General features: G+C 55.9%; 83 protein-coding genes, 2 rRNA genes and 1 riboswitch. Of the genes, 13 read left to right on the top strand and 72 right to left on the bottom strand.

The window, feature by feature from the left end:
• Positions 1-31: 31 nt before the first annotated feature.
• The 5 genes from xerC to ligD (D7024_RS11645) all read right to left on the bottom strand — a co-directional run bounded on the left by xerC (position 32) and on the right by ligD (D7024_RS11645) (position 6,831).
• The gene (xerC, locus tag D7024_RS11625) at positions 32-973 is read right to left on the bottom strand and encodes a tyrosine recombinase XerC (RefSeq protein ID WP_121451953.1); all 942 of its coding nucleotides are present in this window, start codon (positions 971-973) and stop codon (positions 32-34) included.
• Positions 974-1,051: 78 nt separating this feature from the next.
• Positions 1,052-2,395 (bottom strand): FADH(2)-oxidizing methylenetetrahydrofolate--tRNA-(uracil(54)-C(5))-methyltransferase TrmFO, encoded by a 1,344-nt coding sequence (gene trmFO, locus D7024_RS11630; protein WP_121451954.1) that lies wholly within the window; start codon positions 2,393-2,395, stop codon positions 1,052-1,054.
• Complete coding sequence (gene topA, locus D7024_RS11635; protein ID WP_121451955.1) at positions 2,395-4,638, bottom strand: type I DNA topoisomerase; 2,244 nt, start codon at positions 4,636-4,638, stop codon at positions 2,395-2,397. Before topA ends, trmFO begins: the two co-directional genes overlap by 1 nt.
• 85 nt (positions 4,639-4,723) lie before the next feature.
• Positions 4,724-5,833, bottom strand: coding sequence for a DNA-processing protein DprA (gene dprA, locus D7024_RS11640; protein ID WP_121452560.1), 1,110 nt, complete (start codon positions 5,831-5,833; stop codon positions 4,724-4,726).
• Between the two features lie 71 nt (positions 5,834-5,904).
• Positions 5,905-6,831 carry a non-homologous end-joining DNA ligase gene (gene ligD, locus D7024_RS11645; RefSeq protein WP_121451956.1) on the bottom strand — a complete coding sequence of 309 codons (927 nt, stop codon included), beginning with the start codon at positions 6,829-6,831 and terminating at the stop codon, positions 5,905-5,907.
• A gap of 70 nt (positions 6,832-6,901) precedes the next feature.
• Here ligD (D7024_RS11645) and D7024_RS15005 point away from each other — a divergent pair, with 70 nt between their 5' ends.
• The gene (locus D7024_RS15005; RefSeq protein WP_207666930.1) at positions 6,902-7,045 is read left to right on the top strand and encodes a hypothetical protein; all 144 of its coding nucleotides are present in this window, start codon (positions 6,902-6,904) and stop codon (positions 7,043-7,045) included.
• 253 nt (positions 7,046-7,298) lie between these two features.
• Here the strand turns inward: D7024_RS15005 and ligD (D7024_RS11650) are convergent, their stop codons facing one another.
• Both ligD (D7024_RS11650) and ku read right to left on the bottom strand, forming a co-directional pair.
• On the bottom strand, positions 7,299-8,255 hold the full coding sequence (ligD, locus tag D7024_RS11650; protein ID WP_121451957.1) for a non-homologous end-joining DNA ligase: 957 nt from the start codon (positions 8,253-8,255) through the stop codon (positions 7,299-7,301).
• Positions 8,256-8,263: 8 nt separating this feature from the next.
• Entirely contained in the window at positions 8,264-9,133 is an 870-nt protein-coding gene (ku, locus tag D7024_RS11655) for a non-homologous end joining protein Ku (protein ID WP_121451958.1), read from the bottom strand.
• A gap of 517 nt (positions 9,134-9,650) precedes the next feature.
• Here ku and splB point away from each other — a divergent pair.
• Complete coding sequence (gene splB, locus D7024_RS11660) at positions 9,651-10,667, top strand: spore photoproduct lyase (RefSeq protein ID WP_121451959.1); 1,017 nt, start codon at positions 9,651-9,653, stop codon at positions 10,665-10,667.
• A 182-nt stretch (positions 10,668-10,849) separates the two neighbouring features.
• On the opposite strand, the gene D7024_RS11665 is transcribed toward splB, so the two are convergent.
• The 7 genes from D7024_RS11665 to D7024_RS11695 form a co-directional block, all read right to left on the bottom strand.
• The gene (locus D7024_RS11665; protein WP_435374061.1) at positions 10,850-12,304 is read right to left on the bottom strand and encodes a SpoVR family protein; all 1,455 of its coding nucleotides are present in this window, start codon (positions 12,302-12,304) and stop codon (positions 10,850-10,852) included.
• A 135-nt stretch (positions 12,305-12,439) separates the two neighbouring features.
• A complete protein-coding gene (locus D7024_RS11670) occupies positions 12,440-13,252 on the bottom strand; it encodes a GGDEF domain-containing protein (protein ID WP_121451961.1) in 813 nt (270 codons plus the stop codon).
• A gap of 1 nt (position 13,253) precedes the next feature.
• Complete coding sequence (locus D7024_RS11675) at positions 13,254-13,865, bottom strand: PP2C family serine/threonine-protein phosphatase (protein WP_121451962.1); 612 nt, start codon at positions 13,863-13,865, stop codon at positions 13,254-13,256.
• Positions 13,862-14,317, bottom strand: coding sequence for an anti-sigma regulatory factor (locus D7024_RS11680; RefSeq protein ID WP_243113769.1), 456 nt, complete (start codon positions 14,315-14,317; stop codon positions 13,862-13,864). The genes D7024_RS11675 and D7024_RS11680 overlap by 4 nt, the downstream gene beginning before the upstream one ends.
• Positions 14,310-14,696: an STAS domain-containing protein gene (locus D7024_RS11685; protein WP_243113770.1), complete on the bottom strand. Its 387-nt coding sequence runs from the start codon at positions 14,694-14,696 to the stop codon at positions 14,310-14,312. The genes D7024_RS11680 and D7024_RS11685 overlap by 8 nt, the downstream gene beginning before the upstream one ends.
• A complete protein-coding gene (locus D7024_RS11690) occupies positions 14,683-15,423 on the bottom strand; it encodes an STAS domain-containing protein (RefSeq protein ID WP_121451965.1) in 741 nt (246 codons plus the stop codon). The genes D7024_RS11685 and D7024_RS11690 overlap by 14 nt, the downstream gene beginning before the upstream one ends.
• Positions 15,424-15,734: 311 nt before the next feature.
• Positions 15,735-16,928, bottom strand: coding sequence for an HD domain-containing phosphohydrolase (locus D7024_RS11695; RefSeq protein WP_165859354.1), 1,194 nt, complete (start codon positions 16,926-16,928; stop codon positions 15,735-15,737).
• Positions 16,929-17,526: 598 nt separating this feature from the next.
• Between D7024_RS11695 and D7024_RS15440 the strand changes: the two genes are divergently transcribed.
• The 4 genes from D7024_RS15440 to D7024_RS11710 all read left to right on the top strand — a co-directional run bounded on the left by D7024_RS15440 (position 17,527) and on the right by D7024_RS11710 (position 20,520).
• Positions 17,527-17,658, top strand: a complete 132-nt coding sequence (locus tag D7024_RS15440) for a hypothetical protein (RefSeq protein ID WP_279221004.1) — start codon at positions 17,527-17,529, stop codon at positions 17,656-17,658.
• Between the two features lie 317 nt (positions 17,659-17,975).
• The gene (locus D7024_RS15520) at positions 17,976-18,329 is read left to right on the top strand and encodes a FeoA family protein (RefSeq protein WP_341466983.1); all 354 of its coding nucleotides are present in this window, start codon (positions 17,976-17,978) and stop codon (positions 18,327-18,329) included.
• A 57-nt stretch (positions 18,330-18,386) separates the two neighbouring features.
• A complete protein-coding gene (locus tag D7024_RS11705; protein ID WP_121451967.1) occupies positions 18,387-19,157 on the top strand; it encodes a FeoB small GTPase domain-containing protein in 771 nt (256 codons plus the stop codon).
• Positions 19,129-20,520 carry a nucleoside recognition domain-containing protein gene (locus D7024_RS11710; protein WP_121451968.1) on the top strand — a complete coding sequence of 464 codons (1,392 nt, stop codon included), beginning with the start codon at positions 19,129-19,131 and terminating at the stop codon, positions 20,518-20,520. Before D7024_RS11705 ends, D7024_RS11710 begins: the two co-directional genes overlap by 29 nt.
• A 14-nt stretch (positions 20,521-20,534) precedes the next feature.
• Here D7024_RS11710 and D7024_RS11715 read toward each other — a convergent pair whose 3' ends face one another.
• The 6 genes from D7024_RS11715 to D7024_RS11740 all read right to left on the bottom strand — a co-directional run bounded on the left by D7024_RS11715 (position 20,535) and on the right by D7024_RS11740 (position 27,370).
• The gene (locus tag D7024_RS11715; RefSeq protein WP_121451969.1) at positions 20,535-21,950 is read right to left on the bottom strand and encodes a sensor domain-containing diguanylate cyclase; all 1,416 of its coding nucleotides are present in this window, start codon (positions 21,948-21,950) and stop codon (positions 20,535-20,537) included.
• A 12-nt stretch (positions 21,951-21,962) separates the two neighbouring features.
• Positions 21,963-23,366, bottom strand: coding sequence for a DUF7125 family protein (locus D7024_RS11720; protein ID WP_121451970.1), 1,404 nt, complete (start codon positions 23,364-23,366; stop codon positions 21,963-21,965).
• A gap of 3 nt (positions 23,367-23,369) precedes the next feature.
• Complete coding sequence (locus D7024_RS11725) at positions 23,370-23,738, bottom strand: hypothetical protein (RefSeq protein WP_121451971.1); 369 nt, start codon at positions 23,736-23,738, stop codon at positions 23,370-23,372.
• Positions 23,739-23,801: 63 nt separating this feature from the next.
• A complete protein-coding gene (locus D7024_RS11730; RefSeq protein WP_121451972.1) occupies positions 23,802-24,434 on the bottom strand; it encodes an HD-GYP domain-containing protein in 633 nt (210 codons plus the stop codon).
• 95 nt (positions 24,435-24,529) lie between these two features.
• Positions 24,530-24,620: riboswitch (cyclic di-GMP riboswitch) on the bottom strand.
• 327 nt (positions 24,621-24,947) lie between these two features.
• Positions 24,948-26,507 (bottom strand): methyl-accepting chemotaxis protein, encoded by a 1,560-nt coding sequence (locus D7024_RS11735; RefSeq protein WP_121451973.1) that lies wholly within the window; start codon positions 26,505-26,507, stop codon positions 24,948-24,950.
• Positions 26,508-26,707: 200 nt separating this feature from the next.
• On the bottom strand, positions 26,708-27,370 hold the full coding sequence (locus D7024_RS11740) for a YkgJ family cysteine cluster protein (RefSeq protein ID WP_243113771.1): 663 nt from the start codon (positions 27,368-27,370) through the stop codon (positions 26,708-26,710).
• A gap of 209 nt (positions 27,371-27,579) precedes the next feature.
• On the opposite strand from D7024_RS11740, the gene D7024_RS11745 reads away from it, so the two are divergent.
• On the top strand, positions 27,580-29,475 hold the full coding sequence (locus tag D7024_RS11745; protein WP_121451974.1) for a PrkA family serine protein kinase: 1,896 nt from the start codon (positions 27,580-27,582) through the stop codon (positions 29,473-29,475).
• Positions 29,476-29,486: 11 nt separating this feature from the next.
• On the top strand, positions 29,487-30,641 hold the full coding sequence (gene yhbH / locus D7024_RS11750; protein WP_121451975.1) for a sporulation protein YhbH: 1,155 nt from the start codon (positions 29,487-29,489) through the stop codon (positions 30,639-30,641).
• Between the two features lie 55 nt (positions 30,642-30,696).
• Here the strand turns inward: yhbH and D7024_RS11755 are convergent, their stop codons facing one another.
• The 17 genes from D7024_RS11755 to D7024_RS11835 form a co-directional block, all read right to left on the bottom strand.
• Positions 30,697-32,049, bottom strand: a complete 1,353-nt coding sequence (locus D7024_RS11755) for a UbiD family decarboxylase (protein ID WP_121451976.1) — start codon at positions 32,047-32,049, stop codon at positions 30,697-30,699.
• A gap of 19 nt (positions 32,050-32,068) precedes the next feature.
• Complete coding sequence (locus D7024_RS11760) at positions 32,069-33,223, bottom strand: iron-containing alcohol dehydrogenase (RefSeq protein ID WP_121451977.1); 1,155 nt, start codon at positions 33,221-33,223, stop codon at positions 32,069-32,071.
• A 31-nt stretch (positions 33,224-33,254) separates the two neighbouring features.
• Positions 33,255-35,102: an aldehyde ferredoxin oxidoreductase family protein gene (locus tag D7024_RS11765; RefSeq protein WP_121452562.1), complete on the bottom strand. Its 1,848-nt coding sequence runs from the start codon at positions 35,100-35,102 to the stop codon at positions 33,255-33,257.
• A 15-nt stretch (positions 35,103-35,117) separates the two neighbouring features.
• Complete coding sequence (locus D7024_RS11770; RefSeq protein WP_121451978.1) at positions 35,118-35,363, bottom strand: hypothetical protein; 246 nt, start codon at positions 35,361-35,363, stop codon at positions 35,118-35,120.
• A gap of 321 nt (positions 35,364-35,684) precedes the next feature.
• Positions 35,685-36,587 (bottom strand): molybdopterin-binding protein, encoded by a 903-nt coding sequence (locus D7024_RS11775; protein WP_121451979.1) that lies wholly within the window; start codon positions 36,585-36,587, stop codon positions 35,685-35,687.
• A 139-nt stretch (positions 36,588-36,726) separates the two neighbouring features.
• Positions 36,727-36,960: a MoaD/ThiS family protein gene (locus D7024_RS11780; RefSeq protein ID WP_121451980.1), complete on the bottom strand. Its 234-nt coding sequence runs from the start codon at positions 36,958-36,960 to the stop codon at positions 36,727-36,729.
• 378 nt (positions 36,961-37,338) lie between these two features.
• Positions 37,339-39,222 (bottom strand): aldehyde ferredoxin oxidoreductase family protein, encoded by a 1,884-nt coding sequence (locus tag D7024_RS11785; protein ID WP_121451981.1) that lies wholly within the window; start codon positions 39,220-39,222, stop codon positions 37,339-37,341.
• A gap of 13 nt (positions 39,223-39,235) precedes the next feature.
• On the bottom strand, positions 39,236-39,697 hold the full coding sequence (locus tag D7024_RS11790) for a 4Fe-4S dicluster domain-containing protein (RefSeq protein WP_121451982.1): 462 nt from the start codon (positions 39,695-39,697) through the stop codon (positions 39,236-39,238).
• A 91-nt stretch (positions 39,698-39,788) separates the two neighbouring features.
• Positions 39,789-40,991: an iron-containing alcohol dehydrogenase gene (locus D7024_RS11795; RefSeq protein WP_121451983.1), complete on the bottom strand. Its 1,203-nt coding sequence runs from the start codon at positions 40,989-40,991 to the stop codon at positions 39,789-39,791.
• Positions 40,992-41,418: 427 nt separating this feature from the next.
• Positions 41,419-42,444, bottom strand: a complete 1,026-nt coding sequence (dmpG, locus tag D7024_RS11800) for a 4-hydroxy-2-oxovalerate aldolase (RefSeq protein ID WP_121451984.1) — start codon at positions 42,442-42,444, stop codon at positions 41,419-41,421.
• A complete protein-coding gene (locus D7024_RS11805) occupies positions 42,425-43,321 on the bottom strand; it encodes an acetaldehyde dehydrogenase (acetylating) (protein ID WP_121451985.1) in 897 nt (298 codons plus the stop codon). The genes dmpG and D7024_RS11805 overlap by 20 nt, the downstream gene beginning before the upstream one ends.
• Before the next feature lie 26 nt (positions 43,322-43,347).
• Entirely contained in the window at positions 43,348-44,130 is a 783-nt protein-coding gene (locus D7024_RS11810; protein ID WP_121451986.1) for a 2-keto-4-pentenoate hydratase, read from the bottom strand.
• Between the two features lie 85 nt (positions 44,131-44,215).
• Entirely contained in the window at positions 44,216-45,037 is an 822-nt protein-coding gene (locus tag D7024_RS11815) for a nicotinate-nucleotide pyrophosphorylase (protein WP_121451987.1), read from the bottom strand.
• Positions 45,038-45,061: 24 nt separating this feature from the next.
• Complete coding sequence (locus tag D7024_RS11820; RefSeq protein ID WP_121451988.1) at positions 45,062-46,504, bottom strand: hypothetical protein; 1,443 nt, start codon at positions 46,502-46,504, stop codon at positions 45,062-45,064.
• Complete coding sequence (locus D7024_RS11825; RefSeq protein WP_121451989.1) at positions 46,485-47,117, bottom strand: 4Fe-4S binding protein; 633 nt, start codon at positions 47,115-47,117, stop codon at positions 46,485-46,487. Before D7024_RS11825 ends, D7024_RS11820 begins: the two co-directional genes overlap by 20 nt.
• 118 nt (positions 47,118-47,235) lie before the next feature.
• Positions 47,236-48,051: an IclR family transcriptional regulator gene (locus D7024_RS11830; RefSeq protein WP_121451990.1), complete on the bottom strand. Its 816-nt coding sequence runs from the start codon at positions 48,049-48,051 to the stop codon at positions 47,236-47,238.
• A 131-nt stretch (positions 48,052-48,182) separates the two neighbouring features.
• On the bottom strand, positions 48,183-49,940 hold the full coding sequence (locus D7024_RS11835; RefSeq protein ID WP_121451991.1) for a sigma-54 interaction domain-containing protein: 1,758 nt from the start codon (positions 49,938-49,940) through the stop codon (positions 48,183-48,185).
• Positions 49,941-50,198: 258 nt separating this feature from the next.
• Between D7024_RS11835 and D7024_RS11840 the strand changes: the two genes are divergently transcribed.
• Positions 50,199-50,441: a DUF3006 domain-containing protein gene (locus D7024_RS11840; RefSeq protein ID WP_165859355.1), complete on the top strand. Its 243-nt coding sequence runs from the start codon at positions 50,199-50,201 to the stop codon at positions 50,439-50,441.
• Here the strand turns inward: D7024_RS11840 and D7024_RS11845 are convergent.
• Positions 50,435-51,799, bottom strand: coding sequence for an acetyl-CoA hydrolase/transferase family protein (locus D7024_RS11845; RefSeq protein ID WP_121451993.1), 1,365 nt, complete (start codon positions 51,797-51,799; stop codon positions 50,435-50,437). The two genes, D7024_RS11840 and D7024_RS11845, sit on opposite strands and share 7 nt — an antisense overlap.
• A 466-nt stretch (positions 51,800-52,265) precedes the next feature.
• On the opposite strand from D7024_RS11845, the gene D7024_RS11855 reads away from it, so the two are divergent.
• On the top strand, positions 52,266-53,408 hold the full coding sequence (locus D7024_RS11855) for an iron-containing alcohol dehydrogenase family protein (RefSeq protein WP_121451995.1): 1,143 nt from the start codon (positions 52,266-52,268) through the stop codon (positions 53,406-53,408).
• A 118-nt stretch (positions 53,409-53,526) separates the two neighbouring features.
• Here the strand turns inward: D7024_RS11855 and D7024_RS11860 are convergent, their stop codons facing one another.
• The 11 genes from D7024_RS11860 to addB form a co-directional block, all read right to left on the bottom strand.
• Complete coding sequence (locus D7024_RS11860; RefSeq protein ID WP_121451996.1) at positions 53,527-54,249, bottom strand: type 1 glutamine amidotransferase; 723 nt, start codon at positions 54,247-54,249, stop codon at positions 53,527-53,529.
• Complete coding sequence (locus tag D7024_RS11865; protein WP_243113772.1) at positions 54,221-55,624, bottom strand: Mur ligase family protein; 1,404 nt, start codon at positions 55,622-55,624, stop codon at positions 54,221-54,223. The genes D7024_RS11860 and D7024_RS11865 overlap by 29 nt, the downstream gene beginning before the upstream one ends.
• A gap of 314 nt (positions 55,625-55,938) precedes the next feature.
• Positions 55,939-56,898, bottom strand: coding sequence for an MBL fold metallo-hydrolase (locus D7024_RS11870; protein ID WP_121451997.1), 960 nt, complete (start codon positions 56,896-56,898; stop codon positions 55,939-55,941).
• Positions 56,899-57,033: 135 nt separating this feature from the next.
• Positions 57,034-57,864 carry an ATP-binding cassette domain-containing protein gene (locus tag D7024_RS11875; protein WP_121451998.1) on the bottom strand — a complete coding sequence of 277 codons (831 nt, stop codon included), beginning with the start codon at positions 57,862-57,864 and terminating at the stop codon, positions 57,034-57,036.
• A complete protein-coding gene (gene cbiQ, locus D7024_RS11880; protein ID WP_121451999.1) occupies positions 57,843-58,748 on the bottom strand; it encodes a cobalt ECF transporter T component CbiQ in 906 nt (301 codons plus the stop codon). The genes D7024_RS11875 and cbiQ overlap by 22 nt, the downstream gene beginning before the upstream one ends.
• Before the next feature lie 183 nt (positions 58,749-58,931).
• Positions 58,932-59,243, bottom strand: a complete 312-nt coding sequence (locus tag D7024_RS11885; RefSeq protein WP_121452000.1) for a PDGLE domain-containing protein — start codon at positions 59,241-59,243, stop codon at positions 58,932-58,934.
• Positions 59,240-59,896, bottom strand: coding sequence for an energy-coupling factor ABC transporter permease (locus D7024_RS11890; RefSeq protein WP_121452564.1), 657 nt, complete (start codon positions 59,894-59,896; stop codon positions 59,240-59,242). Before D7024_RS11890 ends, D7024_RS11885 begins: the two co-directional genes overlap by 4 nt.
• Before the next feature lie 285 nt (positions 59,897-60,181).
• Positions 60,182-63,802: an AAA family ATPase gene (locus tag D7024_RS11895; protein ID WP_165859356.1), complete on the bottom strand. Its 3,621-nt coding sequence runs from the start codon at positions 63,800-63,802 to the stop codon at positions 60,182-60,184.
• Positions 63,789-65,033, bottom strand: coding sequence for an exonuclease SbcCD subunit D (locus D7024_RS11900; protein ID WP_121452002.1), 1,245 nt, complete (start codon positions 65,031-65,033; stop codon positions 63,789-63,791). Before D7024_RS11900 ends, D7024_RS11895 begins: the two co-directional genes overlap by 14 nt.
• Before the next feature lie 13 nt (positions 65,034-65,046).
• Complete coding sequence (gene addA / locus D7024_RS11905) at positions 65,047-68,946, bottom strand: helicase-exonuclease AddAB subunit AddA (RefSeq protein ID WP_121452003.1); 3,900 nt, start codon at positions 68,944-68,946, stop codon at positions 65,047-65,049.
• Positions 68,924-72,538 (bottom strand): helicase-exonuclease AddAB subunit AddB, encoded by a 3,615-nt coding sequence (addB, locus tag D7024_RS11910; protein WP_121452004.1) that lies wholly within the window; start codon positions 72,536-72,538, stop codon positions 68,924-68,926. Before addB ends, addA begins: the two co-directional genes overlap by 23 nt.
• 714 nt (positions 72,539-73,252) lie before the next feature.
• Between addB and D7024_RS11915 the strand changes: the two genes are divergently transcribed.
• The 3 genes from D7024_RS11915 to D7024_RS11925 all read left to right on the top strand — a co-directional run bounded on the left by D7024_RS11915 (position 73,253) and on the right by D7024_RS11925 (position 76,879).
• Complete coding sequence (locus tag D7024_RS11915) at positions 73,253-74,797, top strand: SLC13 family permease (protein WP_121452005.1); 1,545 nt, start codon at positions 73,253-73,255, stop codon at positions 74,795-74,797.
• 106 nt (positions 74,798-74,903) lie between these two features.
• Entirely contained in the window at positions 74,904-75,485 is a 582-nt protein-coding gene (locus D7024_RS11920; RefSeq protein ID WP_121452006.1) for an LbetaH domain-containing protein, read from the top strand.
• Positions 75,464-76,879, top strand: coding sequence for an ArsB/NhaD family transporter (locus tag D7024_RS11925; protein WP_121452007.1), 1,416 nt, complete (start codon positions 75,464-75,466; stop codon positions 76,877-76,879). The genes D7024_RS11920 and D7024_RS11925 overlap by 22 nt, the downstream gene beginning before the upstream one ends.
• Positions 76,880-76,921: 42 nt before the next feature.
• On the opposite strand, the gene D7024_RS11930 is transcribed toward D7024_RS11925, so the two are convergent.
• From D7024_RS11930 to D7024_RS12040, 23 genes are all read right to left on the bottom strand, one after another.
• On the bottom strand, positions 76,922-77,479 hold the full coding sequence (locus D7024_RS11930; RefSeq protein ID WP_121452008.1) for a CBS domain-containing protein: 558 nt from the start codon (positions 77,477-77,479) through the stop codon (positions 76,922-76,924).
• 87 nt (positions 77,480-77,566) lie between these two features.
• On the bottom strand, positions 77,567-78,769 hold the full coding sequence (locus tag D7024_RS11935) for an anti-sigma factor domain-containing protein (protein WP_121452009.1): 1,203 nt from the start codon (positions 78,767-78,769) through the stop codon (positions 77,567-77,569).
• 5 nt (positions 78,770-78,774) lie between these two features.
• The gene (locus D7024_RS11940) at positions 78,775-79,497 is read right to left on the bottom strand and encodes a sigma-70 family RNA polymerase sigma factor (RefSeq protein WP_121452565.1); all 723 of its coding nucleotides are present in this window, start codon (positions 79,495-79,497) and stop codon (positions 78,775-78,777) included.
• Between the two features lie 156 nt (positions 79,498-79,653).
• Positions 79,654-80,697: a cation diffusion facilitator family transporter gene (locus D7024_RS11945; RefSeq protein WP_243113773.1), complete on the bottom strand. Its 1,044-nt coding sequence runs from the start codon at positions 80,695-80,697 to the stop codon at positions 79,654-79,656.
• A 233-nt stretch (positions 80,698-80,930) separates the two neighbouring features.
• Positions 80,931-81,701, bottom strand: a complete 771-nt coding sequence (locus tag D7024_RS11950) for a TraR/DksA C4-type zinc finger protein (protein WP_243113774.1) — start codon at positions 81,699-81,701, stop codon at positions 80,931-80,933.
• Between the two features lie 13 nt (positions 81,702-81,714).
• Positions 81,715-82,017: a DUF5665 domain-containing protein gene (locus tag D7024_RS11955; protein ID WP_121452566.1), complete on the bottom strand. Its 303-nt coding sequence runs from the start codon at positions 82,015-82,017 to the stop codon at positions 81,715-81,717.
• A 131-nt stretch (positions 82,018-82,148) separates the two neighbouring features.
• A complete protein-coding gene (gene secF, locus D7024_RS11960; protein WP_121452011.1) occupies positions 82,149-83,024 on the bottom strand; it encodes a protein translocase subunit SecF in 876 nt (291 codons plus the stop codon).
• Positions 83,025-83,039: 15 nt separating this feature from the next.
• Entirely contained in the window at positions 83,040-84,287 is a 1,248-nt protein-coding gene (secD, locus tag D7024_RS11965; RefSeq protein ID WP_121452012.1) for a protein translocase subunit SecD, read from the bottom strand.
• Positions 84,288-84,311: 24 nt separating this feature from the next.
• Positions 84,312-84,971, bottom strand: coding sequence for an HD domain-containing protein (locus D7024_RS11970; RefSeq protein WP_121452013.1), 660 nt, complete (start codon positions 84,969-84,971; stop codon positions 84,312-84,314).
• 112 nt (positions 84,972-85,083) lie between these two features.
• Positions 85,084-85,365 (bottom strand): preprotein translocase subunit YajC, encoded by a 282-nt coding sequence (gene yajC, locus D7024_RS11975; RefSeq protein ID WP_121452014.1) that lies wholly within the window; start codon positions 85,363-85,365, stop codon positions 85,084-85,086.
• 75 nt (positions 85,366-85,440) lie between these two features.
• Entirely contained in the window at positions 85,441-86,553 is a 1,113-nt protein-coding gene (tgt, locus tag D7024_RS11980; protein ID WP_121452015.1) for a tRNA guanosine(34) transglycosylase Tgt, read from the bottom strand.
• A gap of 16 nt (positions 86,554-86,569) precedes the next feature.
• Complete coding sequence (gene queA / locus D7024_RS11985; protein WP_121452567.1) at positions 86,570-87,595, bottom strand: tRNA preQ1(34) S-adenosylmethionine ribosyltransferase-isomerase QueA; 1,026 nt, start codon at positions 87,593-87,595, stop codon at positions 86,570-86,572.
• A gap of 24 nt (positions 87,596-87,619) precedes the next feature.
• Positions 87,620-89,089 carry a SpoIID/LytB domain-containing protein gene (locus D7024_RS11990; RefSeq protein WP_165859357.1) on the bottom strand — a complete coding sequence of 490 codons (1,470 nt, stop codon included), beginning with the start codon at positions 89,087-89,089 and terminating at the stop codon, positions 87,620-87,622.
• A gap of 80 nt (positions 89,090-89,169) precedes the next feature.
• Positions 89,170-89,388 carry a DUF2905 domain-containing protein gene (locus tag D7024_RS11995; protein WP_121452017.1) on the bottom strand — a complete coding sequence of 73 codons (219 nt, stop codon included), beginning with the start codon at positions 89,386-89,388 and terminating at the stop codon, positions 89,170-89,172.
• Positions 89,385-89,945, bottom strand: a complete 561-nt coding sequence (locus D7024_RS12000; protein ID WP_121452018.1) for an epoxyqueuosine reductase QueH — start codon at positions 89,943-89,945, stop codon at positions 89,385-89,387. The genes D7024_RS11995 and D7024_RS12000 overlap by 4 nt, the downstream gene beginning before the upstream one ends.
• A gap of 124 nt (positions 89,946-90,069) precedes the next feature.
• Positions 90,070-91,092 (bottom strand): Holliday junction branch migration DNA helicase RuvB, encoded by a 1,023-nt coding sequence (gene ruvB / locus D7024_RS12005; protein WP_121452019.1) that lies wholly within the window; start codon positions 91,090-91,092, stop codon positions 90,070-90,072.
• A gap of 22 nt (positions 91,093-91,114) precedes the next feature.
• Positions 91,115-91,729 (bottom strand): Holliday junction branch migration protein RuvA, encoded by a 615-nt coding sequence (gene ruvA / locus D7024_RS12010; protein ID WP_121452020.1) that lies wholly within the window; start codon positions 91,727-91,729, stop codon positions 91,115-91,117.
• Positions 91,730-91,762: 33 nt separating this feature from the next.
• Positions 91,763-92,251 carry a crossover junction endodeoxyribonuclease RuvC gene (gene ruvC / locus D7024_RS12015; protein ID WP_121452021.1) on the bottom strand — a complete coding sequence of 163 codons (489 nt, stop codon included), beginning with the start codon at positions 92,249-92,251 and terminating at the stop codon, positions 91,763-91,765.
• 58 nt (positions 92,252-92,309) lie between these two features.
• A complete protein-coding gene (locus D7024_RS12020; protein WP_121452022.1) occupies positions 92,310-92,960 on the bottom strand; it encodes a hypothetical protein in 651 nt (216 codons plus the stop codon).
• 90 nt (positions 92,961-93,050) lie between these two features.
• Positions 93,051-93,779, bottom strand: coding sequence for a YebC/PmpR family DNA-binding transcriptional regulator (locus tag D7024_RS12025; RefSeq protein ID WP_121452023.1), 729 nt, complete (start codon positions 93,777-93,779; stop codon positions 93,051-93,053).
• A 134-nt stretch (positions 93,780-93,913) separates the two neighbouring features.
• Entirely contained in the window at positions 93,914-94,636 is a 723-nt protein-coding gene (nadE, locus tag D7024_RS12030; RefSeq protein WP_121452024.1) for an NAD(+) synthase, read from the bottom strand.
• Between the two features lie 235 nt (positions 94,637-94,871).
• A 5S ribosomal RNA gene (rrf, locus tag D7024_RS12035) occupies positions 94,872-94,987 on the bottom strand.
• A gap of 190 nt (positions 94,988-95,177) precedes the next feature.
• Positions 95,178-98,193, bottom strand: a 23S ribosomal RNA gene (locus D7024_RS12040).
• Between the last annotated feature and the right edge of the window lie 45 nt (positions 98,194-98,238).

Raw genomic sequence — 98,238 nt, forward strand, 5'->3', positions numbered from 1 at the left:
CGTGCCGGGGTAAAATATTTTTGCCACTGCCCTAAAACGGCCTATTCATCTCTACTTCCGAACATCGCAATTGGCTCCTGGGGTGGGCACGGCGGTAGACTTCCTTTAACCTTTCCCTGGTGACGTGGGTGTAAATCTGGGTGGTGGACAGGCGCACGTGTCCCAGCAATTCCTGCACGGCCCGCAAATCGGCCCCATTGTCCAGCAAATGGGTGGCAAAGGAATGGCGCAGCACGTGGGGGCTCACCTGCCGATCCAGGCATATCTGGCGGACATATTTGTCGATAATTTTCCGGATGCCGCGCGCCGAAAGCCTCTCGCCCCGGTAATTGAGAAAGAGGGCTTCCCCGGAGCTTGCGGTTGCCAGAGCCGGCCGGCCGGCCAGGAGATAATTTTCCAGGGCCCGTACTGCAAACGCACCAACAGGCAGCAGACGCTCCCGGGCCCCCTTACCGGCCACCCGTATGGTGGCACGATCCAGATCCACATCATCCAGGCTCAAAGCCACCAGTTCCCCCACCCGCATGCCGCCGGCGTAAAGGGTTTCCAGCAGTGCCCGGTCCCGCCGGCCCAGGGGGGTGTCGTCGGGGGGTGCCTCAACCAGGGCCCGGCACTCATCGGCAAAGAGAAACCGGGGCAACTTCCGTTCAATTTTCGGGGAAGAAAGGTGGCTGGTAGGGCTAACCGGTAACACTTCTTCACGGGTTAGATAACGGAAAAAAGAACGCCAGGTGGCCAGCTTCCGGGCAATGGTGGCCCGGGAAAACCCCTGGGACTGCAGGTGGGCTAAAAAAGCCCGTAGCAATTGGCGATTGATGTCCTCGGGCAAAACCAGGTGGTCGGGTTTTCCCAGAGCCCGGGCAAAAAAATCCAGGCCCTGGAAGAGATCCCGCTGGTAGTTATCCAGCGTATGGGGGGAAGCGTTCTTTTCCAGCTGGAGATAGTAGATAAAGTTGTCTATGTACGGGTACAAACTGTTCACTCCTACTTGCCTGCCGTTCGCACGCGCTCTCCGGGTGCTGGGTCGCTTCGTGCAAAACGGCAACCATTTTTATCCTCTGCTGGTGGCGCTGAAAGCGTCATGGGTGTCTACTTCCTTCTTCCACCCTTCCAGCGTTTCCAGCGCCCGTTGGGCCAGGGCCAGGTTGCGCCTGCGCCGGTCCTTGATGTTTTCGTCCAGGGGAGGGAATAAACCGAAGTTGACATTCATGGGTTGAAAATGCTTCGGGTCCGCGCTGGTAATATAATGGGCCAGGGAACCGTGGGCCGTCTCTGGAGGAAAAACCACGGGCCGCCGGCCCCGGTAAAGCCGGGCTGCATTGATACCGGCCATCAACCCGGAAGCAGCCGACTCCACGTAGCCCTCCACCCCGGTCATCTGCCCGGCCAGGAAAAGCCCGGCCCGTTTTTTGCACTCAAAGGTAGGATAAAGCAGGATTGGCGAATTGACATAGGTGTTGCGGTGCATCACGCCGAACCGGACGAATTCCGCCTCTTCCAACCCCGGGATCATGCGGAAAACCCGTTTTTGTTCGTCCCACTTGAGGTGGGTTTGAAACCCCACCAGGTTATAAAGGGTACCGGCAGCGTTGTCCTGGCGCAGCTGGACTACCGCATAGGGCTGGCGGCCCGTGCGGGGGTCAATTAAACCAACGGGCTTTAAAGGCCCATAGCGCATGGCATCCTTTCCCCGCCGGGCCAGCACCTCGATGGGCAAACAGCCTTCAAAATTAATCTCCTTTTCAAACTCCTTACGGGGCGCCCTTTCGGCCGTGGCCAGGGCTTCCTGAAAACGCTCGTATTCCTCCCTGGTCATGGGGCAGTTGATGTACTCCCCTTCCCCCTTGCCGTAACGGGAGGAGCAAAAGACCCTGTCGAAATTGATGGAATCCCGGGTAACTATGGGCGCCACAGCATCGTAAAAATAAAGATACTCTATGCCGGTCAAATCCCGCAGGGACCTGGACATGGACTCCGAGGTCAGGGGACCGGTGGCCAGAACCACTATGCCTTCCTGCGGAATATCAGTAACTTCTTCGCGGAAAACCTCCACCAGGGGGTGGCTTTCCAGGATCTCCGTAACTGCCCGGGCAAAACCTTCCCGATCCACGGCCAGGGCACCCCCGGCCGGTACCCGGTATTTATCGGCACAGGCCATGATCAGGGAGTCCAGCCGGCGCATTTCCTCTTTTAACAGGCCTACGGCATTTTCCAGGGCCGCAGCCCTTAAGGAATTGCTGCACACCAGCTCGGCAAAAAAGCCGGTATGGTGGGCCGGGGTAAATTTTTGCGGACGCATCTCATAGAGTTTTACCGGTACATTCCGCCGGGCCAGCTGCCAGGCCGCTTCCGCGCCGGCCAGCCCGGCACCTATAACCGTTACTGCCTCGGCCATTAACTTCTTCCTCCAGTTCCTGGGTTTGCAGTGCGGCTTGATTTTGCTTCCACCGGTGACAGCAAAGCATTGCCGTGCCAGGACTCGAAAAAGGGCCCTTCTTCCACCAGTTCACTCCTGGCAGCCACATCCCGCGCGGCTTCACCGTCGGAACCGGCCTTTTTTTCCCTGCCGACCCGGTACCGGCACTGCTCATTGACACACTCCAGTTCCTCCTGTTCACCCCGTCCCCTTTTGATTACCAGAAGACCACCGCAGCGAGGGCATTTTTCGCCGGAGGGCTCATCCCAAACCACAAAATCGCAATCGGGGTAGCGGCTGCAACCGTAAAACTTGCGGCCCTTTTTACTGCGCCGCACCACCAGTTCCCCCTCACAATGGGGGCAGGGCACCCCGGTAGGCTCCAGCAGGGGCCGGGTGTTCCGGCACTCGGGAAAGCCGGGACAGGCCAGAAACTTCCCGTAACGGCCCATTTTGACCACCATATTGCGGCCGCACTGTTCGCAGATTTCCCCGGTAACCTCGTCGGACACGGTCACCTGACCGATTTCTTCTTCCGCCCGGGCCAGGGTTTCCTGGAAGGGGCCGTAAAAGTCCTGGATTACCCGCACCCAGTCCATTTCCCCTTCCTCTATACGGTCCAGGCTTTCCTCCATTTGAGCGGTAAACTCCACATCAATAATATCGGGAAAATGCTTTTTCAATAAATCTACCACCACCATCCCCAGCTCGGTAGGGACAAGCTGTTTTTTCTCCCGCACCACATATCCCCGCTTGATAATTGTTTCCAGAATGGGCGCATAGGTACTGGGACGGCCGATCCCTTTTTCCTCCAATGCTTTCACCAGGGTAGCATCGGTATAACGGGGGGGCGGCTGAGTAAAATGCTGTTTCGGCGTGAGGGATTTGACCTCCAGGGTCTCCCCCTCGGAAAAGGCGGGCAAAACCCCTTCCTCCTCTTTAGTTTCGTCATCCCGGGATTCCACATAAACCCGGGTAAACCCGGGGAATTTGACCACTGATCCGGTGGCCCGGAAAATGTAACGGCCTCCGGTAATATCAATGCTGGTGGTTTCAATAATGGCCGGGCTCATCTGGCTGGCCACAAAACGGGACCAGATTAATTTATAGAGCTTGTACTGATCCGGGGTGAGGTACTGTTTAATGGCCTCGGGTTCCCGGCTCACGGCGGTAGGGCGGATGGCTTCGTGGGCGTCCTGCGCCCGCCCCCTGGCCGCCACCTGCCGGGGCTTTTCCGGGACATACTCGGGGCCAAATTTTTCCTGAATGTAAGCCCGGGCGTCCATCTGGGCCTGCGTGGCCACCCTGGTGGAGTCGGTACGTATATAGGTAACCAGGCCCACGGGGCCCTCCTTACCCAGTTCCAGCCCCTCGTACAGTTGCTGGGCCACCATCATGGTTTTGCGGGCCGTGAAATTGAGCTTGCGGTAGGCCTCCTGCTGCAGGCTGCTGGTGGTAAAGGGCGGGGCCGGCTGCCGGCTTTTCTCCTTGCGGGTAATTTTTATGACCCGATAGGAGACACCCTTTAGCTCCTTTAAGATCTCCTCGATCTGCGCCTGGCTGGATATTTCTGTCTTTTTATCCCCAATCTTGTACAGTTTGGCCTCAAAGGGATCCTTTCCCCGGCGGGTAAATACGGCCGTTAAGGTCCAGTATTCTTCGGGAACAAAGGCATTAATCTCCTCTTCCCGGTCGCAGATCAGCCGCACCGCCACGGACTGCACCCGGCCGGCTGAAAGACCTTTCTTGACCTTGCGCCACAACAGGGGGCTCAGTTTATAACCGACCAGCCTGTCCAGTATCCGGCGGGCCTGCTGGGCATTCACCCGGTTGTAATCGATGGGCCGGGGTGCCTTCACGGCATTTTGCACGGCCTGCCTGGTTATTTCATTAAACTCAATGCGACAGGGCGCTTTCTCATCAATTTCCAGCACGTTGGCCAGATGCCAGGCAATGGCCTCCCCTTCCCGGTCGGGGTCGGAAGCCAGCAACACCCGGTCGGCCTTTTTTACCGCCGTCCTGAGCTCCTTAATGATTTCCCCCTTGCCTCTGATGGTAATGTACTTGGGCGTAAAACCGTGCTCCACGTCCACCCCGAACTGGCTTTTGGGCAGATCCCGCACGTGCCCCATGGAGGCTTTGATGGTATATTTTTTACCCAATAACTTGCCGATGCTTTTTGCTTTGGCAGGCGATTCCACAATAACCAGCGTTTTGGACAAAGAAGGCCACCTTCTTTTTTTTCCGGTTTAACCATTATATTAACCGCACGAATCTTTTTTAAAAATGTATGAAGACCCCGTGACTTTAGAACCGGGAGGGCTTTTCACGCCGGGCGTAGAGCCGGCCGGGAAACTGCCTGACCAGGCCCTTGACCTCCAAAAACATCAGGGCGGACAACACCTGTTGCGCGGCCAGGCCCGTATTTTCAATAATTATATCCACTGGCACGGGGTCACCAGATAGCATCCCGTAAACCGTTTCCTCCCCGGCAGTAAGCCCGGGCATTGCCGGGGACTGAAGATGCTTTCCCGGGAAAAGGCAGGTGATGCCCAGTTCCTCCAGGACATCCGCCGCGCTTTCCACCAGCCGGGCACCCTGCTTGATTAACTGATTGGGACCGCGGCTTTGCGGGCTGGTTACGGGGCCGGGCACGGCCATCACATCCCGCCCCTGGTCCAGGGCCAGGTCCGCCGTAATGAGGGCGCCGCTTTTTTCTGCGGCTTCCACCACCACCGTAGCCCGGGATAAACCGCTGATGATCCGGTTGCGTACCGGAAAGTGCCACGCCTCAGGGGGAGAACCGGGGGGAAACTCGCTGATCACCGCCCCGGCTTCGATAATGTCTTCCATTAGCCGCTTGTTTTCCCGGGGGTAAACCACATCGACGCCGCAACCCAGCACGGCCACCGTCCGTCCCCCGGCCGCCAGGGCCCCCCGGTGGGCAGCGCTGTCAATCCCCCGGGCCATGCCGCTCACCACGGTTACCCCCGCCCGGGCCAGTTCCCCGCCCAATTTCTCGGCCACAGTCACACCGTAGGGGGTGGGCCGCCGGGAACCTACGACGGCTACCGTCTGCCCACCGGGCGGGGGCAGGGTACCCCGGACAAAAAGACCGGGCGGGGGATCAAAAATGACCCGCAGCAACTGGGGATAGTCACTATCCTCAAAGGTGATATAGGTTATGTTTTGTTCCTGTAACCGGGCCAGCTCTTCCTGGAGATCCAGTTCAGAGCGGCGGCGCACCAGGTGTGCCGCCCCCCGGGGCTCAAAACCGCCCCTGGTGACCAGAGCTTCCCCGGAGGCCATCCAGGCTGCCTGGGGGGAACCAAACCGTTCCACCAGGTTCCAGATGCGCTTGGCACCACCGGGCAGGAGATACTGCCAGCCCATCCAGTAGATTTTCTCATCCACCATGCTCACCTCGGATTGAAAAGGCATTCGGGAAAGAAAGGTAAAACTCCTGCCCCAATGGGAAAAACTTTTTCTTAAATGCGGGTATGACCCATGGGCCCGGCCGCCATATCCAGAATGCCATCCAGACTTTGTTCCTGCACCAGGAGGTCTCTGAAAAGATCTCCGGTTTTCTTTAAGCGCTCAAAAATTGTATTTATGTTAAAGTCGGCCGGGTTCACGTTCAGGGCTTCAACCTCCGACCAGGTGAGAGGGGTTGAAACGGGGGCGCCGGGCAAAGGACGCAGGCTGTAAGGAAAGGCCATGGTTTTACCGCGACCGTTTTGCAAATAGTCCAGGTAAACCTTCCCCTTTCTTTTGGGCACTGTGCGTTCCAGGGTGGTCCGGGCGGGATAGGCCCGGTTGACCAGCTGGGCGATATACTCCATGGCCCGGGTGACATCCCGGAAGGGATATGCCGGCTGGATGGGGATAAACAGGTGCAAACCCCTGGCCCCGGATGTTTTGGCGAAAGCCTGGAGGCCAAACTCCGCCAGGGCCCGACGCACCAAAAGGGCCACCTGCAATACATCCCCGAAGGTCGCTCCTTCAGCCGGATCCAGGTCCATTACGGCAATATCCGGGCACTCAATATTGTCCCGTGTAGAGAGCCAGGCATGCACTTCAATGCAGGCCTGGTTGGCCAGCCAGAGCAAAGTAGCCAGATCGTTACAGATTATGTAATTTATTACCCTCTCCGAGTGGTGAACGGGAAAAGTTTCAATCCAGCCGGGCGCGTAATCCGGACATTCCTTCTGGTAAAAGGCTTCCCCGCTGATGCCGTCGGGATAGCGTTTCATGACCAGGGGGCGGTTATGAATATACGGCAGCAAAAAGGGAGCTATATCGCTGTAGTATTTTATTAAATGAGCCTTGGTTAAACCTTCTTCGGGCCAGAACAGCTTGTCCAGGTTGGTGAAAGAAAGGTTTTGTCCAAAAACCCTGATCATCTCCAGGTCCACGTTTTTTACCCCCCCCTCACCTTATTATGCTTTTTGAAAAATACTTTTAAAAGGCAGGGGTGGGGAATGAATGAGCAGAATGCCCCAAACAGACATCAGGCTGCATCATTTGATGCAGCCCTTTGCCGGTTTTTACTTTGGATTGGACCAGCAGAAGAAGCCATCCCCAAAGAACAGTAAGAGCAAAATCAGGAACAGGATAAAGGAAAAGTAGCCGCCGTAGGGATAGGAACCGCTCATCAAACCACCCCTTACTTTTAAATTGCTCCTTAAAGTAGGTTTACCTGGGGTTACCGCAGAAAAACCCATCTCCGAAGAATAGTAAGATCAGGATCAGGAACAAGATGAAAGAGTAGTTTGCTGGATAAGCACCGCCTAAACCATAACCCATTTGGAGTCCTCCCTTCAGTCTTTGGTACCATATTATGGAGCATTCCCGGCAGTGGTGACAGCGTAAAAAAATTTTTCTATTCAAAAAGGTAATGGCAATCCCTGGGTGATTTGTCAAGGCGCAATCCGCGGTAACTGCAATGCCGGAGCAGGCCGCCGGCGGTTAAGGTGAGATACTCCACGGCGCAAACCAGCACAGGTTCCACCGCAATGGTTCGCCGGGCCTCTACCGGCGGCAGGGCCAGAACGGGCCGGGGTATAACGAGGCGGGATAACAGTTCCAGCAGGTGTTCCTCCTCTTCCCGGTTGAACCCCGTACCCACCTTGCCCTGGTAAACAAGCTCCTCGCCCCGGTAGCCACCCAATAACAGGGCACCGAGACGCCGCCGGCCACGCCCCGCCTGGTAACCGCAGATGACCAGATCGGCCTCTTTGGTGTGGCGGAATTTGCGCCAGTAAGGGGAGCGCCGGCCGGGAAGGTAGGGGCTGTCCAGATGCTTGGCCATGACCCCTTCCAGACCCCGGGCAACGCAGGCGGCAGTAAAGGCCCGGCCTTGATGCAAAACAAATTCAGAAACCAGCACCTGGTCACCGGGCTTAATCATTTCCGCCAGGAGTTCCTTGCGGCGGCGTAAAGGTTCGTTCAAAAGGGAGCGGCCACCGGCATAAAGTACATCGAAAGCCATAAGAATGGCAGGGTGCCGGCGGGCCATACCCTTTATCTTGAGAGGATCTTCCAAACGTCCCCGGGCCTGCAGGGCGGCAAAAGAAGGCCGGCCATCCTGAAAAATAACGATTTCCCCGTCAATAATGGCCGGCTGCTTTTTAACACATTTATGGAGCTCCTCCAATTCCGGAAAGGTGGCCGTGATATCCCGCAAGTTGCGGGAGCGTAACAGCGTGCCGCCGTCCAGGTAGGCCAGCACGCGGTAACCGTCCCATTTAACTTCGTAGAGAAAATCGGGGCTGTCAAAGGGCCGGGATGATGTGGCCAGCATGGGCTTCAGGAGGGGCAGGGATACCTGTTCTTCCACCTGGCGCTCTACCCTTCCCCTGCCGCCTTCTTGCGCCCCCGGCGACGGCTTTTTTGCGGCTCCATTTCTCCCTCTCCCGGAGCTTCCCCGGCTGCTTGCCGGCCCCGTTCCCTTTTAGCCTTTTCGATGCTGGCCTTCAAGGCCTCCATCAGGTCCACCACCCTGGCCGCTTCCGGCCGGGTGGGCTCGGCCACCTGCCGGCCGGCCACCCGGGCCTGGATTAATTCCATAAGCGCATGACGGTATTCATCGGTATATTTCTCCGGGTCAAAGGAAGCCGTAAGGCTGTTGACTAAATTTACCGCCATCTGCAGTTCCTTTTCCGGCACCTCCACCCGGTAGTGCAATTCTTCAATGCCCCCGGCATCCCGTACCTCATCGGGATAAAACATGGTGCTCATGGACAACACACCCCTGGCCACCCGCAACACGGCCAGGCTCACCTTGCTGCGGATGGTCACCCGGGCCACGGCCACCCTGCCGCTTTCTTCCATGGCCCGCTTTAAAAGCTCGTAAACCTTTTCCCCACCGCCGGCGGGGGCCAGGTAGTAGGCTTTGTCGTAATAGATGGGGTCTATTTCCCCCAGTTCCACGAAATCCATGATTTCAATGTTGTGCCCGTCTCCCCCGGGCAAAGCGTCAAAATCTTCTTCCCGTAAAATAACATAGCGCCCCTTTTCATACTCATATCCCCGTACCAGTTCCTCCAGGGGAACTTCTTCTTCGCAGTAGGGACAATAGCGCCTGTACTGAATGGGGTTTTTGCACTTTTCGTGTAAATAGTTAAACTTTACATCCTTTTTTTCCGTAGCTGCGTACATTTTGACGGGCACGTAAACCAGGCCAAAACTAACCGCCCCTTTCCAGATCGGACGCAAACGCCGCCACCCCCAGACAAAAAATGTTGTTACCGGCCCGCTTTTAAGCTAGGATGGCCTTAATACCGACAAATTATGAAGTTATCCGGCGAGTCCTGCCGGACATGCAAACAGCAACGCGGTATGCCCTGGGAGTAAATATTCAGTAAAACCGTTATAACGAGGATGCGGCGCTGTCCGGAGCGAACGACTTGCGAAGCGCCGGTAACAGCACCCGGTGAAGCGAGGCCGCCGGCTCGGCTCTCGAGGACGCCAAACGAAAACAAATGGAAGAACACCTATTGGTGACACATCGGGCAGTTTAATTATGGTCGGGAGGTAACAGTGTCGATGGTAATCCGCAGAGAGCCAGAGCCGGCCCGAAGCGAACCGTGGTGCTGTCGGCGCGAAGCACTGGAGTGAGCAAGGACAGCGCCGCATCCAAGCGGATTCACTGAACATTTACCCCTGGGAATTTTTGAAAGCCCAAACGGTTATAATAGAAGTTACATATGTGTACCGGCAGGGGTGGTTTGATATGGATTTTTACCCTGATAGAGTAATATTTGAACAGGATGCCCTGGAATATCCTTTAGGTAAATCCCTCTGGGAATCATTTAAACGGGCCGACATTGAGGTGATTGTAACCCGTTCCCATAACAGAATAACTGGCATTCCCGGGAAAAATCCGCAAGAAGCCTACAGAGAAGCTAAGAGAACGCTGGTATTTGGCGTGAGGAGGACTCTTACCTTTCAAACCTGTAAACCGTCGGCCCATTACCAGCTGCCATTGACCACTTCCTGCCCCGGAAAGTGTGAGTACTGTTATTTGCTCGGCAGCCTGCCCAATAAGCCCTACATCAGGGCTTATGTCAACATCGAAGAAATTTTAGAGAAAGCCAGGGACTATATCGTCCAAAGACAACCTGAAGTAACTATATTTGAAGGATCCGCCACCTCCGACCCGGTCCCTGTGGAAAAATACACCGGGGCACTGGCCAAAACCATTCTCTTTTTTGCCATCCAGGATTTTAGCCGTTTTCGCTTTGCCACCAAATTCACTGAGATTGACTCACTTTTAATCTTAAAACACAACGGGCATACAACAGTTCGTTTTAGCGTAAATACTACCAGAATAATAAAATCCTTTGAACATGGGACGCCGAAGCTGGAACAGCGATTAAAGGCAGCCAGAAAAGTTATAGAGGCTGGTTATCCCACGGGGTTCATCATTGCTCCCATCATAGCCTACCCCGGCTGGGAAACGGACTACATAGATTTATTAAAAGCAATTAGGGAGTCCCTCCCCGACTCCCAGGTGTTGTCTTTTGAATTTATCACCCACCGGTTTACCGTACGGGCAAAAAACAGAATAAAAACGCTGTTCCCCAATACCGTTTTACCCATGAATGAAGAAAACAGAAAGTTCAAGTTCGGCCAGTTCGGTTACGGGAAATATGTTTACGCCCCGCAGTTAATGCACCGTTTAAAGGAAACCCTCGTTTCGAAAACAGAGGAACTGTTTCCCGGGGCAAAGATCGATTACTTCGTCTAACCCGAAACGTAAGTGTTCAGTCAACCCGCTTAAGGAACGGCGTTGTCCCGCTCACTCCCTGGCTTCCGCGTAAGATGCGCACCGCGGCTCGCTTCGGACCGCCCAGCAAACAAAAGGGCGGCAGGCCGTCCCGCCAAATACGGCCGGGAATGGCCGCCGCCCGCTATATTTTTCTGGAAGTGCTAAATAAATTTTTTACTTACCTTTTCCCCATTGTAAGAGAATAGCACCTTTTTATTATCGATGACCGTCTCCAGGTGCACCGGCCGCCCCCAGAGGCGGTATACGTAAGGTAAAGTCTTTTCCAGATAAAACACATCCAGCTCCAGGCCCTCGTAACAGTGTTTCAAGTATAAATCGCCCCGTTTATTGAAATCCCCGTCTTCCACCACGATATAGGGGTAGCCGCCGTTGGTCAGGCTGGAAAGGATGCCGTCTTTGACCTTTTCCCAGTCTTTGTCCGATACCTTCCAATCGTAGCCCATCTTTTTGTAAAGATAAAGATCCATTTCCTCTATTAGTTCTTTGGTCAGGTAGTTCCTCAGGAAGGAAATATCATTTTCCTGTTCCCGCACCTCGAAGATCTTCTGCCTTCCCTCACCGCCGGAGCGGTTGTATTTTTTCCTCTCTTCCCCGGTGGGCTCGTTCCAGCGCCTTTCAATGTCTTCAAAAATTTTCAACCCCAGGTGATAGGGATTCAGGCGCACCCGGGAAGGTTGAATTACCCCGGCATGCATTTTGGCGAACTCTACCGCTTCTGCCTCAGTAAGATCTATTTCCCGCATAATGCGCAGGTGCCAGTAGGTGGCCCAGCCTTCGTTCATAATTTTTGTTTCTAACTGGGGCCAGAAATAAAGCATTTCCTGACGGATTACGGATATAATGTCCCGCTGCCAGTCGTCCAGATCCCGGGCATGTTCCATAATAAATAGTAACAGGTCTTTTTCCGGCTCCGGGGGAAACTTCCTGGGTTTCTCACAATGTCCGGCGCATTTGGGCTCATCGAGCTCCCACAGTTCATCATAGGGGGTTTCCTCCCGGTGTCGTTTTCCGCAATTCCTGCCCTGGCCGCAGGCACAGGACCCTTCTTCCTTTTCCTGCTTTTTCTTTTCCCGGCCGGCCTTTATGAAATGATAGGGGTCTACATGTTCCTGGATGGAAATCACCGCATCCAGAAAGGCTTCTACCCTGTCCTTGCCGTACTTAAGCTCGTAACCGCGGAATCTCTCGGCCGCACTGGCCATGGACTCCACCATATTGCGGTTGGTATGCTCGAAGTAGACGTTGTTTTTAAAAAAGTCGCAGTGGGCCAGAACGTGGGCTATCACCAGCTTGTTCTGGACCAGGGAATTGCCTTCCAGGAGAAAGGCGTAGCAGGGGTTGGAGTTTATTACCATTTCGTAGATGCGGCTCAGGTTGTAATCATACTGGGTCTTCATTTTATGATAGGCCTTGCCAAAGGTCCAGTGGGAGAAACGGGTGGGCATGCCGTAAGCCCCAAAGGTATAGATGATATCCGCCGGGCAGATTTCAAAATACATATCATAAAAGTCCAGACCAAATTCCCGGGCCTTGGCGGTGATTATTTCCACGGCTTCCGAAAGCTTGCGCAGCTCTTCTTTGGTCACATTAATCAACCTCCAGTTTTCCCTGGTGCCAAAGAAATGTTCTTGTTTATATAGATTATGTGGGAAGCCGGGGCGAATTGTCTTTAAACTCAAAAAGTCCCGGGACTCTGAAAAATAGTTCTTACCGGGGCTAAATTTTCCTGATCACTCCTCCTGTTTTCCTGGAGACTCAGGTTCAACACAAGCCACCATGTTTTTCCCTTCCTTTTTTGCCTTATACATGGCCCTGTCAGCTTGAGCTATCAGGTCACTTACACTGGCAGTTCCCCTGCCGCTATATTCCGTAGCCCCAATACTGGCCGTGACAACCACGTCCATTTCTGGCAATAACCTCTGCCCTGCTATCTGGGATCTTATACGCTCCAGGGCAATCTGCGATCTATTCAGGCTGGTATCCGGCAGCATAATTATAAATTCCTCTCCACCGTACCGAACCACCTTATCCGCAGCCCGCAAAGCCTTCTTTATGATGCCGGCCGCAGCAATTAAAACCTGGTCACCCGCATGGTGGCCGAACCGGTCGTTTATCACTTTAAAATCATCAAGATCCAGCATGGCAACCACCAGCGGCTTTCCCTTCCTCTGAGCTTCTCTAAGGAGCTGGTTCAATAACGGGTATAAAGCGAGCCTGTTATACAATCCTGTAAGCGGGTCGTGTTCTATCCTGTCTTTAAGCTGCAGAAGAAAACTATCAATGACAACCAGTATTTGAGCCAGGAATTCCGTAGCGCGATCTATGTATATCCACTGGACGGGATCGCTATCCCGGCGGATGCCCATTACCTCTCGAAGTGCCCTGGTGTGGATATCCAGAATATTTGCCGCCTGAACATGTTTCTCATCCAGGCTGTGTGTCAGGTCCTGATAGGCTTCCACGAGTACTCCTTCGGTTCCACCCTCACACACATATCGTTCAAGGTAATTTTTATAAGTATTGTAAAAGGCCTCTGAAGCCAACTCAGGTGCACCTCCTCCCCACCAGTACGCTGGCATCGTCTTCCGGAACACCATATTTCTCCATTATCGTAACCGCCAGGTATAGGCCATCCTGTCGCCACAGATGTCCGTCACCCCGGTCGGGCACAAAGCTACGCCTTATCCCATCAGAACATACTATTACAAGAGCATAATCATCAATCCTTACATTCCGGATAACCGGCACAAGCCTCCGCCCTCCCACCACCCCGGGCTGCCCCGGCAAAAACTCCAACCTTTTATCACCAATCATCCAGCCCCTTATGTTCCCCACCATGATATAACTTAGAGTCGCATTGTCCAGGGTACCGAGGAAGAGGGTACATCCCCGGATTCTGGCAGCGACCCTTTCGATATCACCATACACACCCGGCAGGTCTTCTCTACGCTCTTCCAGAACTCTGTGCAGCCCTTCCGCACAGCGATGAGCTTCTTCACCGTGCCCCAGCACATCCACTACTGAAATATAAAGCTTATCATTTCCTTTATATGCATAACAAAGGTCCCCGCCCACTGGATAGCCCGTCCGCGGCCTCCAGCACGACCAGACCTCCCAGCCGTGGCCGGACGCTGTGGCCTGTTTAAAGAAAGTCAAAATGCACGCCTCCTCTTCTCCGTAATAACCACCGTCCCCTTACCCACTTCGGAATGAATGGCGAAGGAATCCATCAGACGTTTTACTCCCGAAAGGCCTATACCGAGACTGCGCTCCCACGTGGTATAGCCCCGCGTCAAGACCAGCTCGATATCAGGGATACCGGGGCCGCGGTCGGCGGCAATTACTTCAATGCCCGGACTGTCCCTGTCCTCCAGCCGCTTTCTTATCATTATCCTGCCCTGCCTGGCGTACCGGTAGATATTCCGGGCCAGCTCCGAAACCGCAGTGGCTATCCTGGTAACATCGGCCAGGGAAAAGCCGATCTCCTGGGCCAGTTGTTTGGCCATCTGCCGTGCTACGGCAATGTCTTCCTCTCGAGTAATGCGGACCACTATATCGAATTCCTGCGCCGGGTCCTCAATTATGGAGGTTATTTTTTCCTCATACACCTTTATCCCTCTCCTGGAAAGAGCCGGCCAGTACCAGGGCATGTTCCAGATTCCGCGCCACCGCGACCTCCTGCAGCGTGACACCCATCTGGGCCAGAGTCAAAGCTACAGGGGGTTGAATGCCGCACAATACAGTGCGGCACCCCATAAGGCGGGCCATAGCAGCCGTTTCAGAAAGGGTGTATGATATATAGCTATCAATCACTTCCACCATCCTTACATCCAGTATAACCGCCCTGGCCCTCGTCCGCTCGATTTCCTTCAAAAGCTGCTGCTGCAGCCGTCCTACCGTTCTGTCGTCCAGGTCGATCTGGATGGGCACCAGCAGGTAGCCATCCACCTGCATAATGGGCACAACCCTGTCCTCAAAGCTCATCATCTTCACCGCTTTCTTCCAGCCTACCGCCCGCCAGGCTTAGGGCAAGCTGCCTGCGCCTCTTCCTTTCTTCCATGGTTATGGCTATCCCGCGGCGGAGAGCATCCTCCAGGTCCCTGGCGACTGTAACCATCTGGAAGTCTACTCCCAGTTTGACAAGGGTATGGGCAACCTCCGGCTTGATACCGGTAAGAATGACCTCGGCACCCAGGAACTTTATGGCGTTAAACATCTCCATAAGAAATCCCCCGACCACCGTATCGATCATGGGGACACCCGTAACATCCACCAGCACCACTTTCGCCCTGACGGAACTCACCCTGTTCAGCAATCTCTCCGCGATATTCTGGGCACGCTGGCCATCCAGGTTCCCAATCATGGCTACCAGTAAAATATCCGTCCATATACGGATTATCGGGGTGGCCAGCTCCGAAAGCATCTGGCGGAGCTGCATTAAAATATGCTCATTTTCGCGCCGCATCTCCCCGGAAACCTTCAATGCGGCCCGGAGTATATCAACAGCGGGAAAAGAAGCATGTTCTGCAATATGCAGTATTTTCGACCCTACTTCTTCTTCACCCAGCTCTTCAATTAAAGACCGCAGGGCTTCAAATAAGCCGTCTGCTGCTTTTTTGCTCAACGCTTCCTCCATAACCCGGCACCACAGGTCTTTTTGCCTGCCGTCTGTCGTGAGGCCATTGACGATTTCCGTCACCTTAATAGCATCCATCAATACTTCCCTCCATAGCCTGTAGCCTGAAGACCATTTTTTGCTATTTCGACATAATTCCTTGTTTTCCTGCCGGAAGCTCCCGCAGGAGCTGCCCTTTCAAAACGCCTTCATTAATGAGAAAACTGCAGGGAAAAACCCTGACTTCCCTGCAGCTACGTTCCTCTCCTGCAACCCGGCCTTCATGATTACTTCTAACTCAATTAAACCACTGTCTGAAGTTACCGTCAAGAATAACGCCGCCGTTCATTAACGCCGTTCTACGCCCCGCCCGGAGAAACACAACCGTCACCAACCTGATAACCGCCAGTTTAATCCTGCACCAGAACGCCGGGGTTGTTCCGGCAGACGACCAGGCACGCCTCCACCACCTGCGGGTCGTAAAGGATGCCGCTGTTCCGGCTGATTTCTTCCAGGGCGGCCTCCATACCCAGGGCGGCCCGGTAGGGCCGGTGCGAAGCCATGGATTCCACCACGTCGGCAACACCCAGAATCCGGGCCTCGGGAATGATGGCCTCTCCCCGCAGCCCGTCCGGGTAACCGCTCCCGTCCATTCTCTCGTGGTGCTGCAGCAGTGCCTGCGATACCGGCCAGGGAAACTCTATCCCCTTCAGCACCTCGAACCCCAGCACCGGGTGCAACCTGATCAGCTGCATCTCCGGTTCCGTCAGCCGGCGCGGTGCGGTGAGGATCTCTGCCGGGATGGCCATCTTCCCTATATCATGCAGCAACGCGGCGAGCCGGAGACCCTCCACCCGGTCTTCCGGCCACCCCATCTCCCGGGCGATGGCGCAGGCCAGCCGGGCCACCCGCATCTGGTGGCCGGCTGTGTACGGGTCCCGTAGCTCCAGCATCCTGCTGAGAGCCTCTACCGTACCGTACAGCATCTGCCGGAGCCGGACGACCGTTTCGTCCAGCTTTCTTTCCAGGCGCAGCCGCTTGATCCCAAGGGCAATGTCGCCTGCAATTTCGGCGAGAAAGGCCATTTCTTCGGGGTCAAAAGCGTCCGGCAGGTGGGAATAAACATTAAGGATTCCCACAACTTCGCCCTCGTGCACCAGGGGAACAGCCGCGCTTGACGCATAGCCACGGCGTACCGCTTCCTCGCGCCAGGGCGTATGCTGCGGGTCGCAACATATATCCCGTACCACTACGGGCTCGCCCGTTCTGATGGCTGCGCCGGTCGGTCCGGGATCCGTCTGGCTGTCGTCCCAGGTAACCTTTACTGAACGCAGGTAGCCGTTCTCAAAACCGCTGTGGGCAATGGGCGTCACGCCAAATGTCTCTTTCTCGGCAAGACCAATCCAGGCAAACCTGATAAATTCGAGCCCGGCGAGAAGCTCGCAAATGCGCTTGAACAGCTCGCTCTCCTCGCGAACCTCAAGAAGGAGATGATTTACTTCTCTGGTAATCAGAATATGGGCCTTAAGCCAGTTAGTATCCGGGGCTGTCCCGGAATTTTTCTCCGGACTTTGAGCTGGGACAACCCTTTCCTCGCTGTTCACTCCAACCTTCACTCCCATGGGTATGTCTAATGCTCTCAACTGGATGAATGCACAGGCAACAGTGTATCAGCCGGGTTTTGATATGACACAGTTAAGTATAGATTACACGGAAATACATCAAGCATCAGGGAAACTATACTGGGAAATTGCCTGACGAATGAAAATCAGGGGGGAAAAAAGGTGGGGAACGCAGGTAGATACAGGGGAGGATATGTGTCGGAGCAATCAAAATGAGGTTTAACCGGGTATTCCTTACCCCCCCCCTCCTCCCGAACGCATGTTCTAAAGCTAAGTTTCTTTTTCATCTGTACCATGGAAACCACCCAAATCCCTATCATAAAAAATTTTTGCGCAAATAATGATTCCCTGCAGGAAACTAAAGACCCCTTATTTAGTCCCCGGCCTTCACCGGGCCTGCTTTCCCGGAGGCAACATTTTTACCCGGGCTTTATTCGACAAAAGAAATGCTTTTCCTTCACGATGCTCCGCATTTTCCCACTTCTTTTTCAAATCAGGTCTTGCCGGAACCAGATTTTTTTGTTAAGATTGGGTTAAGGGAATTTTGTATACAAGTATACAAAATGCGGGGGAGCGGAAAATGATGCCCTACCTGGTGACCTGGCTCGAAGGGGAAGAGGTGTGCTGGCGCTTTGTGGACGAAGATGAGCTGGCGGAGATCTGGGAAATGGAAAAGCATTTCATAGTTACCAAACTCAACCCGGCTGTATAAAAAGAAGAATGCAACCACCTGCCCGGCAGTGGCATGGTAACATTTACCTGAATCCGGCTGAAATTATAAGGGGAGCGCACCTTGCGTTCCCCTTGTTTTTTGTCATCCAGCACGACAGCGAATAGTGCCGGGTTAGCAGGAAGCGCATCCATCGTCTTCCTTTATTTTTAAGTAACCAATATAACCGTAGACCCGTAATATATAACCGCCGGGAAAAGAAACGCCGGACACGGTAAACCTGCTCCAGGATGAGCCCGGACGTCAGTAAAGCGGCCGTTTTGTTGCCCTAAAATTTCCATAAGGAGGGGAACGCCGAAGTGAAGGCTCTACCGCTGTCCGAACTGTCCATTGGCCAATGGGGACGGGTGGTGTCTTTAAAAGCACGGGGCATGACCAGATGCCGGTTGCTGGACCTGGGCCTGGTTCCCGAAACGCCGGTCCAGGCGGTAAGGCGTAGCCCGCTGGGCGACCCGATCGCTTACCGCATCCGGGGAGCATTAATTGCCCTGCGCCGGGAAGAAGCCGGCCAGGTGCTGGTGACACCCTACTGCCGGCGCGATGAAGGCAGCACAACTCACCTTTGCAAACTGCCCGGGCGGCGGCCTACTTTTCCCGCAGTTCCTGTGCTCCGGCCCTACCGCCGCCTCCTCTGGCTTGTGCGAAGCCCTTGAAAAACCGCGGTACACCATCCGCATCCTCTGCCACAGCACAAGTAGTGAGGTGTTTGTATGCCCCTTGCAACCGAACTGCGCGAAAGGTTTAACATCCACCCGGACCCCGACGCTGCCGTAATTGCCCTGGCTGGCAACCCCAATACCGGCAAAAGCACCATTTTTAACGCCCTGACCGGGTTGAAACAGCACACGGGCAACTGGCCGGGCAAGACGGTGCTCCAGGCACAGGGCACATTTCATTTCGGCGGCAAAAAGTACATCCTGGTGGACCTGCCGGGAACCTATTCCCTGCTGGCAAACTCGGCCGAAGAAATGGTCGCCCGGAACTTTTTATGCTTTGCCCGGCCGGACGCTACAGTGGTAGTCACCGACGCCACCTGTCTGGAAAGAAATTTAAATCTCGCTTTACAGGTGATGGAAATTACCAGCAAGGTAATTGTTTGCGTTAACTTTATTGATGAGGCGCGCAGGAAAAACATTTTTATTGATGTCGATTGCCTGGCCCGGGAACTGGGTGTACCCGTGGTAGCCACGGCTGCCAGGAGCGGCCTGGGCCTTACGGAATTAAAGACCGGGATCGACGCCGTGGTGCGGGGACAAATAGTGACCAGCCCCCGCCGGCTGATTTACGATCCCGATATCGAAGAGGCCGTGGCACGGCTGGAAGATAAAATACCCGGGGAAATCAAGGAGTGGATCAACGCCCGCTGGCTGGCGTTAAGAATAATTGATCACGACCGGAGCACTCTCGATAATATAAGGCAATACTTTAAGGTACCGGAATGGGGTGTTTTGCGTGAGCGGTATAAATACTGCCCCACCTGAAGCCGGGCCCGGCGTGGTGAATGAAGCCCATCAGATTGAGATACGGGACCGCATCGTCAAAACAATTTACCGGGAGGCGGAAGCCATCGCCGCCCGGGTGGTCAGGCAAACCGGTCCCCACAGGGATTGGGAACATAAAGTGGACGACATCCTCACTTCCCGCCTGCTGGGCTTCCCGGTCATGTTTCTGCTCCTGGGGCTGGTTTTCTGGATAACCCTTGTGGGAGCCAGTTATCCCTCACAGGCACTGGCAAACGCCCTGTTTTGGGGGGAGGAACGGCTTTCGGAAGTCTTTGTGTGTCTGGACGCTCCACCCTGGCTGCACGGGCTGGTGGTCACGGGCGTCTACCGCACCGCGGCCTGGGTGGTCTCAGTGATGCTGCCCCCCATGGCCATCTTTTTCCCCATTTTTAGCCTGCTGGAGGATCTGGGTTATTTACCACGGGTGGCCTTTAACCTGGACCGTTTGTTTAAGATGGCCGGCGCCCACGGCAAGCAGGCGCTGACCATGAGCATGGGTTTTGGGTGCAATGCAGCAGGGGTAATGGCCTGCCGTATTATTGAATCTCCCCGGGAAAGATTGATCGCCATCCTGACCAATAACTTCGTCCCCTGCAACGGCCGTTTTCCCACCCTGATAGCCCTGGCCTCCATATTCGTTGGCCCGGCGGCAGCCCCGGGTTTCAGCTCTCTGGCCGCTTCCTTTACCGTAGTGGGGCTTATTCTGGCGGGGATACTGATTACCCTGCTTACCTCGTGGCTGCTTTCAAGAACCATCTTGAAAGGGGTGCCCACCACCTTTACGCTGGAACTGCCGCCACTGCGCCTGCCCCAGGTGGGCCGGGTGCTGGTCCGCTCCGTACTGGACCGCACGCTCTTCGTCCTGGCCCGGGCCGTGACTGTAGCCGCCCCGGCGGGCGCTGTGGTGTGGATCCTGGCCAACATCAGCTTCGAAGGACAGAGCCTGCTTGCCCGGGGAGCAGGTTTGCTGGAACCCTTCGGGCGAGCCCTGGGTTTGGACGGCTTCATCCTGCTGGCCTTCATCCTGGGCCTGCCGGCCAATGAAATTGTCCTGCCCATTCTCCTTATGGGCTACTTATCCGCTGGAACTATGGTGGAAGTGGACAGCCTAATCGTTCTGCAAAACATTCTGGTTCACGGACACGGCTGGACGTGGTTGACCGCATTGTGCACCATGCTCTTTTCCCTGCTGCACTTTCCCTGCGGCACCACGCTGTTCACCATTCAGCGGGAAACAAAAAGCATCAGGTGGGCGGTTTGGGCGGCGGTCATTCCCCTGGCCGTTGCCGGCCTGGTTTGCTTTGCAGTGGCACAGACGGTGCAGGCGCTGGGGCTGGTATAACTTCACAAACAGTGTTACGATGGGTCCAGGTAGAGGTAGTTTTTCCCTCGTTCCTTTGCCTGATAGCAGGCTTGATCCGCCCTTGCAAGCAGCGAGTCGACAGAATCGTTTTTTTTCGCCTGGGCCACCCCCAGGCTTGCCGTAATCCGGCGGTGCGGGAAAGGGTTAATCTCAATAGATTTACGTATTCTTTCTGCCACTTTCGCAGCATCTCCCCCTTTTGTCCCCGGGAGAACGATTATAAACTCTTCGCCCCCGTAACGGCACGCAATATCCGTAGTCCTGATGGAGTTTTTTATTAACTCTGCCGTCTTCTGCAGCACCACATCGCCGGCCAGGTGCCCGAAAGTGTCGTTATAAACCTTGAAGTCATCTATGTCCAGGAAAATAACCGACAGGTGGTAACCGTACCTCGCTGCCCTCTGAAGTTCGGTAGCCAGTACATCCCGCAGAACGCGCCTGTTAAGAAAACCGGTCAAAAAGTCAGTTTCGGCTTCTCTTTCCAGGCGGCGTATGAGAGTCGCATTGGCCAGGGCTACCGCGGCGAAGTTTATATATATCTGCAGGTTTTTACTGCCGTTGTCACCCAGGGAAACAGGGGCCGCTATACCCAATAACCCGACAATTCCCAGAGCAGTCCAGAGGGGATAAACCATGATTTCAGTTCCGGGAGCAGCATCTGTACCGGTAAAGCCCGGTAAAACCTTCAGCTCCTCAATACTCAAAGACGACGGCTCAACTTTTGAAAAAATCCGCTCAATCAACGGATGAACCAGTGGCCATTCCTTCCCGATCAACAGGTTGCCACGCACACCTTTGCCCTGCGCGACCCTGATTTTATCACCTTCCCTGAGGCCGACAAAACATAAATCGGCTTGATAAATTATGATCAACGAATTCGTTATGAGTTCCAGAACCCTGTCCAGTTCGACGATCGAGGTCATAAGGCGGCTGATCTCGTAGATGCTGTTCAGCTCCAGCCTCCGTAAACCTAACAGGTTCCTTTCCAGAATGGCGTTAAAAACCTCATTGATCGTCCGGTAAACGTTATGTGCTTTCGTGATGAAAGCAATTTCTTCCTCGCGTTCCATCAGGGTTGTATGCCCGGCAGGAGCAACTATGAGATACCCTATCTTCTGGGCATAGCTGCCCAGACGGTACGCGCAAAGCTTAAGTCCATAAGGACAGGTGAGCATGTCTTTATCTTCTGTCGAACCGCAGGCAGACCTGTAAAAATCGATACATTTTTCATTACGGAGCTCCCTCCCCTTATTTACCTCCTGGCATAATTCAGCCGGCAAACTGAACCGGGAAAAAGGATCACCGTTCGCATCAAAGATGTAGACATTTGCATTCATGGCCCTGGCCAGCGTATCTTGAAAATCCTGCCAGTACCTTACCGAAATATTAAGTAAAAGGTTTGGATGCATTCAGTAAACACCTCATTTTAGCATATCTGCTTTGTCCAATCTACCGAGGATATTTATCCCCTCTGGGGCAATCTCATACTCCCTCAGGGACTTGTCGTGGTCGCTTCCACGGGCTTTCAAGATTCCAAGAACTTTTCTGATGCTGGAGTTATCCTCCACGTACCGCAGTATGATTATATTATCGGTAATCAGGGATAATTGCGCTCTGGATACTATAAGAGGCGAAAAGAGGTCTTCGTTGAGCACCGTAAAAATAGTGGTGACGTGCCGCTTCCTGAGGTGTTGTCCTATCGCCCAGAGATAATCCCTGTACTTTTGTATATCGGTAACGCTGCTTTCAAAGGAGGAGATGCTGTCGATGACAAACCTCTCCACCTTTTTTTCCCTGATCATGTCCAGTATCTCAAAAGCGTGTTTATCTACGTCCAGTTCTATGGGGGAAATAAACTTGATCTCCAGCTGGCCCTCTGCCAGATATCTATCTATCTCCCAGCCCAGACAGCGGGCAGTATTCTGAAGTTGAACCGCAGGCTCTTCAAAAGAAAGGAATATCCCCTTTTCGCCTTTCTCAGCCCCTTCCAGTAAGAACTTTAGGGCAAACATCGTCTTGCCCGTACCTGTGGCACCGGAGATGAGTGTGATAGTTCCTTCCAGTAACCCACCGCACAACATTTCGTCCAGTCCACAGATCCCGAATTCCTTTCGCCCCAGCTTGACATCGTACCGGAGTTCTTCACCCTCCGGTCTCATCCTTGGGTACACTTCTATCCCCACAGGACCAATTTGAAACAAATGTTCCCCATATTGAAAACTGGTTCCCCTCATTTTCAGAATACGCATATACCTTTTTTGAAATCGCTTTTCTTCCTGTCCGTAAAGGTGAAAAATCCCATCGGCGATGGCAAACTCGCTCAGACGCGTCAGCTCCTGTTCTTCGTACTCGCCGACGAGAAACGCAGTGATCTCCCATATCGAAAGAACGGCAGCCAGCTCAAAAACAAAGGCCCTGAAGGTCTTCTCGTCCGGGAAGAGGTCCCTTATAACCTTGACACTATCGATTACAACTATGTTTGGCAAATGTTCTTTGATCATTTGAGTCAGGTAGTCCAGGCCCCTGCTCGCACCTTGTTTGCGCAGGACCTCCCCAAGATCCCCGTAAATAACCCTGTCCCCCAGCAAATCATCTGAGAAAAACTCAAAATCCTGGAGATGCCTCACCATCTTCAACTGTGATTCCGATATAGTGGTCAGGTATAGACTTTTGAGGCCGTTCCTGGCATTATTAAATATAATATGCTGGACGAATATCGTCTTTCCACTGCCCGGAGAACCGGAAACGATATTCAATGAATAAGCAGGTATGCCGCCACCAAGAATATAATCAAGATTTTTTATGCCCGTTATCAACCTCTCCATCTCTCATTCCCCCCTGGAAGCAGAAAGATCCCCGGCAAATTCCTCGTCCAGCTTCTTTCTAATCTCTTCCGCTCTTTCATGCCCGAGAAGCCTGGCCAGGATTTCTACATACCTGGTGATAAACTTCATAAACATGTCTTCGACCGGCAGGTCCGGGTTTTCCTCCAACCTGGCCGCCATCTTCGCGCACGATATCCCATTTTGATCGTACTGCAGGAGTTCTATTTCCTTGTATTCCAGCGAAACCTCCCATACGACCCTTTCCACCAGAAGATTCACGGAAAACGTCCCAAGGTACTTGGACGACGCGGTCCACATTTCTCTCAGCAAAGTTTCATAGTGCCCGATCCGTTTTTCGATGATTTCGCTCACAACAGCCCCCTCCATTTCAGCTAAAAGCTATCGCTCCAGTATGAACAAGGCCCGGTTTCCCGGTTAGTTATTTCGCAAGTGCTTAACACCTCCAGGAATATCATCAGTGATCCGGTAGAGTTCAGGATCTATTCCCTCAGGCACGACCCGGCAGCAAAACACTTCCACCAGCTGCGGGTCGAATTGAGTACCAGCACAGCGGAAGAGCTCCTCTGAGGCCATTTCTTTAGACATCCTGGGCCGGTAAACCCGATCCGAAGTCATGGCATCAAAACTATCAGCCACGGCCAGAATTCGCGCCCCCAGGGGAATGGCCTCACCCCCCAATCCTTCCGGATACCCGCAACCGTCATATCTTTCGTGATGGTAAAGGGCCATAAGGCTGATGGCTTTCATCCCCGGTATGGCCGAAAGGATTTCATAACTATAAACAGGGTGCTTTTTTATTTCCTCCCACTCCGCGGCTGTCAGTTTGCCCGGCTTATGCAGGATAGCACTGGAAATGCCCAGCTTTCCTATGTCGTGGAGCAACCCGGCCAGGTATATACGATTCTGTTCCTTTTCAGGCATACCCAATTTCTTCGCGAGCGCAGCAGCATAGGCAGCCACGCGCCAGGAATGATTGGAAGAAACCTTAAACCGGACCTCATGTAATTTCATCAACGCCCGGGCAGCATGGATAAATGTGGATTTCATGGAAGCACCTCAACGTATTTATTCTAAAAATTTCTTTAGAAAATGAAAAGCCGCAGGGAGAAAAATTTTACGCTTCCCTGCGGCTTCCCTTCTCCCCTTGCAACCCAGCCGTCATGGTTCCCCGCGGGGAACTTTAGACCTGTGGCTTTGCGTCCCCGGCTTTCGCCGGGTTTGCCCTCCGGAAAGTTGCGACTTTTCAAGAGGTATTTCAACATTTTTTCAAGATGTATTTCAACATTACCGTTAACTTTTCCTCCTGATTAAGGTGATTTTCGGTAATATCAACGGCATCCTCATCCTGAGAAAACCGTTCCAACGGCCCGGTAATAAAGGGCCGGTTCTGGGAAAACTCAAGCCTGAGTTGCTTCCTGGCCGTGCTCCGGCCAACCCCATTACACCGAATCCGCGCGGACCCGCATGAACGGGGTGTGAGAGGAGGGGGTTAGCCGCCCCCTCCTGCTCGATATCCTAAAAGCTCTTGCGTTAATCAATCCCCGCCGGCGGTCGGGGCACCTACATACGGAAGCGTACGGCTAACCTGTCCAGTTCGCCAGCCAGCGCGGTAAGCTCTTCGGTAGAGGCAGAGACTTCCTCCATTGCCGACGTCTGCTCTTCTGTTGTCCCGACAACGTTCTGCACGCCAGCCGACATTTCTTCCGCAGCGGCGGCCACCTCCTGGACCTGCCGCGCAACATCCTCGATGGCAAGGTTGATGGCCTTGATATTAGCCCCAACCTCGTTGATCACCCTGCTTCCCTCCGTGACCTCCGCCGCCCCGGCAGCCATAACTTCGACCGCCTTCCTGGACTCATTCTGGATCGTGGTGATCAGTTCGTAGATCTCCTTGGCGGCGCTGGCCGACTGCTCGGCCAGCTTACGGACTTCCTCGGCGACGACGGCGAAGCCGCGGCCCTGTTCCCCAGCACGGGCGGCTTCGATGGCAGCGTTCAGGGCCAGCAGGTTCGTCTGGTCGGCGATCTGGGTGATCAAGTCTACTATCTGGGTAATCTGGCCCGCGGTCTGGTTGAGAGCATTGATGGCGGAAGAAACGTTGGCGCTTGCCTGCTCAATGGCCTTCATCTGCCCGATAACCCGCTCGACACCCCTGGCACCTTCAGCGGCCCGGGCCGCAGCCTGTTCAGCCGCCGCTGAAACCTTCTGCACATTTTCGGTTACCTGTTCGACGGTCGAGGCCATTTCGCTCATGGTGGCGGCCGTTTCGTTCGCCCCGGCGGCGGTCTGCTCGGCCTGGGTGGCGAGCTGGGAGGCCGAGTCGGCCACCTGCTTGGACGTTTGGACTACCTGGCCAATGATCTCGCGCAAGTTTGTGCGCATGCGGTTGAAAGCCTCCGCCAAACGGGCAATCTCGTCCCGGGTGCGCACCACCAGTTCCTCGCCCGTGAGGTCACCTTCAGCGATACGGCCCGCTTCGCGGACGGTGGCCAGAATCGGACGGGTGATCATGCGAGTTATAAACACTGCCATGAGGAGCCCGGCGACCAGGGCAAGGACGCCCATAAGGATGACCAGAGAGCGGCCACGGGCGGCATAGGCCTGCATGTTATTCACGGCGTCCCCGGTCTTTTGTTCATTTTCCATAATCAGTTCGACCAGAATCTTTTCAACGTCGTCGGCATACGAAGCGACGCTTAGTGCTACGGCAACTGCTTCCTGAAACTTACCTTCCTTGGCCAGAGGAATTGCATAGACGGCAATCTGCCGGTCGTATTCAGTGACCTCGGCGAGCACTGTTTTCAATTTGGGCCGGGCCTGGGCAGTACAGTTATTTAGTCGTTTCCCCAGAAGGGTCTTCGTGTTCTCGATATCCTTTTGGTATTCGTTTAAGTATTTCTCGTCGCCATAGAGAAGGTAAGCCCGCAGATCTCTTGATGCTTCCTTGAAGGCGTCGGCGATCTGGTAGTCAAGACTGAGGCGTACCACCTGCTGATCGACATTGGCGGCATTCGAGATCGTATTCCCCATTATGAGCGACGACTGTATTGCCACGGCAGCCATGAAAAGAAGCAGCAAAACGAAACCGCCGCCGATTTTCATCCCAATAGACATTCTCATTTCAAGATCCCCCTTTGTATTAAGTTCAAGCAATTGAACTCAGATTGATGACAAATCACATCGTGCCCGGCCTATTGACGATGCCCTGCAGAATGTCGCCGTTAACGCCCACCACCTCGGGCGTCTTCAGTTCGTTTTCACGGTACGTGTGTACTTCCAAATCGCGATCTACCGTTAGGCCGAAGAGCCTGTCCAAAACTTTAACCAGAATGATCCGCGTATACTGATCCTTGGAAACGTCGCTCTTCCCAGGAACTCAGCACTTTAAATAAAGGGCGGCCGAAAATAAACAACTCGAACTCCTCACGCAATCCCAGTTCCTTTATGGCGTAAACACGTATGGCCAGGTCTTTACGGACAAGCTCATCCAGCCTGGCCAGGGTTTTCGATTTATCCGTTCCCCGGGACAGGTTGGAGAGCAACTCTTCAACCTCCTGGCAGGGACATTCCCGCTCATGCATCTCGATAACCTCAAGAATCGGGTCCCGGGGGTTGATAATGTCGGCGCGTACGATGGTGTTTCTGCCCACCACGCCTTCCAGCGCCGAGGTATCCCAGCATTTTAAAAGCCGGCATTCCAGCAGGCGGTGCTCGTAAATGGTGCACGCAGAGCTTTTTTCATCAAAAAAGCAGCAGGACCATTCCTTCCCTTTCCCGCGTACCTTGACCAGTTCCCGCGGTGCCGGTTTGAGAGCGTCCAGGAGTGGATCGAACACCAATTCACCCTTCCTGATGGTTATCAAGTCCTGATGCCCTACATATCCAGCCAAAAGGAGTTCCTTGTCTTCATGGTGGAGAGTCGGGCCGCCTTTCAAGCAACAGGTGCCACAACGTATACAGGAGTCCCTGTTAATTTTTTGCACCTTCTTTCTGCAAAATGTTGTTGCAAAAGGTCTTTTTACTTTTATTCGCTTCTTTGCCGGAAAATCCTTGAACAACTCCCCCGCCCGGGTGCATATATTGTCGGCTGACGGATTCTTCTACCAGCCCCGGGTGCATATAATGTACTACTCAACACTGGGAATGTACAAATCCGGCTTGTGGATCTGTTCCACGGCAAAGGAGTGAGACTATGGACTTCCTGAAGAGGCTGGAAGAACACCGGTCCCTGGAAAAGGAACTGGCCTGGGAGGGTACATTCCAGGAGTATTTGCAGATAGTTAAGGAACGTCCCTGGGTATGCCAGCTTGCCCACGCCCGGATCTACAACATGATCAAGGACGCCGGGGTAGAAGAGATAGATGGTGTTAAGCGCTATAAATTTTTCTCCAGTGAACTCTTCGGCCTGGATAGGACCCTGGAAAAACTGGTGGAGGAATACTTCCACCCGGCCGCCCGGCGGCTGGACGTGCGCAAGCGCATCCTCTTGCTGATGGGACCGGTGAGCGGCGGCAAATCCACCCTGGTGGCCATGTTAAAGAGGGGCCTGGAGCAGTACAGCCGCACCGACCGGGGGGCCCTTTACGGCATTAAAGGTTGCCCCATGCACGAAGAACCCCTGCATTTAATCCCCAGGGAGCTGAGGCCGGAATTTGAGAAGGAATACGGCGTTTACGTGGAAGGTGAGCTCTGCCCCTACTGCCGCATGATGCTGGAAACGGAATACGACGGCAGGATTGAAAATGTAAGAGTGGAAAGGATTTTCCTGTCTGAAGAAAACCGGGTGGGCATAGGCACCTTCACTCCTTCCGACCCCAAGTCCCAGGACATTGCCGACCTCACCGGCAGCGTGGACTTCTCCACCATTGCTGAGTACGGTTCAGAGTCGGACCCCCGGGCCTACCGGTTTGACGGCGAGCTGAACATTGCCAACCGGGGCATCATGGAGTTTCAGGAAATGCTAAAATGTGACGAAAAATTCCTGTGGAACCTCCTAAGTCTTTCCCAGGAAGGAAACTTCAAGGCCGGCCGTTTTGCCCTGATCTACGCCGACGAAATGATCGTGGCCCACACCAATGAAAACGAGTACAAGGCCTTTATCAGCAACAAGAAAAACGAAGCCCTGCATTCCCGCATCATTGTCATGAAGATTCCCTACAACCTGCGGGTAAGCGATGAAGTCAAAATTTACGAAAAACTCATCCGCCAGAGCGACCTGAAAGACATTCATATTGCTCCCCACGCCCTGCGGGTGGCGGCCATCTTCTCCGTTCTCTCAAGGCTGAAGGATAGCAAGAAACAGGGCATGGACATCGTGAAAAAGATGAAGCTCTACGACGGCGAGGATGTGGAAGGCTTCAAGCAAAAGGACGTTACCGAACTGCAAAATGAAGCGCCGGAGGAGGGCATGAGCGGAGTGGACCCCCGCTATGTGATCAACCGCCTTTCCTCAGCCCTCATCCGCACCTCCACCAGGTGCATTAACGCCCTGGATGTGCTGCGGGCGCTGAAAGACGGGCTGGACCAGCACCCTTCCATCACCAGGGAAGAGAAGGAGCGGCTTTTAAACTTCATCTCGATAGCCCGCAAGGAATACGACGAGATGGCCAAAAAGGAAGTGCAGAAGGCCTTCGTCTATTCCTACGAAGAGTCGGCCCGGATACTCTTCGACAACTACCTGGACAATGTGGAGGCCTATTGCAACGGAACCAAATTAAAAGATCCCATTACCGACGAAGAACTGGATCCCGACGAAAAATTGATGCGCTCCATTGAGGAGCAAATCGGCGTGTCCGAAAACGCGAAAAAGAGCTTCCGGGAGGAAATTCTCATCCGCCTGTCCAGTTATGCCCGCAAAGGTAAGAAATTCGACTACACCTGCCACGAAAGGCTGCGGGAAGCGGTGGAGAAGAAACTGTTTGCCGATTTGAAGGACGTGGTCAAAATCACCACCTCCACCAAGACTCCCGATGCCGAACAGCTCAAACGCATCAACGAGGTCAGCAACAAGCTCATTTCCGAGTACGGGTACTGTGCCGTCTGTGCCAACGAACTGCTGAAGTATGTGGGAAGCCTGTTGAACCGCTAGGGGTGAGGCTGATGTCCGGAAAATACATAATCTCCCGGGAAGACTGGTCGCTGCACCGCAAAGGGGAGATTGACCGGCAGCGTCACCAGGAGAAGGTCCGGGAGGCCATTAAGAAAAACCTGGCGGACATAGTCAGCGAAGAAAGCATCATAATGTCGGATGGGAACAAAGTGATCAAGGTTCCCATCCGATCCATAGAGGAGTACCATTTCCGGTTTGACCGGGGGAAAATGAAGCATGCCGGCCAGGGCGACGGCAAGAGCAAGGCAGGAGACGTACTGGGCAGCGATCCCCAGCAGGGGGGAGGAAAGGGCAAAGGTGGGGCCGGTGAGGAACCGGGCGTGGATTATTATGAAACCGACATCACCATTGATGAACTGGCCGAACTGATCTTTGAGGACCTGGGCCTGCCCAACCTGGAACAGAAGAAAAAACCCGAACTGGCTTCCGAATCGGTGGAATTTAAAGACGTCCGCAAAATGGGCATTTCCAGCAACATCGACCGTAAACGGACCATCTACGAGGCCATTAAACGCAATGCCCTGCAGGGCAAAAAAGGCCTTTCCACCATCACCAGAGACGACCTGCGCTACAAAACCTGGGATGTCACCTTCAAGTACGAATCCAGCGCCGTGGTCCTGGCCATGATGGACACTTCGGGCAGTATGGGGCCCTTTGAGAAATACATTGCCCGCAGCTTCTTTTTCTGGATGGTGCGGTTTTTGCGCACCAAATACCAGAATGTACAGATTGTTTTCCTGGCCCACCACGTGGAGGCCAGGGAAACCAGCGAAGAAGAGTTTTTCACGAAGGGAGCCAGCGGCGGCACCCGCTGCTCATCGGTCTACAAGCTGGCCCTGGAGATCATTGAAAACCGTTTCCCGCCCCAGGACTACAACATTTATGCCTTTCACTTTTCCGACGGTGACAACCTGGCCTCGGACAACGAAAACTGTGTTAAGCTGGTCAATGAGCTCTTGAAGGTGTGCAACCTGGTGGGTTATGGAGAAATCGAAGGGCCGTATTATTATACCAGCACCCTGCGTTCGGCTTACAAGAAGATCGTCAATCCCAGATTCGTTTCCATTACCATTAAGGACAAAAAGGACGTTTATCCCGCCTTGAAAAAATTTTTCAGTGTGGCACCGGAGCAGGTGAGACATTAGGTGTCGGGAGCATAATTAAAATGCCGCCCCACACAGGGCGGCGTTTCATTGCGCATCAGTCCCCCAGGTATTCCTCAAGCCTGATCTTTTCAAAACCCGGGATTTTAATTTTTTCGAAACGTTCCGCCGGGGCACCAAGCGGCACAGTTGCATCAATGCCCATTTTATCACTCACGCCGTCATCGCTGGAAGGATCGAGTTTGTTTCCATGCGCTCCAGAAATTATGATCACATCTCTACTGGCCTGGCAACGGGTAGCAATGGCCCATTCCACATCTTCGGAGTTAAAAATATCTACGTCTTTATCTACAACTACTACATGCTTAATTTCCGCACTGCTGGCAAAGGCGGCAAACATGGCATTTTTAGCCTCTCCTTCGTTTTTCTTATCGATGGCGATAACAGCATGGTAGCGGCATGTGCCTCCGGGTGTTAAGTGCACTGCCTGAACCGCAGGGACTGCCTGCTTGACGATTTGGAAAAGACCCGCCTCCCGCGGAATAGCTCCCAACAGCAAATGCTCCTTTGTCGCTGCCACGATGGTCTGATAGATTGGCTGACGTCTGCAGGTAACAGCCTCAATAACAATTACGGGTTTTTTGCTGGCAGGCCCGTAATACTTCGGATACTCACCGAAGGGCCCTTCCATTTCACGCACCCCGGGCAGCAACCGCCCTTCTAAGACTATTTCTGCATGTGCCGGTACTTCTACATCCACTGTTTCACACTTGACTAACTGAAGGGGCTCTCCATGAAGGGCACCGGCAATTTCCAGTTCATCGACCCCAGGGGGTGTAATTGCCTGTGATGCCAGCAAGGTAAGGGGATCTGCACCGATAACCAGTGCGACTTCCAGCGGCTGATCGTTTTCTTCCGCTTTTTGGAACATATGCCACAGGTGGCGGGGTAAAATTAGGATACCCAGTTTGTTTGGACCCAGCACCTGAAGCCTGTGGATGGAAACATTACGAACCCCAGTTAAAGGGTCTTTGGCAATAAGAAGAGCGGCAGTAATATACGGCCCGGCATCCTTCTCGTGGTGGGTCGGAATAGGAAGCATAGAAACAAGGTCAAAATGATCCCTTATGATAACCTCTTTGACTGGAGCCTGTTCCCTATTGATGAGACGGCACGGTACGGGATTGGCTTGAGCCCCGGCAAATTTAGTCACTACTTCAGCTATGCTTACACCCATAGCTTCGGCAATCATCTGCCTGGTGGACAATATGCCGGCTACTACGGGCATGGAATAGCCTCTCACTTTTTCAAACTTGACCGCCCACTGCCCGTCGGCCTTCTTGGCCACGGCAGCCAGTTCGAAAACCGGGTCAACTTCCCTTTTGACTTTCTTCATATACCCCCTGGTTTCCAGCGCTTCCAACCAGCTGCGAAGAGTACGGTAACTCATTGTAATCATCCTCTTCCCTTCATAAAGCCTTCCGCAGTATGGCCATGATATCTTTTTCCGTAACCACTCGAGGATTAAACTTGAGCATACCATGTCCCATGGCATCCTTAGCCATACCTTCAATCATATCCCCGGTTACTCCCACTTCTTCCAACCTGCGCGGCAAGGAAATGTCTTCCACCAGCTCGCGTACGGCTTTAACTGAACGCAAAGCCGCTTCTCTTAGACTCAAGCCCTTGACGTCCTCGCCCAGGGCAATCGCTATTTTGCTAAACTTTTCCATTCTGGCCATCGCGTTAAACTCCATTACATAGGGCAGGAGAAGACCTACCGCCATCCCGTGGCTCACATGCGCGTGCCCGCTCAAAGCTGCTCCGATGGAATGGGTAAGGCCCAGCAAGGAATTATTGAACGCCATGCCGGCCAACAAACTGCCTAAAGACATTTTGGTACGTGCTTCTTTATCACTTCCGTCAGCCACCGCGGTTCTAAGGCTTTCTCCTATGAGTTCAATAGCCTTTAAAGCGAGCGCTTCAGCAGGCGGCTGTGCCTTGAGGGAGACATAGGTTTCTACGGCATGGGATAGGGCATCAATCCCGCTCGCCGCGGTTACGGACGGTGGAGCCGTCAACGTAAGGAGCGGATCAACCACGGCAACTTCCGGAGCCAAAAAGGGGCTTGCAATGGTTATTTTTATGTTATTTTCCCAATCCGAGAGAACGGCAAACGTCGTAACTTCGCTACCTGTACCGGAAGTCGTAGGAATTGCTATCAGGGGTGTGACCGGAGCTCTGGGAACCTTGTTTACACCGGCATAGTCCCTGATATGACCGCCGTTCTCTACTATAATTCGGGCCCCCTTTGCCGTGTCAATCGGACTACCCCCGCCAACTGCTAATATTAAATCACATTTGTTTTCCTTAAAGCATGAAGCACAACGATGAATGGTCTCCAGGCCCGGATCCGGTTCAACATCATCGAAGACCACATTTTCTATTCCTGCGTCGCTTAAAACCTTTTCAACTTTTTCCAGAATCCCGGCTTTCACAACTCCCTGATCCGTAACAATTAGAACACGCCTCGCATTGTAGTCGCGACACCTGTCATCAATGCCGGACACAACATTGGCCCCAAAACAAACTGTGGTCTTCAGCTGGAACGTAAATGCTTCCATTTGAACTACCCCTCCCTCTCTCAGTAAGGTTCTAAAAAATAAAATCACCCAGTCCCAATCTTTCTAATGTTTCTCGAGTGGGAATACCGTCCTCATCCCAGCCACGGGCGGCATAATACTCGTCAAGCATCCTGTCCAGGGGGGGTAAATTTTCAGCGGCTCCCCCGCAGCCCCGTTTCTGTTTAAGGATGCGGGGCGGTAGAATATCATCCTTGCGGCTGATGCCACATTTTACGTTGTAAAAGCGCTTCAAGTTGAATATCCTTTCTCCGGTTTCCATGAGTTTTTCCGGAGTAAAGTCAAAGCCCGTACCTAACTTGACCCATTCAGCCAGATCCTTTATTCCGATACCGCCAAACAACAAAAACTTACATAATGCCAGCGAGTCAAAAACACTCATGAGATTTTGAGTGAGGGCCACAAGTTTCCCTTTCCCCTCAACAGAAAACCGGTCAAGCGGTTCGCTGAACCCAAACTCAGGCATGGCCACGTTGCGCTCAAAGGCATGGCTAAACCCTTCTAGATGACAGGCCCCCCTGTTTGCAGTAGCATATCCGAGAGCTATGCTATTGTACGCCCTTGGGTCGTGGGCCGGGAAACCCATACCCTTGACATGGATGGCAAATTCTTTTGCTTCCGGACCTAATCCGTTAAGTAAAGTCTTAAATCCCCCGGCCAGGACGGCACCAAAGCCCTTGTTTTGCCCAATCTGGTGAATGAGTTCAATTAAAATCCCGGGGTCGCCCCACCGCAAAACCAGGCCGCCTGTTTCTTCCTTCCCAATAACACCGCGCTCAAATGCTTCTATACTGAAAGCAATCAGATTCGCTGCATCTATGGTGTCTATGCCGTAACGGTTGCAAAGTTCGTTGGCATAGCAGATGGCTTCCAGGTTATCTATGAGGCAGGACCCCCCCATTAGGCCAAGAGTTTCATACTCGGGGCCACCGCCGTTAACTCCCTTATATGGCCCACTGGTAATGTTTACCCGGCGCCCGCAACCTATAGGGCAACCTGCGCAGTGGAAGCGACCGCTGAGTACAGTTTCAGCCATCCGTGGACCGCTAATACTTTTTGCTCCTTCTTCCCACTTTCCATCCCGCCAGTTTCGCACGGGGAAATCGCCTATTTGTTCGCAGGGTATTACCAGACCTGGCGTACCGAACTCTCTGAGAGCCTTAGTTTTTTCTTTAATCCTTTTTACAGCCTCTCTTACTTTGGCTTTCAGTTCTTCCTCGAAGGCCAGGGCCGGTTTTCTTGTTCCCCGCACTGCAAGAGCTTTTACGTTCTTGGAACCTGCAACTGCCCCAAGGCCGCAACGTGCCGCCGCCCGCCCTTCTTTACCATCGGTAAAAAGTCCGGCGATTCTAACCAAACGTTCACCTGCAGGGCCAATAGCACACACCTGGGCACCAGGATGTAATTCCTGTAGTCTCTCCGCGGTTTGATAAGTATCCAGCCCCCAGAGTTCCGCGGCATCCCTTATTTCTACCCCGCCTTCGTTTATCCAGAGATACACCGGAGAACCGGCCTTCCCCAGCAATACTAAACCATCGTAGCCGGCCCGTTTCAGCTCTCTGCCCCAGCTACCTCCCACACTGGCCTCTCCCCAGATCCCCGTTAGCGGTGACTTGCCGACTACCGAATGCCGCCCCGAAGACGGCACAACCGTCCCTGTAAGGGGTCCCGTAAAAAATCCCAGGACATTATTCTCTCCAAGGGGATCTGTTTGGGCACCAGTATTCTTCGCTAAAGTAACGGCGCCAAAACCGCTGCCTCCCAGCCATTTGGAAGCAAAATCATCATCAGTTTCTTCTAACCACCATTTCTTTTCAGTTAAATTAACCCACAAAATCGTACCTGTATAACCATGTTTCATATCCACCAGCTCACCTTAACCTCCCATAGGCTGTAGCATAATCCATGCCTCCATGTCTTTGTCAATCAGGTCTTCATAACCAACTATTTTGTTGCCGGCAAGAATCATTACCTGGTCCCGGCCATATTTATCTATGTTGCTTCGCTCAGCAATTAAACTGACTAAATCCCTCACGGTACTATTTCGAGGCATATCTAACTCGACCTCTGCAGTATCGTCACAGAACTTAAAAGGTGCAAGCAGCTTAACTTTTACTTTCACAGCAAGATGACCCCTTACCACAACCATTTAGTGGTTAAACTGGGCACGCTCTAATCGCCCGGCCAGATTGCTACACGCCGCACCCGCAGGGCACTCCCCTACTTTGGGACAAATTCCGGAAGGAAAGCATTGACTCATGTAATCCTGGCTAACTAGAAACAAAAATACTTAGGGGGCGAAGATACTCCCCGCACTTTCATTGACGGTGTTCGTAAACCATCGCCCCCAAAAGATGAGAACGGCACCGGTATGTCACCTACCAGTCCCTGTTTACTTTTTTGCAGAAAAAACACACAAAAACTCAAGTAAGCTAACCGGAGATCATCGCCCGGAATGGTGCTCGTGAACCATCGCCCGGCGCCACTTTTCCCGCAACACCCGGGCCAGTGCGCCGGCCAGAATTTCTTTGCCCCAACCTGCTTCCAACGCTTCCAGCAGGACGGGAGCCGCCAGCCGTACTTCATCGTGAGGACCTGGTAAAGCCACCAGAGTGGTTAATTCTACCTGACCTACTGCAATGCGCACGCCGTCTTTCAAATGGCGTCCCTTTCCGGCGTGGAAATGGAGGATCCAGGGGGTCGCCGCCGCTGGGTCGAGCCGGGAAATGCTCTCCACCATCCAGTCTTTATCCTCCGCACCAACCCCGCCGGTGGTGATAACAAGGCCGTAACCATCTGCCACTGCCGACCGGAGGCGGCCGGTAATCAGATGCAGGTCGTCCGGCAGAATGCCTCCAAAACGCATCCGGTAGCCATGCTGCTCAAACAGGCTGATCAAATAAGGCGAATTTGTATCTTCAATCAGACCTTCCTGGACTTCCCGGCCGGAAGCAAAAACCACCCCCCGCCGGGCCACACCGGCCCTTACCTGCTGAGCCAGGCGGGTGGATCGCTCCAGTAATTCCTCCCGCTGTTCCGGATCGGCGGCAATCAGGCCCAATATGCCCTGGGCGTGAACAGCCGTACTGGATGTAGCCCGTACCCCTGGTACGCGATTCAGGGCTGAAAGCAGTTCTTTTTCCCGCCCTACAATTTGTTCAGCCATCACTGTACGCCGCATGATATCCAGCACCACCACCCGGTCCCGCACATCTACCACCATCACAGCTTCAGCAGGTAATCCCAATACACGGGCGGTAACGGCGGCTATTTCGTTAAGATTTGCCCCGTGAAGTTCAATACCGGTAATCCAGAGCTCGGTTTTTTGCAGCAGGTCGAGTTCCAAGAATAACCATCTCCTGATAAAGCTAAATTAAGTTAAGATAAATGCCTCACCCGGAAAAATAGCCGCTGAAGAAACGTCAGCAATGGCAGGAAAAAACACGTATCTAACTCTTTCGTTTCATAAAATTTTTCACAGTCTCTTACCCCCCGCTGGCCGCCGGTAGGAAAACAACCTCATCTCCCTCAACCAGCACATACTCTTCTCCCACCATTTTTCCATTAACGGAAACAAAGCGAACCTCATTCAAAGGCAGCCCTAAACGTTCCCGTAACTCTCTAATTGTCTCTCCTTCTTTTAGTTGAACAGGATGAAACTTGCCGAAGGCAGGGTAAGAAAAAGAAAGAATACCCAATAACTTTACTGTCACCTGCATTCCTATCTAAACTCCTTTTTTACGGGTAAGTGTTCAGTCAACCCGATTGAGGAACGGCGTTGTCCCGCTCACTCATATGCTCCGCGCCGACAGCACCGCGGCGCGCTTCGGGCCGCCCAGCACTCACTGAAAAAGCCATACGAGGAAAAACATGCCGCTCACTATCTTTCATAGCAGGCTTAGAAAGAGCACCACTGCCAGTGAGTGCTGGGTTCACCGGGTGCTGTTACCGGCGCTCCGCAAAATCGTTCGCTCTGGACAACGCCGTTCCTTTGCAGTTAACGGCAGTTTTACTGAACTTTTACTTTTACGGGAGCTCAGGGCGAATTTATACACATGTCATGGAGGAACAGCGGTAATGAAGCTACCCTTTCTATGTTAGTTTATCGCAAATTCCAGGCCCAGCTCCCTCAGTTTTTCAGGAGCAGGAAGGCCGGTCTGCCTGTCCCAACCCATGGCCTCATAATACGCATCCAGCATAGCATCCAGATTCTCCACCCTGGCCCCTGCAGAAGGACCATCCGGGATGGCCTGAGCAAACCGCCCGGGCAACTTATCATCCTTGCGGGTGAAACCTTCACGGGCGTTAAAACACCGCTTGAGATTCCAGGAACGCTCTGCTGCCGTCATTAGTTCTGCTGCTGTTACGTCCCACCCGGTGAGAGCACTGACAATCTCGGCGTAAAGCTGCGGCGTGATACAGCTGCCTTCAGTACCCCACGAGTAGAAGATACATGCCCCCAGGATTTCGCTGATTTCACCCTGTAACGCCACATACCGGTAAACAACACCTTTCTGCGGCGATTCATCCTGCATCCCTGTGGGCGGCCAGGGTATACCGAATTCCTTCATGCCGCAGTCAAGTTGACCAAAGTCCCAGGTGCTTGCCCAGTTGGGGTGCATATGACAGCCCCCCCGCGGAGAAACGGCATACTGCACAGCAAGCACCTTAGATTCAGAACGCGGCTCGTGAGCCGGCAGTTCAAGTCCTTTCACATGGATAGCTGCCTCTTCAGCAGCAGGACCGAGCTGTTCAGCCATACGTTTTACACCCTGGGCCAGCAATGCACCAATTCCTTCCCGGTGGGCAATCTTTTCCACCAATTTTACCATTACTTCCCCATCGCCCCACCGCAAAGGCATTCCTTCCGTGTCCCTGTCAGTTAGCAACCCCTTTTCATAGCACTCCATAGCAAAAGCAATGCTCATGCCCGTACTAATTGTATCCAAACCATAAACATTACACAGGTAATTGCCTCTAATAATAGCCTCCAGGTCGGCAACCCCACAAATGGGCCCCAACATATCTACAGTTTCGTATTCCGGACCCTCCATGGGAGGTGTAGCAAACTTTCCACTACCCACTGAAGTATAACGCCCACAGGCGAAGCTGCAACCATAACAAGCCCGCCGTTTAATTTGGTATTTCCGGTTGAGAAGCTCACCCGAAATCTGATCGGCCTTTTCAAAATGGGCCGTTTGGAAGTTCTTTGTCGGCAGGATTCCCAGGCTGTTGTTTAACGATACCAGGCCAACCGTACCCAGAGAAGGAATGCTGCCGAAGGGGTAATTCTTTAACCACTGCTCTGCCTTCTCAACGGCCTCCGCAAATTCCTTCGGGCGGGCCACTTTAATGCCACCACGGCCATTCACCACAACCGCCTTCAAATTTTTACTGCCAAACACTGCTCCAATACCGCCGCGACCGGCAGCCCGTCCCCTGTCATTGATCAGAGCAGCATACAGAACCCCATTTTCGCCTGCCTGCCCTATGGCAGCCACAGATATCTCAGGATCATCAAGTTCGCGAATCAGGGCATCTGTAGTTTCTTCAACGTTAAGCCCCCACAAGTGTTTAGCGGGTTTGATCTCCACCTCACCATCGTGGATATATACGTAGACAGGCTCCTCTGCCTTACCTTCAATGACCACAAAGTCAAACCCCGCATACTTAAGCTTTGGACCAAAAGCCCCCCCTGACCGGGCCTGATTCCAGGTGCCGGTCAAAGGTGACTTGTAGCACACCTCGTAGCTTCCACCGCTGGGACAAAGGGTCCCGGTTACTGCACCAGTGGCCAGCACCACTTTAGCTTCTGGAGCCAGTGGATCAATGCCACCGGGCATTTCCTGATAGAGAAGCCTGGCTGCATAACCGACACAACCCATATACTTGCGCAATTCATTTTTATCCAGTTCCTCTACCTTGAATTCACCACTGGTCAGGTTAACCCGCAGCAGCTTACCGGCAAATCCGTACCACATTTACCAGCACCTCCTATCTGATCCTTACTCCGTGGGCCATAGCCCAAATCTCCCGGCGCCTGGCCGCAGCTTTACCTGCATCCTCGTATCGAAGAGCACCATGCGGGCAATGGTTGACACATGCCGGTGAACCGGAGCACAGGTCACACTTGGCCGCTACTTCTGTTTCTTCATCAACTCTGAGCACTCCATAAGGGCAAACCTTCACACAGGTACCGCAGCCGGTGCAAATATTTTCATCCACCACCACCGCATCAGTAGCACCATCCCGCTTAAGTGCCCCGGTGGGACAAACATCTATACATAAGCCGCACTGCATACATACTACGGGCACATCCACCGCCGGCTCCCGGCGTATCACATAAACATTGCTTCGGGAAGGATTTATTTCACCGTATTTAGTTAGCGAGCACCACATTTCACAACGGTGGCACCCGGTGCATAAAGACGGGTCCACTACCAGCACCTTAGACACGCGTGGTCACCTCCAGAACGTAATTATCAATGCAGGGAAAGGGAGCAGGGAGACAAAAAACTTTCTCACCTACTCCCCCAAGCCCTGGGCTTTAATACAGTTTATCCCCAAGACGGCCTTCATAACTTCTGGTCAGCAGTTCTACTGCCGCCTCTCTGGTCATCGGCCGCTTGGACCAGCCGTAAAAAGCGGTAATCCATGGGCTCTCAACCATCATCCCGGCTAACATTGGAATATCTTCCTTCTTACCGAAGGGAGCCCATGTCGTGGGAAGACCAACATCTTCCAGCAACTGTTTGACCGCTTGTACAGCAGCCTGGGCAGCCTGGCGGACGCTCATGCCGGCGGTATTCTGGCCTAAAGCCACGGCAATGCGAGCCAGTTTCTCCATGCAGTGCCCCATGTTATACTCCATCGCGTAGGGCAGGGCCACTGCACAACCAACACCGTGCGGTACATGGTATACGGAACCTAATGTATGCGCCAGAGCATGCCCCTCTACGATTCCTGGATCATTAAAAGCCATGCCGGCCATCATTGAAGCATAAGCCATCTTAACTCGAGCTTCCAGGTTATCCCCTTCGTAAACGGCCACCGGCAGGGCCTCTGCGATGAACTCAACCGCCTTTAGAGCAATTGCATCAGTAAGCGGGTTTTCCTGCCTGGCCATCATCGTCTCGATAGCATGCGACAGGGCGTCGGCACCCGTAGAAGCAGTAACTTTAGGCGGCATACTTACACTCAGGGTAGGATCCACCAGTGCCATATCCGGCAGGATGGCCGGCGTGGCGAAGAAGCCTTTAATACCATCTTTAGCAAAGGTTACCACAGAATACATCGTACATTCGGTACCGGTTCCGGACGTGGTGGGAACGGCAATAATAGGCGCACCCTTTTTGGGGAAGGTGGTATTAACCAGATAATCCTCAGTTTTACCCGGCAGCGCCAGGAGCTGAGCAGCCACCTTGGCGATGTCGATAGCACTGCCGCCACCCAGACCAATTACGAAGCTGCCACCCTCTTTACGGGCAAATTCAGCAGCCTGGTCACAGACCACATTATCCGGCTCGGGCTTACCCTGGTCAAAAACCGCTGCTTCAAACCCATCTTTCTTGAGGGCCTGTACTACCCGGTCAGCGATCCCCGCCTGAGCCACCCCGGGATCAGTTACAATAACAGCCTTTCCGCTTATACCCATCTCCTTGATATACTGGCCAATGTTGTCTACAGCATTAACACCAAACACTACTTTTTGAGGGGTATAGTACTGAACCACTTTGAGCATTGGGAACATAATAATACAACCTCCTTAAACATTAGTATTTTCCCATGAGACTTAAACTACCACAAGTACTACCGTTGAATTTACTTTTACCTCCAGGTTTCGCTATCTTTTCTAAAACTCACCTCCTCGGGTTTCTTTAAAGCTCGTCAGGTTTGTTTGATAATGCCAAACTCTATTCTGTTTATAGCAACTAGAGACCCCGCCGCTTTGAAAAACGCCGACCCTTCACGTGTTTGACATTAACAAACTCTATTCTGTTTTCTTATAATTACCATTGTTCGACATTATTTTTAAAACTCCTTCCATTCCCCCTAAAAATTTTTAAATAATTTTTTAGAATTTATTATAGTAATCGTGATAAAGATGCTCAGGTACAGGGGTCCGGTTTCTTTCCGGAACCGAACCCCCATTGCTGTATGGCATATCAAGCAGTTTATCAGCCAGCCACAACCTGTTTATTCTGAGCCATCTCGTAAGCCACGTCAATAATGTAGTCTTCCTGACCGCCTACAATCTTGCGGCGCCCCAGTTCCATTAAAATGTCCCGCGGGTCCAGGCCAAACTTCTCCGCCGCCCGGTAGGTGTGCAGGAGGAAACTGGAGTACACGCCGGCATAACCCAGCATGATGGACGCATTATCGATCACCTGCGGGCGGCGCATCATGGGCTCCAGAACAGTGGCAGCATCCATGATCTTATAGAGATCCACACCTACCTCGCAGCCAACCTTTTTGAGGGCTGCCACCAGCACTTCGGTAGGCGCGTTACCTGCCCCGGCCCCCAGGCCGCGCAGGGTCCCATCCACCACCGTGGCCCCGGCTTCCACTGCTGCCAGTGTATTGCCGATGGCCAGTCCCAGGTTGTTATGAGCATGGAAGCCCACCGGAATCTTCAGGCAGGAGCGCACATAGCTGACCTTTTCTTTAACCTCCTGTGGGGTCATGGCCCCTGCCGAGTCCACCACATAGACCACGTCCGCACCGTAACTTTCCATCAACCTGGCCTGCTCGGCAATCTTCTCCTTGTCTACGGTGTGGGACATCATCAGAAAGCCTACTACTTCCGCCCCCATCTCTTTGGCCAGGCCCATGTGTTCTTCCGATATGTCTGCTTCAGTAACGTGGGTGGCAATGCGGAAGACCTTTACCCCGGCCTTCACCGCCATCTGCATGTCCTTACAAGTACCGATACCGGGCAGTACCAGGGCCGCCAGCTTTGCCCGCTTGAGCACTGGAGCAACTGCTCGCAGATACTCCTCGTCTGTAGCCGCGGCAAAGCCGTACTGGAACGAATAACCGGCCAGGCCGTCGCCGTGAGAAACTTCGATTACGTCCACGCCGGCCTCATCCAGGGCGGCCGCCACCCTGGCCATCTGTTCCGGGGTGAACTGGTGGGCCATGGCGTGCATCCCGTCCCGCAAGGTGGTGTCCATAATTCTGATCTTAGGCACAGCTTTCCACATCCTTCCGGTTGTAAATACCCAGCAGGCGCATGGCCATCAACTCGCCCACCCGTGCAGCAGCCGAAGTCATAATGTCCAGGTTGCCCGCATAAGTGGGCAGGAAGTCCCCCGCCCCGGTCACTTCGATGATCGTAGTCACCTTGTTTCCTTCCACCAGCGGCTCTACCCGGAGCCGGTAACCGGGAACGTACTCCTGAATGCGCCGTACCATGTCGAGTACTGCAGCGCGAATTTTATCCTCATCCGGATGCTCCACCAGAGTGTAGATGGTGTTATGCATCATAATTGGGGGATCGGCTGGATTAAGGATAATAATGGCCTTGCCCTTTTGAGCTCCACCCACCACTTCCAGAGCTTTGGCCGTGGTCTCAGTAAACTCATCGATATTCTGGCGCGTACCCGGCCCCGCGCTCTTGCTGGCAATGGAGGAAACGATTTCCGCATATTGGACACCTGCAACGCGGTTAATAGCTGCTACGATGGGCACGGTGGCCTGACCACCGCAGGTAACCATGTTCACGTTCATGGCATCCAGATGCTTATCTATGTTAACCACCGGGACCACGTAAGGACCCACCGCCGCCGGAGTGAGGTCGATGGCAATTTTGCCCGCCTCCCGCAGCAGGGGAGCATGTTTGAGATGAGGCTTGGCTCCGGTAGCGTCAAAGACAATCTTGATCTCCGGTTCCCGCAATACTGCGTCGATCCCTTCGTGTGAGGCTTTAATGCCCAGTGATCTGGCCCGGGCCAGGCCCTCGGACTCCGGGTAAATCCCCACCATCATGGCTACTTCCACGTATTTGCTGCGCAACAGTTTGTACATCAGGTCGGTACCGATGTTACCCGGCCCGACGATGGCTGCCTTTATTTTTTCCAAGAGAACATCCTCCTCAAAGTTGAAAATTAAGCATCTACAAATCTTGCGGTTACCGTGCCCAGGCGGTCGAAAGAAGCGCGGATCACCGAACCGGGACTCACCGCCACTGCCTGGGTGAACGAACCGGAAAGCACCACCATACCCGGCTCCAGGCTCAACCCGTAGCGGGCCACCGCGTTGGCCAGCCAGGCCACCGCCGCCGCCGGGTGGCCAAGCACTGCGGCTCCCGCCCCGGTAGCAAAGACTTCCCCATCCTTTTCCAGTACCAGCCCGAGCAGGCGCAAGTCCAACCCTTCCACCGGCATTAACGTCCCACCCAGAATAATGGCCGCCGAGGAAGCATTGTCGGCAATGGTATCCTGAATTTTTATCTTCCAGTCCCTGATTCTACTGTCAATAATCTCTAATGCGGGCATTATTCCCGCCGTGGCCCGTAATACATCGGCCACGGTAACCCCGGGGCCGGTTAGCCGCTCCCGCAGCACAAAAGCTATTTCTGCTTCTACCCTGGGCTGAATCAGCCTCGACAGGCGTACCGGTTCACCCTCAATCAGAACCATGGTGTCCAGAATATGACCATAATCTGGCTCATAAACCCCCAGCATCTGTTGCATGGCCCTGCTGGTCAGGCCAATCTTCATCCCCACCACCCTTTGGCCCCGGGCACACTTGCGTTCTATTACCTTCAATTGAATCTGATAGGCCGTGGGAATATCTATTTCCGGCCAGGCTGCTGTCAGCGGTTCGATGGGCATTCCAGTTTCTTCAGCCTGCAGTAACCGCCCGGCCCATTCTTCAATTTGCGGCATGGTCTCAACTCCATCTATTTGATATTACAGAACAATGTTTTGGGATTATACAAAATCAGACGGACATTATATCCGGTACTGCACCCTACGCCGGCCCCAGAACTTCAAAGCGCAGATCAGCTAGCGGCGCATCCAGCACTGAACGCCCTATATCTATAATGTCCACATCCAGCTCTGCGATGGCCGGCAGATCTTCCCTGGTGATTCCCCCGGAAAAAGCAAGGCGCACTCCCTGCCGCCATCCACGCCTGCGCAGGTACCCGGCCACAAGGGTCACATCTTCCACGCGGCCGGTGTCTACCATTAAGACGGCAGCTCCATTGGTTGCCGCCTGGGCAGCCTCTTCGGTAATGTCGCCCCACTCACCGCGCAGCTGGATGACCTTTTTACCGGGCAGAGCCGCTACCGCCTGCAGGGTGCTGGAGATACCTCCAAACATACGGATATAGTTTTTATCCAGGTAGATGAAGGGATCATCCACGATCCGGGTGGCCACACCGCCCACTGCCGCAGCCCGGCGCAAATTCTGTCGCCAGGGCAAAGGAAGCTTTTTCCATCCTCCACACACCACCCGGATACGGCCGGGAAGCATCTCACGGAACGAACGGGCGGCGGTGGCTACGCCGGAAGCCTTGCCGATCCAACCCAACACTCGATCTTCGGCCACGGCCAGGGTCATGGCCGGCCCGATAAGAGTGAATACCGCCTGACCGGCCAGCACACTCATTCCCTCCCGCACCTGACTGCGTACTTCCAGCCCCAAAGAACGAGCCTCATCGATGCTTTCGCTCAGACCGGCCACCACCGCCGGCTGGGTAAAGACCACCCCGGCCTGGAAGATACGATTTTCCATCCCTTTGAAGATGGAACAGCGAATATCATCGGGAGGGAGAATGTGCTTTTCCATTTGAGCCAACCTCCTGCCAGCTCCTTAACAAATCTTAAATCGAGACGGATCGATGCCCCTCTGCTTCAACCATTTGGGAAGCAGTTCCCCGTCTACTCGACGTGAAACGAGAGGTGCTTTCTGCAGCAGGTATTCACCCAGGGAACGGCTGACGTTCAAAGCTCCTGAAGCACCGTCAAAGGCAAGGATCTTATCCGTACCCGCAACCCGCTTGGCAAAACGCACTGCCGTGTCCAAATCCTCCGCCAGCAACGTGTGCCTGGTGTAGCTGATGTTCTGCGGATCCCGGTTAAGCAGCTCTGCCTGTTCCCTGCCCACTACAATGGTCGGGATATGCTCGGTAAAGAAGGCGCTGGGATACCCACCCCAGGCATAGTTATGGATAACTACCTTAATCGCCGGATTTACCGGCGGCACCCCTTCGATCAGCGGCCGCCCGTCTTCACCGTAGAAGGCCTCCGTATACCAGGTGTACGGCGGCAGCGGATCGTCCAGGTCGAAAAGGTCACGGTTAGCTCCGGCGAAGTTGGCGAAAATGACCCCCGCCGCAAATACATATGGCACCGGGCTGGGGAAGTCCAGAATGGTGATGGCCTCATCAATCTCACCCAGCAGGGTCATCATCTTGCCATAATCCCGGCAACCCAGATAAGTAACCCGGTCGTTGAGCGCATAGAGGTCGTTGTCCGCGTCCACCCCTACCACCCCGCTGGGCGACATCATCAGAAATACGGCGCAGGCAAATTTTTCCTGAACAAAAGGAGAATCAAAGATTGCCCTGGCCACAAAGTTGGCCGCCCGTGGACCCAGGTTCTGGTGATAAGTGGAGCGGGTTTCTATCCGCGCATAGGACATACCGAAGGGTTTTACAGCCCGGTCCACCTGACGGTGGAAATGCACTTCCCGCACGTCACTGTTGTGGGCGTGGATGATCCACCGGGCATCGTATATTTTTTTGATGCCGTAAAGAGTGCCGATTTCGGTCTCGATGGCAACCCCCTCATCCACCGGAGCCACGCCGGCGGCCTTGCCTTCGTAGTATTCGTCCAGGCCAAATGCCTTAATATATTCTTCGCTCTCCCGGAAACGCAGCCCCACACCTACCCGCAGGCGTATATCCGTACATCCCGTGCGTTCCCGCACCACATCCCGGATGGTCCTGAGCATCTCGGCATATGGTGCTCCACCCAGTAAAGTAAAACCGTGGTGTGAACCCAGCACATTTACCGAGTCGCCGGGTTTGATCATGCTCAGGTCCACTTTTTCCATCTGCTTCCGGGTGGCTTCCCGGATCACCTCCAGGCCGCCCTCACCCGGGTAAATTACCGGCGCCGCGTCCGGAAAGAGATCCCGTACCAGCACGGAAACCATTTCCGGCAACTCTGCGGCCCGCTTGCGGACCAGCTCGGGTGCTACCCCGTACTGGGAACGACGCGGCGGCAAGGGCTTAATCGGTGCGCGTAACATTTATTTCCCCCCTTTCACTGGTTTCTACCAGCGAATCCAGCAGTTTACGGTCTTCATCGAAGTAAAACCCGCGTTGGGCATATTTTTTCTTAACCTCTTCCGGAATATCCCAAACCGTAGGCGTCAAGCCATACCATTGATAACCTCTGGCAGGCCGCTCCGGTACAATTCCCGCTGCATGCAGCAACCGCAATACCGGCTGGATACACTCCACCTTACACCCGGTACGTACACCTGTGCGCCGGGAGATCTCTTCCGGAGATTTCGCTCCCTTGAGTACCGCCGCCGCCACTTCCTCGGCCCTGGTAGCCGTACAGTAGCAGATAATCTGTTTGGGATGCAGATGCGCTCTCCGGCAGAGATCATTGACAGCCGCCATATCTACCCCCGCCAGGCTCTCCTGTACTACCCGCGACTGTTCAAGGTGGGCCATGGTGATGGCCATTTCCGGACAGCGCTGTTCGCAGTTGGCACAACCCAGACAGTTTTCCGGGTCTACCACTGCTTTTTTGTTTTCCACCTTAATGGCCAGCACCGGACACACCCGTTCACAGCGCGTGCAGCCCTTACATTTATCCACATCTACTACCGCGTATAAGGTTACTGCGCGCACGGTCCACCCCCCCTTGTTTGACATTATCAAATACTATGCGTCTGTGTAGAATATAATTCGCCTTCTTAATCTAAATCCCTGCTAATCATCAAAAAAAATTCCTTTTTAGAGGATAAGTCTAAATTTTGCTGTAACCATTCAGCTCAACACCCGCGCCCATCTGCCGGGAAATCTCCCCGGCCACCTTCTTAAGGGACCCGGCAATACGGGACATTTTCTCCTCCGTCATTCGTGACGCCGGTCCGGAAACGCTGATTGCTCCCACCGGGCATTGACCATAACCGATAAGGGGTGCCGCTACGCAGCGCAGCCCCTCTTCAATTTCCTCCCGGTCGTAGGATACCCCTTCTTCCCGGATCCGTGCCAGCTCCGCACTCAATTCTTCCCAGGTGGTGATAGTGTTGGCGGTAAATCTGGGCAGCCCCCGCTTTTTAACAATGGCCTGCGCCTTTTCTTCGGGAAGATAGGCCAGAATTGCCTTCCCCACGCCGGTACAATGGGCAGGCAGCCGTCTCCCGATGCGGGAGACCATGCGGATGGATTGCGGGCTGTCAATTTTATCCACGTAAACCACCTGGCCGTCGTCCATAATCACCAGGTGCACTGTTTCCCCATGTTCATTCACCAGTTGTTGCAAATAAGGAGAGGCAATTTCACGCAGATCACAGTGCTCGAGAAAAGCCCCACCCAGGGCTAAAACTCGATAACCCAGCCGGTACCGGCCCGTTTTGATCTCCTGGTGCACATAGTTGTGTTTAACCAGAGTTTGCAGTAATCCAAAGGCAGTACTTTTATGAAGCCCCAGTTCCCGGCTGAGCTCAGAAAGGGAAACCGGTCCACGACACAGATACTCCAGGATCTTGATTGCCCTTTCCACTGATTGAATGGTATTTATTTCCTGCGCGGTTCCACTTCTGCTCCTGGTTCTTGCCACAGACAACTGCCTCCTTTGCTACTTCTTCTGAACTTTTTCTTATTTTATAATATCGCATCCTGTTCATGTATTAACCTGCAAAACTCGCTGGCCGGTTCCCTGAACTCAAGGTGCCGGCCCTTGAAAAATCTTTAGCCACACTCTATTTGATACCGTTTCAACTTCTTGTACAGGCCGGCCCGGGATATACCCAGCAGTTGGGCCGCCTGCCGCTTGTTGCCTTTGGTGGCCGCCAGGGCCTCTAAAATGGCTTCTCTTTCCGCCTCTTCCACCAGCCTGGGCAGGCCACTGTGATTTGCCCGCTGCCCTCGGGCCAGGCCGGCCTTTTGCAGGTAGAGGGGCAGGTGTTTTTTCTGGATAACGGTGCCGTCCAGCACGTTATAGGCCCGTTCCAAAACATTTTCCAGTTCCCGCACATTGCCCGGCCAGTGGTGGTTCATCAGTATTTCCATGACCTCCGGGGAAACCCCGGTTACCCGCTGGCCGAACTGGCGGTTGAAATGTTTAATGAAGTGCTCCACCAGGAGTTCCAGGTCATCCATGCGTTCCCGCAAAGGGGGAATATTTAAGGTGACCACGTTGATGCGGTAATACAAATCTTCCCGGAAGCGGCCTTTGCCGATCAGTTCTTCCAGGTTCTGGTTGGTAGCCGCGATAACCCGGACATCGACGCGGCGGGGCCTGGTGTCCCCCAACCGTTCAATTTCCTTTTCCTGCAGAACCCGCAGGAGTTTCGCCTGCATGGACATGGGCATATCGCCAATTTCATCCAAAAAAATGGTTCCCCCGTGGGCCAGCTCAAATTTGCCCGGCTGGCCGCCCTTGCGGGCTCCGGTGAAGGCCCCCTCCACGTAGCCGAATAACTCCGATTCCAGGAGATTCTCGGGCACCGCCGCACAGTTGACCTTGATAAAGGGGCCCTTGCTGCGCAGGCCTTCAGTATGCAGGGCGTGGGCAAAAAGTTCCTTGCCGGTGCCGCTCTCCCCCAGGATGAGGACGGTGGAACTGGTCATGGCCACCCGGCGGGCCGTTTCTTTGACGGCTTCAAATTGTTTATTGCGGCCGACAATCTGGTCAAAGCTGAACTTGCTGCGGTGAACCCGCTCCAGCTCGCCTCTATAGTAATCCAGCTCGCTTTTGAGATGGCGGATCTTTTTGATCAGGGCGTATAACTCTTCCACATCCCGAAAGGCCACCACTCCCAGGGCCCCGACAATTTCCCCGTCCCGGACCAGGGGCACCCGGTTGGCGATAACTTCATGGCCGTTGAGGTTGCCCAAATATCCATATTCCGCTTCCCCCGTCTCCATGGCCCGGGGGAAGATGGGCTTGCTCTCCCCGTACACTTCATAAACGTTTTTGCCGATAATTTCTTCGGGGGTTTTGTTAAAGAAGCTGGCAAAATTATGGTTGGCCATGGTAATCACGTAATTCCGGTCTATGGCCACGATCCCGTCACTGGACAGATCCAGAATTAGCTCCAGTAAATTTTTCAGCTCCCGGATGCGCGCGTTATCGCTGGAAAGCTCGTCGATGATATTCTGGATTTCATTGATATTTTGAAATTCCGATATGGCACCCACTATCTCCCCGTTACGCCAGATGGGAGTGCGGTTGACCAGGTAAACCCCGTCTTTCAGCTGCAGGCGGCGTCCCAGCTGCGGCCGCCCGTCCTTCAACACCTCCAACAGTGGCGTACCCGGGAAAAACTCATTAATATGGCGGCCAATTAATTCTTCCCTTGGCAACTCAAGGTAGCGGGCGAACTGGGGGCTGCAGTAAATGATCTCCCCCAACTTGTTTACGGCAACGACATTACTGGCCAGTGAATCTAAAATGTCATCCAGAGCCAGTGTTAATGTCTCCGCCGGTCTGACCTTCTTGCCCAAGCCCGTCCACCTCACCGCCAGGCATTCTATTTATGTTTACACCTGATCTACTTTTTTCTATACATCGTCCTTAAATCCTCCCTTTCTTTCCCAAGCAATAATCAGCACTTTTTGGAGGTGTACCAAACTAAAAAACATATCCAAAACAAAACAATTAAGGCAACGATAAAAAGAAAGTTTTGAATATTAAAGGAAATGACAACATTGCGCCTAAATATATTAAAAATAGAGTACTTGCAGGCGAAAGGGGGTTGGTTGATGAAGGCCGTTGTGGACCGGATGGGGGGAGAATTTGCCGTAATCCTGCTGGGCCGGGAAGAATACAAAATAATCCTGCCCCGCACCTACCTGCCCGAAGAAACCATGGAAAGTGACGTGCTGGATATTGCCATTAAAATTAACCGCGATTCCCCTTTAAAACGCCACAAGAAACCGGGGCAGGCAAAAGAAAAAAACAGGCCTGGGGTCCAGTGGTTTTCCCGGGCCAGTCGCGATCAATAACTAACAACTTTGGCACCGGCCAGTTTATTGGTACGGGTCCAGATTTTTAACCTTTCGGCTTCCTTGACCAGTTCATCCCGGAACATGGGATGGGCAATGGAAATCAACGCCTCTGCCCGCTCCCAGGTGGCCTTGCCCTTCAGGTTGACCATCCCGTATTCTGTTACCACGTACATGGCCGTGGCTCGGGATGTGGTTACAATCGACCCGGGAGTCAGTGTGGGCACAATGCGGGAGCGCAGTTGGCCGTTCTTATCCCGGTAGGTGGAACTGATGCAAATGAATGCCTTGCCCCCGCGGGAGAGGAAAGCCCCTTCGACAAAATCCACCTGCCCGCCGGTACCGCTGATGTGCCTGATGCCGGCAGATTCGGAACAAACCTGGCCGTAAAGGTCGATCTCCACCGCATTGTTGATGGATACGACTTTATCATTTTGGGCAATGACCTGAGGTGAGTTGGTATAATCAACGGGATAACTGGCCACGGCCGGGTTATTGTGCAGGAACTCGTATAGCTTCTTGCTGCCCATGGCAAAGGTAAACACCATTTTATACTTGTCGATGTTCTTGCGCCTTCCCGTAACCTTGCCGGTCAGATACATGTCCATCATGGCATCCACCATCATCTCCGTGTGAATGCCCAGATCCTTTAAATCAGACCCGGCAATCAACTTCCCCACCGCATTGGGCATCCCACCGATACCCAGCTGGATGCAGGAACCGTCCTCAATGTTTTCTACAATCTGCATGGCAATTTTTTCGTCAACTTCTGTTATCTTCGGCTGGGCTAACTCCGGAACGGGCCAGTTGCTGCTCTCCACGATATAATCGACCCTGGAGATATGAATGCACTCCTGGTTCCCGCCCGGGCAGCGGGGCATGTTCTTGTTGACTTCTACAATGACCACCTTGGCCCGCTCAATGGCCGCCATGGTGGACGAGTTATTTAAACCAAAGTTAAAGAAGCCGTGTTCGTCCATGGGCGTTACCGCCAGCATACACACATCCACATGCGCGTACTTCCGGTAGTAGGTGGGCATCTCCCGGAAGAGCATGGGGATATAATAACACAATTCCTGGTCGTGCAGCTTCCGGTCTATAGCGCTGAAGTGCCAGTTGTTGTAGATAAAATGTTCCCGGTAGGGGTCCACCTGCACTACTTTGGGAACCCCCGCCGCCCGGGTTACCGCCCGGATCTTAACATCGTACAGTTCCTTTTTACGCCTGGCCAGTGCGGCGTCCAGATCCACCACCTGCCCGGCAAATTGCCCGTATTCCACCCAGTCGCCGGATTTAATCACCTTAACCGCTTCATCGGCACTGACCAGTTTTCTTTTGTACTCCTCCCAGTAGCTCACCTTTTATACCTCCCTGCCCTTTATCCCCTTCCACTCTCTCCCCTAACCAAGGAAAAGTCCTTGATGACGATCTCACGCACTAAAAACTTCTCCTTTCCCCCGAAGCAGTTTTTGCCAGGTCCCTTGAAAAAGTCCTTCACCAGCAGGAAACGCCGCACATAAACCGGGAAGAAGATTTTGGTTGTTGTTAGAGCAAAAGGCATACCAGTGGATATACCTGAATTGTCGCTCGTTTAAAACTTTATTTTATTTGATTTTTCCATGGATTTTGACTAACGGCTGCCAGCGGCCAGATTGTATACAGTGTAGACAGTTGTCATTTGACATGCCACTTTCTTCGACTTTATGCAGCCTGCCGCCGGGGCGGGAAGCGGACTCCGCCAACATTTTGCCCGGCCAAGAAGGATCGAACCCGCAAGAAGCATAATCAATATTGATGCTAACAAAATAAGTTAAGGTGATAGACATGGACTTCACTTTCCTGACCCCGCCGTTAGTCCGTTTCGGCCGGGGCTGCATAACCGAACTGGGCAAAGAAACCAAAAGGCTAGGAAACCGGGCCCTGCTGGTTACCGGCAGGAGCTTTTTAAAGCAAAGCGGCATACTGGACAGGCTGCTGGGCATTTTAGAGGAGGCGGGGGTAAGCACCGTCATCTATGACGGTGTATCTCCCGAGCCACTGGTAGACATGGCCGAAGAAGCCCGGGAATTGTTGTACCGGGAAGGGTGCAATGTGGTTATCGGCGCCGGAGGAGGCAGTGCCCTGGACACGGCCAAGTCGGTGGCCGCTCTGGCGGGGGCTCCGGGGCGGGTTGCCGAGTACCTGAACGGCAAAAGAATAGACGGCGCCGCCTTACCGTGGGTGGCGGTACCCACCACAGCCGGCACCGGTTCCGAAGCCACCCCGACGGCTGTGTTCACCGACCCGGCGCGTGACGTCAAAACCAGCATGAGAGGCCGGCAGTTCATGGCCGCGGCCGTTTTAGTGGACCCGGAACTAACCTTAACCGCGCCTCCCCACATCACGGCGCACAGCGGTATGGACGCCCTGACCCAGGCCATCGAAAGCCTGACCTCCCGTTTCGCCACACCCCTTACCAAATCCTTAAGCCTTCAGGCGGCAGAGCTGATCATATCCTGCCTGCCCCGGGCGGTGGAAAACGGGCAGGACATAGAAGCCAGAGAAAACCTGGCCCTGGGCAGTCTGATGGCCGGGATCGCCCTGGCCAACGCCCGCCTGGGGGTGGTGCACGGGTTGGCGCACCCCGTGGGACACCGTTGCCAAAGAGCCCACGGCCTGGTATGTGCCGTCTTGCTGCCCCCGGTTATGGAATTTAACTTGCCGGTGGCGGCGGGGGATTACGCCCTCCTGGCCCGGCGCCTGGACCTGCCCGGCGACAATGATACGGAAAAGGCCCGGGCCCTGGTAACACTGGTGCGCAACCTGAACCAGCGCCTGGGAATACCTTCCCGACTCAAGGCCCTCGGGCTAAAAGCAGACGACATACCGGTCATGGCCGAACAGGCGCTGCCTTCCGGCTCAACCAAGGCCAATCCACGCCCTGTTTCCCGGGAAGACCTGGAGGGTATATTGGACAACGCCCTGTAAGCCAATCCACTGCCCAGAATGCACGAAATCTTGCCGTTAACGGTAACACAAATTGGCCCCCGGCAAATCGGGGGCCATCTACCGTTTAAGAAAAGCCGGGGGACTTTCCCCCGGGCCTTTATTTTAACAGGCGCTTGAGCATTATTTCAGTGGCCGCCCTTTCCAGACGGTCGTCCAGGGGAGCAAGTTCTGCGGGCAAACCCCGGCGGCGCAATGCCAGGGAGATGAGGTGATCCGTAAGCCGGGGGTTCTTGGGCAGCAGGGGACCGTGGAGGTAGGAGCAAAAGACATTCTTGTAACGAGCCCCCTCGGTGCCGTCCTCCCCGTTGTTGCCGTAGCCCACCAGCACCCGGCCCAGCGGGGAGATCTGCCCCAGGAAAGTGCGACCGGCATGGTTTTCAAATCCGGTCACCCGCACCCGTTCCCCGTCGATCTCCAGCTCTACGACCACGTTGCCAATCATCCTCTTCCGCCCGGCCTCCGTATAGAAGTCTAAAAGACCCAGGCCGGGAATCACGTGGCCTTCCAGGGTGCGGTAATATTTGCCCAGCAACTGGTAGCCGCCGCAGATGGCCAGAACCACCAGCCCCTCCTCCGCCGCCGCATGCAAAAGCTCCCGGCGATTTTCCAGGTCTTTGGCCATCAGGTTTTGTTCCCGGTCGGAACCCCCGCCCAGGAAAAGAAAATCCATTTCCCGGAAGTCAACCGGGTCCCCCAGGTTAATGCGGTGCACCTCCACTTCAATCCCGCGCCACTGGCAGCGGCGAACATAGGCCATCACGTTACCCCGGTCGCCATAGAGATTTAACAGGTCAGGATACAGATGGCAGACTTTCAACACGACTTTCCCTCTTTGCATAACCACTTAAAATCCTTTCCAGGGGCCACAGGGCCGTATAGGTAGCCAAAAGATAGGCCGTGGTGCCGGAACCATTTAAAACGTGTTCTACGGCCCGGTGCATATTCTCGACCACAATCCTGTCAAGGGGCACCCCGGCATATTTCAGCCTGACGGCCATTTCCGCTCCCCTTTGCCCGGTACAGACCAGGGAGTTCAAACGGTGGTGGTGCTCCTCCAGAACCTCAAAGTCCACGTCCCACAACCAGGAGATGTCCCGGCCGTCGGCATCGTTGTCATTGATGGCAATGAGCACATCCACCGGGCCGGGGAGGGACAGCAAAGCGCCCAACCCTTCGTTAAACCCGGTGGGGTTTTTGACCAGGTTTAAGAGCACCGGCTTATCCCGGTAGCGGAATCTTTCCATGCGGCCGGTGGCCGGGGTGTAACCCGCCAGGGCGCGGATTATCACTTCCGGCTCCACGCCCAGGGAAAGGCCGGCCGAAAAAGCCGCCAGGCCGTTGTAGAGGTTATACAACCCGGGCACGGGAATAACCAGTTCATAGTAGCCGGCGGGTGAACGCAGGCGGACACTTACCCTGTGATCTCCCTGGGAAACCTCCGTTCCCTCCACATCGGCGAAAGGCCGGGAAAAGCCGCAGCCGGGACAACGGTAATTACCCAGCTGGCTGTAATGATAGTAGGCATAGAATAGCTCCCGCCCGCAATGGGGGCAGAAGCGCCCTTCCCGGGCGGCGGCGGAAAGGGAAGTCACCTGCCGGTGTTCCCCCAGGCCATAATAAAATGCCTCTTTCCCGGTGGAGGCAGCCAGAGGGGCTACCAGGGGGTCATCGGCATTTAACACCAGCCTGGTCCCCGGCAACTGAACCAGGGCTTCACGGATGAGGGATATGGTTTTGTCCAGTTCCCCGTAGCGATCCAGCTGGTCCCGGAAAAAGTTGGTGATCACCACTATGCTTGGATGTACCTGGCGGGTAACCCGCGGAAAAGAGGCCTCGTCCACCTCCAGGAGGGCGTAGTCGCAGTCCACCTGGCCTAAAAGAGATGCGGCCTTTAAAAAAGCGGTGGTAACGCCGGTAATCAGGTTGGCCCCCTCGGTGTTGACCACCACCCGGTAACCGGCCTCCCTGACCACCCGGGCAATCATGTTGTTCGTGGTGGTCTTGCCGTTGGTGCCGGTGACCATGACCACGCCCCGGCGGGCCTGCCGGGCCAGGCAGCCCAGGATGCCGGGACAGATTTTCAAGGCCACCATACCGGGCAGGGAGGAGCCTTTACCCCGTCCCAGCAGGCGAACAAGCCACATGATTACTTTAGCAACCAGTATGGCAAGGATCAGACGCAAGTGAAAAGCCAAGTCTTTCCTGCACCCCTTGTTAGAGGAAATACAGTGATTCCGGTTGGATGCGGCGCTGTCCCCGCTCACTCCAGTGCTTCGCGCCGACAGCACCGCGGCTCGCTTCAGCCGGCTCTGGCTCTCTGCGGATTGCCCGCCACTAACATTCTTCGTCGTTACCTTTTAAAATAATATGTCTTAAAAGTCTTCTTCCTGGTAGTTCATCATGCGTCCTCGAGAGCCGAGCCGGCAACCTCGCTTCACCGGGTGCTGTTACCGGCGCTTCGCAAGTCGTTCGCTCCGGACAGCGCCGCATCCTCGTCATAACGGTTTTACTAAATATTTACGAGGAAATAATACGCCACGCCGTCCTTCTTCTCTACTTTCACCCGGCCTTCTTCCACCAGTACGTCCAGGTGGGCCTGGACTTCTGAAAGTCCCAAAAAGATGTTGAACCCTTTTAAATCGGGATACAGGAGCCGGGAAAGCTCAAAGGCGGTGCGCCGCCCGTACTTCCGTAACAGATCCACCAGGGCGTCAAAACGGGCCTGGTGCTGTTCCCGCACCATGGCCACCACCTGCCGGTAGTCGTCTATGACTTCCCCGTGCCCCGGCCAGACCCGCCTTATGTCCATGGACGTCAGCCTGTCCAGCCCCTGCAGGTAGTGGCGCAGGCTGGGTGCCCGGCGATCGGGGTGAACCGGATCGGGCTCCAGAAATGGGTTAGGGGTAATGCGGGGCAGCAAAAAGTCCCCGGAAATAAGGCTCTTTCCCGCCGGGTCATAAAAACAAAGGTGGCCGGTGGCATGGCCGGGTAAATGGAGCGCCTTTAAGCTCCCCCGCTCGAAGGGTATTTCCACTCCGTCGGTCGTGGTTATAGCACCCCCGGGCGGCACAAAGGGCCTGGGGAGCTTATCCCCGTCCTTGAGAACTTCCGCTATGATCTCCGCCGGGGTACCGGCTTCCTGGATAAAGGGCATCCTCTCCTCGATAAAATCGTTTTTGCCGCTCAGTTTCTTCAAATCATAGGGATGAATATATATCTTTGCCCCCGTCAGGGAGTGTATCCAGTGGGCCAGGCCGCTGTGATCGGAATGGAAATGGGTCAGCAGAATCCGTTCAATTTCGGCCAGGGGAACACCCAAACGGTTCAGTTCTTTCTGCAATACTTCCCTGGCCTCGCCGGTATCGGGCCCCGGGTCCACCAGGGTATAGGGTCGTGAAGCGATGAGATAGGCATTGACCGGTCCCACCGCGTAAGGGGTGGGCACCACTATCCTGTGTAACGGTAACAATCAACAACTCCCCTTTAGTAGAAGTGGTCCCATGACAATTGCCTGCCATTGGCGGAAAGAAAACATTTACAGTTTATTATACCACAGCTTAACCGGCTGGCCATAATAATAAAAGCACCTCTTGTCTAGAGGCGCTTAGACCCGGTGTCCTGCCAAAATATCTTTCAGTAAGGCTGCCGCCTGTTCCACCGTATAGGGCACGGTTTTGAGCTGCAATTCGGGCAGGGAGCGAAAAATTTGCGCCACCAGGGGGAAGCGCAGGTTGGCCTGGCGGATTATATCCTCCCGGACCAGCAATGACGGGTCACCCTGGGCCAGGGTGCGGCCGTTTTTTATGATAATCACCCGGTCCGCCCAGCTGGCCGCCATATCCACGTCGTGGGTGGCCACCAGGATGGTGGCACCCCGGCGGTGCAACCGGTCCAGAATATCCAGCAATGTATCCTTGCCCTGGGGATCAAGGTAGGCCATGGGCTCGTCCAGGACGATAATTTCCGGCCCCATGGCCAGAACCCCGGCGATAGCCACCCGCTTTTTCTGCCCGTAGCTGAGGTGGTAAGGCGGTTTGTCCCGGTATGCTTCCATCTGCACTGCCGCCAGGGCCTCCTGCACCCGCCGTTCGACCTCTGTGGCGGACAGGCCCATATTCACCGGGCCGAAGGCCACGTCCTCCCCTACGGTGGAAGAAAAAACCTGATCATCGGGATCCTGAAACACCAGGCCCACCCGGCTTTTGATCTCCCTGGCCGTGCGGGCGTTGACCTCCTGCCCCATGATCCGCACCTTTCCCCGCTGGGGCAGGTAAAGGCCGTTTAAATGCAGCAAGAGGGTGGACTTACCCGCTCCATTGGGCCCCAAAAGGGCCACCCGGCTTCCTTCGGGTATAGAAAGGGAAAGGCCCTGCAGGGCCCTGGTGCCGTCCCGGTAGGTATAGTGCAGGTCCTCTACTTCAATGACAGCAGCCAAATATGTCCCCCCAGTTCAAAAAGACGCAATCCTATGGCCACGGACAGGATGAAAGCACCCCACGCCAGATCCCACCCTCCGGGAGGAGGAAGCACCCTTTTGCGGTTCTCCCCGGAATAGCCGCGGGCCAGCATGGCGTGATAAATCCTCTCCCCCCGTTCCCAGGACCGGATAAACAGGACCGCTATGGTTTGCCCCAGGGTGCGAAAGGTGTGCCGGTGGAAAAGATGCCTGCCCGGCACAAACCCCCGGGCCGTGCGTGCGGTGTTCATCCGCCGCAGCTCATCGCCTACCACATATATATAGCGGATGCTAAACTCTATCAACTGGATGAAAACAGCCGGTACCCGAAAGAAGGATAGCGCTTCCAGCACATGGCGCAGGCCGGTTGTGGCCATCAGGAAATTTACGGCTAAAACCGCAGCAAAAACCCGCAGGGAAAGCATAAGGGCGTGCTGCCACCCTTCCCTGGTAGCGGTTAAGGTTAGTATTCCCCACTCCCAGCGCCAGAAGGGCTCACCCGGGATGATGAAGGGGAACAGGAAAATCATTACGCCAGCAAAGGGCAGCAACCACAACAGGCGACTGACCAGTTGACGCAGGTGCAGACGGGCCGCTGCCGTAAGCACCAGCAGAAAGCCCGCCGCCAGAGCCAGACATGTCCGGGAGGTAAGCATGGTCGACAGGGCAATAAAGCCCACCACCGCCACCACCTTGACCCGGGGATCCAGCCTGTGCATGAACGACCCGGAGTGCCCGCCGGGTTGAAGAAAATGGTCCATCACCTGTGACACGTCAACACTTCCCTTCCAGCCCCACAGAAACTCACAGAAAAAGACCATGTGGTAATACGCCTGTCTTTCCGGGCAGGCCGCTGCCTCCATGGCCTTCTTTATCTTATGTAATTTTAAAAAAGTTCACGATTTGGAAACCATGGGATCTCCTTGACCCCGTTTAGTTAATTATACCGCCGGCAACCCCTTCTGTTCAAGTATTTTTATAGACCCGGGTTTGTCCCGGGGGATGTTCACTCCAGCCAGCGACAGTGAAATAAGGTCCTGCGGGCGTCAGGAACGCCCCTTCCCGGCATTTCCCTTCGGCCGGACAAAAACCCGGCTCACAAGATACATGGCCCCAAACACCAGCAGTGTGCCCACCAGGCCGGCCAGGGAAGTGGCCAGGCCTTCACTGGCAATGCCGGGAAAAACGTAGTCGGGCATCAGGGCATGGATCAGTTCTTTCCCCTCGGCCAGGTGCAGGAATCCCTTGTCCTCGGCCACCCGCTCCAACCCGTCCGGGCTGGGAGAGGCAAAGGGAGAAAGAAAGGCGGCAATGGCCAGGGCAACCAGAAGGCCCCAGATTAAATTCTTCCTGTTCATAACTGCTCACCTCCCGCAAAACTCTTCTGCCCGGACTGCTCCAGCCCCCACAACCGGGAAACGAAGGAAACCACCACCACGGTAATCAGACCCTCGCCGATACCGATCAGAGCGTGCCACCCCAGCATGGCCGGCAGGACCACTGCCAGGGGTACAGTACCGGAGAAGGCAATTTCCAGGCTGCATGCCAGTGCCGCAGCCATTACCGACAGCCAGGCCGCCAGGAAGGTAGCTGCAGTGCGGCCGGCATTACCCTTGAACAGGCCGCCCACCAGCCGGTAAGTACCATAAGCCACCCACGGAGCGATTACCGCCATATTCAATACGTTCGCCCCCAGGGCGGTCAGGCCGCCGTCGTAAAAGAAAAGCATTTGAATAACCAGTACCGTGGTCAAAATCAAGCCGGCACTCCATGGACCCAGCAGAATTGCAGCCAGGGCTCCTCCCAAAAGGTGGCCCGAGGTGCCGCCGGCCACCGGGAAATTAATCATCTGGGCGGCAAAGATAAAGGCCGCCATCACTCCCAGGGCCGGCACCTGCCGGTCCTCCAGCACTTTCCTGGTGTTCGAAACCGCCGCAGCCAAAGCCCCGGCGCTAAGCGCACTGGCCCCCACCCAGATCTTGGGATCCAAAAATCCGTCGGGAATATGCACAACAACCGCCTCCTCCTGTTTCGATAATTTCAACCTTCGCAGCCTTATAATCACCAGGGGAACAAAAATGACCACGCTGGCCCTCCCCTGGAAGAGACCTCCGTGGTCACCATTGTACCGTAATGCTGTTGTCCTTTTGAGCCGGCTGTAACGGGCACCTCCTTGATGCCCTTTTTCCAGAAAGCCGTTATCTTATGTAGTATTCTGCAGGCCGGGTTGAAATCCTGCCGGCCAGCTAAAATTTTATCTCCACTCCATTTTTCTCCCATATAACGCCGGTACCAATCACGCCAGTTCCAGGCGGACCCGGCTGCCCGGGCCCCCGGGCCGGGCCGGCTCGACTACCAGGCGGCGGGGCAGGCGGCTTTTCAACTGGGGCAGGTGGCTGATCAGTCCGATGGCCACCCGTTCCAGGGGCAGGCGCTCCAGGGTATCCATCACCGCCTCCAGGCACTGCTCGTCCAGGGAACCGAAACCCTCATCCAGGAAAAAGAACTCCAGGGGAGCCCGGCCCCGCCGTTGAATCTGGTCCGACAGGGCCAGGGCCAGGGCCAGGGAAACCAGGAAGGTTTCCCCGCCCGAAAGGGTGGAAACAGGCCGTTTAAGGCCGCCGTTACCCTCGTCCCGGAGAATGAACCCTCCCTGCCCGTCCAGTTCCAGAGCATAGCGGTAGCCGGTGAGCCGGCCCAGCCGCTCTGTGGCCAGGGTAACCAGGTTCTCCAGCCGCCGGCGGGCCAGAAACTCCACCAGCGCCCTGCCCCGCAGAAGCCCTTCCAGCTCCCGCAGGAGTGCAGCGCGCCGGACCAGCTGCTGCCGCTCCCCTTCCAGGACAGCCCACCGCTGCTGGTTTTCCTGCAGCTTTTGCAGCAGCACCCCCGCCGCCCCTTCCTGCTGCTGGGCCATACCCAGGGCTTCTTCCGCGGCCCGTAACTCTTCCTGCAGCCGATGCCACTCTTCCTCGTCCACACGCATGCCTTTCAGGCGGGCCTCCACTTCCTGCAGCCCCTTCAGCAGCACCTGTTCCTCCTGGCGGTGTTTCTTCACCTGACTGGTTAATTCCTCCCGCTCCTGCGGGTCCAGCAGGGCGTCTTTAGCCTCGGCGGGACCGGCGAAATGGTTCTCCCGTGCCAACCGTTCCAGACGCCGGCACAGGTCCTCCAGCCGCTCCTGCAGGGCGGCACAGGTCTGTTCTTCGCCCTTCAGTTCCAGCCGGACCCGCTGGAAGGCCTCAGCTGCCTTCTGGTTTTCTTCCTCCGCCCGGGCCACCGCCCCCTGCAGCAGGGACAGCTCTTTCTGCACCTGCTCCAGGGCCTCCTGCACCCGCAAACCGCCGGTAAGTTCGTGCAACTCCGCCTGGAGCCGCCGGATCTGTTCTGCCCTGCCCGCCAGGGTGGCTTTCAGGGCCCCCTTTTGAACCACCAGATCCCGCAGGTCATCTTTGAGCTGCTGAAGTCGCCCGGCCAGATCTTTCAACTCCGCCTCCAGCCCTGTTATCTCGTCCTGGCAGCGCCGGTGTTTTTGCTGCTTTTCCTTTAAAGCATCCCAGTACCCCGGGACCTGGTCCGGGTCCGCCAGGCCCAGCACCTCCAGAAGCAGCCGGAGTTTTTCCCTGACCGTCTGCTGCTCCGCCCCTTTTTCCCCCAGGTGCCGGCAGAGGACGTCGATCTGCCGGGCCAGGCCTGCCCGGTCGGACTGCAGGCGGGCGAGGGCGGGCCTCTGCTCATCCAGCCGGCGGCGCAGTTCCTCTTTCCGGTCCAGGGCTTCTTTTAAGTGCTGCTGCCAGTCGCGCCAGGCCCGCTGCTGCTCCTGATATGCCTGCTCCGCCCTTTGCAGCCGGACCGGGAGATCCTGCACCGGCACCCCCTGCCATTCTGCCGGCAGCTCACCCCGCAAACGTTTGCCCTCCGCCCCAACCTGCTCCTTTTCTTCCGCCAGCTGCTCCTCCCGGAGCTTTAACGACGCAATCTCCGTTTCCAGCTGGACGATTTTCTTTTCACACTCCTGCCACTCATCCCGCCGCCGCGCCTGCTCCTCCTCTGCGGCTTCCACCGCCTCCTCATAGGGGGTGAGTTCCGTCCCCGCAGGGGAGGCGGGCGAGGGGTGGTGAGGCGAGCCGCAGACCGGACAGGCCCGCCCCGCCTCCAGCGTCCGGGCCAGGGCGGCGGCCATATTCCTGTGCCGGGCTTCCTCCAGTTCCCGCCGGGCCCGTTCCAGGGCCTTACCTGCCTCATCCAGGGCCTGCTGCAGAATTGCCGCCTTCTGCCTCCAGACTTCCCGCTGGCGCTCGAGCGATTCCAGCCGCTCCCTGACCTGCCGGTGTTCCTCCTGGAGCTTCTGGTACCGGGCGGCCAGTTCCTGCAGCGCCTCGATCCGGTGCCTGAGGTCCTGTATTTCACCAGCCCGCTTTTCCAGGTACCCCTCCGGTACGGGCGGGTTTCCCTGCAGGTGCTCCAAACCTTCTTCATGCCGCTTCAGCTCACGTTCCAGCCCCTGCACTTCCCGGGCCAGTTCCGTCTCCCGCTGCTGCAACGCGGCAAGCTCGCGACCCGCTTCTTCCCGCTCCCCCTCCATCTTTTTTATTTCCCGGCCCAGACGGGACAGCTCCCGGTACAGGTCCAGGGCACAGCGAGCCTGCTCGACCTCCTCCAGGGTAACCTGGAACTGTTCCCGCAGTTTCTGCAGTTCGGCCAGCCGCTGCTCCCCCAGGGCCAGCCGGGAAGCAAGTTCTTCCTGCTGCTTCCCCAGGTCCTGCCCGGCCAGCTCCCACCGGTCCAATTGTTTTTGATCCCTGGCTTGCTGCTCCAGCCAGGTGTCCAGCTCCTTTTCCTGCTCCCGGGCCTGTTCCAGCCGCGCCTGTTGCCTTAAAAGGGCCGGCCCCCTTTCCTCCCACTGCCGCCGCACCCGCCCGGCCTCTTCCTCCGCCGCCCGGGCCCCTTCCTCCTGCCTGTGCAGTTCTTCCTGTAACGCCCGCAGTCCTTCCCGGCGCTTCTCCAGGTCTTTTTCCAGGCGCCCGTACTCTTCCAGCAATCCGCGCAGGGTTTCGGCCCGGGCCGCCCGCTCCAGGCGTTCCTCGGTCCAGCGTACCTGCGCTTCCGCCGCCTGGAGTTCCTGCAACCGGCGCTGCAGGTTGGCCCGCTGTTCCTGGGCCTGGCGGATCTCGCGGGCCTCCTCCAGGCGCCTGCGGATCGCCTGCAGGTTTCGTTCCGCCTCCCGGCGGGCCGCCTGGTTCTTTTCCAGAGCCTGACGGGCCCTCTCCAGGGCCTGGGGTGAACAGTCGCCCAGACCCCTCTGCTCCGCCTCTACTCTGTCCAGGCCTGCCTGCACTTTGGCCCCGGCATCGCCTACCCGTCTCTTTAACTGCTCGCCGAACCGGTCGAGTTCAAAAATGCGCTCCAGCATCTGATTCCGGTCCGCCGGCCGCAGGGCCAGAAACTCGGCAAAGCGGCCCTGGGGCAGGACCACCGCCCGGGTGAAGTCGTCCGCGGTGAGCCCCAGCAGCCCTTGAACCTCTGTTTTCACCTGGTCGGCTCCATCCGCCAGTACCCTTTCCCCATCCGGGTCAATGCGCACCAGCCGGCATTCCCGGGTATGGGCGCCAAAATCGCCGCTTTTGCGCAGCACCCGCTCCACCCGGTAGCGGCACCGCCCCTCACCCCGGCCCACTTCAAAGGTGAATGCCACCCGGGCCTGTTCGCTCTGCTGGTTGATGATTCCCTCCCTGCCCCGGCTGGCCCGCTTCACCTCCCCGAAGAGGGCCAGGGTAACCGCATCCAGGATGGTGGACTTGCCGCTCCCGGTGGGACCGAAAATGCCGAAAATCCCCCGCTCGCACAGAGCGTTGAAGTCCACCACCTCTTCCTGGCGGTAACTGTGCAACCCGGCCAGGCGCAGCTCAACCGGCCTCAACTTCGTCCCCCCTTTCCCCTGCCGTGGCTTCCACCAGTTCCAGGAAAATATGCACCAGATCGGTGTGCGGCTCGCCGCCCCCGGTCTGCTGGCGGTAAAAAAGCTTAAAAAGCTCGTCCAGGGGCAGAGCGTCCACATCCGGGGTTCCGGCAGACTCCCCTTCCTGATCCGGCAGGACCGTCCTGATGTCGATGATCCCCGGCCGCATCTCCCGCAGCTGCTCCACCTGTTCCCGGGTAAGGGGAGCTGCCGCGTGGACTTCCAGGTCAATCCAGGCCCGCTCATCCCGCCCGGCCCGGCACCAGGCCAGTACTTCCTCGTACCCCCCGGTGGCCCGCCAGCGCACCAGGGGCCGGCCGGAGTTCAGGGTTATTTCCCGGAAATGCACCGGCCGGCCCGGGAAGGCCTCCACCAGGACGACGCCTTTGGCCTGGCCGGTCTCGGAAAAGCTGTAGGCCAGGGGCGAACCGCTGTACCGGCAGGGGACGGGTGCACCAACCACTTCCTGGGGCCGGTGCAGGTGCCCCAGGGCCACGTACTGTACCTCCCGCGGAAAGGCACCCGGATCCACGCTGTAGGCCCCACCCAGGGACAGGGTGCGCTCGGAGTCACTGATCTGCCCGCCGTACATATAAAGGTGACTGACGGCCAGGTTTACCGCCCCCGGGCGGCAGGAACCGGCCAGTTGCTTTAAGAAGGCCGCTACCCGCCGGGAATAAGCCGCCTGGCGCTCCACCGCTTCCTCCAGGGATGGGGTGAGCAACTCACCCAGCCGGGCCTCGGACGGGTAGGGCAGGGCCAGAATCACCGCCGGGCAGGGCCAGCCGGGCCCCTGGAGCACCAGGCAGGAGGGGCCGGATTCCAGCACGCCCGGCCCCAAAGGCGGCACATCTCCCGGGCGGCCCAGGATATACACTCCCTGGCGGGCCGCCAGGGGTACCGGTGCAGCCAGGCGCTCGGGCTGGTCGTGATTGCCCGCGATCACCACCACCTGCCGCCCGTCCACTGCCAGTCGGGAAAGGGCGTCAAAGTACAGTTCCTCGGCCCTGGCCGGGGGGTTTTCGGTGTCGAAGACGTCCCCGGCCAGCAAAACCAGGTGCACCCCCTCGTCCCTGGCCAGAAGGGCGATCTCCTCGATAAACTGCTCCTGCTCATCCCAGCGCCGGTGGCCGCCAATGGTTTTCCCCAGGTGCCAGTCCGAGGTATGTAATATGCGCAGGGCCTTATCCAAGTTAAATCCCCCTTCAAACCGCCACCGCCCGGTTGAGGGCGAAGAAGTAGATGTACTTTTCCAGAACCGGCCTGGCCAGGATTTTTACCGCCGCCCGGCTGTAGAGATCGAGTTGAATGCGGTAGCGGCGCACCGCGTCCCCCAGGCCTTCTTCCGTCAACCGGTCAGTCTTGTAATCGATGATCACCAGGCCGTTTTCTTCCACCAACAGGCAGTCAATGACCCCCTGGAGGAGGATGAACTCTCCCGGCGGCACTTTATCGCTTAACTCCGGGTAAAGCTCCGGCACCTCCAGGCCCAGGGTAAAGGGCACCTCCCGCCAGAGTCGACCGTCTCTTGCGGCGGTTAGTACCCTTTTGCCCAGGTCTGTCCGCCAGAAGCGGGCGATCTCCGCCGGGCGGACCAGCTGCAGTTCTTCCGGGCGCAGGATTTCCCGCTCCACCAGCCGGTCCAGGTGCCGGCGCACCCCCGCCTCATCCGGGAGATCTTCCAGCTCCAGGCTCTGCATTACCAAGTGCACCACCCGGCCCCGTTCGGCCCCGCTCATATGCTCTCCCGTGTAAAAGGCGGGCAGGTCGAATCCGGGGGGTAATTCCTCCGTCCCCGTTTCCTCTTCACCGGAACGCTTCTCCAGCAAACCTTCCCCGGGTATTTCCCCGCTCATCCGCTCCTCCAGCTCCTCCTGCCGGTGCCGCCACTCAGTAACTGTGACCTTGGAAGGCAGGTGCGAGAGCTCCCGGTGGGGACAGGTCCAGAACAGCCGCCGCCTGAGCTCACCGGTATCCACCAGTTCCGCCGCCCCACCCGGCCAGTTTTCTTCCTGCTGCTGCAACCAGTCTTCGGGCAACGGTTCCAGCCGCTCAAGCCACCGGGTCCAGGATGGATCCCCGGTGACTTCAGCACCGGGGCCGCCTCTTGCCCACAGCCCCTCCAGGGCCGCCGCCGGCCACAGGTGCACCTGCCAGCACCCGGTCCCGGCATTCATCACCGTTTCCTCACCGCAGGAAAACCCGGCCAGGGCCGGATGGCTCCACAGGGCCGGGCCCAGCCAGTCTAAAGCCGACCTGGCTCCGGCCTGCAGCGAAATGCTCAAGGGCCCTTCCGGCGGCACCGCCGCCACCCTGCTCCGCCAGTTATCCACCTGCCTTTCCAGATTGCGCACGGCGGTAGCCAGGATCAGGCGCTCCCGGGCCCTGGTCAGGGCCACGTACAACAGGCGCATCTCCTCGGCCAGAGCCTCCAGCCGCAGGCGCTGCCGGATCACCCGGTGCAGGACGGTGGGGTAGCGCACCCCCCGCTCCAGATCCACCACCACCGGACCACATCCCAGTCGCCGGTGCAGCAGGAAGCTTTCGGAAAGATCCTGCAGGTTAAACCGGCGGCCCAGGCCGGTCACCACCACCACCGGGAACTCCAGGCCCTTGGCCTTGTGGACGCTCATGATCCGGACCACGTTTTCATTTTCGCCCAGGGAGCGGGCGGCATCCATGTCCCCGCCCTCATCCCGGATCTGTTCTATAAAGCGCAGGAAGCGGAAAAGCCCCCGGTAGATGGTCCCCTCGAAACGCCGGGCCCGATCCACCAGTGCCCGCAGGTTGGCCTGGCGCACCACGCCGCCGGGCATGGCCCCCACCAGGTCGTAGTAGCCGGTCTGGCGGTACAGTTCCTCCAGCAGTTCCGCGGGCGGCAGGCGGCGGGCCAGGTCCCGCCACCCCTGGAGCCTTTTTAGAAAGCAGCGCAGGCGTTCCGCAAGCTCCGGAGCCACCCCCGGCGGCCCCTCTGCGGCCTGCTGCACGGCGGTGTAAAAGTCGCCTTCCGGGCAGGCCAGGCGGATTTCCGCCAGCCGCGCCGCATCCAGCCCCACCAGGGGCGACCGGAGCACCGCCGCCAGGGGAATATCCCGGCAGGGGTTGTCGATCACCTGGAGGGTGGAGAGTACGGTTTCCACCTCCGGGGCGTCGAAGTAGCCGCCTGCGCCGTCCGCGAAGGCCGGTACCCCCAGGCGGCGGAACTCCTCCAGGAATACTCCCACCCGGCCCTTGAGGGAGCGCATCAGCACCACCACATCCCGCCAGGTGACCGGGCGGTATTCCTTTTCTTCCCGGTCGTAGACCCAAAAATTCTCTTTGAGCACCAGCCGGTGAACCCGCTCCGCCACCCAGCGGGCCTCCAGGCGGGCCAGGTCCAGTTCATCCAGCTCCGGTTGCCCGTTTTCTTCCCGGCCGGTTGTATCCCCGGCCTCATCCCCTTCCGGAGCCCTGAAATCCAGCAGGTGAATCTCCACCGGACCACCTGCCTTCCCTGCCGCGCAATCCGGATAGCCGGCTCCGGGTTGAAGGCGGGCACGCTCATCGTAATCCAGCTCCCCCACCCGCCGGGTCATCAGCCGTTCGAAAAGATAGTTGACCGTCTCCAGGATCTCATGCCGGCTGCGGAAGTTTGCCCGCAGCATCAGGCGCCAGCCCGGCCCGGATTCCTGCCCGGAAGCCAGATCCGCAAACTGGTGATAGCGGTGCAAAAAAACCGTGGGGTCCGCCAGCCGGAAGCGGTAAATGCTCTGCTTGACATCACCCACCAGAAAGCGGTTATCCTCCCGGGAAACCAGTTCTAAAAGGGCCTCCTGGACCCCGTTGATATCCTGGTACTCATCCACCAGCACTTCTGCGAAGTACTCACGGCACTCCGCAGCCACGGGGGAAGGAAGAAGTGGAGCCCCAGGGTCCTGTGGAATTTCTCCGCCCCACGGAGATCCCTCCCCGTTTTGGGCCAGGACGGCCAGGGCATAGTGCTCCAGGTCGGCAAAGTCGGCCACGGCACGCTCCAGCTTGGCCCGCCGGTAGGCCTCCCCAAACCGGAGCACCACCGTCACCAGCGCCTGCACCAGGGGGGCAACCCGGGCCAAATCACCAATCATATCCACCGGTGAACGGGAGAAATACTCATTAAACAGGACCTGCAACCGCTTTTTGACATGGTCCCGCAGTTTTTTCACCCGTTCTTTAATTTCATCTACCGCCTCTCCCCCGGCCGTTCTGGGCAGGGCCGGCCACTTTTGACCTTCTTTCAGGGCCAGCTGCAGGTTTTCAAAGGAGCCTTCCACCAGCTCCAGCCAGCCCCGCACCCTGGCCAGGTCTTTCTCCAGCACCGCCGTGTATTGCTGCGGCCCGCCGGGGCCGGAGGCCAGGCGCCGGGCCTCTTCCAGGCTGTCCAGCCAGTCCTCCAGTTCCAGGCGGATTATTTCCCGCCACTGCCCGTGCCAGGGCTGCTCTTCCCAGGAACGGCCCCCAGCTCCGGCCAGGGAGTCAGCCAGCCAGTTCAGCCAGGCGCGGGGCCGGGGCAGGCTCATGGCAAAATCGTACAGGCGCAGAACCAGCTCGATCAGTTCCCGGTCGTCGCCGTGGCGGCCCGCCAGGGCCCGGGCCAGGTAGAGGAAGGGGGCTTCGGGCGGCGAGTCCCGGTGCTCCTCGTAACATTCCTCCAGAACCTCTTCCAGAACCTCCAGGCGTAAAAGAGACGCCTCGTTCTCATCCATCACCCGGAAGCCCGGATCCAGCCCCAGCAGGTAGAAGTGGCGCCGCACCACCTCGCCGCAAAAGGAGTGCAGGGTGCCGATGGAGGCCCGGGGGACCAGGAAAAGCTGGCGTAAGACCCGGGGGCTGGCCGGCCGTTCCTGCAGGGCCCGGTTCAGGGCGGCGCTCACCCGCTGGCGCATCTCCCCCGCCGCCGCGTCGGTAAAGGTAACCACCAGCAGCCGGTCCAGATCCACCGGATTCTTTTCGTCCAGCAGGTGCCGGATGATCCGCTCCACCAGCACCGCGGTCTTACCCGATCCGGCGGCGGCCGAAACCAGCAGGTTCCCTCCCCGGGTGGTGATGGCTTTTTGCTGCTCCTCAGTCCAGCGAGTAGAGGACAAGGCCTTTTCCCTCCTCCCGAACAGCCTCCGCCTGAAGACGCTGCCTCAGCTCTTTGGGGTCTGTAACCAGATTCCGGTAGCAGTTTTCCGGCAGCCACAGGTCAAAACGGCATACCGCGCGGTAGATGCAGGACGTACAGGCGCTGTCCCGGCCCATTTTTAAGGGAGCAATGTCCACCCGGCCGTCGATAATACCCCTGCCGATCTTCCTCAGCAGCTCGCCCAGGCTGTTCAAGAGTACCCGGAACTCGCCGGGCGTAAAAATGGAGGCGGCATTTTGCCGGGAGAGGCTGCCGTCCTTATTCAACCCGGCGGGCACCAGGAGGGATGTCGTCCCTGCCGCAAGGCTGCGGTCAAGCAAGGAATATAAATCCACGCCGTGATCCACCAGCCAGCCGGACAGCTTGAATGTTTTCAGCCACTCCCGGTCCAGTTCCTCCGGCGGCAGGTCCGGCTGGGCCAGGTTCAGGATGGGCCGCTGCACCTGGAAATAAAAAGCACCCGCCGGCTGCAGCTGCTGATGGTAGCGGCGGCAAAGAGCGGCAAAGTGCTCCAGGGCCACCCATAGATAGACCAGGAGCTGGAGCTGTACCCCTGCCAGCACCCCGGGGAGACTGAGCCTGCTGGGACCGGATTTATAGTCGATCACCCGCAGGTATAGCCCATCCATGCCCCGCCCCAGATCCACCCGGTCGATGCGCCCCCCAAGGCTCAATATTATCCCCTCGCCCAGATCTACCTCCAGGGGCGGCAGGAACAGATGGGGCCAGAAAGGTAAGGCAGACATCTCCGTCCCCGGAACATCAGAGGGCACATCCCGCCCCCGGGGGCCGAAATATACCTCCAGGGCCGTAGGGCGAAAACCGCTCTTTTGCATCTGCCGTACCAGCGCCCGGGCCGAATCGTTCACCCGCTCCAGCAGCCGTGCTTTTTGCTGGCGCAGCCGGGCGCTTGAGAGCAGAATGCGGTTTTGCAGCCGGGAAGCCAGGCTATCCACCAGTTCCGCGCATATGCGGTGTACATCCTCTTCCCCCAGCTCCTCCCAGGGAGGGCCACTTCTCTGCACCCGCTCCACGAACAGGTGCAGGGCCTCGTGGTACAGCTGTCCCGTATCCGGCGGGGCCAGCCGGTATACCGCCCGCTCCTCCAGCCCCAGGCCGTGGGCCAGGAAATGGGCGAAGGGACACTGGACGAACCGTTCCAGGCGGGAGACGCTGCTGAAAAGCACGTGTTTTTTCCGCTCCCGCCGACCCCATAGTCTCAGGCCCAGTTCGCGCCCCAGGGGAGGCTCCACATTGCGCCCCGTCAGGCCCGCCGTTAAAATGGAAAGCTTGTCCCGCCACCCTTCCTTTTCCAGCAGCAGGTTATGCACCCGCCACCACAGGGGATGAACGGGGCGGCCCCAGGATGCTTCCCGCCAGCGCAGGGCCAGGCGGGGAAGCAACCCTGCCGGGTGTTCCACGTATTCCACGTCTGCCGCGCCGCCCGGCGGCTCCACCGGCAGGAACCGCGGCCGTAAATCCGGCAGTAGCTCCCGCACCCGGCGAATCACTGGCGAGGGAGTTACGGCCCGTCCCTCGCCATCCCCCAGAGGATAGCTCAAGAACAGCTTACCGCCCGTGCGTGTCAGAACCTGGTAAATCAGAAATTGCTCCTGGTGCAGCCGGTCGACGGTACCGGCCGGCAGCTCCAGGTTCCTGTCACGCAGCCACATGGTTAGCTGCTCCCGTTCTCGTTCGGTGAACACCCCGCCGGTACGAATATGTGCGGGCAGGGTTCCCTCGGTCAGGCCGGGTAAAAAGAGGGCCCGCACATCCCGGGGCGGCCGGGAGCGGTCCAGGCTGCCCACGGTCACCGCATCGAGCGCCGGGGGGATCAGGGAAAGGCGCATGGCCTCAAGACCCGCATCCAGCACACTGGACAGCTCCGCCGCGGAAAGCTCCACTTTACCCAGCACTTCCACCAGCTCGTCCAGCAGGCCGCTCACCAGCCGCCAGACCTGGCGGTGTTCCCGGGCCAGGTCCGGCTGCCCTGCCTCCTGCGCGGCCCGGCTCCACTCATCCAGCTTCCGGGGTATTTCCAGCTCAAGGCACAGCTCCAGCAGGATCCGGGCCCACTGCTGGCCGGAAAGGCGCACGGCGCGGCCGGATGCGGTTTCCCGCGCTTTTATCTGGGCGGACCGCAATTCTCTGATCGCCCGCCAGCGAATGCGGTTGATCTCTTCCAGTTCCGGCGGCGGGGGCGCCTGCTGCTGCCCGTCCTCGCTCCAGGTGCGGCCGGGCAGGTAGTTCCAGGGCTCCTGGCCGTACCAGCGGCTGCCCCGGATCCCGGCGCCCAGGACATAGTTTTCCAGCCGGTCCACTTCCCCGGCATTCACCCGGGCCAGTCCCGTCTTTAGAAAGCGGAACACGGGCTCGTAGGTCCAGTTTTTCTGCCATACCTCCAGGGCCGAACGCAGCAACTCCACCAGGGGGTGGTGGATCACCGGCTGCTGGTGGTCGATAAAAAAGGGGATCTCGTAGTCCGCCAGCATCCTCCGGAACAGGGGGAAATAAGCATCCACGTCCCGTACGGCCACCATGATCTGCCGGGGACGCAGGCCCTCCTCCCGCAGCAGCCGCCGGATGGCCCGGGTCACCCCCTCCACCTCGGCCCGCAGGTTCACCCCGGCCAGCAGGCATACCTTATTTACAGTTCCGGTATAGGGAACGGTGGGATAGCTGAAAAAGTGGCGCTCCAGGTGAGCCAGTTCCGGGGCCTGGGCTAGGCGCCAGGTACCATCGGGTTGGAGAAACTCCTCCCGCACCGCCACGCTGGCCTTGCGGGCTAAACGCAAAAGGCGCGCCCGCGTTTCCCAGGGTTTGACAAAGGGATCGTGCTCCTGCGGGCGCCCGGTGGCCAGGGCCGGATCAAGGCAAAGAGTTACGGTTATTTCCCGGGCTTTAGAAAAAAGCGCCTCTAATACCGCGTATTCCTGCGGGGTAAAGGAAGAAAAGCCGTCCACCCATACCCGGCAGTTGTTCAAAAAAGCGGCGCTGGAAAGGCGTTGGGCCAGCAGGTCCAGGTAATCATCAGGATCGGTAAACCGCCCGGCCAGCTTTTCTCCCAGCCGCCGGTAAACCAGGCACAGGTCTTTGAGCTTTTGCCCCAGCTGGCCATCCTTGTCGGACGCCAGTTCCCCCAGGGCTTCCGGAGCAATCCGGTGCATTTTCAGTTCGCCGATCAATTCGGATAAAGAAGCAAGAAAACCCGGCCGGTTGGCCAGGGAACCCATAAGGCCAAGGTTTTCCTTTTCTTCCATCAGGATATTTTTAAGCATCATCCGCCGCCCCAGTTCGCTAACGGGGAGGCGGGCCGCACCGCCCGCCTCCCGCAGCACCCGGTGGGCCAGGCGGCGAAAGCTGTACACCTGGGCCCGCAGGCTCCCTCCCCGGGCGGCCAGTTCCCGCTCCGTGTTAAAAGTGGCCTGGGCCGGAACAATTAGAAGCAAAAGGGGGCCCAGGGGTTCCCTTTCCAGCTCCGCGCAAACTTCCATCAGGCAGCGGCGGGTCTTGCCCGTCCCCGCCCGCCCCAGTAAAAGACGCAAGCTCATCCCTTATCCCTTCTTTAAGGTTGCTACCTGGCCATTTCTCTTCCATCATTCTAACCGAAACAAATGCCCGCTGGCAATTCTTGTTTGATGGAAACAGTCCTGGACCGGACCGGATCTTGTCACCACAAAGACAAAAAAATTTTTAACCATATACATAAAACTTGTGCTTGATTTCACGCAGTTCTTGTGCTATGATGGGAGTGACAAAAGCAGCTTAAATTGTCAACGCGCACTTGTCCCAAAGGCAGTACTTGAGGCCTTTAAGCAACGAAAGGACAGGTGGCTTTTTTTAACCGCACCTTAGTGCACTCATTCACAACTAAGAATGTATTTTATCTCACATTTTAGTCTCAGACTAAATGCAAACCTTTCTTTAATCTTTCCTTTAATTAATCCAAGCAAAATAAATATTTGAATTCAACTGGTTAAGCAACAATAAACGTAAAGCTGATCGAGTCATGCACTTTCAGTTACATGCCTTTTTTATACCCGGGTTAGTACATAAGTTCACAATTTGCCGGGAATATGATACGAAGGGGGTGGCGGGAGTTCTATCTAGCTGCACCACGTTTTCAGTGACAATGGGGAAATGCAAGCGGGGATAACTATATGCAGATTCTTTGATTAGTTCGTACATCTCCCCAAACAAGTTTGGCATATCGGGGAAATGGCTGGTCTTACCTTCTGGGGTCCTTTTTATAAGGAGGGGTTTTCATGGCCAAAACTTTAGAAGATATCACCGGGCGCGCCCGGTCCCAAACCGCCGCCCGGCCTGCAGAGGCAACCAAACCACTTGAGTTGCAAAAAGAGTTTAAGTGGGACTTGAGGCGCACCGTATTTATCGCCCTTGGCCTGGGGCTGTTTTTCCTGCTCTACTTTTTACCGCCGCTGCCGGTAGCCGTAGATCCGGCGGGCAAAGAATTCGCCCTTTCCCGGCAAGGTCAACTGGCCATCGGGCTGTTCCTTTTAGCCGGCATCTGGTGGGTGTTCGAGGTTATCCCCATCGGAGCTACCGCCCTGGCCATCGGCATTTTCCAGGCTTTATTCGGCATCCGGCCAGCCGACGTTGCCTTCAGAGATTTCATGGATCCATCGGTCTTATTCATCCTTGGTTCTTTGATGGTCGGCCTGGCCTTTACCAAGGCGGGCCTCACCAGGCGGCTGGCCTTTAAGATGCTGCAGGTTACGGGCGAAAACACAAAAATGATCCTGTTGGGAGTTTTCGTGGTCACCGTGATTCTAACCCTTTTCATGGCCCACACGGCTGTGGCCGCCACCATGTTCCCCATTTTAATGGCCATTCTGGGGCTCTACGGTACCAAAGAAGGGGAAACCAGCCGGTTCGGGAAGGCCCTGTTCATCGGCATGGCCTTTACCGCCGGAGCGGGCAGTGCGATTACTTTGCTGGGAGCCGCTCGGGGTATAGTGGCTCTGGGGTTCTACAAGCAAATTACGGGCCATGAAATCAGCTTTGCCCGTTATACCGAGGTTATGGCCCTCTACGGCTTCGCCATGATGTTTTTGATCTGGTTGCTGATGATCATCTGGTTCAGACCGGAAAAAGACCGTATTGCCGGTCTAAAGGAAAAGGTGAAAGAGCTTTCCGCCGGCCTCGGCCCCCTGACCAAACAGGAAATCTTTGTGGGTGTAGCCGTGGCGGTAGTGGTAGCTCTTTTGGCTTCGCAAAACTTCATCCCGGCCCTGAAAAGCCTGAACAAGAGCGCCATCATGCTCACCCTGGGATTGTTGTTCTTCCTGACCCGGGTATTTACCGTGGAGGATCTGGAAAAGCGGATTCCCTGGAATATCGTGCTGCTTTTCGGCGGGGCCATGTCCATCGGCTTTTGCCTGTGGCAGACCGGAGCAGCCCAGTGGATGGCTGTACACTGGCTGGGCATGTTTAAAAATGCTCCCTGGTTGATCTTCGTGCTGGCCATATTCTTCCTGGTGATGGCTATGACCAACTTCATCATGAACGTGGCCGCTATTGCCATCACCCTGCCCGTGGCCCTGATTATCGCCCAGTACCTGGGGGTCAACCCGGAATTGATCCTGTGGACCTCCCTGGCTGCCGCGGCACTGCCCTTCTGCCTGCTGGTGGGAGCGGCACCCAACGCCATCGCCTACGAATCCAAACAGTTCTCTGCCGGTGAGTTCTTCGTTGTCGGCATCCCGGCCAGTATTATGGCCCTTGTCCTGCTGGCCGTGTTTGCCCTGACCATCTGGCCGCTCCTGGGTGTGCCGGCACTGGTAAAATAAGCTGGTAAAATAAAATCAACATTGGCAAAATAAAAAATAACGTGTCGGGTGCGGGCCAGCCGTACGTATACGGCCGGCTCGCTTGCCTCAAAAGGAGGAACACAAGATGCTGCAGCAGGCCCCTGCGGTCAGCTGGAAACCCGGGGGGTTCCCCGTGGTGAGCGCGAATGCATTTATTCATGAAACTGCGGTTTTAATGGGAGACGTAGTAATTAAAGATGGGGTTGCCGTATATCCTCTGGCAGTGCTCCGGGCCGATGAAGGATTTCCCATTGTTATTGGCGAATACAGTAATGTTCAGGATGGTGTGGTCATCCATTGCCTTAAAGGCGGCAGCGTAACCGTGGGCAAAAGGTGCAGCCTGGCCCACGGGGCGATCATCCACGGACCGTGCGAAATCGGGGATGATACTTTTGTGGGGTTCAGGGCCATGGTTATGCGGAGCCGCCTGGGGAGCAGGTGTTTTGTCGGCCACGGGACTCTGATCGATGGTGTGGAAATACCCGGCGGCAGGTATATCCCCAGTCTTGCCGTGGTGACGACACCGGAGCATGTAGCCTCCCTGCCGGAGGTCTCCCCGGAACGGGCGGAATTTGCCAGGGAAGTTCTCCTGGTCAACCGGGAGCTGTGCGGCGCCTACTTAAATCTCCATAGGAGGGGTGAACTTTGTCCGAACAAACCCAGGTAATCTTTGCTACGGCTGTTTTTTTGCTCACCTACGCTGTGATTGTTTCCGAAAAAATCCACCGGGCGGTAGCCGCCCTGGTGGGAGCAGCAATACTGGCCCTCACCGGAATTTTGAACCCCGAAGAAGCGACCCACGCCATTGACTTTAACACCATCGGCCTTCTGGTGGGCATGATGATCATCGTGGGCATCACCCGCCAGACGGGGGTTTTTGAGTACCTGGCCATCAAGGCGGCCCGCCAGGCCAGGGGCGAACCCCTGCGCATCATGGCCGCCCTTTCCCTGGTGACGGCAGTCCTCTCGGCTTTTCTGGACAACGTGACCACGGTGCTGCTGATTGTCCCGGTTACCTTTGCCATCGCCGGCCAGCTGCAGATCAGCCCCATACCCTTCCTCATTGCCGAAATCATTGCTTCCAACATCGGGGGCACGGCCACACTGATCGGCGACCCGCCCAATATCATGATCGGCAGCCAGACCCACCTGGGATTCATGGATTTCGTAATCAACCTGACTCCGGTTGTGGCAGTTGTTTATATCTTAACAATTTTCTTCCTGCGCCTTATATACCGCCGCCAGCTGATGGCCCGCCCGGAACTTCAGGAAAAAATTATGCTCTTGAATGAAAGGGATGAAATCAAGGATCCCGTCCTGTTGAAAAAGTGCCTGGTGGTGCTTTTTCTAACCATAATGGGATTTGTCCTGCACCAGTACCTGCACCTGGAATCCAGTGTGATTGCCCTTTCCGGAGCCAGCCTGCTGCTGCTGATCACCCGGGAAGACCCGGAACACGCCCTGCACGCGGTGGAATGGCCGGTAATCTTTTTCTTTGTCGGCCTCTTCGTAGTGGTAGGAGCGCTGGAAAAGGTGGGGGTCATCGAGGCGGTAGCCCGCTTCTCCCTGGAAATCACCCAGGGGCAGCTGGTGCCGGCGGCCATGCTCATCCTGTGGATTTCAGCCCTGGCCTCGGCTTTTGTGGACAACATCCCCTTCGTGGCTACCATGATCCCGCTCATTCATGACATGGGGCGCCTGGGCGGGATGACAAACCTGGACCTGCTCTGGTGGGCGCTGTCACTGGGGGCCTGCCTGGGGGGTAACGGTACCATCATCGGGGCCTCAGCCAACGTGGTGGTTATCGGCATGGCGGAAAAGAGGGGGCAGCCCATCTCCTTCCTGGGCTTTATGAAGGTGGCCTTTCCGTTAATGCTCATGTCCATTGTGGTGTCCACGGTTTACCTCCTCTTCTGGTACCACTACCACGGGCCGGTATCCCTGGTAGGAACCCTGGCAGTGGCAGCCGTACTGGGGCTGGTAACCGTTCTGTTGAACAACGTGCTCTTCCGCACGGAAGGCCGGTCTGCAAAAGTGCTTTCCAAGTACAAGGAGGCTTGATTACTCCCAAACATAAAGCCCGCCGCAAAAAGGCGGGTTTTTTTAACCGCCGTTGACGATCCTGCTCAGTTCAAGAAAAAGCTCCTTGTCGCGCAAAAGACCCACCATCCGGTTATTCTCCTGGACCGGCAGGATTTCAAAACCGCTGCGGGACATGAGGTAAGCCGCCCGGCTCAAAGAATCCCGGGGTTTTAGCGATACAGGAAAGGGACGCATAACCTCCCGCACTTTTCTTTTGGCCATTTCTTGACCGCGTGAGGTAAACAGACCGTTATAGGAAGGTGGTTCTTCTGCGGGGAAGGAAATTGACCATCCGGCATAAGACTCTCTTTGGGGCAAGGGCAAGTGGGCCAGGGCCAGCAAGTGGTCAACTTTTAATAACCCAACGGGAACTTTTGCTTCCAGCACCACCAGGGGTGGAATGGCCCCTGCCCGTGACTGAAGAGCAACTCTTTTCAGCAGGCAAATGGCATCCTTTAGACTGCCATCCGCAGGAATAGTCCGGCAGGCTTCCAGGGAAACCATTAACTCCTCCACGGTCTTTTCCCGTTTAAATGACCTGGCCAGGACATCGCCGGCGGATTGTACCAACGCAGGCATCTCGAATCCCCCCTTTACCCTGCTGCTGGTGATGCTCCAGATAACTTCATTCTACCACTTTCGCCGGCTGCCTGGCAATGCAGCAGCCTAACCATCAGCACTGTTCTGGTTACTATTTCCACCTTTGTTTTCTTCTAACCCTTTATCTTTTTCAGGGTCCAGATCACGAGCGCTGGTGCCAGGAAGGTCTTTGTTGTCACGAAGTTCTCGATTATCATTATCATGCAGGTCTTTACCATCTGGTTCCTCGTTCTTAATGTTACGTTCTTTGATGCCATTATGTTCCTGATCATAGCCATGCGGAGGAACTCCCTGAACGCGCAGGCCGGGCAGTCCCCGGGCATCGTCAGGTAACACCGGTCTAACAGGGACACTTGTTTTTTGCCCCGGGGTACCGGCACCGGGGTGCATCCGGGGGGTTTTATCCTCCGTTATGGAAACCCGCTCAAGACCTTTGTTATTTACCAAACCGGGTGAACGATGATTACTCCTGGCTTCAGGACCCGGTTGGGAGACCGGTTTGGGCAGATCCACCCACCCGGTGTAGCCGTGTTTGCCCAGCACTTCCCCGATCACTATGCCCTTCTTTTTCTCCAGGCTGGCCATACCTTCCCGTTTTAATTCTTCCAGGCCAATATCCAGACCCTTTTTGCTCCCCTCCACATGAATTAGATAACGGCCCGTAGACAGACCGAGCTTGCGGGCCTGCTGGCGGATCTCCGGTGTAGCGGTTTCCACCACCACCTCGGCCGGCACTCCCGTCGATTGCAGGGACTTAACGATGGTTTGGTATATCTTCCCCGGCTGTAGCGCCAGCGCCTGTCCATTTTTCGTGGTAATGGTGGTCAGCACGACGTTATTTTGAGACGGAAGGAGATAGTTGGACTGGACCGCCCGGGTAAGTATGGAGTCAATGGCCTCTTCCACAGGACGGCCAAGAACTGCGGCCCGGGACAGCAGGATTTCCCCCGCGGCATTCAAGCCTTTAGCCTCACACACATATTCCCGCCGGTCCAGGGTCATTTCCACACTTGGGTTGATGTCCATGGAAACAAAGGCCACCGCCTGGGTCAACCAGCCATGATACAGAAGACCTGCACCCAGGAGAATCAACAGGCACGCAGCGGCCATCAAAGACTGCCAGAAAATAGTACGCCTGCGTGGAATATAGCAAATCTCTTCACCCAGACGCACTCCGCCGGGGGGCAGGGGGATTTCCTGGAACTGGGCGTCCGGGGTGAGAACGATACATGTTTTGGCCTTGATCTCCACGACGATGCCGGTAATCATTTTCTTCAATCTCCTTTACCGCTGGCTCTTAAATAATGACAAAGGTATAAAAATTCATGGCAATGATGCCATAAGAGGGCCATGGCAATGATATATTTACGTCCCCGCTCCAGGGTTTTGCGGTGCACACCGGTAAGCAGGGAAAGCTCCTTTAAGGGCAATTTTTTTGTTTTCATCAGGTGTTGGAAAAGGGAATCATCGGCAGCCAGGCGACGGGAAACTCCCAGCAAAACCCGTCGCGCATCCTGATGCCTGGGTGCACAGCGTACCAGTTCGGAAAAGGAGATCTCAAATTCGGCCAGGATTTTAGCATAGTCCCTGATCTCTTCTTCCCTTTCCCGGGCTGCCTCCCGGGCAAGGTAATCCTGCCAGGCCAGCGATGACTCAAGGGGGCTGACGGACAGGTCCTCCTGTTCACTGTTCAGTGACCCGGCCAGGTGGGCGGATGCCCTTGCTTCCTTGCGCAGGTAATCAGTAATACGGCTCTTAATCATGAGCCGGGCAAAAGCTAAAAAGGGCACCTTCCGGTCTTCTTCGTAACGGTCAATAGCTTCATTAAAAGTAATGAAGGCAATGCTCAACTCGTCATCAAAACCCCATTCCAGATGCCGGCGGCAAAACCCGGCAGTGACCCGGGCAATGAAGGGGCGGCACTCAGCCAGCAATCTTTCCCGGGCCGTACCATCCCCTGACCTGGCCAGGGCAAGGAGGTAATCTAAATCCTCCACCGGCAGCACCATCCTTCAGGTCCCCATGATTCACCCCCGGTCTGCCCAACGTCTATTACTTTATTACTACGCGGCAGCCGCTCTTTTTTGGGGAGCATGGGGGGCTGTAATTTAATGGTAATGATAAAGGGGTGCAGGATTTTTCCTTCACCCCTTTTATTTCCTTAAAATATTCGACTTCAACGTCCCTTTTCCTGCCTGAAGATGTTTTCCACTTTCACCTCCTTCAGGCGCTGTCCCATCCGTGTCCAGAGCACAGGCGCGACACTCCTCACAACTGCGTTTTTGAGTGGTGGGGGTCAGGGAGACATGCACCCGGCAAACATGACAATCGCTTGTGCCCGGACGGCAGGGCTCGGTGTGGATAAGTACGCTGGCTCCGGCCAGCTGCCGGCGGATATCGTCTTCTATGGCGTCACAGAGCTGGTGTACCTGGGCGATAGGACGGTAACCGGGAACCACCAGGTGAAAATCTATGTGGCGGTCCGGACCCGCCCGGCGGGTACGCAGGTCGTGGAACTGGACAAATTCACCGGCATAGGAGGTCAGAACCTGCCGGATTAACTGTTCTTCATCGTCGGGAAGGCGGGCATCAACAATGCTGCCCCAGGAACCCCGCAGGAGATCATAAGCCGCTTTGAAAATGAACAGGGAAACGGCCAGGGCAATCAGGGGATCCAGGATGTACCAGCCGGTCAGTTGAATGGCCAGCATGGCCATAAACACTCCCGCCGAAGTATAGACATCGGTACGCAAGTGCCAGGCATCGGCTTCCAGGGCCGGGGAACCGGTGCGCCTGGCGGTACGCATCAAAAGGCTGGAGATGACCAGGTTGACGGCTGCCGACAGCCCCATCACCGCCATGCCAAGGCCCAGGTGGTGCACCTCCCGGGCACCCAGGAGTTTGGGAATGGACTGGAGTACGATCATGATCCCGGCAGCGACAATTAACAGCGCTTCAATAATGGCAGCCACATTCTCAAACTTACCGTGGCCGTAATTATGCTCAGCATCAGCCGGGCGGGAGGATTGCCGCACCGAGGCAAAGGCAATTAGCGCCGCCATCAGGTCAAGACCTGAGTGCAATGCTTCAGAAATAACTGCTACCGAATTCATGGCCAGACCTACAGCCAATTTGCCGCCGGTGAGCAGGGTATTTGAGATGACCGAAAGCATGGCAATCTTTATTTTCTCGTCCAAGCCCACCACTCCCATAAAAAACAGACCCGGGGCCATCATCCCGGAAGCCGAAATGAAGTCCCACGGGTGAAACCGTTACCTTAAAAAGGGCCGGCCTGCTGGTTCGTTCCGGTTATATATCGATAGTATAGCATAGCGCCTCTTTTAAGGGCAACCGGGAGCAAAAAAATTTCCCGGCCTTTTACACTTGCCTGCCGTTTGCACGCACTCGCTCCCCACAGGGGCATTTACACTTAGCCGTACGGGGATGAACCGTCCTCCTCTTTTTTGCTATGCTCAATGCCCACGTCGATGCGTTCGTAGGGTGCGCTTTCGTCATCATAGCCGCGCCGATTCTCGTAAATCACACCGTCATCGCCTATCTCGTACGGGATGTTTTCTACCTCTTCCACGTACCCCCGGTCCTCCTCGGCCAGTTCATTGGAACCGTAGTAAGCCCCGGCTTCAGCCTGCTCGGCATGTTCAAAATAACGTGCCACCTCCTGCCAGGAGTCTTCCAGGTCATACATTACACTTTCCATGTCTTCTTCAAAGCTGGTGTTATAAAGATCCTTAATGACTTCCTCCTCTATGGGACGGTAGGAGCTAACCGGACGCTTTTCATCCTGCAGGCGGCAACGATAACAAACGGTAGTATAGGGAATGGCCTCCAGCCTTTCCGGGTCAATGGCCGCCCCGCAGATGTCGCAAATGCCGTATGTGCCCCGGTCAAGCCTGGCCAGCGCTTCATCAATGGCGCGAATCTTGATTTTGGCATCTTCCCGCAGGGCGAAATCCTTGCTGCGCTCAAACATTTCCGTGCCGATGTCGCCCGGGTTGTTGTCGTAGAGAGATAATTCACCAATGGAATCGGCCATGGAAGTGGCCAGGCCACCCTCGTTGATGCCTTTGATCAGCTCCAGCTGTCTTTGTTTTTCTTCTTCCAGGCGGCGGCGTATCCCCGCCAGTTGTTGTGCATCCACCATAAATCCTCCTATCTGCAGCAAGGGGTAGTATACTGTCAACCGGTGCTCTCCCTTAGGGGCCGCCCAGGCGGCTCTGGACAATGGCCACAATCTCGGCGATGAAGCCGCCGATTACCGGCAAGTTAAGCATCACCAGCCGCTGCAAAATCATAATCAGGATGGCCCCCAGCAGGGCAAAACCCACGGCTACCCCCACACCCCGGGCCAGGCCGGAAAGAAAATTGACGTAGAGCAGCCTCCCGGGCTGTTCTAAAAGCTGAACATACTCGGCCAGTTTCATCTTTTCCATGTTAATGGATAGCTCGGTGATTTTGTCCCGCAGGGCCTCCAGAATGCGCCTTTCCCTTTCATCCACCGGGACCAGCCTCCCGTGAGCATGGTTTAATTTTAATTTTCCCCGTGCGGTTAACGCTAAACAAAAAACTTTCATTCCCGGGCCGAGGCAAAAATAAAAAAGCGGCGGCATTTTGCCACCGCAAAACCCGCCTAAGCCCTGGCTTCCTTTACTTTGGCCCGCTTTTCCATAAGCTTGAAGTCCACCCACAGGGGGCTGGCGTTGCAGATGGAGGAGTAGGCACCGCTGACCACACCGATAAGCATGGCCAGGACAAAGTTGCGGATGGTGCTGCCGCCCAGGAAATAAAGGGCCACCAGCACAAAAACTACCGTCAGCACCGTGTTAATGGACCGGGTCAGGGTTTGCCACAGGCTGGCGTTAACCACATCTTCCAGGCTTTCCCCTTTTTTGCGGGTCAGCATGTTCTCCCGGATGCGGTCGAAAATAACAATGGTGTCGTTAATAGAGTAACCGATAATGGTTAAAAGGGCTGCCACAAAGGCACTGTCGACCTCAATCCGGAAAAGGGAGAAAATACCGGTAACCACCAGGGTGTCGTGCAACAGCGCGATAATGGCCGCAATCCCCTGCTTGAATTCAAAGCGTAAAGTGATGTAAATAACCATCAGCACCGAAGCAATTAACAGGGCCAGGATGGCCTTGGTGGTCAACTCACGGCCGATGGTGGGACCGACAGACTCATTGCGCAAAACAGTGTTCTTGCCCAGCTCACTGAGAGCCGCGATCAGCTTGTCCGATTCGTCCTGGGTCAAATGCCGGGTGCGGATGATGTAATCGGTAGTGCCGCTTTTTTGAATGCCCCGGCTGATCTCCAGCCCCTGGGCGGCTACCACCTGCCGCACCTTTTCCACCGGCACCGGTTCGGCAAAACGGACCTCCAGCAAGTTGCCGCCGGTGAAATCAATGCCAAGATTCAACCCCTGAAGCATAAGGGAGATCAATCCGGGCAAAATAACCGCAATAGATATGGCATACCAGATTTTCCGCAGCTTAATGAAATGCATGTCCTTTACACCCCCCTATGCCCCATAAGCTTTCGCGTTTCTCACCAGGCCGCTTGCCGCCACCAGGTGCAACAGCCATCGGGTGACGGTGATGGCCGTAAACATGCTGGCCACAATACCGATCCCCAGGGTAATGGCAAAGCCCCGGATGGGACCCGTGCCGAAGAAGTAGAGCACCACGGCGGCAATGAGGGTGGTGGCGTTGGCATCAAAGATGGCGGTAAAGGCCCGCTTGAACCCGGCATCAATGGCCGAGCGCAAACTCTTGCCCGTCCGCAGTTCCTCCTTCAGGCGCTCGAAAATAATCACGTTGGCATCAACGGCAATACCCAGGGACAACAGGAAGGCGGCGATGCCCGGCAGGGTCATGGTCACATGCAGACCCACGTAAATGGCCAGGACAATCAGGGCGTAGATCAAAAGGGCGAAATCGGCCACCAGTCCCGGCAGGCGGTAGTACATGACCATGAAGATTAAAATAGCCAGCACACCCACCAGTCCGGCATGCTTGGATTTTTCCAGGGAGTCGGCTCCCAGGGCCGGCCCAATTCCGCGTTTTTCGGCCACCTCCACCTTTACCGGCAGGGCGCCGGAACGCAGCAGGATGGCAATGTTGTGAGCCTCCTCCAGGGACTGGTAACCCGTAATCTGGGCTTTGCCGTTGGGAATGGGTTCCTGGACAACGGGAGTCTGCAACACCTGTCCATCCAGAATGATGGCTATGGGTTTGCCCACGTTGGCCGCCGTTGCCTCGGCAAACTTTTTGGCCCCAGCGGCATTAAAGGTGAGATCTACTTTGATCTGCCCCGAAGTCGGGTCCTTGGATTCAATGGCATCTTTCAGGTCGGCCCCGGTAACCACCGTTTTCCCGTCCATGGTTTTAAACTCCAGGTAGGCCGTTTTCACCATAGTGCGCACGGCTTCTTCGGGGTCTATCCTGCCCGCGATTTCCACAATCAACCGGTCCCGCCCCTGCTGCTGGATAACCGGTTCCGCCACCCCGAACTGGTCTACGCGGCGTTGAATTACGGCCATCAGCTGCTTCATTGTATCGGGGGTAACCTTCACTTCGGGGGTGTCTTTAGCCTCCAGGACCACATGAACCCCGCCCTGCAGGTCCAGTCCCAGGGTAATGTCCTTTACTAGAGGCAGGTATTTTCCCAGATAGGGGTTGTTCTTAAAAACCGGCGATACTGCGGCCACTGTAGCCAGGGCCACAATCACCACGATGCCTGCAAGAATAAAAATCTTGTTCCACTTCATGGCCAAATCCCCTCTCAGACTGCACTAGAGCAACTTGGAACCGTTTATGATCAGCTCAAAATTACACTGCAAAAAGTTGGCTGCCCGCCGGCAAAGGGTCATCCGGGTAAGGAAGATTTCAAAATACTCCATAACCGGGCAGATATTAATGTCAATGGTGAGATCCATGGTAATGGTCCGTTTTTCCTTGTCCACCCAGATAAAGGCATGTTCCACGGCATAGTTTACCCGGTCGTGTATATCAAAGGTGGCAAAGTCCTGGTTGCGCACCCGGGAACGGTGAACGTCGGACTTGTCGGCCACAATCAGGGCTGCCGCCACATTGTTGACCGGCTGGCCGTACTGCTCCTCGTGGTTGGCGATGGCCGAGATTACCTTAGCAATCTCATCGGGGTGCATGCCCATGCTGTTCAAAATAGAAAAGGCCAGGACCGCCCCGGAAATACCATGGTCGTTCCTGCTAACTACATTGCCTATGTCATGCAGGTAACCCGCGATAGCCGCCAGCTCGGCTTCCCTTTCGGGGTACCCCAGCCGTTCCAGGATACTGCGGGCGATACTGCTCACCAGGTTTAAATGCCGGTAGCTGTGCTCGGTAAAACCCATTACTCCCAGGTACTCATTTCCCTTGCGGATGAAGCTGTCCACGATCGGGTTGTTTTTGATATCTTCCAGGGTAATCAAAGAGTCCCCATCTCCTTAACCATAAGAACCCACTTGCGCCAGGTATTTTTAGCCAATACCATGTTTACGGAGAAAAAGAGTAGGAATGGCCTACTCTTCCGGGAAACCAGGGTTATTTTTCCTCTTCTTCCTCCCGTGGTCTGACCTGGGCAACGGCAGTTTTTAGGATTTCGATCCGCACATTATCCGCCACCCGCACCACCAGGGTATCATCCTTTATCTTGACTATGGTACCATAGATACCGCCGATCGTCACAATGGGATCATTTACCTTCAGGTTACGGATCATTTCCATGTGCTTTTTCTGCCGTTGCTGCTGGGGGCGAATGAGCAGGAAATAAAGCAGGGCAAACAGGGCTACAATGTAGAGCAACGAAACGACCTGCTGGTTCATATAAGACCTCCTTTCTCCTGACAAGTTATTATTCGTGCCGGAAAGGCAATTCCCTTTTAAGATAAGGAGAAAAATTTAATTTTTGTTCCAGCGGGCCAGAAATGCCTCTTTATACTCGTAGAAATTGCCTTCTAAGATAGCCCGGCGAATACTTCTCATCAACTCGAGAACAAAATGCAGGTTATGGATGGTGGTCAGGCGAATGCCCAGCACCTCATTGGCCTTGATCAGGTGGCGAATGTAGGCCCGGGTAAAGTGCCGGCAGGCATAACAATTGCAATCCGGGTCCAGGGGGCGAAAGTCCCGGGCATATTCGGCATTGCGCACCACCAGTTTTCCTTCACGGGTAAAAACGGTCCCGTTACGAGCAATCCGGGTGGGCAAAACACAATCAAACATATCCACCCCCCGGGCCACCCCTTCCAGCAGGCAGTCGGGCGACCCCACACCCATCAAATAACGGGGCTTCTCCCTGGGAAGCAGGGGAACGGTATAATCCAGAACTTGATACATGATATCCTTAGGCTCCCCCACACTGAGCCCCCCGATACCGTATCCGGGAAAATCCAGCGCCACCAAATCATTGACACTTTTTTCCCGCAGGTCCCGGTGCACCCCTCCCTGGACAATGCCAAACAGAGCCTGGTCCTCCCGCCGCCTGGCCTCTTTACAACGCAGCGCCCAACGGCTGGTCCGTTCCATGGCTTCCCGCGCTTCCTCATAGGTGCAGGGATAGGGGGCACACTGGTCAAAGGCCATGGCGATGTCCGAACCCAGGGCTTCCTGAACGGCCACCGCCTTTTCCGGGCTAAAAAAGTGCTCGCTCCCGTCGATGTGAGAACGAAACCAGACACCATCTTCCTCAATGCGGCGCAAAGGAGCCAGGCTGAAAACCTGAAACCCTCCGCTGTCGGTGAGGATGGGGCCATCCCAGCCCATAAAGCGGTGCAGCCCCCCGGCCTCTTGAATCAGGTCGGGGCCGGGACGCAGATACAGGTGATAGGTATTGCTCAGGATCAGCCTTCCACCCAGGTCCCACACTTCCTGGGGAGTCATGGTTTTCACCGTGGCCTGGGTACCCACGGGCATAAACACCGGGGTTTCTACGTCCCCCCGGAGGGTGTGGAGCACCCCCGCCCGGGCTCCGGTGCGGGCATCTTCCTTGATGATGGAAAAGCTAACGGTCACGGATCTCTCTACCTCTCTAAATAATCAGCATGGCATCGCCGAAACTGAAGAAGCGGTAGCGCATTTCCACCGCCGTGCGGTAGGCGTTTAAAATTGTTTCCCGGCCCGCAAAGGCGCTGACCATCATTAAAAGGGTGGATTTAGGCAGGTGGAAGTTGGTCACCAGGGCGTCCACCGCCTTAAACCGGTAGCCGGGATAGATGAAGATATCCGTCCACCCCGTCCCGGGCCGGATTTGACCGTCGGTGTCCGCCACCGTCTCCAGGCACCGGGTGGTGGTCGTGCCTACGGCCACCACCCGGCCGCCCCGGGCGCGGGCCGCATTTATGGCCCGGGCGGCTTCTTCAGTAACCTCGTAATATTCGGCATGCATGTGGTGCCGGGTGATATCCTGGACCCTCACCGGCCGGAAGGTACCCAATCCCACGTGCAACAGCACCCGGACCAGCTGCACGCCCCTGGCTTCAATCCTGTCAAGCAATTCCGTGGTAAAATGCAACCCGGCGGTGGGAGCCGCGGCGGACCCCTCCTGCCGGGCGTAAACTGTCTGGTAACGCCCGGGATCTTCCGGATACTTTTTAATGTAGGGAGGCAGGGGCATCTTGCCCAGCCGGGACAGCACCTCCTCAAAGGGAAGGGCCGAGGCAAAGGACACTACCCGGCCGCCCGCGGCAGTGACACCTTCTATAAGACCTTCGGCCAGGCCGTCGCCAAAGATCAGGCGGGTACCGGGCCTTAACCGCCGCCCCGGCCGGACCAGCGCCTCCCATCGCCGTTCGTCCAGCGGCCTGAGAAGTAGAACCTCTACTTCTGCCCCGCCCTGGGCTTTGCGGCCCGTCAACCGGGCCGGAATGACCCGGGTATCATTAATCACCAGCACATCCTGTGGTGAAAGGTATTCCACGATGTCCCGGAACAACCGGTGTTCTATGCGCCCATCATCCCGGAACAACACCATCAAGCGGGACTCGTCCCTGCGGGGAGCAGGGTCCTGGGCTATTAGTTCCGGCGGCAGGTAGTAATCAAAGTCATTCAATTGCAAGCCCAAAAAACCATCACCCAAACTTTAAGCGCCATAATTAGAAACTATCTGGACACCTGCATAATAGTATTTCAAGATTTCCTGGTAACTATAACCCTGGGAAGCCATGCCAAGGGCTCCGTACTGGGACATACCCACGCCGTGTCCCCAACCGCTGCCCCGGAAAGTGACCTTTAATAAACGGGGGCGATTATCCTGCTGACCCTGACCGGGTACGACCTGGGTTTCCGCGGGCTGCTGCCCCGATACCCCGTTACCTGTCATTATCTTTTCCATGGTAAAACAGGCGCTTTTTAATCCCAGGGCGCGGCGCACCTCATCGGCTTTTCCTTTAAGGGGATCCCTGCCGATTTCGATGGTTAAAGGTTGGCCGTCCAGGCCTAAACCGCTAACCGCAAGGCATTTTACCCGCTGGCCAGTGGAAGTACGCTCCTTTTCTACTAAATCGTAAATTTCACTGAAGCGGTAGCCCGACGCAGCCAATTGCTCCTTGAGCTGCTCGGCAGTGTAAGTCCTGGTCCAGTCGTAATGCTTGTTCTGGGGGTTGCGATCGAACGGGTCCGGCCGGGCACGCAGGTAATCCACCTGGTTTTTCCAGATGTCCTCACTATTCTCGGTGTACCCGCCGCTTGAGCTATGAAAAACGGCACTGATGGGCCGGTCGCGGTAGGTTACTACAATTCCCCTGGTTTCATCCACCGCTTTGCTTGCGGCGGGATGCTCACCATCGTATCCCCGGTATACCTGGCTTGCCTGGGTGGCCAGCACATCAAAGCCCTGGCTCGCGTAGGTCCCCATTTGGGCCAGGACATAACTGCGGGCGGCCACCGCCTGGGCCTTCAACGCTTCCCCAGGCCAGTGGGCAGGCATCTCCGCCGGCACAACCCCGTAAAGGTATTCTTCGATGGGCAGCTGGTTAACCACCGTGATCCCCTTGTCATCCAGGCGGAACTCCATATTACCCCTGTAACGGCGGGCCTGATCCCCCTGGTAGAGGGTAACCAGGTTCAGCCCCCCGGCAGGGGCAATTTTTTTCATTTGCCCGCCGGCACCCATTACGCTGACGCCCGCCAGATTATCGAGCACGACCTTCTTGCCGTTTGCCCCCAGGGCGTGCAGGCCGCCCTCCCGCTCTATTTGTTTTCCTGTCCCCGAAAGAACGTCCACCTGTAATACTTTGCCCCGTACCACCAAAGGGCCGGTAAAGCAACCAATCCGGTTACCATCCCTGTACAATTCCAGGCCGCTGGGGGAAAAGCACACTTCCCAGCGCTGTCCGGAAACAACCTCAGATATGGTCTTGCTGGTATAATAATCAACCAGTTGATAATGTCCCGTTACTGAAAACGCAATTTGACTGGCCTGCTGTACAAGGCCAACCCGGACGTCATGAGGTGCCACCACGACCTCCCCCAATACCGGCCAGGCGGGATAGCCCAACAGGGCCAGCAGTCCTAAAAGAAGAATAACTGAACTTAAGCGCTTTTTAAACACTAAACACAAACCCCCTGGAGGTAAAATTATCCCCATCCAGGTAAGTTCGACAGGTTCACTCAGTTTCCTGCCATTAGGAGCTAACGTCGAAAAATAAGGTTTAGAATTAATGTAAGGACAATGCTCAAGATAATGGAAGTAACAATGGGGAAGTAAAAGGTAAAATTACCTTTTTGGATGAAAATGTCTCCAGGGAGACGGCCCAGGTGGAAGAGCCTCTCCGATGCCATGAGCAGGCCGCCGATGACCAGCAGGAGGATACCCATCAGGGCGAGCATTTTGCCTAAACCGTCCATCATTTCTCTTCACCTGCACCTTCTCTTCTGGAAGAACGGTAGTAGCGCTCCTTTTCACTATATATGCACCCGCAATACTGCTGGCGATACATACCCAACTCCCTGGAACGGGTAACGGCTTCCTTGAAACCGGGACGAAAATCTACATAGTAAAAGGGTACCCCCGACTCCTCGCTTACGGCCTCACCGATTTCCCGGAGCAAGTCGTGTTTTTGAAAGGGGCTGACCAGCAGGGTGGTGGTAAAGGCATCAAAACCTCCCCGTCTGGCCACCCGGGCCGCCTGCCGCAGGCGCAGGGCATAACAGAACTGGCAGCGCCGGGCTTCCCGGTGAACCACCATCTGCAGAAATTGTTCCAGGGGGTAATCGTCGTCAAAAATTACAGGGAGTTCTTGTTCCCGGGCGTATTTTTCCAGTGTTTCCCTGCGCTTTTGCCACTCGGTGAAGGGGTGGATGTTGGGGTTGAAGAAGTAGCCGTGAACCGTGTGGCCCTCCCGGCGCAGGTAGTCCAGGGGGTAGATGGTGCAGGGGCCACAGCAGGTATGCAGCAGTATTTTCATTGGACATCACCCTGTTAGATATTGCACATACTGCCTGGCGGCGGTCGTCCCCCGTCGCTTAAATGCTCCTTTAGTGACGAACGCCGCTCATGTTCACTTTGTGACGGCGACACCTACTACAATATTACCACAGGCTGGCTTGAACAGGATCTCGTTTTAAAGGTAAGCCGAGGTGTTTGTAGGCCGCAGGGGTGGCCACCCGCCCCCGGGGTGTGCGGGCCAGGAGTCCTGTTTGCAAAAGGTAGGGCTCAAAAACATCCTCCAGGGTGCCCGCTTCTTCCCCGGCAGCTGCCGCCAGGGTATCCAGGCCCACAGGCCCGCCGTTAAACTTCTCTATAATTATGTGCAGCAGACGCCGGTCGGTATGATCCAGGCCCAGGGGGTCCACCTCCAGGAACTGCAGCGCCTTCACGGCTACTGCCCGGGTGATTATGCCTCCGGCCCGGACCTGGGCGTAATCCCGCACCCGCTTTAACAGACGATTGGCCACCCGGGGTGTTCCCCTGGACCGCCGGGCAATTTCTAAAGCCCCCTCCGCTTCTATAGGAATCCCGAGAATATGGGCCGAACGGGAGATGATCTGCACCAGCTCGTTGACCTCGTAATATTCCAGCCGGCATATTACCCCAAAGCGATCCCGCAGGGGAGATGTAAGCAGGCCGGCACGGGTGGTAGCGCCAATCAAAGTAAACCGGGGCAGCTCCAGGCGTAAGGAACGGGCCCCCGGCCCTTTACCAATGACAATGTCCAGGGCAAAGTCCTCCATGGCCGGGTACAGTATTTCCTCCACCGGCCGGCTCAGGCGGTGGACCTCGTCAATAAATAAAACATCTCCCAGGGAGAGATTGGTTAGAATGGCTGCCAGATCACCGGGGCGTTCTACGGCCGGGCCGGATGTGACCCGGATGCCCACCCCCAGCTCGCTGGCGATGATGCCGGCCAGGGTAGTTTTGCCCAGTCCAGGGGGGCCAAATAAAAGTACGTGATCCAGCACTTCCCCCCGCTCCCTGGCCGCGCTTATAAAAATGGACAGGCTTTCTTTAATTTTTTCCTGGCCGATAAAATCCTGCAGCCGCCGTGGCCGCAGGGTGTATTCGCTTTCCCTGTCCTCCGACCGAAAGGCAGCGGAAAGCAGCCTTTCTTCCAAGGGTAAACACCCCCATCACCGGTCAAGCGTTTTTTTGCCGGCCCAGCCACTGGAGGGCGGACCGCAGCAACTCTTCGGTAGAACCGGAAGCGGCCTGCTGGCGGACCTGCCGCACGGCCCGGCGGGCCTCCATCTGAGCGTAACCCAAAGCCACCAGGGCAGCTACGGCTTCCCCCTCGTTCCCCGGAGTACCTGTTTCACCTGTATCATCTGTACCGTCAGCCTCGAAAACCATGTCTGCCAGCTTGTCCTTCAACTCCAGGATAATGCGCCGGGCCGTTTTTTTGCCTATCCCGGGAACGGCTGTAAGAATGTTTTCATTTTCCTCCACCACCGCCCGTCGCAAAGTGCCGGGAGTTACCGTAGAGAGAATAGCCAGGGCCGCCCGGGGACCTACGCCGGCCACGTTTAACAAACTGCGAAAGGTTTCCAGCTCCACCCGGCTGGAAAAACCAAAGAGTGCCGGCCCGTCTTCCCGCCAGATTAAATGGGTATACAGGCGCACCGGCTGCCCTTTTGGCGGAAGATGGCTCACCATGGACAGGGGTACCCGCACCAGGTACCCTACCCCATGCACATCCACAATGATGCCATCATCCTGTATTTCCAACAGATTACCATTGAGAAAGGCAATCATGCAAGGGTTTTCCTCCCTTTTGCCTCCGGTGAACTAAAACATTATTTTTCTCCTACCGAGCCGGTGGGCATGACAGATGGCCACCGCCAGGGCATCGGCGACATCATCGGGGCGGGGGATCTCGGGCAGGCATAAGAGAGCCCGCACCATGTACTGGACCTGCTCCTTGGCCGCCCGGCCGTAACCAACCACCGCCTGTTTGACCTCCAGCGGAGTATACTCGGCTACTTCCAGGCCGGCATTGACGGCGGCCAGAAGAGTTACCCCCCGGGCCTGTCCCACGGCCAGGGCAGTGCGGGTATTTTTGTTAAAAAAAAGTTCTTCCACGGCAAATTGTTGGGGTTGATATAGTTTAAGCACCAGTTCCAGCTGCCGGTAAAGATGCTGCAACCGGGAAGGCATAGGCATACCAGCTTGTGTTGTAATGCAATCGTAGGCTACCACCGTCAGCCGGTTTCCCTGTAGTTCAATTATGCCATAGCCGGTGATGGCCGTACCCGGATCAACACCAATAATCCGCATAGAACCCTCTCCCCCTCTAAAAAATTCCACACCACCCGCCCGGGCTCCTGCCATCAAGTCAAAAATCAAGTCCGGGATTAGTCCCGGACTCCGTTGCTTCATCCAGGTTTTCCAGCATGGCGTTTACCGCCTGCTCCGATGGAAACTCCAGTTCCGCCCGCAAAATGGCCTGGGTTTCCGGATCCTGGCGGTTAAAATCGCCCGCCTTGTGCAACTTCAGCTGTAAATCGGGGTGCAATTCGGCTACGGGCATGTTTTTCTCCACCCGGAGCAGTTTTTCATCGTAACCCAGGGGTCCTTCGTATACGGCCAGATAGCCTTCATGAACACCCAGGTGACGGTAGTTCTTGTGTTCCGGGCAGAAATCCTTGACCCGCTGCCTTAATATTAACATCCTGCCCTGCTCCTCCATGCTCCATCCCTCGGTCGAGGGATAACGCCTGGCCAGGTCTGCCCGGTCTAACCCGAGCAGTTCCCGGGGAGCACGACCCAAAAAGACAATGTGGATGTCACCGCAAAGATATTCTTTTTCTTCCTGGACAAGGGTGTCGCTTCTTACCGGCAGGACGGACTGGTCGTCTGATTTAAAGACGGCCAATCCGGGCTTGATTGATGGCTCTCCCAGCAAGTTCAAGCCCAGATAGACTGTGATGGCCACTCCAAGCATAATCAGTAATCCCGCGAAGGCATAGAAAAGCCTTTTGAGCATGGTTCCGGACACTCCTTAAACACAGCAGTGGTTACCGATTATATTATTGCCACTTTTTGCCGGAACCATACTTTCTCTAGCTTTTATTCCTTAATAGTCCTCCAGTTCAAAGTTGGCGTACACTTCCTGGACATCGTCGTGATCTTCCAGGGCATCCATCAAACGCATCATTTGCTCCGCCTCTTTGCCGGTAAGCTTAACCGTGCTCTGGGGAACCATGGTAACCTGGGCCTCGACGATGGGTACGCTCTTTTCCACCAGGGCCCGGCGCACCTGTTCAAAATCCTCGGGAGCGGTAATGATTTCGAACTCGTCCTCTTCGGTTTTCACATCTTCGGCCCCCGCCTCCAGGGCGTTGAGCATTAACTCATCCTCATCCAGGCCGTCTTTTTCCACCACGATAACGCCCTTTTTGGAAAACATCCAGGAGACGCAGCCGGCTTCCCCCAGATTACCGCCGTGACGGGAGAAAAGGTGCCGGATCTCTCCGGCGGTGCGGTTCCGGTTATCGGTCATGATCTCCAGCATAACCGCCACCCCACCGGGACCGTAGCCCTCGTAAATCAGTTCCTCGTAGTTGGCCGCGCCCAATTCACCGGTGCCTTTCTGAATGGCCCGTTGAATATTCTCGTTGGGAATATTGGCTTCTTTAGCCCGCTGTATTGCCGCTTTCAGCCTGGGGTTGGCGTCGGGATCTCCGCCTCCCAGACGAGCCGCCACGATAATTTCCCTGGACAAGCGGGTAAAAAGCTTGCCCCTCTGGGCATCTACCTTGGCCTTTTTCCGTTTGATGGTTGACCATTTGGAATGACCGGACATCTCTTACTGAAACCTCCTCCCCTACCAAAAGCACCGGGGGCCTGTTAGTCATTTAAGATAATATCATATATTACTGGAACGGCGATCGGCCCTGCCCACCATAAAAGCTCTGGTTACTTTAAGTCTAAAAAAGACTAAAAGGGCGGCAGGACCGGCATCTGCTTTTTGTGGGCATTTTTAGTCGCGAGACGCTTGACAACCTCCCGTACCCGGTCGTCAGCCTTCCCGGTAAGGATGAATTCATCCAGTTCCTGGTATGTTATACCCATTTCCGCCTCGTCGTTTTGCCCGGCCCACAAACCGGCAGAAGGAGGCTTTTCTATAATACGCCGCGGTATTCCGAGGTATTCGGCCAGCTCATAAACCTGGCGCTTGACGAGGTTGCCAATGGGTAAAAGGTCCACTCCTCCGTCACCATATTTGGTGAAATAGCCGACGGTTAGTTCACTGCGGTTGCCCGTCCCGGCAACCAGATATTGCAGCCGGGAAGCATAAAAATAAAGCGTGATCATGCGCAGCCTTGGCTTGATGTTAATAATGGAAAGATCCTTTTTCTCCACGTTGTAATCTTCACCGGTCAGAAGGCGAACCAGAAGGGCAAAGGGTTCGTCGAGCACGATTTCCTTAAGAGGAATATCAAAGGTCCTGGCCACCAGCCTGGCGTCCTCCGCATCCAGGGGACTGCTGTAGCAGGGCATGATTACCCCCAGGACGTTATCCGGGCAGGCCCGCTTGCATAATACAGCCGTAACAGCGGAATCAATACCGCCGCTCAAGCCTACCACATAACCCCGGGCGCCCCTTTCAGTGACCTGTTCCCTGAGCCATTCGGTTAACCGCTGCGCGAGCAGATGCAAACCCAATCCCCCCGTTGTAAAAAATCTTAGCTTTTATCATACCACGCGGCTCTGGATAAAGCAATTGCCCTATGATTTGAGGCATGCCATTATTTGCCATACGATGTATGCAGAAGCTTTTTCCTTCTCGGAAACTTAAGGGTACATTAACATCATGACCCGAGGTCGAACCAGTATCCGGTTCTTAATACATGCAAATACCCCCGGGTTATAGACCGGGGGTATGAAAAATATTTTCCGGCAGCGACCTACTCTCCCAGGGGTTGACCCCCAAGTACCATCGGCCCTGGAGGGCTTAACTTCCGTGTTCGGGATGGGAACGGGTGTTTCCCCTCCGGCATGGCCACCGGAAATTGGTCGTCAGTCGTCTGATGTCAGAGGTCAGAATCTGATTTCACAACCTCTGTTTTCATCCTGGTCCTGCCAAAATTCCCTCAAAACTTCACAGCGAAGTGTCTTTCGTCCAGGTCAAGCCCTCGACCTATTAGTACCGGTCCGCTCAACCGGTTACCCGGCTTACACGCCCGGCCTATCTACCTGGTAGGTCAAGCCCTCGACCTATTAGTACCGGTCCGCTCAACCGGTTACCCGGCTTACACGCCCGGCCTATCTACCTGGTAGTCTTCCAGGGGTCTTACTGGATTAACTCCATGGGAAACCTTATCTTGAGGGGGGCTTCGCGCTTAGATGCTTTCAGCGCTTATCCCCACCAGACTTGGGTACCCAGCGCTGCCCCTGGCGGGACAACTGGTACGCCAGCGGTCTGTCCATCCCGGTCCTCTCGTACTAGGGACAGCTCCTCTCAAGTTTCCTGCGCCTGCGACGGATAGGGACCGAACTGTCTCACGACGTTCTGAACCCAGCTCACGTACCGCTTTAATGGGCGAACAGCCCAACCCTTGGGACCTACTCCAGCCCCAGGATGCGATGAGCCGACATCGAGGTGCCAAACCTCCCCGTCGATGTGAACTCTTGGGGGAGATAAGCCTGTTATCCCCGGGGTAGCTTTTATCCGTTGAGCGACGGCGCTTCCACTCGCTACCGCCGGATCACTAAGCCCGACTTTCGTCCCAGCTCGACCGGTCAGTCTCGCTGTCAAGCTCCCTTCTGCCTTTGCACTCTTACGCGCGATTTCCAACCGCGCTGAGGGAACCTTTGGGCGCCTCCGTTACCTTTTAGGAGGCGACCGCCCCAGTCAAACTGCCCACCTGACACTGTCCATGTACCGGCCTTCACGGTACCCTGTTAGAACTCCAATACCACAAGGGTGGTATCCCAAGGTCGGCTCCACCAAGGCTGGCGCCCTGGCTTCCCTGCCTCCCACCTATCCTGTACATGCAATACCGAAGTCCAATGTCAGGCTGCAGTAAAGCTCCACGGGGTCTTTCTGTCCCGTCGCAGGTAACCCGCATCTTCACGGGTACTACAAGTTCGCCGAGCCCCTCGTTGAGACAGCGCCCAAGTCGTTACGCCTTTCGTGCGGGTCGGAACTTACCCGACAAGGAATTTCGCTACCTTAGGACCGTTATAGTTACGGCCGCCGTTTACTGGGGCTTCGGTTCAGAGCTTCTCCTCGCGGATAACCCTTCCCCTTAACCTTCCAGCACCGGGCAGGCGTCAGCCCCTATACTTCATCTTTCGATTTAGCAGGGACCTGTGTTTTTGGTAAACAGTCGCTTGGGCCTCTTCTCTGCGGCCCCCTCGCGCTCCAGTAGTTTTTACCTTCACGCTACCGGGGCACCCCTTCTCCCGAAGTTACGGGGTCATTTTGCCGAGTTCCTTAACGAGGGTTCTCTCGCGCGCCTGAGGATTCTCTCCTCGCCTACCTGTGTCGGTTTGCGGTACGGGCACCGGTATTCCTCGTTAGAGGTTTTTCTTGGCAGTTTGGGTTCAGCCACTTCGGTACTTTTATTTCCCTCCCCATCACCTCTCGGGCTTACCGTGGGACGGATTTGCCTGCCCCACACCCTACCGGCTTGGACGCGCTTTTCCAGCCGCGCGCTTGGCCTACCCTCCTGCGTCACCCCATCCTCAACCGGCCTACCGGTGGCATCGGATTCTCAACCGATTCCCCATCACCTACGCCTTTCGGCCTCGGCTTAGGCCCCGGCTTACCCTGGGCGGACGAGCCTTCCCCAGGAATCCTTAGGCTTTCGGCGGGCAGGATTCTCACCTGCCTTTTCGCTTACTTATACCGGCATTCTCACTTCCCACCAGTCCACCACACCTCCCAGTGTGACTTCTACCCGGTGGGAACGCTCCCCTACCACCTGAGAGGTGAGATGTGAGAAGTGAGATGTGAGAATCGTCATTCCCACTTCCAACCTCTCACCTCTCACCTCTCAGATCCGCGGCTTCGGTGCGGTGCTTGAGCCCCGTTTCATTTTCGGCGCAGGGCCACTTGACCAGTGAGCTATTACGCACTCTTTGAATGATGGCTGCTTCTAAGCCAACATCCTGGTTGTCTTCGCAGCCCCACATCCTTCCCCACTTAGCACCGCTTCGGGACCTTAGCCGGCGGTCCGGGCTGTTCCCCTCTCGACTACGGATCTTAGCACTCGTAGTCTGACTCCCATACATCAAGTGTCCGGCATTCGCAGTTTGATTGGGTTCGGTAACCCGCGAAGGCCCCTAGCCCAGTCAGTGCTCTACCTCCGGCACTCTCGTATGAGGCTAGCCCTAAAGCTATTTCGGGGAGAACCAGCTATTTCCGGGTTCGATTGGCATTTCACCCCTACCCACACCTCATCCACCGCCTTTTCAACGACGGTTGGTTCGAGCCTCCACGTAACTTTACTTACGCTTCACTCTGGACATGGGTAGCTCACCCGGTTTCGGGTCTACTCCAGCGGACTACTCGCCCTATTCAGACTCGCTTTCGCTACGGCTCCGGCCTTCCCAGCCTTAACCTCGCCCGCTAGACGTAACTCGCCGGTCCGTTCTACAAAAAGTACGCCGTCACGCGTGTCCCCACGCGCTCCGACTGCTTGTAGGCATACGGTTTCAGGTTCTCTTTCACTCCCCTCCCGGGGTGCTTTTCACCTTTCCCTCACGGTACTCGTCCACTATCGGTCGCTTTGGGTATTTAGCCTTGGAAGGTGGTCCTCCCTGATTCCCGCAGGATTCCACGTGCCCCGCGGTACTTGGGATCCTCCCTGCACTGCTTCCCTTTTCGCCTACAGGGCTTTTACCTTCTGCGGCGGGGCTTTCCAGCCCCCTTCGGCTAAGTTCCGCAGTACTTTCACGGGAGTCCCGCAACCCCGCAAAGTGTTCCCACTTCGCGGTTTAGGCTGTCCCCTCTTCGCTCGCCGCTACTACGGGGATCGCTTTTGCTTTCTTTTCCTCCGGGTACTAAGATGTTTCAGTTCCCCGGGTGCCCCTCCTGTACCTATGGATTCAGTACAGGATGACGGGGGTTCTCCCCCGCCGGGTTGCCCCATTCGGATATCCACGGATCTACGCCTGCTTGCGGCTCCCCGTGGCTTTTCGCAGCTTGCCACGTCCTTCTTCGGCCCAAAGCGCCAAGGCATCCACCGTATGCCCTTCCTAGCTTGACCTCGACGAACTCTCCTCTCCGCTGTGAAGTTTTCAAGGAACATCTT

The sequence above is a fragment of the Desulfofundulus salinus genome, from assembly GCF_003627965.1.
Classification (GTDB): Bacteria; Bacillota; Desulfotomaculia; order Desulfotomaculales; family Desulfovirgulaceae; genus Desulfofundulus; species Desulfofundulus salinus.

Excerpts from the sequence above, each read along its gene's own strand:
- trmFO (WP_121451954.1), bottom strand. The coding sequence starts at position 2,395 with ATGGCCGAGGCAGTAACGGTTATAGGTGCCGGGCTGGCCGGCGCGGAA.
- dprA (WP_121452560.1), bottom strand. The coding sequence starts at position 5,833 with ATGGTGGATGAGAAAATCTACTGGATGGGCTGGCAGTATCTCCTGCCC.
- D7024_RS15005 (WP_207666930.1), top strand. The coding sequence starts at position 6,902 with ATGAGCAGAATGCCCCAAACAGACATCAGGCTGCATCATTTGATGCAG.
- splB (WP_121451959.1), top strand. The coding sequence starts at position 9,651 with ATGGATTTTTACCCTGATAGAGTAATATTTGAACAGGATGCCCTGGAA.
- D7024_RS11685 (WP_243113770.1), bottom strand. The coding sequence starts at position 14,696 with ATGATGAGCTTTGAGGACAGGGTTGTGCCCATTATGCAGGTGGATGGC.
- D7024_RS11690 (WP_121451965.1), bottom strand. The coding sequence starts at position 15,423 with ATGGATGCTATTAAGGTGACGGAAATCGTCAATGGCCTCACGACAGAC.
- D7024_RS15440 (WP_279221004.1), top strand. The coding sequence starts at position 17,527 with ATGATGCCCTACCTGGTGACCTGGCTCGAAGGGGAAGAGGTGTGCTGG.
- D7024_RS11705 (WP_121451967.1), top strand. The coding sequence starts at position 18,387 with ATGCCCCTTGCAACCGAACTGCGCGAAAGGTTTAACATCCACCCGGAC.
- D7024_RS11715 (WP_121451969.1), bottom strand. The coding sequence starts at position 21,950 with ATGCATCCAAACCTTTTACTTAATATTTCGGTAAGGTACTGGCAGGAT.
- D7024_RS11720 (WP_121451970.1), bottom strand. The coding sequence starts at position 23,366 with ATGGAGAGGTTGATAACGGGCATAAAAAATCTTGATTATATTCTTGGT.
- D7024_RS11730 (WP_121451972.1), bottom strand. The coding sequence starts at position 24,434 with ATGAAATCCACATTTATCCATGCTGCCCGGGCGTTGATGAAATTACAT.
- D7024_RS11735 (WP_121451973.1), bottom strand. The coding sequence starts at position 26,507 with ATGAGAATGTCTATTGGGATGAAAATCGGCGGCGGTTTCGTTTTGCTG.
- D7024_RS11745 (WP_121451974.1), top strand. The coding sequence starts at position 27,580 with ATGGACTTCCTGAAGAGGCTGGAAGAACACCGGTCCCTGGAAAAGGAA.
- yhbH (WP_121451975.1), top strand. The coding sequence starts at position 29,487 with ATGTCCGGAAAATACATAATCTCCCGGGAAGACTGGTCGCTGCACCGC.
- D7024_RS11755 (WP_121451976.1), bottom strand. The coding sequence starts at position 32,049 with ATGAGTTACCGTACTCTTCGCAGCTGGTTGGAAGCGCTGGAAACCAGG.
- D7024_RS11760 (WP_121451977.1), bottom strand. The coding sequence starts at position 33,223 with ATGGAAGCATTTACGTTCCAGCTGAAGACCACAGTTTGTTTTGGGGCC.
- D7024_RS11765 (WP_121452562.1), bottom strand. The coding sequence starts at position 35,102 with ATGAAACATGGTTATACAGGTACGATTTTGTGGGTTAATTTAACTGAA.
- D7024_RS11780 (WP_121451980.1), bottom strand. The coding sequence starts at position 36,960 with ATGCAGGTGACAGTAAAGTTATTGGGTATTCTTTCTTTTTCTTACCCT.
- D7024_RS11785 (WP_121451981.1), bottom strand. The coding sequence starts at position 39,222 with ATGTGGTACGGATTTGCCGGTAAGCTGCTGCGGGTTAACCTGACCAGT.
- D7024_RS11795 (WP_121451983.1), bottom strand. The coding sequence starts at position 40,991 with ATGTTCCCAATGCTCAAAGTGGTTCAGTACTATACCCCTCAAAAAGTA.
- dmpG (WP_121451984.1), bottom strand. The coding sequence starts at position 42,444 with ATGTGGAAAGCTGTGCCTAAGATCAGAATTATGGACACCACCTTGCGG.
- D7024_RS11810 (WP_121451986.1), bottom strand. The coding sequence starts at position 44,130 with ATGCCGCAAATTGAAGAATGGGCCGGGCGGTTACTGCAGGCTGAAGAA.
- D7024_RS11815 (WP_121451987.1), bottom strand. The coding sequence starts at position 45,037 with ATGGAAAAGCACATTCTCCCTCCCGATGATATTCGCTGTTCCATCTTC.
- D7024_RS11820 (WP_121451988.1), bottom strand. The coding sequence starts at position 46,504 with ATGTTACGCGCACCGATTAAGCCCTTGCCGCCGCGTCGTTCCCAGTAC.
- D7024_RS11840 (WP_165859355.1), top strand. The coding sequence starts at position 50,199 with ATGAAGGCCGTTGTGGACCGGATGGGGGGAGAATTTGCCGTAATCCTG.
- D7024_RS11855 (WP_121451995.1), top strand. The coding sequence starts at position 52,266 with ATGGACTTCACTTTCCTGACCCCGCCGTTAGTCCGTTTCGGCCGGGGC.
- cbiQ (WP_121451999.1), bottom strand. The coding sequence starts at position 58,748 with ATGGAGGCAGCGGCCTGCCCGGAAAGACAGGCGTATTACCACATGGTC.
- D7024_RS11885 (WP_121452000.1), bottom strand. The coding sequence starts at position 59,243 with ATGAACAGGAAGAATTTAATCTGGGGCCTTCTGGTTGCCCTGGCCATT.
- addB (WP_121452004.1), bottom strand. The coding sequence starts at position 72,538 with ATGAGCTTGCGTCTTTTACTGGGGCGGGCGGGGACGGGCAAGACCCGC.
- D7024_RS11915 (WP_121452005.1), top strand. The coding sequence starts at position 73,253 with ATGGCCAAAACTTTAGAAGATATCACCGGGCGCGCCCGGTCCCAAACC.
- D7024_RS11920 (WP_121452006.1), top strand. The coding sequence starts at position 74,904 with ATGCTGCAGCAGGCCCCTGCGGTCAGCTGGAAACCCGGGGGGTTCCCC.
- D7024_RS11930 (WP_121452008.1), bottom strand. The coding sequence starts at position 77,479 with ATGCCTGCGTTGGTACAATCCGCCGGCGATGTCCTGGCCAGGTCATTT.
- D7024_RS11935 (WP_121452009.1), bottom strand. The coding sequence starts at position 78,769 with ATGATTACCGGCATCGTCGTGGAGATCAAGGCCAAAACATGTATCGTT.
- secF (WP_121452011.1), bottom strand. The coding sequence starts at position 83,024 with ATGCATTTCATTAAGCTGCGGAAAATCTGGTATGCCATATCTATTGCG.
- secD (WP_121452012.1), bottom strand. The coding sequence starts at position 84,287 with ATGAAGTGGAACAAGATTTTTATTCTTGCAGGCATCGTGGTGATTGTG.
- yajC (WP_121452014.1), bottom strand. The coding sequence starts at position 85,365 with ATGAACCAGCAGGTCGTTTCGTTGCTCTACATTGTAGCCCTGTTTGCC.
- D7024_RS11995 (WP_121452017.1), bottom strand. The coding sequence starts at position 89,388 with ATGATGGACGGTTTAGGCAAAATGCTCGCCCTGATGGGTATCCTCCTG.
- D7024_RS12000 (WP_121452018.1), bottom strand. The coding sequence starts at position 89,945 with ATGAAAATACTGCTGCATACCTGCTGTGGCCCCTGCACCATCTACCCC.
- ruvA (WP_121452020.1), bottom strand. The coding sequence starts at position 91,729 with ATGATTGCCTTTCTCAATGGTAATCTGTTGGAAATACAGGATGATGGC.
- ruvC (WP_121452021.1), bottom strand. The coding sequence starts at position 92,251 with ATGCGGATTATTGGTGTTGATCCGGGTACGGCCATCACCGGCTATGGC.
- D7024_RS12020 (WP_121452022.1), bottom strand. The coding sequence starts at position 92,960 with ATGCTCAAAAGGCTTTTCTATGCCTTCGCGGGATTACTGATTATGCTT.
- D7024_RS12025 (WP_121452023.1), bottom strand. The coding sequence starts at position 93,779 with ATGTCCGGTCATTCCAAATGGTCAACCATCAAACGGAAAAAGGCCAAG.